This window comes from Lapidilactobacillus dextrinicus DSM 20335, from assembly GCF_001436095.1.
Lineage (GTDB): Bacteria > Bacillota > Bacilli > Lactobacillales > Lactobacillaceae > Lapidilactobacillus > Lapidilactobacillus dextrinicus.
Window position 1 is genome coordinate 1 of record NZ_AYYK01000001.1, and the last position, 115,343, is coordinate 115,343.

110 protein-coding genes, 2 tRNA genes, 1 pseudogene and 1 other annotated feature are annotated in these 115,343 nt (G+C 38.5%); of the genes and pseudogenes, 28 read left to right on the top strand and 85 right to left on the bottom strand.

The genetic code is table 11. The features are described 5' to 3' along the window. Nucleotides 1-331: 331 nt before the first annotated feature. The 11 genes and pseudogenes from lysS to pth all read right to left on the bottom strand — a co-directional run bounded on the left by lysS (nt 332) and on the right by pth (nt 14,237). The gene (gene lysS, locus FC84_RS00005; protein ID WP_057754229.1) at nt 332-1,807 is read right to left on the bottom strand and encodes a lysine--tRNA ligase; all 1,476 of its coding nucleotides are present in this window, start codon (nt 1,805-1,807) and stop codon (nt 332-334) included. Between the two features lie 70 nt (nt 1,808-1,877). Then, nucleotides 1,878-2,813, bottom strand: a complete 936-nt coding sequence (dusB, locus tag FC84_RS00010) for a tRNA dihydrouridine synthase DusB (protein ID WP_236697745.1) — start codon at nt 2,811-2,813, stop codon at nt 1,878-1,880. A 115-nt stretch (nt 2,814-2,928) separates the two neighbouring features. Next, nucleotides 2,929-3,807: an Hsp33 family molecular chaperone HslO gene (gene hslO, locus FC84_RS00015; RefSeq protein WP_057753452.1), complete on the bottom strand. Its 879-nt coding sequence runs from the start codon at nt 3,805-3,807 to the stop codon at nt 2,929-2,931. A 422-nt stretch (nt 3,808-4,229) separates the two neighbouring features. Further along, nucleotides 4,230-6,410: pseudogene (gene ftsH, locus FC84_RS00020) on the bottom strand (ATP-dependent zinc metalloprotease FtsH); the annotation flags it as partial. Nucleotides 6,411-6,495: 85 nt separating this feature from the next. Further along, nucleotides 6,496-7,032, bottom strand: a complete 537-nt coding sequence (gene hpt / locus FC84_RS00025; RefSeq protein WP_057753455.1) for a hypoxanthine phosphoribosyltransferase — start codon at nt 7,030-7,032, stop codon at nt 6,496-6,498. Nucleotides 7,033-7,106: 74 nt separating this feature from the next. Continuing rightward, nucleotides 7,107-8,468 carry a tRNA lysidine(34) synthetase TilS gene (gene tilS / locus FC84_RS00030; protein WP_057753458.1) on the bottom strand — a complete coding sequence of 454 codons (1,362 nt, stop codon included), beginning with the start codon at nt 8,466-8,468 and terminating at the stop codon, nt 7,107-7,109. A gap of 83 nt (nt 8,469-8,551) precedes the next feature. Then, entirely contained in the window at nt 8,552-9,034 is a 483-nt protein-coding gene (locus FC84_RS00035; protein ID WP_057753461.1) for a S1 domain-containing RNA-binding protein, read from the bottom strand. 70 nt (nt 9,035-9,104) lie between these two features. Further along, entirely contained in the window at nt 9,105-9,515 is a 411-nt protein-coding gene (locus FC84_RS00040; RefSeq protein ID WP_057753464.1) for an FtsB family cell division protein, read from the bottom strand. A gap of 170 nt (nt 9,516-9,685) precedes the next feature. Continuing rightward, nucleotides 9,686-9,940, bottom strand: coding sequence for an RNA-binding S4 domain-containing protein (locus tag FC84_RS00045; RefSeq protein ID WP_057753467.1), 255 nt, complete (start codon nt 9,938-9,940; stop codon nt 9,686-9,688). Between the two features lie 47 nt (nt 9,941-9,987). After that, on the bottom strand, nt 9,988-13,539 hold the full coding sequence (gene mfd, locus FC84_RS00050; protein WP_057753471.1) for a transcription-repair coupling factor: 3,552 nt from the start codon (nt 13,537-13,539) through the stop codon (nt 9,988-9,990). 137 nt (nt 13,540-13,676) lie between these two features. After that, nucleotides 13,677-14,237 carry an aminoacyl-tRNA hydrolase gene (gene pth, locus FC84_RS00055; protein WP_057753474.1) on the bottom strand — a complete coding sequence of 187 codons (561 nt, stop codon included), beginning with the start codon at nt 14,235-14,237 and terminating at the stop codon, nt 13,677-13,679. Between the two features lie 573 nt (nt 14,238-14,810). Between pth and FC84_RS00060 the strand changes: the two genes are divergently transcribed. Next, complete coding sequence (locus FC84_RS00060) at nt 14,811-15,788, top strand: L-lactate dehydrogenase (protein ID WP_057753478.1); 978 nt, start codon at nt 14,811-14,813, stop codon at nt 15,786-15,788. A 190-nt stretch (nt 15,789-15,978) separates the two neighbouring features. After that, entirely contained in the window at nt 15,979-17,367 is a 1,389-nt protein-coding gene (locus FC84_RS00065; protein WP_057753481.1) for a L,D-transpeptidase family protein, read from the top strand. A gap of 61 nt (nt 17,368-17,428) precedes the next feature. Here FC84_RS00065 and FC84_RS00070 read toward each other — a convergent pair whose 3' ends face one another. Beyond that, nucleotides 17,429-18,109: an O-methyltransferase gene (locus tag FC84_RS00070; RefSeq protein ID WP_057753482.1), complete on the bottom strand. Its 681-nt coding sequence runs from the start codon at nt 18,107-18,109 to the stop codon at nt 17,429-17,431. A gap of 117 nt (nt 18,110-18,226) precedes the next feature. On the opposite strand from FC84_RS00070, the gene cbpA reads away from it, so the two are divergent. Next, on the top strand, nt 18,227-18,889 hold the full coding sequence (cbpA, locus tag FC84_RS00075; RefSeq protein WP_057753485.1) for a cyclic di-AMP binding protein CbpA: 663 nt from the start codon (nt 18,227-18,229) through the stop codon (nt 18,887-18,889). 83 nt (nt 18,890-18,972) lie between these two features. Here cbpA and FC84_RS00080 read toward each other — a convergent pair whose 3' ends face one another. From FC84_RS00080 to FC84_RS00140, 13 genes are all read right to left on the bottom strand, one after another. Then, the gene (locus FC84_RS00080; protein ID WP_057753488.1) at nt 18,973-19,335 is read right to left on the bottom strand and encodes a type II toxin-antitoxin system PemK/MazF family toxin; all 363 of its coding nucleotides are present in this window, start codon (nt 19,333-19,335) and stop codon (nt 18,973-18,975) included. A gap of 15 nt (nt 19,336-19,350) precedes the next feature. Next, on the bottom strand, nt 19,351-19,593 hold the full coding sequence (locus tag FC84_RS00085; RefSeq protein WP_057753491.1) for a hypothetical protein: 243 nt from the start codon (nt 19,591-19,593) through the stop codon (nt 19,351-19,353). A 150-nt stretch (nt 19,594-19,743) separates the two neighbouring features. Beyond that, nucleotides 19,744-20,877 (bottom strand): alanine racemase, encoded by a 1,134-nt coding sequence (alr, locus tag FC84_RS00090; protein WP_057753494.1) that lies wholly within the window; start codon nt 20,875-20,877, stop codon nt 19,744-19,746. 1 nt (nt 20,878) lies between these two features. Beyond that, nucleotides 20,879-21,244, bottom strand: coding sequence for a holo-ACP synthase (gene acpS, locus FC84_RS00095; RefSeq protein WP_057753497.1), 366 nt, complete (start codon nt 21,242-21,244; stop codon nt 20,879-20,881). 210 nt (nt 21,245-21,454) lie between these two features. Next, the gene (gene cshA, locus FC84_RS00100; RefSeq protein ID WP_057753500.1) at nt 21,455-23,008 is read right to left on the bottom strand and encodes a degradosome RNA helicase CshA; all 1,554 of its coding nucleotides are present in this window, start codon (nt 23,006-23,008) and stop codon (nt 21,455-21,457) included. 264 nt (nt 23,009-23,272) lie between these two features. Further along, the gene (locus tag FC84_RS00105) at nt 23,273-24,646 is read right to left on the bottom strand and encodes a UDP-N-acetylmuramoyl-tripeptide--D-alanyl-D-alanine ligase (RefSeq protein ID WP_057753503.1); all 1,374 of its coding nucleotides are present in this window, start codon (nt 24,644-24,646) and stop codon (nt 23,273-23,275) included. Between the two features lie 44 nt (nt 24,647-24,690). Beyond that, a complete protein-coding gene (locus FC84_RS00110) occupies nt 24,691-25,785 on the bottom strand; it encodes a D-alanine--D-alanine ligase family protein (protein WP_057753506.1) in 1,095 nt (364 codons plus the stop codon). Nucleotides 25,786-26,062: 277 nt separating this feature from the next. Further along, complete coding sequence (locus FC84_RS00115) at nt 26,063-27,268, bottom strand: multidrug efflux MFS transporter (RefSeq protein WP_151425832.1); 1,206 nt, start codon at nt 27,266-27,268, stop codon at nt 26,063-26,065. Between the two features lie 156 nt (nt 27,269-27,424). Continuing rightward, complete coding sequence (locus FC84_RS00120) at nt 27,425-27,682, bottom strand: type B 50S ribosomal protein L31 (protein WP_057753511.1); 258 nt, start codon at nt 27,680-27,682, stop codon at nt 27,425-27,427. 95 nt (nt 27,683-27,777) lie between these two features. Then, nucleotides 27,778-29,100, bottom strand: a complete 1,323-nt coding sequence (locus FC84_RS00125) for a UDP-N-acetylglucosamine 1-carboxyvinyltransferase (protein WP_057753515.1) — start codon at nt 29,098-29,100, stop codon at nt 27,778-27,780. 295 nt (nt 29,101-29,395) lie between these two features. Further along, entirely contained in the window at nt 29,396-31,024 is a 1,629-nt protein-coding gene (locus FC84_RS00130) for a CTP synthase (protein ID WP_057753518.1), read from the bottom strand. A gap of 198 nt (nt 31,025-31,222) precedes the next feature. After that, the gene (gene rpoE, locus FC84_RS00135; RefSeq protein ID WP_057753521.1) at nt 31,223-31,879 is read right to left on the bottom strand and encodes a DNA-directed RNA polymerase subunit delta; all 657 of its coding nucleotides are present in this window, start codon (nt 31,877-31,879) and stop codon (nt 31,223-31,225) included. A 45-nt stretch (nt 31,880-31,924) separates the two neighbouring features. After that, the gene (locus FC84_RS00140; protein WP_225733082.1) at nt 31,925-32,365 is read right to left on the bottom strand and encodes a YwiB family protein; all 441 of its coding nucleotides are present in this window, start codon (nt 32,363-32,365) and stop codon (nt 31,925-31,927) included. 253 nt (nt 32,366-32,618) lie between these two features. On the opposite strand from FC84_RS00140, the gene FC84_RS00145 reads away from it, so the two are divergent. Together FC84_RS00145 and mscL are read left to right on the top strand one after the other, a co-directional pair. Further along, nucleotides 32,619-33,959, top strand: a complete 1,341-nt coding sequence (locus tag FC84_RS00145) for an HD domain-containing protein (RefSeq protein ID WP_057754234.1) — start codon at nt 32,619-32,621, stop codon at nt 33,957-33,959. Between the two features lie 30 nt (nt 33,960-33,989). Next, complete coding sequence (gene mscL, locus FC84_RS00150) at nt 33,990-34,394, top strand: large conductance mechanosensitive channel protein MscL (protein ID WP_057753524.1); 405 nt, start codon at nt 33,990-33,992, stop codon at nt 34,392-34,394. 65 nt (nt 34,395-34,459) lie between these two features. Here the strand turns inward: mscL and FC84_RS00155 are convergent, their stop codons facing one another. The 9 genes from FC84_RS00155 to FC84_RS00195 form a co-directional block, all read right to left on the bottom strand. Beyond that, complete coding sequence (locus FC84_RS00155; protein WP_057753527.1) at nt 34,460-35,434, bottom strand: ribose-phosphate diphosphokinase; 975 nt, start codon at nt 35,432-35,434, stop codon at nt 34,460-34,462. A gap of 33 nt (nt 35,435-35,467) precedes the next feature. Next, on the bottom strand, nt 35,468-36,856 hold the full coding sequence (glmU, locus tag FC84_RS00160) for a bifunctional UDP-N-acetylglucosamine diphosphorylase/glucosamine-1-phosphate N-acetyltransferase GlmU (protein WP_057753530.1): 1,389 nt from the start codon (nt 36,854-36,856) through the stop codon (nt 35,468-35,470). Nucleotides 36,857-37,027: 171 nt separating this feature from the next. After that, entirely contained in the window at nt 37,028-37,879 is an 852-nt protein-coding gene (gene purR / locus FC84_RS00165; protein ID WP_057753533.1) for a pur operon repressor, read from the bottom strand. 325 nt (nt 37,880-38,204) lie between these two features. Next, entirely contained in the window at nt 38,205-38,465 is a 261-nt protein-coding gene (locus FC84_RS00170) for a Veg family protein (RefSeq protein WP_057753536.1), read from the bottom strand. 143 nt (nt 38,466-38,608) lie between these two features. Then, the gene (rsmA, locus tag FC84_RS00175; RefSeq protein WP_057753539.1) at nt 38,609-39,505 is read right to left on the bottom strand and encodes a 16S rRNA (adenine(1518)-N(6)/adenine(1519)-N(6))-dimethyltransferase RsmA; all 897 of its coding nucleotides are present in this window, start codon (nt 39,503-39,505) and stop codon (nt 38,609-38,611) included. Then, nucleotides 39,505-40,059, bottom strand: coding sequence for a ribonuclease M5 (rnmV, locus tag FC84_RS00180; RefSeq protein WP_057753542.1), 555 nt, complete (start codon nt 40,057-40,059; stop codon nt 39,505-39,507). The genes rsmA and rnmV overlap by 1 nt, the downstream gene beginning before the upstream one ends. Beyond that, nucleotides 40,056-40,835, bottom strand: a complete 780-nt coding sequence (locus FC84_RS00185) for a TatD family hydrolase (protein WP_057753545.1) — start codon at nt 40,833-40,835, stop codon at nt 40,056-40,058. Before FC84_RS00185 ends, rnmV begins: the two co-directional genes overlap by 4 nt. 162 nt (nt 40,836-40,997) lie before the next feature. Continuing rightward, nucleotides 40,998-42,983: a methionine--tRNA ligase gene (gene metG, locus FC84_RS00190; protein WP_057753548.1), complete on the bottom strand. Its 1,986-nt coding sequence runs from the start codon at nt 42,981-42,983 to the stop codon at nt 40,998-41,000. Nucleotides 42,984-43,093: 110 nt separating this feature from the next. Further along, nucleotides 43,094-43,927, bottom strand: a complete 834-nt coding sequence (locus tag FC84_RS00195) for a DUF72 domain-containing protein (RefSeq protein ID WP_057753551.1) — start codon at nt 43,925-43,927, stop codon at nt 43,094-43,096. A 251-nt stretch (nt 43,928-44,178) separates the two neighbouring features. On the opposite strand from FC84_RS00195, the gene FC84_RS00200 reads away from it, so the two are divergent. Then, complete coding sequence (locus tag FC84_RS00200) at nt 44,179-45,324, top strand: ABC transporter ATP-binding protein (protein WP_057753554.1); 1,146 nt, start codon at nt 44,179-44,181, stop codon at nt 45,322-45,324. Between the two features lie 59 nt (nt 45,325-45,383). Here FC84_RS00200 and phnE (FC84_RS00205) read toward each other — a convergent pair whose 3' ends face one another. The 4 genes from phnE (FC84_RS00205) to FC84_RS00220 all read right to left on the bottom strand — a co-directional run bounded on the left by phnE (FC84_RS00205) (nt 45,384) and on the right by FC84_RS00220 (nt 48,789). Continuing rightward, nucleotides 45,384-46,184 (bottom strand): phosphonate ABC transporter, permease protein PhnE, encoded by an 801-nt coding sequence (phnE, locus tag FC84_RS00205; RefSeq protein ID WP_057754236.1) that lies wholly within the window; start codon nt 46,182-46,184, stop codon nt 45,384-45,386. Between the two features lie 5 nt (nt 46,185-46,189). Continuing rightward, complete coding sequence (gene phnE, locus FC84_RS00210; RefSeq protein WP_057753556.1) at nt 46,190-46,978, bottom strand: phosphonate ABC transporter, permease protein PhnE; 789 nt, start codon at nt 46,976-46,978, stop codon at nt 46,190-46,192. Beyond that, nucleotides 46,975-47,763, bottom strand: coding sequence for a phosphonate ABC transporter ATP-binding protein (gene phnC / locus FC84_RS00215; RefSeq protein WP_057753559.1), 789 nt, complete (start codon nt 47,761-47,763; stop codon nt 46,975-46,977). The genes phnE (FC84_RS00210) and phnC overlap by 4 nt, the downstream gene beginning before the upstream one ends. 90 nt (nt 47,764-47,853) lie before the next feature. Next, a complete protein-coding gene (locus FC84_RS00220) occupies nt 47,854-48,789 on the bottom strand; it encodes a phosphate/phosphite/phosphonate ABC transporter substrate-binding protein (protein WP_057753561.1) in 936 nt (311 codons plus the stop codon). A gap of 317 nt (nt 48,790-49,106) precedes the next feature. Between FC84_RS00220 and FC84_RS00225 the strand changes: the two genes are divergently transcribed. Further along, nucleotides 49,107-50,015 carry an EamA family transporter gene (locus FC84_RS00225; protein WP_057753564.1) on the top strand — a complete coding sequence of 303 codons (909 nt, stop codon included), beginning with the start codon at nt 49,107-49,109 and terminating at the stop codon, nt 50,013-50,015. A 112-nt stretch (nt 50,016-50,127) separates the two neighbouring features. Here FC84_RS00225 and FC84_RS00230 read toward each other — a convergent pair whose 3' ends face one another. Genes FC84_RS00230 through FC84_RS00240 form a run of 3 tightly spaced genes read right to left on the bottom strand, consistent with a single transcriptional unit; the run spans nt 50,128 to nt 52,087 of the window. Beyond that, nucleotides 50,128-50,409 (bottom strand): chorismate mutase, encoded by a 282-nt coding sequence (locus FC84_RS00230; RefSeq protein WP_057753567.1) that lies wholly within the window; start codon nt 50,407-50,409, stop codon nt 50,128-50,130. Beyond that, entirely contained in the window at nt 50,409-51,119 is a 711-nt protein-coding gene (locus tag FC84_RS00235; RefSeq protein WP_057753570.1) for an NAD-dependent protein deacylase, read from the bottom strand. Before FC84_RS00235 ends, FC84_RS00230 begins: the two co-directional genes overlap by 1 nt. Then, complete coding sequence (locus FC84_RS00240) at nt 51,119-52,087, bottom strand: hypothetical protein (protein ID WP_057753573.1); 969 nt, start codon at nt 52,085-52,087, stop codon at nt 51,119-51,121. The genes FC84_RS00235 and FC84_RS00240 overlap by 1 nt, the downstream gene beginning before the upstream one ends. 76 nt (nt 52,088-52,163) lie before the next feature. Here FC84_RS00240 and FC84_RS00245 point away from each other — a divergent pair, with 76 nt between their 5' ends. The 4 genes from FC84_RS00245 to pyrE all read left to right on the top strand — a co-directional run bounded on the left by FC84_RS00245 (nt 52,164) and on the right by pyrE (nt 55,215). Then, the gene (locus FC84_RS00245) at nt 52,164-52,679 is read left to right on the top strand and encodes a YbhB/YbcL family Raf kinase inhibitor-like protein (RefSeq protein WP_057753576.1); all 516 of its coding nucleotides are present in this window, start codon (nt 52,164-52,166) and stop codon (nt 52,677-52,679) included. A gap of 47 nt (nt 52,680-52,726) precedes the next feature. Then, entirely contained in the window at nt 52,727-53,644 is a 918-nt protein-coding gene (locus FC84_RS00250) for an aldo/keto reductase (RefSeq protein WP_057753579.1), read from the top strand. 216 nt (nt 53,645-53,860) lie between these two features. Then, nucleotides 53,861-54,577 carry an orotidine-5'-phosphate decarboxylase gene (gene pyrF, locus FC84_RS00255; RefSeq protein WP_057753586.1) on the top strand — a complete coding sequence of 239 codons (717 nt, stop codon included), beginning with the start codon at nt 53,861-53,863 and terminating at the stop codon, nt 54,575-54,577. Further along, nucleotides 54,577-55,215 carry an orotate phosphoribosyltransferase gene (gene pyrE, locus FC84_RS00260; RefSeq protein ID WP_057753590.1) on the top strand — a complete coding sequence of 213 codons (639 nt, stop codon included), beginning with the start codon at nt 54,577-54,579 and terminating at the stop codon, nt 55,213-55,215. The genes pyrF and pyrE overlap by 1 nt, the downstream gene beginning before the upstream one ends. Before the next feature lie 84 nt (nt 55,216-55,299). Here pyrE and FC84_RS00265 read toward each other — a convergent pair whose 3' ends face one another. After that, the gene (locus FC84_RS00265; RefSeq protein ID WP_057753592.1) at nt 55,300-56,637 is read right to left on the bottom strand and encodes an MATE family efflux transporter; all 1,338 of its coding nucleotides are present in this window, start codon (nt 56,635-56,637) and stop codon (nt 55,300-55,302) included. Between the two features lie 250 nt (nt 56,638-56,887). Next, entirely contained in the window at nt 56,888-57,907 is a 1,020-nt protein-coding gene (gene trpS / locus FC84_RS00270) for a tryptophan--tRNA ligase (protein ID WP_057753595.1), read from the bottom strand. A 452-nt stretch (nt 57,908-58,359) separates the two neighbouring features. Between trpS and FC84_RS00275 the strand changes: the two genes are divergently transcribed. Further along, on the top strand, nt 58,360-59,028 hold the full coding sequence (locus tag FC84_RS00275) for a CPBP family intramembrane glutamic endopeptidase (RefSeq protein ID WP_057753598.1): 669 nt from the start codon (nt 58,360-58,362) through the stop codon (nt 59,026-59,028). A gap of 75 nt (nt 59,029-59,103) precedes the next feature. Here FC84_RS00275 and helD read toward each other — a convergent pair whose 3' ends face one another. Both helD and FC84_RS00285 read right to left on the bottom strand, forming a co-directional pair. Next, complete coding sequence (gene helD / locus FC84_RS00280; RefSeq protein ID WP_057753601.1) at nt 59,104-61,401, bottom strand: RNA polymerase recycling motor HelD; 2,298 nt, start codon at nt 61,399-61,401, stop codon at nt 59,104-59,106. A gap of 381 nt (nt 61,402-61,782) precedes the next feature. Further along, nucleotides 61,783-62,472: a DUF6198 family protein gene (locus FC84_RS00285; protein WP_057753604.1), complete on the bottom strand. Its 690-nt coding sequence runs from the start codon at nt 62,470-62,472 to the stop codon at nt 61,783-61,785. Nucleotides 62,473-62,784: 312 nt separating this feature from the next. Between FC84_RS00285 and FC84_RS00290 the strand changes: the two genes are divergently transcribed. Then, the gene (locus FC84_RS00290) at nt 62,785-63,882 is read left to right on the top strand and encodes a DMT family transporter (protein WP_057753607.1); all 1,098 of its coding nucleotides are present in this window, start codon (nt 62,785-62,787) and stop codon (nt 63,880-63,882) included. A gap of 60 nt (nt 63,883-63,942) precedes the next feature. On the opposite strand, the gene FC84_RS00295 is transcribed toward FC84_RS00290, so the two are convergent. The 3 genes from FC84_RS00295 to FC84_RS00305 form a co-directional block, all read right to left on the bottom strand. Beyond that, on the bottom strand, nt 63,943-64,644 hold the full coding sequence (locus FC84_RS00295) for a YjjG family noncanonical pyrimidine nucleotidase (protein ID WP_057753610.1): 702 nt from the start codon (nt 64,642-64,644) through the stop codon (nt 63,943-63,945). Between the two features lie 78 nt (nt 64,645-64,722). Further along, complete coding sequence (locus FC84_RS00300) at nt 64,723-65,538, bottom strand: DUF368 domain-containing protein (RefSeq protein ID WP_057753613.1); 816 nt, start codon at nt 65,536-65,538, stop codon at nt 64,723-64,725. An 80-nt stretch (nt 65,539-65,618) separates the two neighbouring features. Then, nucleotides 65,619-66,158, bottom strand: coding sequence for a cysteine hydrolase family protein (locus FC84_RS00305; protein WP_057753616.1), 540 nt, complete (start codon nt 66,156-66,158; stop codon nt 65,619-65,621). 213 nt (nt 66,159-66,371) lie between these two features. Between FC84_RS00305 and FC84_RS00310 the strand changes: the two genes are divergently transcribed. Next, complete coding sequence (locus FC84_RS00310; protein ID WP_057753618.1) at nt 66,372-67,001, top strand: HAD family hydrolase; 630 nt, start codon at nt 66,372-66,374, stop codon at nt 66,999-67,001. Nucleotides 67,002-67,207: 206 nt separating this feature from the next. Further along, nucleotides 67,208-68,224 carry an aldose epimerase family protein gene (locus FC84_RS00315; protein ID WP_057753622.1) on the top strand — a complete coding sequence of 339 codons (1,017 nt, stop codon included), beginning with the start codon at nt 67,208-67,210 and terminating at the stop codon, nt 68,222-68,224. Between the two features lie 59 nt (nt 68,225-68,283). Here the strand turns inward: FC84_RS00315 and FC84_RS00320 are convergent, their stop codons facing one another. Further along, complete coding sequence (locus FC84_RS00320; RefSeq protein WP_083479471.1) at nt 68,284-69,486, bottom strand: AI-2E family transporter; 1,203 nt, start codon at nt 69,484-69,486, stop codon at nt 68,284-68,286. Between the two features lie 42 nt (nt 69,487-69,528). Then, the gene (locus FC84_RS00325; RefSeq protein ID WP_057753625.1) at nt 69,529-69,906 is read right to left on the bottom strand and encodes a PTS glucitol/sorbitol transporter subunit IIA; all 378 of its coding nucleotides are present in this window, start codon (nt 69,904-69,906) and stop codon (nt 69,529-69,531) included. A gap of 190 nt (nt 69,907-70,096) precedes the next feature. Here FC84_RS00325 and FC84_RS00330 point away from each other — a divergent pair, with 190 nt between their 5' ends. The 3 genes from FC84_RS00330 to FC84_RS00340 are packed head-to-tail and all read left to right on the top strand — an operon-like array spanning nt 70,097 to nt 72,662. Beyond that, the gene (locus FC84_RS00330) at nt 70,097-71,131 is read left to right on the top strand and encodes a lactonase family protein (RefSeq protein WP_057753628.1); all 1,035 of its coding nucleotides are present in this window, start codon (nt 70,097-70,099) and stop codon (nt 71,129-71,131) included. Between the two features lie 21 nt (nt 71,132-71,152). Next, on the top strand, nt 71,153-71,980 hold the full coding sequence (locus FC84_RS00335; protein ID WP_057753631.1) for an undecaprenyl-diphosphate phosphatase: 828 nt from the start codon (nt 71,153-71,155) through the stop codon (nt 71,978-71,980). A 40-nt stretch (nt 71,981-72,020) separates the two neighbouring features. After that, nucleotides 72,021-72,662 carry a copper homeostasis protein CutC gene (locus FC84_RS00340; RefSeq protein WP_057753642.1) on the top strand — a complete coding sequence of 214 codons (642 nt, stop codon included), beginning with the start codon at nt 72,021-72,023 and terminating at the stop codon, nt 72,660-72,662. Between the two features lie 44 nt (nt 72,663-72,706). Here FC84_RS00340 and FC84_RS00345 read toward each other — a convergent pair whose 3' ends face one another. Together FC84_RS00345 and FC84_RS00350 are read right to left on the bottom strand one after the other, a co-directional pair. Beyond that, on the bottom strand, nt 72,707-72,916 hold the full coding sequence (locus tag FC84_RS00345; RefSeq protein WP_057753645.1) for a hypothetical protein: 210 nt from the start codon (nt 72,914-72,916) through the stop codon (nt 72,707-72,709). 142 nt (nt 72,917-73,058) lie between these two features. Beyond that, entirely contained in the window at nt 73,059-73,667 is a 609-nt protein-coding gene (locus tag FC84_RS00350; RefSeq protein ID WP_057753648.1) for a DUF1054 family protein, read from the bottom strand. A 74-nt stretch (nt 73,668-73,741) separates the two neighbouring features. Between FC84_RS00350 and FC84_RS00355 the strand changes: the two genes are divergently transcribed. The 4 genes from FC84_RS00355 (at nt 73,742) to FC84_RS00370 (ending at nt 76,765) form a co-directional block, all read left to right on the top strand. Continuing rightward, nucleotides 73,742-74,209, top strand: coding sequence for a YueI family protein (locus FC84_RS00355; RefSeq protein WP_057753651.1), 468 nt, complete (start codon nt 73,742-73,744; stop codon nt 74,207-74,209). Nucleotides 74,210-74,239: 30 nt separating this feature from the next. After that, complete coding sequence (locus FC84_RS00360; protein WP_057753654.1) at nt 74,240-75,544, top strand: replication-associated recombination protein A; 1,305 nt, start codon at nt 74,240-74,242, stop codon at nt 75,542-75,544. A 386-nt stretch (nt 75,545-75,930) separates the two neighbouring features. Further along, nucleotides 75,931-76,218: a hypothetical protein gene (locus tag FC84_RS00365; RefSeq protein ID WP_057753657.1), complete on the top strand. Its 288-nt coding sequence runs from the start codon at nt 75,931-75,933 to the stop codon at nt 76,216-76,218. Between the two features lie 61 nt (nt 76,219-76,279). Next, on the top strand, nt 76,280-76,765 hold the full coding sequence (locus FC84_RS00370; protein ID WP_057753660.1) for a universal stress protein: 486 nt from the start codon (nt 76,280-76,282) through the stop codon (nt 76,763-76,765). Between the two features lie 96 nt (nt 76,766-76,861). Here FC84_RS00370 and FC84_RS00375 read toward each other — a convergent pair whose 3' ends face one another. From FC84_RS00375 to FC84_RS00455, 18 genes are all read right to left on the bottom strand, one after another. After that, complete coding sequence (locus FC84_RS00375) at nt 76,862-77,374, bottom strand: GNAT family N-acetyltransferase (protein ID WP_057753663.1); 513 nt, start codon at nt 77,372-77,374, stop codon at nt 76,862-76,864. Then, nucleotides 77,374-78,036: an HAD family hydrolase gene (locus FC84_RS00380; RefSeq protein ID WP_057753666.1), complete on the bottom strand. Its 663-nt coding sequence runs from the start codon at nt 78,034-78,036 to the stop codon at nt 77,374-77,376. Before FC84_RS00380 ends, FC84_RS00375 begins: the two co-directional genes overlap by 1 nt. Nucleotides 78,037-78,054: 18 nt before the next feature. Continuing rightward, a complete protein-coding gene (locus FC84_RS00385; RefSeq protein WP_225733089.1) occupies nt 78,055-79,029 on the bottom strand; it encodes a DUF2785 domain-containing protein in 975 nt (324 codons plus the stop codon). 27 nt (nt 79,030-79,056) lie between these two features. Beyond that, nucleotides 79,057-79,524, bottom strand: a complete 468-nt coding sequence (locus FC84_RS00390; RefSeq protein ID WP_057753672.1) for a flavodoxin domain-containing protein — start codon at nt 79,522-79,524, stop codon at nt 79,057-79,059. Nucleotides 79,525-79,681: 157 nt separating this feature from the next. Next, a complete protein-coding gene (locus tag FC84_RS00395; protein WP_057753675.1) occupies nt 79,682-81,214 on the bottom strand; it encodes an AMP-binding protein in 1,533 nt (510 codons plus the stop codon). Nucleotides 81,215-81,257: 43 nt separating this feature from the next. Next, a complete protein-coding gene (locus tag FC84_RS00400) occupies nt 81,258-82,502 on the bottom strand; it encodes an acyltransferase (protein WP_083479473.1) in 1,245 nt (414 codons plus the stop codon). 403 nt (nt 82,503-82,905) lie between these two features. Beyond that, nucleotides 82,906-82,976 (bottom strand) — tRNA-Gly (locus FC84_RS00405). Nucleotides 82,977-83,017: 41 nt separating this feature from the next. Next, a tRNA-Leu gene (locus FC84_RS00410) sits at nt 83,018-83,101 on the bottom strand. A gap of 59 nt (nt 83,102-83,160) precedes the next feature. Next, entirely contained in the window at nt 83,161-83,238 is a 78-nt protein-coding gene (locus FC84_RS09170) for a DUF2200 family protein (RefSeq protein WP_083479488.1), read from the bottom strand. A 19-nt stretch (nt 83,239-83,257) separates the two neighbouring features. Next, nucleotides 83,258-84,061, bottom strand: a complete 804-nt coding sequence (locus FC84_RS00415) for a Cof-type HAD-IIB family hydrolase (RefSeq protein ID WP_057753678.1) — start codon at nt 84,059-84,061, stop codon at nt 83,258-83,260. A gap of 50 nt (nt 84,062-84,111) precedes the next feature. Next, nucleotides 84,112-84,792, bottom strand: coding sequence for a histidine phosphatase family protein (locus FC84_RS00420; RefSeq protein ID WP_057753681.1), 681 nt, complete (start codon nt 84,790-84,792; stop codon nt 84,112-84,114). Nucleotides 84,793-84,909: 117 nt separating this feature from the next. Further along, a complete protein-coding gene (locus FC84_RS00425; RefSeq protein WP_057753684.1) occupies nt 84,910-85,719 on the bottom strand; it encodes a Cof-type HAD-IIB family hydrolase in 810 nt (269 codons plus the stop codon). Between the two features lie 229 nt (nt 85,720-85,948). Then, a complete protein-coding gene (locus FC84_RS00430) occupies nt 85,949-86,638 on the bottom strand; it encodes a VTT domain-containing protein (protein WP_057753687.1) in 690 nt (229 codons plus the stop codon). A gap of 199 nt (nt 86,639-86,837) precedes the next feature. Beyond that, complete coding sequence (locus FC84_RS00435) at nt 86,838-87,878, bottom strand: WxLIP family cell surface protein (protein ID WP_057753690.1); 1,041 nt, start codon at nt 87,876-87,878, stop codon at nt 86,838-86,840. 95 nt (nt 87,879-87,973) lie between these two features. Beyond that, on the bottom strand, nt 87,974-88,654 hold the full coding sequence (locus tag FC84_RS00440; protein WP_057753693.1) for a hypothetical protein: 681 nt from the start codon (nt 88,652-88,654) through the stop codon (nt 87,974-87,976). Nucleotides 88,655-88,713: 59 nt separating this feature from the next. Beyond that, complete coding sequence (locus tag FC84_RS00445; RefSeq protein ID WP_057753696.1) at nt 88,714-89,301, bottom strand: hypothetical protein; 588 nt, start codon at nt 89,299-89,301, stop codon at nt 88,714-88,716. After that, nucleotides 89,282-89,710 (bottom strand): LPXTG cell wall anchor domain-containing protein, encoded by a 429-nt coding sequence (locus FC84_RS00450; protein WP_057753700.1) that lies wholly within the window; start codon nt 89,708-89,710, stop codon nt 89,282-89,284. Before FC84_RS00450 ends, FC84_RS00445 begins: the two co-directional genes overlap by 20 nt. A gap of 12 nt (nt 89,711-89,722) precedes the next feature. Then, nucleotides 89,723-92,728 carry a hypothetical protein gene (locus FC84_RS00455; protein ID WP_151425830.1) on the bottom strand — a complete coding sequence of 1,002 codons (3,006 nt, stop codon included), beginning with the start codon at nt 92,726-92,728 and terminating at the stop codon, nt 89,723-89,725. Between the two features lie 291 nt (nt 92,729-93,019). Between FC84_RS00455 and FC84_RS00460 the strand changes: the two genes are divergently transcribed. Further along, on the top strand, nt 93,020-93,868 hold the full coding sequence (locus FC84_RS00460; RefSeq protein WP_057753706.1) for an NAD(P)H-hydrate dehydratase: 849 nt from the start codon (nt 93,020-93,022) through the stop codon (nt 93,866-93,868). 57 nt (nt 93,869-93,925) lie between these two features. Here the strand turns inward: FC84_RS00460 and FC84_RS00465 are convergent, their stop codons facing one another. The 3 genes from FC84_RS00465 to leuS form a co-directional block, all read right to left on the bottom strand. Beyond that, nucleotides 93,926-94,645: a pseudouridine synthase gene (locus FC84_RS00465; RefSeq protein ID WP_057753709.1), complete on the bottom strand. Its 720-nt coding sequence runs from the start codon at nt 94,643-94,645 to the stop codon at nt 93,926-93,928. Then, nucleotides 94,642-96,303: a putative polysaccharide biosynthesis protein gene (locus tag FC84_RS00470; protein ID WP_057753712.1), complete on the bottom strand. Its 1,662-nt coding sequence runs from the start codon at nt 96,301-96,303 to the stop codon at nt 94,642-94,644. Before FC84_RS00470 ends, FC84_RS00465 begins: the two co-directional genes overlap by 4 nt. A gap of 590 nt (nt 96,304-96,893) precedes the next feature. Next, on the bottom strand, nt 96,894-99,314 hold the full coding sequence (gene leuS / locus FC84_RS00475; protein WP_057753715.1) for a leucine--tRNA ligase: 2,421 nt from the start codon (nt 99,312-99,314) through the stop codon (nt 96,894-96,896). A gap of 50 nt (nt 99,315-99,364) precedes the next feature. Then, nucleotides 99,365-99,560: a binding site (T-box leader), on the bottom strand. 206 nt (nt 99,561-99,766) lie between these two features. Here leuS and FC84_RS00480 point away from each other — a divergent pair. The 4 genes from FC84_RS00480 to FC84_RS00495 all read left to right on the top strand — a co-directional run bounded on the left by FC84_RS00480 (nt 99,767) and on the right by FC84_RS00495 (nt 104,749). Further along, nucleotides 99,767-100,669: a serine hydrolase gene (locus FC84_RS00480; RefSeq protein ID WP_057753720.1), complete on the top strand. Its 903-nt coding sequence runs from the start codon at nt 99,767-99,769 to the stop codon at nt 100,667-100,669. A gap of 204 nt (nt 100,670-100,873) precedes the next feature. After that, nucleotides 100,874-102,916 (top strand): serine hydrolase, encoded by a 2,043-nt coding sequence (locus FC84_RS00485; RefSeq protein ID WP_057753723.1) that lies wholly within the window; start codon nt 100,874-100,876, stop codon nt 102,914-102,916. A gap of 158 nt (nt 102,917-103,074) precedes the next feature. Continuing rightward, nucleotides 103,075-103,980 (top strand): ABC transporter ATP-binding protein, encoded by a 906-nt coding sequence (locus tag FC84_RS00490; RefSeq protein WP_057753726.1) that lies wholly within the window; start codon nt 103,075-103,077, stop codon nt 103,978-103,980. A gap of 1 nt (nt 103,981) precedes the next feature. Beyond that, entirely contained in the window at nt 103,982-104,749 is a 768-nt protein-coding gene (locus FC84_RS00495; RefSeq protein ID WP_057753729.1) for an ABC transporter permease, read from the top strand. Nucleotides 104,750-104,799: 50 nt separating this feature from the next. Here the strand turns inward: FC84_RS00495 and FC84_RS00500 are convergent, their stop codons facing one another. Further along, nucleotides 104,800-105,027: a hypothetical protein gene (locus tag FC84_RS00500; RefSeq protein WP_057753732.1), complete on the bottom strand. Its 228-nt coding sequence runs from the start codon at nt 105,025-105,027 to the stop codon at nt 104,800-104,802. A gap of 235 nt (nt 105,028-105,262) precedes the next feature. Between FC84_RS00500 and FC84_RS00505 the strand changes: the two genes are divergently transcribed. After that, entirely contained in the window at nt 105,263-106,258 is a 996-nt protein-coding gene (locus FC84_RS00505; protein ID WP_057753735.1) for a calcium/sodium antiporter, read from the top strand. Between the two features lie 51 nt (nt 106,259-106,309). Here FC84_RS00505 and sufB read toward each other — a convergent pair whose 3' ends face one another. The 11 genes from sufB to FC84_RS00560 all read right to left on the bottom strand — a co-directional run bounded on the left by sufB (nt 106,310) and on the right by FC84_RS00560 (nt 115,290). Then, nucleotides 106,310-107,752 (bottom strand): Fe-S cluster assembly protein SufB, encoded by a 1,443-nt coding sequence (gene sufB, locus FC84_RS00510; protein WP_057753738.1) that lies wholly within the window; start codon nt 107,750-107,752, stop codon nt 106,310-106,312. After that, nucleotides 107,745-108,194 carry a Fe-S cluster assembly sulfur transfer protein SufU gene (gene sufU / locus FC84_RS00515; protein ID WP_057753741.1) on the bottom strand — a complete coding sequence of 150 codons (450 nt, stop codon included), beginning with the start codon at nt 108,192-108,194 and terminating at the stop codon, nt 107,745-107,747. The genes sufB and sufU overlap by 8 nt, the downstream gene beginning before the upstream one ends. Further along, nucleotides 108,191-109,417 carry an aminotransferase class V-fold PLP-dependent enzyme gene (locus FC84_RS00520; RefSeq protein WP_057753746.1) on the bottom strand — a complete coding sequence of 409 codons (1,227 nt, stop codon included), beginning with the start codon at nt 109,415-109,417 and terminating at the stop codon, nt 108,191-108,193. The genes sufU and FC84_RS00520 overlap by 4 nt, the downstream gene beginning before the upstream one ends. Then, nucleotides 109,386-110,672 (bottom strand): Fe-S cluster assembly protein SufD, encoded by a 1,287-nt coding sequence (gene sufD, locus FC84_RS00525; RefSeq protein ID WP_057753749.1) that lies wholly within the window; start codon nt 110,670-110,672, stop codon nt 109,386-109,388. The genes FC84_RS00520 and sufD overlap by 32 nt, the downstream gene beginning before the upstream one ends. Nucleotides 110,673-110,683: 11 nt before the next feature. Further along, complete coding sequence (gene sufC, locus FC84_RS00530; protein ID WP_057753751.1) at nt 110,684-111,472, bottom strand: Fe-S cluster assembly ATPase SufC; 789 nt, start codon at nt 111,470-111,472, stop codon at nt 110,684-110,686. A 233-nt stretch (nt 111,473-111,705) separates the two neighbouring features. Beyond that, entirely contained in the window at nt 111,706-112,905 is a 1,200-nt protein-coding gene (locus FC84_RS00535) for an FtsW/RodA/SpoVE family cell cycle protein (protein WP_057753754.1), read from the bottom strand. 62 nt (nt 112,906-112,967) lie between these two features. Next, nucleotides 112,968-113,189 (bottom strand): DUF2969 family protein, encoded by a 222-nt coding sequence (locus FC84_RS00540; RefSeq protein ID WP_057753757.1) that lies wholly within the window; start codon nt 113,187-113,189, stop codon nt 112,968-112,970. 3 nt (nt 113,190-113,192) lie between these two features. After that, a complete protein-coding gene (gene yidD, locus FC84_RS00545) occupies nt 113,193-113,498 on the bottom strand; it encodes a membrane protein insertion efficiency factor YidD (protein ID WP_057753760.1) in 306 nt (101 codons plus the stop codon). Between the two features lie 11 nt (nt 113,499-113,509). Further along, nucleotides 113,510-113,695 carry a DNA-directed RNA polymerase subunit beta gene (locus FC84_RS00550; protein ID WP_057753763.1) on the bottom strand — a complete coding sequence of 62 codons (186 nt, stop codon included), beginning with the start codon at nt 113,693-113,695 and terminating at the stop codon, nt 113,510-113,512. A 24-nt stretch (nt 113,696-113,719) separates the two neighbouring features. Next, the gene (gene murA, locus FC84_RS00555; RefSeq protein WP_057753766.1) at nt 113,720-115,045 is read right to left on the bottom strand and encodes a UDP-N-acetylglucosamine 1-carboxyvinyltransferase; all 1,326 of its coding nucleotides are present in this window, start codon (nt 115,043-115,045) and stop codon (nt 113,720-113,722) included. 14 nt (nt 115,046-115,059) lie between these two features. Beyond that, nucleotides 115,060-115,290: a DUF1146 family protein gene (locus tag FC84_RS00560; protein ID WP_057753771.1), complete on the bottom strand. Its 231-nt coding sequence runs from the start codon at nt 115,288-115,290 to the stop codon at nt 115,060-115,062. Nucleotides 115,291-115,343 lie beyond the last annotated feature (53 nt).

Consider the following 115,343-nt stretch of genomic DNA (forward strand, 5'->3'; position numbering starts at 1 on the left):
CTTCGTTAATGTTTGTTTATTACTAAATGTAATAAACCCTGCACATTACTCGAAACATTGTTCAGTTTTCAAAGGCCTACTGTGTTGCAACAGCAACTCAATTAGTATAACATGTTGTCTTTTTCAATGTCAACAACTTTTTTCAAAACTTTTTCGTTTGAATGTTGAACTGACAATAAAGGCAACGCTTCATAATGCTCGTCGCTAACAACCTAAACTATCTTATCAATTTGACTTTAGTACGTCAATAAGAAATTGCAATTTTTTCGAAACATTTTCCGGCAAGAACATAAAAAAGCCTTGATATCAAGGATATCAAGGCTAAAAAAATCTATTCTTTTTCAGGACGCATGGTTGGGAAGAGTAACACGTCACGGATAGATGGTGCGTCAGTTAATAACATCACTAAACGATCAATGCCAATTCCTAATCCACCAGTTGGTGGCATACCATATTCTAAGGCTTCAATGAAGTCATAGTCGACACCATGGGCTTCGTCATTACCAGCATCACGTTCAGCATCTTGTGCCTCAAAACGTGCTTTTTGGTCAATTGGGTCGTTTAATTCAGAGAAGGCGTTAGCGTACTCTGAACCTAAGATGAACAACTCAAAACGATCCGTGAAGCGTGGATCATCGGCGTTCTTCTTAGCTAATGGTGAAACTTCAATTGGATGGCCATAAACAAAAGTAGGTTCTTGTAGTGTGTCTTCAACAAATTGTTCAAAGAATTCATTGATAATATGGCCAACTTGCCAATATTCTTCATAATGAACATGATGTTCATCGGCTAATCGACGTGCTTGTTCTAGACTCATTTCCTGCCAGAAATCAACACCAGTTTGTTCTTTAATAGCATCAACCATATGAATACGGTGGAAGGGTTGGTCTAAGTCTACTTCTTGACCTTGATAAGTTACTTTACCACTAGCTAATACACTATGGGCAGCATGACGGAAAATCCCTTCGGTTTCATCCATAACGTCTTTAAAATCAAAATAAGCAGCATAAGTCTCTAATTCAGTAAATTCTGGATTATGACGAGTATCAATCCCCTCATTACGATAGACGCGTCCAATTTCATAGACACGTTCCATACCACCGACGATTAAACGTTTGAGTTGTAATTCAAGTGCAATTCGTAAATAGAGATCAATATCTAAAGCATTATGGTGCGTAATAAATGGTTTAGCTGAAGCACCACCTGCCTGGGCATGCAAAGAAGAAGTTTCAACTTCTGTGAAACCTTCACCGTCTAAATATTCGCGAACAGCTTTGACAATTTTACTGCGCTTAACAAAACGGTCAAAACTATCTTGGTTAGCAATCAAGTCCAAATAACGTTGACGATACTTTTGTTCAACATTACTTAAGCCATGAAACTTATCCGGTAATGGACGCAGGGCTTTTGTCAAGAAAGTAACATGAGTTGCTTTAATCGTTAACTCACCAGTATCAGTTTTCATAACTTCGCCATTAATACCGAGGAAATCACCTAAGTCAGATTTCTTGAAAATTTGATAGTTTTCTTCCCCAACCACGTCTTTACGAACATAAATCTGGATTTTGCCACTGCGGTCACGAATATCTGCAAAGCCAACTTTACCCTTACCACGCTTAGAAATCATGCGACCAGCAATGGTTACTTCAGGTACTTCGGTTTCAAGCTGTTCTTTTTCAACATTATCAAACGCTTCATGTAATTGTGCAGATAAATGTGAACGTTTAAACTTTGTGCCAAAAGGATCGATCCCCTCGTCACGTAACGTTTGCATTTTTTCACGACGAACAATTAACTGATCGTTCATGTCTGCTTCATTATTTTGATTTACTTTCTTATTTGCCACAACAATGACCCCTTTTACGCAATATAATGTTTTATAACGATAATCGTGCCTCGTACGAAGCAACAAAATCTTCTAATAGTTGATCCACTTCTGCTTCGGTAGTTGCTTCATTAATCGCAACTTTAGTTCGAGCAGAACGTGGTATTCCCTTAAGATAATAGGCAGCTTGTTGCCGAAATTCAGGAACTGCTAGATGTTCACCTTTAAGTTTGACCAGCGATGACAGTTCTTCTTCGGCGATTATGATTTTCTCACGTGGTGTGGGTTCAGCAATCAGTTCACCAGTGGCTAGGTATTGATTAACCGCCTTTAAAATCCAAGGATTCCCCAAAGCGGCACGACCAATCATGACAGCATCTGCCCCAACTTCAGTCAACATCCGTTTGGCGTCTTGCGGTGTTTTGACATCACCATTACCCATGAACGGAATGGTTAAATGTTGCCGCACCTCTTTTAAAATATCCCAGTTTGCAGTACCAGTATACATTTGTTTACGCGTACGACCATGCATCGCTAAAGCCGCCGCACCAGCGCGTTGGGCTGCAGTAGCATTCTCAACAGCTAATATATGTTGATCATCCCAGCCAGTTCGCATTTTAACAGTTACTGGTTTTTCTACGGCAGCAACCACTGCTGATACCATTTCATAGACTTTGTTAGGATCTAACAACCACTTAGCACCAGCATCCGTTTTGGTAACCTTGTTAACCGGACAGCCCATATTAATATCAATAATATCAGCGTCTGTTTGTTGGTCTACGAATTTAGCAGCCGCCACAAGTGTCTCTTGGGTGCCACCAAAAATCTGAATACTAACAGGATGTTCGCGCGGATCCACAAACATCATACTCAATGTTTTTTGATTGTGATGCATGATGCCACGATCACTGATCATTTCACAAACAACCAAACCAGCACCAAACTGTTTACAAATTACGCGAAAAGCCGAATTTGTAATACCAGCCATAGGTGCTACGACGACTTGATTAGGAATTGTCACATTACCAATTTGCCACTCCACGTACGTTCGCTCCTATTTCTTAACCGTCTAATCTTAGCAAAAAAGCAAGTCTAATTGCAACTTACTTTGATTGTATTAGTGCTTTTAATTCTTCTTCTGTGAATTGATACTTCTTACCACAAAACTTGCAAACAGCTTCTGCACCATGATCTTGCTCAATCATTTCATTTAAATCATTTTGGCTCAACGTAGCCAATGCTTTAGCAAAACGATCCTTAGAACAATCGCACTGGAAAGCCACAGGCATTTTTTCTAAAAACTTAAGCTCATCACCAGCAAAAATCGTTTGAAGAATTTCCTCTGGTGTTTTACCCTGACGTAACAAATCAGAGACGAGTGGTAAGTCTTTTAAATTATGTTCAAGTTGCGTTAATTGTTCATCCGTAGCTCCTGGTAGTGCTTGAATTAAGAAACCACCAGCAACACCAATTGAATTATCTTGGTTAACAAACACGGATAATCCCATTGCTGATGGAATTTGTTCAGACTTTGCTAAATAGTAGGTCAAATCTTCAGCAATTTCACCAGAAGTAATTGGCACTTGACCCGTGAACGGCTCTTTTAAACCTAAATCTTTAGTGACATTAATCATACCGTTAGTCCCAACAGCACGACGAACATCAATTTTACCAACAGGATTCAGCGGTAAGTTAACATGAGGCTGACTAAGATAACCTTTGACTGTTCCATGAGCATTGCCATCTGCAACAATTGCACCAACTGGACCATCACCTAAAATACGCACTGTCAATTTTTCTTCGTCTTTTAATAACGCACTACTTAATAATAGTGTCCCAACTAATGTCCGTCCTAATGCAGCAGAAGAAGCAGACCAAGTATCATGATCGATTTGCGCTGTCTGCACAAGCTCTGTTCCGTCAACTGCTAACATTCGAAAAGCACCATTAGCTGTTATACCTTTAACTAAATAATCTGACACAATGATTCCTCACAATCTATTTACGCCTTTTAAACGTCTTAATCAATAATTCTAGACTAATTAAGCTAAAAAATCTACCACTAATCATTGTAGCCATCCCGGTTTTCTTAAGACAGTAGCGACCGTTGATAGCTCATTATAGATAAAAAGACCCAGACAAAATTGTCTAGGTCTTTTTTACCAGCTACTAACTAGCCGTATTAATTCAATTAAGCCTGGGGATGGTGATCATCTAAATCATCATCGTCAAGATCATCAATATCAATACCATCTGAATCATGACCATTAGGATAAGGATTATCCGGATCAGCTGGCACTTCTTCATCAGCGGGACTTGATTGATAACCAGTAGCAACATCATCAGGTGTTTGAATTTCATGACTGACTTCAGGAACATCTGGTGTTACTTGAGATTCAACATCAGCAGCTGTATCAACAGGAACTTCGTCAGGACGAGCGACTGTTGATTGAGCTTCAGTTTGGATCTTTTCTTGTTGATCAGTATCTTGTCCATGAGCGTCAGTTGCTTGAGACTGTTCATTTTCTTGCTGATCGGTAGATTCACTGTTCGTTGTTCCACTTGAGTGATGATCATCATGTGAATGATCATCAGCTTCTTGTTGTGCATCTTTTTCTTCAAGTGCATGCTTAGCTTCTTCAAAAGTAGCAGCGTGTTCACTTGGATAGTCATCAGTTGTTCCTTCAGGCATCTTGCCGTCATTGAACAAGCTTAAAATTTGTTTCTCATCCAATGTCTCATACTTCAATAATGCTTCGGCAATTAATTTATGTTGATCGCGATGAGTTTGAATAATATCGTAAGCACGTTGATGTGCTTCGTTAATAATCTTGCGAACTTCACGATCGATTGCAGCAGCAGTTTCTTGAGAATATGGTGGTTGTTGACCATAGGACGCCCCTAAGAATGGTTGTGATTCACTTTCTAAGGTAACTGTGCCTAATTTCTCTGACATACCATATTGTGTGACCATACTGCGGGCAATTTGAGTAGCTTGTTCGAAGTCATTTGAAGCGCCAGATGATTCAGCGTTAAAGATAATTTCTTCAGCGGTACGACCACCCATTAAGCCAACAATCTGTTCGTTCAATTCTTTCTTAGTTAATAAGAATTCATCATCACGTGGCAACATAATAGCGTAACCACCAGCGCGACCACGAGGGACGATAGTTACTTTACGAACTGTCCGTGAATCACTTAAAACTAAACCGATCAAGGCATGACCAGCCTCGTGATAAGCAACAGTATTACGTTCTTTAACACTAATGACACGGTCTTTCTTAGCTGGACCGGCAATGACACGATCTTCGGCTTCATCGACATCTTTAGCGTCAATTTGGGTCTTATTACGACGTGCTGCCACCAAAGCTGCTTCATTCAAGACGTTCTCTAGGTCAGCACCAACAAATCCTGGTGTTTCCCGAGCAACAGCCTTCAAATCAACATCTGGTGCTAATGGTTTATCTTTAGCGTGAACTTTCAAAATAGCTTCACGGCCCTTAACATCAGGACGACCAACTAAGATCTTCCGGTCAAAACGACCAGGACGAAGTAAGGCTGGATCTAAGACATCAGAACGGTTAGTTGCAGCAATTACGATGACACCTTCATTGCCTTGGAACCCATCCATTTCAACTAATAATTGGTTCAAAGTTTGTTCACGTTCATCATGACCGCCACCCATGCCAGCGCCACGTTGACGACCAACGGCATCGATTTCATCGATAAAGATGATGGCAGGTGCATTCTTCTTAGCGTTTTCAAATAAGTCACGTACACGTGAAGCACCAACACCGACGAACATTTCCACGAAATCAGAACCAGAAATAGAGAAGAACGGCACACCTGCTTCACCGGCTACGGCACGAGCAAGTAAAGTCTTACCAGTACCTGGAGGTCCCTCAAGTAAAACACCTTTAGGAATTCTAGCACCAAGAGCGCTGAATTTCTTAGGGTTCTTCAAGAACTCAACAACTTCAACCAATTCTTGTTTCTCTTCTTCTGCACCGGCAACGTCAGAGAAACGTACTTGGTTCTTTTTAGGATCTTGTGGTTTGGCTTTGGATTTACCAAAGTTCATCACACCACGACCACTGCCACCGCCTTGGCCAGATTGGTTCATCATGAAGTAGAAGAACACAAACAATAAGACCGTTGGCAATAACATGGTTAATAAACTAATCCAAACCCCAGATTGTGACTCTTCCTTAGCGTGAACGGTCACATCTTTATTTTGAGCTAGTTTAGTCACTTGTGCTAATGACGTATCATTAGGCAACAAAGTTGTCGTAAAGCCAGTGACTGATGTCGAAGAAGCTTGTCCCAACAATCCTGCTGCTGGTGTTGAACTCTTCTGTGCGGTTTTATAAGCACCACTGATTTGGTAAACACCATTAGCTGGTTGCACGCTAAACTCTTTAACTTTGCCAGCTTTTAACTGACTGGTAAATTCGGACATGCTCACTGACTGAGTAGAACCACTATTACCATGGTTAAAGAAGAAACTAATGCCACCAACAATAGCGACGAAAACAATGATGTAAAATAAACCGTTATTTAATAAGCGATTCCGGTTATTTTTCATTTACAACCTCCTGAATTCAAACGATTACTTTGCTTGCAATCGAATGTTGCTATCATACCATATTTGACCATTTTTGACTATTATCTTATGCGTAAACTTCTGGCTTAAGTACGCCAACATATGGCAAATTACGATATTGATTACGGTAATCAAGTCCATAGCCCACGAGAAACTCATCTGGTACTTCAACACCCACATAATCAACGTGAACATCTAGGATTCGATGAGCAGGCTTGCTGAGCAATGTACAAATTTTAACCGAAGCGGCACCACGCGTTGTTAACAGTTTGATTAATGCATCTAGCGTGCGGCCAGTATCAATAATATCTTCAACAATAACAATATTACGATCTTTAACTGGCACATCTAAATCTTTGATGATTTTGACTTCACCACTAGATTCTAATTCATCGCCGTAACTAGAAACATCCATAAACTCAATCTCCGAAAAATCATCGTATGCTCTGACTAAATCAGTCATGAACATTACGGCACCTTTCAAAATACAAATGAAGATTGGATTTTTTCCTTGATAATCCTCACGAAGCTGTTGACCCAAGCGAGCTACAATTTCTTGAATTTCATCTTGTGAAACGATGATTTTCTCAATATTATCGTGCATGTTAATCTCCTTAATTAAAATTAAGCAAGCCCTCAACTAAAAAATAAAGCTATTTAATCGATTGCCATACTCCACTAATTTTTTCTTAATACATAAATAATTTTAGCAGTTTCTCCAACATTCGACAATTTATAATTATAGATATTTTGCACCCACAAAATTTGATCAGCAGCTACTAAAACCCAAGCTTGATCTCGTTGTGAAAAAGGAACTTTGGCATCAATCTGCCGCCGACTTAATTTTTGCCAATGACCGTTAGTCAGTTGTACACGATCACCAACTTGGCGATGGCGCAACGTAAACGCGGTAGGAACAACATTGACTTGCAATTGTGCCACCAACTCACCAGTGAAATTAAGTGGGATTTGCTCAAAAACACCAAACTGATCGTCATCAACTTGCTGCCATTGGTTTAAAGGCAATGAATAACTTATTTCAGTTTTGGTACTGTTTGTTTGCTCCGGTACAAATTGTTTAAATGTAAATTGCTGGTATGTCTGTAAAAAGCACCAATCATTTTGAAGATCAACACGATGATGTCCCTGAGACTCACGTGTTAGTGCTGCAATTTGTTGCAATTGCTGATGATCGCACTGCAGGTCCGGTAAATAAATTTGCATAAAATCCTGCCAAAATAATTGCCATCCCATTAAATCTAGCTCAATAGTAGGAAATGTGCCACTAATTTGGCCATTTTTTTGCTCTAAATTCATTTTTTCATACCACAGACCGAGGAACTGATGTGCGAGTTTTTGTTGTGTCACTAATTCATCGCTAAACAAATTAGCATGTGCTAGTAGTTGTGGGTTTTCTTGTTTTAATATCGGCACAACATGATGACGCAGTCGATTGCGTGGGGTAAAGTCCAATTGATTCGTTGTATCTTCAATATGAATCAATTGCTGTTGTCCTGCATATTCTCGCAAGGCTTCTTTGCTAAATGGCAATAAAGGTCGCCACAATGACCAATCTCTAAATTTTGTCAGCGATTTCAATCCTGGAAGTTCATTCAATTCACCAGAGCGGATCAACTTCAATAGCATTGTCTCGAGTAAATCATCACCATGATGGGCTGTTATTAAGCCATCAGCAACCGTCTCTTGCAAAACATCAGCCAAAAAATCATAACGTGCTTGCCGTGCAGTTGCTTCTGAAGTCTGTTGGCCATGCTGCCAATGGCCAATATGAAGTGGCACTTGATACGCTGCTGCTATTTGCCGTACTAGTTGTTCTTCTTGATCGCTGTCTGCTCGCAATTGATGATTAAAGTAAGCCAGCGATAAGTTTGGTCGAGTTGTCTCAGGTAAGTGAGTCAATAAATCTAATAATACTGCTGAGTCAACCCCGCCGGAAAAAGCTAATATTAATTTACTTTGTGACGCATGAGGTAATAGCTGTTGCCAATGTTGATTGAATGTTTGCTTTAATGTCGTCATCATTTCATCACCAATTTCGTTACTTTAAAAAAAGAGCTGAACCGTCACGACAGTTCAACTCTTTTTAACTATTATATTAATACTTAGCCGCGACGACCGCCGCGACCGCCACGCTTACCTTCAGTGTTACGTTTGATTGCAGTAAGACGATCTTCACTTTCCTTTAAAAAGCCAGAAAGCATATCATCAAAATCTTCGTGACCATGGTTGTTGCCGTGACCATTACGACTGTTGCCGCCTGAATTGCGGCGATGATTATTATAATTATTCTCGCGTCGCTCATGTGGCTGATGTTCATGTGTTGATTGATGATGAACAGTTGCAGTTGCTTGTGGTTCTGTTGCTTGTTTAATTGACAAGCCAATCTTACCATTTTGATTTGAAACCACTTTAACTGTAACGGTGTCACCAACACTCAAAACATCATGGATGTCTTTCACATACTGATTGGAGATCTCACTGATATGAACCAAACCACTTTGACCTGAACCCAAATCAATAAACGCCCCGAAGTTGGTAATTCCGGTTACTTTTCCGGTAACCTTCGACCCAATTTCAACTGCCATAAACCCAAATTTCCTCCTTGGCCACTCTTTGTTATTTAATAAGTATACCACCGAACAAGTTCAATTCAAGTTAGTTTTTGGCATTAATTGAGCTATTTGTCTCCGGCAAGGTAAAGATGATCTCACCTTTTTTAGAATAGTCATACTTATAACGAATTAACTTTTCAATGTAGGTTTTATTATTTAATTGCTTAACTTGGATTTTTAGATTATCACTTTTATCCTTAGTCTTGCTTAATTGCTTCTTTTCGGTTTGAACTTGTTGCTGAATCGCGTTATTCGTTTGCTTGCCTCTAATAATCTGTGATCCCAAGCCAATCAGGATAACTAGCAAAATTGCCAATAAAATCCATAATCGCCGACGATGAACATGCTGCAAATAACGACGACGTGCGTCAATTTGCTGCTGACGTTCTGCTTCTTGGGCAAACTGATTACCGATACTTGTTACTTTATTATTTGGCCGTATTTGCTGTTGCATGCGCTCGCTCCTAGATTTTGATACCTAAAGTATAACATGGTCGTATTAAAAAGTAGTTTAATTGAGAAATTTTTAAACTATTTATCACACTTAAAGACAAGCTACGCCAAGCAGACACAATCTCCGTTAAAAAAGTCACCGCAAAAAATTCGCAGTGACCTTTGCCAACTTTACTTATTAGTATCGCTAACAACTTCATACATATTTTCGGCTTCATCTTTTTTGGTTGTTTCCCGCATGTCGGTAACTTTAACGACTAATGTTTTATTCCCAAATAACAAGGTTAACTCATCGCCAATCTTAACGTCAGTAGATGATTTAGCAACCTTTCCGTTAATGCTAATTCGGCCCTTATCAGCAATTTCTTTAGCGACTGTCCGCCGTTTGATCAGCCGTGAAACTTTTAAATATTTATCTAAACGCATCATTATCTCCTCATGATCATTCTCTTCTTTATTAATAACTCACTTCATCACTCAGCACTTGTTACTGATGTACTTGAAACTGTACTTGAAACATTAATAATTGCTTGTAAGAAGTCCATTAATTGAGGCACCCATTCTTGACTAGTTGACTCTTTTTTGGTTAAACGGAACTTCAATTGGTAGCAATCATCTTCAATTTTAACATCTGCACGATAATTAATCGCGCTTAATGTGGCAAATAACGTTTCGCCATCGACTTTTTTAGTGCCTTCTTTAGTAAAAATAACCGTTAGCGAACGTTCATCTTGTTTTATTTCGGCAATTTGCGCTTCGTCTGCCAATAGCTTTAAGTGACCGACTGTTAATAAATTCTCCACTTCAACAGGATAATCGCCAAACCGATCAATCAAATCTGCTTGAATTTCTTCAAGTTGAGGAACATTTTCTATTTGGCGAATCCGCTTATAGATTTCAATCTTTTGCCGGCTATCATTAACATAGTTATCCGGCAAGTAAGCATCTAATGTTAATTTCAATTCTGCATTTGAAACTGTTGGTGTTTGGTGATGTTGCTTCTTCTTAACGGCATCGTTTAACATTTGCGAATACAAATCAAAACCAACCGAATTAATAAAGCCATGTTGTTGCTTACCCAACAGATTACCAGCACCACGAATAGACAAATCGCGCATTGCAATCTTAAAACCAGAACCTAATTCTGTAAAATCTTTAATTGCTTGTAGCCGCTGTTCGCCCACTTCAGTTAATACTTTGGCCGGTTGATACATTAAATAAGCATAAGCAATCCGACTAGAACGACCGACTCGACCACGAAGCTGATAAAGTTGTGACAAGCCATAGCGATCGGCATTTTCGATAATTAAAGTATTGGCATTGGGCATATCGACACCCGTCTCAATAATTGTCGTTGTAACTAGGACATCAAATTCACCATTAATGAAACTGTAAATAACATTCTCTAATTCATTTTCGGTCATTTGCCCATGAGCAAAACCGATCGTAGCGTCTGGTACTAATGCTTGTAGTTGCGCGACAGTTCGTTCGATATCGCCAACCCGATTATGCAAATAGAAAACCTGACCATGCCGTTCCATTTCGCGCTGAATCGCTTCACGAATTGCCCCAGCATTTTGTTCCATAACGTAAGTTTGGATCGGATAACGGTTCGTTGGTGGTGTTTCAATTACGGATAAATCTCGCACACCGATCATTGACATGTGCAGTGTACGCGGAATCGGCGTCGCTGTTAAAGTCAGTACATCCACATTAGCACGTAATTGTTTCAAACGCTCTTTGTGCTTAACTCCAAAGCGTTGTTCCTCATCAACAATTAACAAACCTAAATCCTGGAAACTAACATCCTTAGACAAAATACGATGAGTTCCCACGACAATATCGATTGTGCCTTTTTTCAAACCTTGAACTGTCAACTTATTTTCAGCACTCGTCTGAAAACGCGACATCATAGCCACATTAATTGGAAAATCAGCGAACCGATCTTTCATCGTCTCAAAATGCTGCTGTGCCAAAATCGTTGTTGGGACTAAAAATGCAACTTGCTTATTATTTTCAACAGCTTTGAACGCTGCCCGCAAAGCCACTTCAGTTTTACCAAAGCCAACGTCACCAACCAATAAACGATCCATTGGTCGCTCTTGCTCCATATCCCGTTTAACTTCTTGGGTACTCCGCAATTGATCAGGTGTCTCCGAATAGGGGAACTCATTTTCAAATTGCTGCTGCAAATCGTCATCCGGTGCAAAAGCAAACCCCTTCTCAGATTGACGCTTAGCATAAAGCTCGATTAATTCATCAGCAATATCTTCAATTTTACTCGCAACATTGCGCTTGGTTTTCTGCCACTCAGCACCGCCTAATTTATTAATATGCGGCGTTTTACCTTCTGCAGAAACATACTTACTAATTAAATTAAGTTGGTCAACCGGTATAAATACTTGCGCATTATTTTGATAGGTAATCGTTAAATAATCACGATGAACGCCATCAACCTCTAGCGTCTGCATACCTTCGTAACGACCAATTCCGTGATTAACATGAACAACATAGTCACCAGGTTTTAACTCACTGTAACTTCGCAGCCGTTCCGTGTTCGCCATGGTTTGTCGGCGAACGGGAACATTTTTCTTAACCCGATTGAACAATTCCCATTCTGTCAAAACAACCAAGTTAGCCTCGGGAATTTCAAAACCATTATGCAAATTACCAGCAATTAATTGTAGTTCATCTAATTCAATTTGGTTTTCATCAGCCAAAGTCACTTTAACTTCGAAATCACGAAAAGTTTGTTGTAAATGTTGCCGTCGCGACTCTTCTGGAATTAACAACAACACTGTCCGTTTCTGTTTATGCCAACGATCCATTTCCGTTTTAATCAAAGGCATTTGACTAAAGAATTGTTGCACCGTGCGCATTGAAACATTCGTCATTTCATCAAAACGTAATTTGCCCATTCCTTTTTGGAACAGTGACAAGAACAGTTGCCGTTGCACTAAATGGTGTTGAACATCGTGAAAATCAGCTTGTACTTGTTGGTTTGCTAAAAAACGACCTTGAGCCATTTGATCAATCTGCCAATCAGCTAAATTTTGAGCCAATTCATCTGCTTTATCCAACAAACGAGCATTATCATCAAAGGCCACAATCCCGGTTTCACTTAAATAATCGTCAATCGTCTGAACTTGATCAGTTAAATAACTTAACAGCAATTCGGAACCATCAGCTAAAATACCTTCTTCTAATTGACTCGTAATTGTGTTGAAGTAGTCAACTAAAGTTTTAGCTCTGGTTGGATCTTTGGCTTCAATTTTTTTAGCTTCTAATGCGACTTCTTGTTGAATTTTTGCTGCGCCTCTTTGCCGATCAGCCAAAGTTAATAAACGATCATTAGCCGGTAAGATCGTTGCTTCAGTGAGATTTTCAATACTGCGCTGAGTAGCCAAGTCAAAGCGACGCAGACTATCAACTTCATCACCGAATAATTCAATCCGTAGGGGATCTTCAGCATCAAGGGGAAAAATATCAATAATGTCCCCACGAATAGCAAACTCACCTGGTTTGGCCACTAATTTTTGTCGTTCATAACCCATGGCTACTAGTTGTTCAGGTAAGGCTGTAATCTCTAACTCGCCATCTTGACGAACAGATAACACGGCTTGCTTAAACTTGTCAGCAGCCGTTAAGTGATAAAGTAAGCCAGCCACTGTTGTCACCACAACGCCGGGTTGTTTACTTAATAAGAAGTTTAGTGCCTGAATACGCAAATTACGTGATTCTGGTGAACTAATGGCACCTTGGGCCGCAACAACTTCTTCAACTGGAAAATAAAAAACCTGATCGCTTGATAACAAGTTGGTTAAATCATCAACAAATTTGCTAGCATGCAGGCCATTGTCCACAACAAATAAAACCGGTTGTTGAGCCGCTTGAACTAAACCGGCAATATATAATGACTCAGCTGACCCATTTAATCCTGTTACTAAGCGGCGTTTAGGTGCAGACCAGTCCGTTAAAATATCAGCTAAATTAATACGCTGACTAAAATAATTAATTAAATTCATGAAAGTCTCCCAATGGTAAATTCGACTTCTGTTAATAACTTCTTTAATTGAAAATCAATTGTGTTTGGTATAAAGGCGACATCTAAATCATAATTATCATTAAAAACGTGATTAATTACTAAAATTACGTTTAATCGTTAATTAAACTGATTCATTAATTGTGGAAAATCTTTTTCTTCTTTAACCCAAAGTGATAATGCAGCAACAGCATTGTCCATTGCCGTTAAGACAACTGGTAAATCATCTTTAGAAAATGGTGTTAAAACCCAATCAACTACTTTAGAACGATCAGGATGTTGAATACCAATTTTAACCCGATTAAAATTCTGGCTCCCAGTTGCTGCAATAATACTCTTAATGCCATTATGACCACCAGAAGCACCATGTGTTCGCAAGCGCAACTTGCCAACAGGCATATCCAAATCATCTTGAATCACAGCAATCTCTTCTGGTTCAAACTGATAATAGCGCATTAAGTCGCCAACTGCTCTTCCTGAATCATTCATGTAAGTCAGCGGTTTAACCAGCATTACTTTTTCACCATTAATCTTAGTTGTCGCTGTTAACGCTGAAAATTCATTTTTCGTCAATTGTAAATTCAAACTATCTGCTAACTGTTGAACAGTATCAAAACCCACATTATGTTTAGTATGTTCATATTTTTGACCTGGATTTCCTAAACCAACAATCATTCTCATTATTTTTACCCTCACCTTATTTATGATGACTTATCTTTTTATTTTTAAAATGACTAAAACATCAATTATATAGTTGAAAAAAATCAGTGCACTAAGTATCAGCGACAAATTATAGCACAAATCCACGCATTTATTAATTCAAACAACCGTAAAGTATTACAGTGTTCTTTGACTGTTGCTATAATCACTATTTTTAAAGATTTGCAAAATGATTCATTATAGAGCAAGTTGCTTGTGAATATTCTGAATTAGTTAGATAATATTGAATGTACTAAGATTGTCAAATACTGTTTGATTAAAGGATTTTATCGTATAAGCTACATGTTAAATATAAAACAGAAAAAGATTAATGATTCGTTTTGAAAATGTCAAACATTCAGCCTTTGCTTTACCGAAAACGGTTGCATTAATTTTGAAGCGAATTCACAAGATCAGCCGTTAATTCCGCCATCGATACTGTTGTAACTAACAAATTTTTTCATGAAAATAAGTAATTTTTTTCTGTTAAACATTTATGAATGTGTTATACTTTAAAAGGCCTTAATTATTGAAATCGGAAAGGATGAATCTTATATGTCAAATCAAACAAAAGATCGTCAAAAAGTATTACTTGTCGGTGATGGCGCCGTAGGTTCAAGTTATGCTTATGCATTAGTACTTCAAGGAATTGCTCAAGAAATTGGTATCGTTGATATCGCCAAAGGTAAAACTCAAGGTGATGCCATTGACCTTTCTAATGCTTTACCATACACTTCTCCTAAGAAAGTCTATTCTGCAGAATATTCTGACGCAGCTGATGCTGATGTTGTGGTTATTACTGCCGGTGCACCACAAAAACCAGGTGAGACTCGTTTAGACTTAGTTAACAAGAACTTGAAGATCTTGAAGTCAATCGTTGATCCTATCGTTGAATCAGGATTCAAAGGTATCTTCGTTGTTGCTGCTAACCCTGTTGATATTTTGACTTATGCTACTTGGCGTCTTTCAGGCTTCCCTAAGGAACGCGTCGTTGGTACTGGTACTTCTCTTGATACATTACGTCTTCGTCAAGAAATTGCAGACATGGTTCAAGTAGATGCTCGTTCCGTCCATGCTTATATCATGGGTGAACATGGTGATTCTGAATTTGCTGTTTGGTCACACGCTAACATCGGTGGTGTTAAGATCTCTGAATGGGTTAAACAACATCCTGAAATGGACGAAAACAAACTTGTTCAAATCTTCGAAGATGTCCGTGATGCTGCTTACAAGATCATCGACTTAAAGGGTGCTACTTTCTATGGTATCGCTACTGCTTTAGCTCGTATTACTCGTGCTATTCTTAATGACGAACATGCAATCTTACCATTATCTGTTTACATGGATGGCGATTATGGTTTGAACGATATCTATATCGGTACTCCTGCTGTTCTTGGTCGCGAAGGTGTAACAAACGTTATTGATATTCCTTTGAACGATCACGAATCACAAGCTATGCATGCTTCAGCTGATCAATTGAAGAAAGTTTTAGACGATGCTTTTGAAGCAACTGGTATCGAAACTCGTCAATAATTAACAATTGATTAATGACTTCTAAAAAGATCTGAGATTTTATCTCAGGTCTTTTTTATATAATAATTTCCCACAATAACCTTAAAGAATCTTAAGTCAGTCTAAAGTTAGAACGTGTTCGTTTTAAAATAACGAATAGCTTGTTATAATGTGTGTGGAAATATAGACCAAACAGGATAAGGTGAAACAAATGAAAAAGGGAACCAAAATACTGCTTAGCGTGATTGGTGCGGCAGTGGTTGTATTAGGCGCATTCTACACATACCGTGGGGTTTATTACCAATCCCATTTTCTGCCCGGCACTAAAGTAGAAGACGTTGATATTAGCAAACTCTCCTACCCTCAAGCAAAGCAAAAGGTTGCCAAAACATTGCGGGATAGTAATTTTACCCTCTATGACCAAAAGACAAAATTAACTCAGGTTTCAGGCAAAGAACTAGGTATTACACAAAATTCCACTGCCTATTTGAAAAAAATCATGCGAACGCAAAATTCATGGTTGCCAACCACTACGGTTAGGGCAGAAAGCACAACCAATGCGATGATTAACATTGATCAACAAAAGCTTAATCAATACGTTGATCAAACCTTAACTACCCTTAACCAAGGCCGGCAAGCACCACAAGATGCTAAAATTGTTAAAACCAACGATAATTATCAAATCAAACCAGAAGTAGCTGGTCAAACCTTTGATAAATCAGCAGTTACTAAGGCGGTTAAAGAAGCAGTTAGCAAGGGCCAGCCAAAGGTTCAACTTGCTGATAGTCATCAACAAGCAAAAGTTACAAAGAATGATGCGCAGCTCACTGAACAATTAGCCAAAATCAAAAAAATCGACACGATTACGGGTAAATATACGATTGCCGGTAAGACCGAAACAATCACCCCGGCAATGATTCATCAGTGGCTTGGTTATTCTGACGGTAAAATCACCCTTGATCAAACAGCTATGAAAGCATACTTGAGCTCACTCAATGACAAGTATGCAACCTATAATAAATCACGCCAATTTAAATCGACTAAACGTGGTGTCGTTACCGTTCCTGCTGGTATTTATGGTTGGAGTATTAATTCTGCTAGTGAATTACCAAAGTTAACTGATGTAATTTTAGCCGGCAAAGACTTTACGCGCGAACCAGTTATCGTAGGCACAGGCTACTCCAAGGACGGATACGGCGATGCATTAAGCGATATTGGCAATACTTACATTGAAGTTGATAAACAAAATCAACACATGTGGGTTTATATGAACGGTCAATTAAAGATTGATACAGATGTTGTTACAGGTAATCCTAACGGCCACGATACTCCAGTCGGTGTTTGGGCTATCTGGGCTAAAGAACGTAACTCCACACTTCGTGGTGAAAATGATAACGGTAGTAAATACGCTTCTAAAGTTGCTTATTGGATGCCAATTGATGATACTGGTGTTGGTATTCACGATTCACCATGGCAACCACAATATGGCGGTGATTGGTATAAGACTCATGGTTCCCATGGTTGTATTAATACACCTCCTGCTACTGTTGCTAAAATCTTCAATATGGTTTCAACCGGCATGCCAGTTGTTGTCTTCTAAATTGAATTTAAAAAAGCTTGAGGAAATTTCCTCAAGCTTTTTTATATGTGCACTTTTCATTTTATTTTGTTGTAGCTTCAACTTTAGTAATTTGTAATAAACCATCGCCAAGCGGTAACAAAGTGGTCAACAAATTAGGATCAGCATACACCGTGGTTAACAACTGATTCAATTTGCGATGAATACCTTTGTCACGATGCCGAATGGTTGTTTCAGGTTCAAAAATACTGCCACCCTGCAACACGTCATCAATCAATAAAATACCGTGAGGTGCTAATAGACGTAAAGCTTCAGGTAGAAATTTAATGTATTGCGCTTTGGCCGCATCCAAAAAAATTAAATCATACTGTGTCGTTAACGTTGGTAAAATATCTGCAGCATCACCTGTTAATAATTGGATATTCTCAGAATAGCCTAGCTGCTCCCAATTAGCTCTAGCATGATGATACATCGTTTCAAAACGATCAATTGTTGTTATTTGAGCTTGTTTTTGGGTTGCTTCAACGAATAACGATGATGAAAAACCAATCGCCGTTCCCACTTCTAATATTGCTTTAGGTTGTCGTTGAGTGACCAATTGATATAAATAACTCACTGTTTCTTGGGGAATTATGGGAATTCGCTTAGTATTTGCTTCATGTTGAATTTGGAGTAATTTGGAGCTAAGTGGTACGATTTGTTGTCTTAAAAAATTTAAAACTTCAGGTTTTACAACTGGACGTGACATCATTTCATTACGCATTTCTCATTTGACTCCCATATTTTTGTTTAAGTGACTCTTATTAAGCTCTCATATATTTCCAATACTGTCAATTTATGTTATGATAGCAACGAAGTTAAAGACCTTGGAGGGAACATTATGCTCATCAAGACATTGGTTTTGCAAAAAGATAAATTAACGACCGTTAATGAAACAGCAACATTAGAAGAGGCACTTAATATTCTTGAAGACTCCGGATACCGTTGTGTCCCAATTCTAGATGCTTCAGGTAAAATCTTTCGTGGCAATATTTACAAAATGCATATCTATCGCCATAAATCTCAAGGTGGTAACATGCAATTACCTGTCACCTACTTACTAAAAAATACCACCAAAACAATTGATGTTGATTCACCATTCTTTAAAGTATTTTTCAATATTAAAGATTTACCTTATATTGCAGTTTTAGATGAAAGCCATAACTTCTATGGTATTTTAACTCATGCCAAGTTACTAGAAATGTTATCAGAAGCTTGGAACTTAGATATTAGTAGTTACGTTCTAACGATCATGTCGACTGGTGAACGTGGCGAACTTGAAGAAATGTCTAAGATCATTACTAAGTATACCTCAATTGAAGCCTGCATTACTTTGGATGCTAAAAAGGGCTCATCAGTACGCCGGACTTTAATGACTTTACCAGCAGGTGTTGATCGTAAAACACTTAATCAAATCGTTGAACGTTTAGAAAAGAAAAAATATCATGTTGCAGAAATAGACGATTTACAATCTGGTGACACAATTTTAGATGAAGATAAATAAATGACAAAGATAAAGGACCTGAGAAATTCTCAGATCCTTTTTTATTACCTATGAATTAAACATTAACAACTAATTGTATGTAATTACTTAGTAGCAACTAACCCTAAGCTAATTTGCAAGGCGTGGTCAACAGCATTCATTCTTTCATCGTTTAAATGCGTCACACGCTCTTTTAAACGTTGCTTGTCTATTGTCCTTACCTGCTCTAATAAAATCACTGAATCGCGTTCTATGCCGTCTTTCGCATTAGTTATGCCGACATGGGTTGGCATCTTCGGTTTGGTAATTTTAGCCGTGATAGCCGCAATGATAACCGTTGGACTATAATGATTGCCCACGTCGTTTTGAATAATCAAAACCGGCCGCATTCCGCCCTGTTCTGAACCAACGACCGGCGATAAATCAGCGAAAAAGATATCGCCACGCTTAAATTCTTTTTGCTCCATTTAATCAACTCACATCTAATCTATTTTTGCTTCACAACCAGCGCATTCTTGACAAATTTCAGAATTTAGCGAGGCCATTTCTGCATAACCATGCACTAAACTCGCCACTGTTTGATTGTGATGATAAAGAAAATCACTCACAGCTTCTTCAACAACGTTTTCTGGATCAAGCTGGTAAAACTCACAATACTGCAATAAGGCATGACGTAAATGTGGATCTACCTCTGTCATCAATTGATCATCAACCATAAGTGCCATCTGAAACCCCTCCGATTGTCACTGGACAATACTAATAATATAAGTCTAACTAAAAAAATAATAACATGTCTCCTAAAAAAAGCAAGACAACCAGGTCATGAGGGCCTAATTATCTTACTTTTTAATTAATGGATTATTGAAGTTAGTAACTTAGTCTTCTCGTTTGGGTAAATAATGACGAGGAATCCGATCGTGTAAACCACAAGCAATTTCATAATGAATAGTTTGCGCGTAATCAGCGACCTCTTGCAAAGTAATCTCGTCATCTTCATCATGACCAATTAGCGTAACTTTCTCACCAACTGCAAATTTTTCTGGCATTCGGACCATAACCTGATCCATACAAACTCGGCCAACAATTGGACAACGTTTGCCTTTAATTAAAACGGACATTCCTGACATTCTTCGTAGCCAACCATCCGCATAGCCAATCGGAATTGTACCAATCCACTCGTCGTTTTTGGCTGTGTAAGTAGCACCATAACTCACGGAATCACCGACATGAATTTGCTTAACAAAAACTAACTCACTGTATAACGATAATGCAGGTTGTAATTCATAAGGAGCTGCTAACGTACTTCCCGATGGATTCAAGCCATAAATGGCAACGCCAAAACGAATCATGTTACATTGACAAGCTTCATGCCATAAACTAGTTGCAGAATTAGCAACATGAACGTATTTAGGCCGTTCAGGAAGTGCATTTAACAATACTTTAAACTTAGCTACTTGCTTTTCAAAATAAGTCGTATCTTTTTCATCAGCCGTGGCAAAGTGAGTAAAAATCCCCTCTAGCGTTAAATAAGCTGATGCTTTAACGAACGCTGCGGCAGCTTTTAACGCATCAACATCGGTAAAACCAATTCGTCCCATCCCAGTATCCGTGGCAAAGTGAAGCTTTAATTGTGGACAATCTGGTACGGCTTTTAGTAACGGTGTCGCCATAGTTAACCAGTCTTGATCGCCAACAGCTAACGCAATATTTTGAGCAGCAGCAATTGGTGCTGCTTGAGGGCTGGTAATCCCTAAAACCAAAATTGGAGCAGCAATCTGAGCAGCGCGCAAGGCTAATGCTTCATCAATCGTTGCAACACAAAAACCAGTGGCACCGGCCTCTTGACAAACACGGGCAACTGGAACTAGCCCATGTCCATATGCATCAGCTTTAACAACGGCAAATAAAGCCGTCTCTGGATTTAGACGTTTTTTTTCTTCATGAACATTATGATAGATGGCCTGTTGGTCAACTTCAATATAAGTTGGTCGTAAGTATGATGGTTGCATTTTATTCCTTCTCTGCGGTTTCTATAATAACTTCTGTGGTCACCAGTGCATCAGTATGCGAAATTGAAACGTGAGCTGCACCGGTATAGGGTTGTTTGGTAATAACTGGTTTACCTAGTGAATCATCAAGAATTTCAATATCATGGAGACCAATCTTACCTAAACCTGTTCCATATGCCTTAGAATAAGATTCTTTTGCGGAAAAGCGACCGGCCAAATATTCCATTTGAAATTTTTGATTCGTTGTTTGATGAAAAACAGCCAATTCTTTCTCTGTTAAAACTTTCTCTGCGAAACGCTGATTGCGTTGATAAGCTTGGGTAATTCGTGGAATATCTGTCAGATCAATTCCAATCCCATAAATCATTTGAACACATCCTTTTCTCTTCTTTTCTATCATAAGCGAAATGTTCAAATTAGTAAAATTTAACCTTTTCAAAACAAGATGAAATCAATTCATCTAAAGTTATTGGAATGAGTTAAGGCTAATCGCATTATTTTCTCAGCATGGTCAGCCAAATTTAGGTATAAAAAAACCAAGACGAAGATTCGTCTTGGTTAAGATTACACTTTTTAATTAAGCATTAGGATTCTTGCGAATTGTAAAGTTACGCTTGTTTGAAGAATGACGTTTAGAATCTGAGTTGCGGTTTGAATCGTGTTTACGACCAGAATTACGGTTGTTGCGATCACGATCATTACGATTCCGTGAACCACCGTTACCATGGCGATCATGTGAATAGCCATGACGATTACCATTACCACGATAACCACCACGACTCTTGCCATGATTGCTACGAGAAGATTTACGTCCTGGTAATGGACGTTCAGGAGCAATATGAACAGGGACCTCATTAGCGTCTTTAATTAATGACTTCAACAAAGCAGCGGCTAATTCTTCAGGTGAATATTTTGCTAATAATTCTTGAGCGGGTCCTTCAAAACGTTCAGTACCGCTCTTAGCGACTAATTCATCAATCGTTTGGTTAGCCATTTGTACTTGACCATGGAAAGCTTCTTTAGCAGTTGCAGGTTTAAGTGGTGTCATGCGAACACGAGTTAATTCTTCAATGGCATGTAAGTAAGACATTTCGTTAGGTGCAACGAAAGTTACGGCAACACCCTTGGCACCAGCACGGCCAGTACGACCAATACGGTGAACGTAACTATCTTGGTCTTGCGGAATATCATAGTTGTAAACATGAGTTACACCAGAAATATCCAAACCACGCGCAGCAACATCAGTTGCCACTAAGAATTGTAATTCGCCGTTCTTGAATTGGCGTAAAACGCTCATCCGTTTTTGTTGTGTTAAATCACCATGGATACCTTCAGCTTTATAACCACGCGCTTGAAGACCCTTAGTTAATTCATCAACACGACGTTTAGTCCGACCGAAGATCAACGCTAATTTAGGATTTTGAACATCGAATAAACGAGTCATAATATCAAAACGTTCAAATTCTTTAGAACGAATGTAATATTGATCAATTAAATCAGCTGTTAATTCTTTAGATTTAATCTTAACAATTTTAGGACTTTGCATGAATTTCTCAGCGATACCCATGATAGCCTTAGGCATTGTTGCAGAGAAAAGTAAAGTTTGATGTTCGTTAGGAACATGGCTTAAGATACTTTCAATATCTTCAACAAAGCCCATGTCTAACATTTCATCAGCTTCATCAAGAACGATCGTGTTGATATGATCTAAACGAACAGTCCGACGATTAATATGGTCTAATAAACGACCAGGTGTTCCAACCAAAACTTGTGGTGAATCTTTTAAGTTACGGATTTGGCGACCAATGTCAGCACCACCATAAACAGCAAGTGCGCGAACATGTTTGCCGCGGCCTAAACGAGAAACTTCTTCTTGAGTTTGAACAGCTAATTCACGAGTTGGTGAGATAACCAGCGCTTGAATATGATGTTCGTTCATATCAACTTTTTGAATAATTGGTAATGAAAAGGCAGCAGTTTTACCAGTACCAGTTTGGGCCTGACCAATAACGTCATCGCCACCTAATACCAAGGGAATTGTTTGTTCTTGAATTGGCGTTGCTTCAGTAAAGCCCGCCTTTTCGATTGCAGTCAACAGTTGTTCATCTAAATTAAGTTCTGAAAATTTCAAAAAATATCCTCCTATGTTCTGAAAAAAACAATCACATCACAGAAGGTTTTCATTACTTATTCACTAAGTCTGCCTGCAATCACTTTTTTCAATAACACTGTCTTAACAGCGTTCCTAATATATTACCATTATTTAAGACGAATCACAAGCAGAACGTTTGATTATGTTTTCTGAAAAGCGCCTTAATATTTGCAAATATTGGTCTAACTGGCTAGTAGCTATAAAACAAAAAAGCCAAGACAAAATTGTCTTGACTTCTCTTTTTTACATTAAGCCAGCTAACACACGATCAAAATGCATGCCGTTGCTAGCCTTTAACAAAACTAAATCTGCAGCTGTTACATCAGCGCGTAAATCTTCAATCAACTGTTCTTGTTGATTTTGATCATAGTAATGTAAATTGTCAGCTGAATAGCGCGATTGCAAGGCTTGGTACAAATAAGCCATATCTGGACCATATAAGTAAACCTGTTCAATCTCATCCGGTGTTAAATCAGTTGCTAAGCCAGCATGAAGTTCGCCGGATTTCTCGCCTAATTCTAGCATATCGCCCAGAACGACAATATGGTGGCCTTCTGTTGTAACTTCTTTAAAACTCTGCAAAACTTCATGAACAGCTGTCGGATTAGAATTATAAACATCACTTAAAATCATCGTACCTGACTGACCCTGCAACCATTGATTGCGATTTGCCGTTGGTTGGAATGTTGCCAAAGCCTTAGCCATATCGGCAGGCTTAATGTGGAAACGCCGACCAACTGCTAAAGCAGCCAACGCATTTAAGACGTTAAATTCTCCCATCATTGGAATTGAGAATGTAATTTCCGGCCATTTATTAACCGTGAATTCTGATTGTTCTGAACCGAGTTTCATTGACGTTTGATAAAGATAATTATGATCTTCAAAACCAAATGTCAACGGTTCCCATTTCTCTGCACGCGCAGTTAACAATGGTTCATCACCATTAATAATTAAAGTGCCATCTTCTTTTAACCCTGAAGTGATTTCCATTTTAGCATCGGCAATCTTATCGCGTGTACCAAAGAATTCAATATGGGCTTCACCAATCATGGTAATAACAGCAATATCAGGTTCAACCATATCACTTAAAAATGTCAGTTGGCCAAAATGATCCATTCCCATTTCCACAACCAGTACTTCAGTGTTGGTCTCCATACCTAAAATAGTTAAAGGAACACCGATTTCATTATTGTGATTACCTTGGGTTTTAGCTGTATTATTTTGTGTTGCTAGCACTGCTGCAACCATATCTTTCGTGGTTGTCTTACCATTACTACCAGTAACAGCTACAACCTTTGGATTAACTTTTATTAAATAATACTTAGCTAACCCTTGTAGGGCTGCCAATGGATCGTCAACTTCAACAACCGAAATATTATCAGGACGATTATCATGGCCAGTTTGCCAAAAAGTTGCAGAAGCACCGTTACTTTGAGCATTACCAACAAAATCATGACCATCACGCTGACCAGCTAAAGGCACAAACAAGCTTCCTTGAGTTGCCTTGCGACTATCAATGGCAATGTTATCGATAATAATGTTTTTAAATTGTGCTACTTGATCTTCTGAAACTACTGCGCCAACCGCCTGCGCAATTTCGGCTAATGTCATTTTCATTAATTTGGGACCTCACTGTCATTTACTTATGAACTTGTTGAAGCTTAGAAGTTTGCTGAAATTTGACTTTTTACTTCAAACTCAGCAATACCTAATTGAATTAATTGATCGATTAATTCTGCATAGCTAACGCCACTTGCTTGCCATAAATAGGGATACATCGAGAACTTAGTGAAACCTGGCAATGTTTGAATTTCATTTAAGTAAACTGCACCAGCTTCATCTAAGAAGAAATCTGCGCGTGTTAAGCCAGTTGCACCAACCGCATTGAAAGCTAAGATTGAATATTTCTGAACGGCTGCCAATTGTTCTGGCGTAATGCTTGCAGGGATAATTAACTTCGTTGAACCGTCAACGAATTTCGATTCAAAATCATAAAATTCTTGCTTCTTACCAATTTCACCAGCAATAGAAGCTTTAGGATTCTCATTGCCCAAAACTCCAACTGCTAATTCACGAGCATTAACAATACCTTTTTCAACGATAACCCGATCATCATACTTGAAGGCTAAGTCTAATGCTGCTTTTAAGTCATCACTAGCATCGACCTTAGTAATCCCAATACTTGAACCACCATTTGCTGGTTTAACGTAAACAGGGAAGCCTAATTTAGTTGCAATCTTTTCGTGAACAGCTTCAACATTGTTTTCGTCTTGGTAATGAGCTGCTAAAACCGCAACGTATGGTACTTGAGGAATACCAAATTCATCAAAGATAATTTTGGACATAATCTTATCCATAGCAACGGCACTTGCACGAATACCAGCACCAACGTAAGGAACATTTAAGACTTCAAGCAAACCTTGAATGGTACCATCTTCACCGAACGTTCCGTGAATCATTGGAAAAACAACAGCATCTTTAGCGTTAGCCAATTCTTCTAACTGGAATTTAGTGCCTAAAGAATGCTCAGGCTCCTTGCGCCAACCAGCTTCGTTTGCAACGTCCAATTTAAGTGCTTGGTCGTTAGGAACTGGTTCTGTGATTGGTAATCCTTTGATAAATTCACCTGCACGTGTGATATAAACTGGAATAACCTCATATTTATGATAGTCAATCGCCTCAAGTGCGGAATGCGTGCTCATAATTGTCACGTCATGTTCTGCTGTACGTCCACCGTACATAAAGTATAATTTCATCTGCGTGATGTCCTCCTAAAAATACAAATTTTGATTTAACTCCCGAGTAAATGAACCTTTATTTTAATCCAAAACTTAAGACAAAATCAAGATATTCTTAAGATTGTCATCAATATTTCATAACGTTACAACTTTCTAATCATCAGCTATTAAAAGTCTAAATCTGAGACTTAACTCATCAAAGCACAAAATCTCATTAATACCATTCTACCTTTTTAGTCGATTTAAGCCAACAAAAAACAGCATCTGTCTGAGCAGATGCTGTCGATATCAGTGTTTAATTAATTTCGCGCGTTGAAAAACGAACCCAAATTAAATTAATAAAGACTAAAATCGTTGAGGAAATAAAAACGCCGCTATAACCAAAACCACCAGAAACAACGGAACCTAACATTGGACCAATAACATTTCCCGTCGCTTGAAACGACTGATTGTAACTAAAAATACGGCCTGTTACTTCATGAGGTGCATTCTTAGCTAACAATGTCTGGACCTGCGGCAATAATGCTGCATCGACAATTCCTACGAAGAAACGCAAGATGCCCAATTGCCAAACGTTTTGAACAAAGGCCTGTGGGAAGTAGACAAGTAAGCCCAATAATAATCCGAAGAATAGAATCTTTTGCGTACCAATGCGATCACCTAGTGCGCCGAATCGAGGTGCAGCAATTAACGTGGCAATTCCTGGAATAGACGCAATCACACCACTAATAATATTTAGGCTACTGGTATGCCCGACTAACTGACGCACGTATAAACTTAAAATTGGGTTAATCGAATTATTGGAAGCCTGGACAATTAATGTTGTGACAAACATGCCAATAATAACTTCAGGATGTTTTAACTCGGAAAATAACGTACGCATTGATTGCTGAGCATCTCGCGCAATCGGTGTAAATTTCTCGTGAACCCCAAAAACAGTTAGGAAGAAAACCAAAAATAGCACTGAACCTGTGATAAAGAAAGTTACTCGATAGCCAAAAGCCGTCGCAACAATACCACCCAATAATGGTCCTAAAAGCGTCCCTGTGACGCTGCCAGTCGTTAAAGTACCCAATGCTTGTCCACTATGTTCAACTGGCGTTTGCGTCGCAATCAGCGCGTTAGAATTACTAATATAGCCGGAAAAAACACCTTGCAAGAACCGTAGAGCAACTAATTGGTAAACATTAGTGACCAGTCCCATTAACGCAATGACAATAGCCATGCCCAATGATGCACGCATTAGCATCAATTTACGACCCTTTTTATCCGCTAACTTACCCCACATTGGTGAAACTATTGCAGTCACCAAAAAGGTTGATGAAAAAGTAACCCCACTCCATAAATTCAACTGAGTAGTTGTATATTTCCCCAAAGAATCAATATATAAGGACATAAAGGGGGTAATTAAACTAAAACCAATCCCAACCATAAAACAACCGAACCACAAAATGCGTAAATTTTGTTGCCATTGTGGCAGGCGCTTTTTTGTTTTACTCATTATTTAAAACCATCCGATCTCATTAAACCAACACTAACTCTAGTTATTTCCTAGTCTCAATTACTTAAATCTTATTATAGACCAATTTTGATACAACAAAAAAGGATTTGGGATAAAAATCCCAAATCCTTTTTAGAAAACAAGAAAAAGTTTTGACTACTTTTTGTTTTCGTCCGTGAAACCATATTTCTTGTTGAAACGATCGACACGACCATCGGCTTGAGTAAACTTTTGTTTACCAGTGTAGAATGGGTGAGAATCTGAAGTAACTTCCACACGGATCAATGGATATTCTTTACCTTCAAATTCAACCGTTTCATTAGATGTTTTGGTTGAACCAGCAACAAATTTATAACCTGTAGCTGAATCCATAAATACTACTTCATGATAATCTGGATGAATTCCTTGTTTCATTTTACCTAACTCCTTTTCCCTAATATATTTGCTATATTAGAGTCCAATTCGACAAATCACTAACAATTAATAATTTTAACATGACCAATGTCATTTTACAATGCTTTTTTTTCAGCAACAACGGGATCTACTGCCGAATTTGCATCAACAACATCAGCTTCATCAGCCATTTCAACATTAGCGCCTAAATTAGTGAGTTTCATAATAACTCGATCATAGCCACGCAAGATATTCTCGACTTTATGAATTGTTGTTGTGCCTTCTGCCATTAAACCAGCAATCATCAAGGCTGCTCCTGCGCGAATCTCATCTGCAGTAACGTCTGTGCCTTGTAATTGATCAGTATGATGTAACAAAATAATATCATTTTCAACTGTGATATTAGCGCCCATTCGTACCAATTCTGGGACGTGACGAACACGTTTAGGATAAATGGTATCAACAATCATACCTTCACCTTGTGCTTTTAACAATAATGGTGTAATTGGTTGTTGCAAGTCAGTTGCAAAACCTGGATATGGCATTGTTTTAACGGTTACCATCTTGAGGTCACCCGTTGGATAAACATAAATGCTATCTTCGTTGACATCAAAATGAACACCAATTTCTTCCATTTTAGCTAAGAAAGAATCCAAATGTTCGCTGATAATGTTCTTAACAGTCACACCATTACCAATAGCTGCAGCCATTGACAAATAAGTTCCTGCTTCGATTCGATCAGGAATAATAGTGTGCGAATTTCGTGCATATAAGTGTGGAACACCTTCAATACGAATTGTATCAGTTCCGGCACCACGAATCTTAGCACCCATATTATTTAAGAAGGTTGCTAAATCAATAATTTCAGGCTCTTTAGCTACGTTTTCAATGATAGTTGTACCTGTTGCACGCACGGCAGCTAAAATAACATTAATTGTCGCGCCAACAGAGACCATATCAAAATAAATACGTGCGCCATGCAACCCTTCATCAGGTGCTTGAATAAACATCGCACCACGCTCATTACTAACACGAGCACCTAAGGCTTCAAACCCCTTGATATGTTGATCAATTGGCCGAGGACCAATATCATCGCCACCAGGCATCCCAACAATCGCCTTACCGAAGCGCCCTAATAAAGCCCCCATAAAATAATATGAGGCCCGTAGACTCTTAATTTTGCCATTAGGTAATGGCTTAGATACAATCTGTGTTGGATCAATTTCTAGACAAGTCTCATTAAGTTCTGAAGAGACATTCATATCATCAAGAATGGCTCTTAAATTCTTAACGTCTTGGATCAAAGGAACACCATCAAGTTGAACCTTAGACTCAGAAAGAATGGAGGCTGGTATCAATGCAACTGTACTATTTTTAGCACCACCGATAACCACTTCACCAGATAGTGGTTTTCCACCATGGATAATCATTTTTTTCATGTGGCAGGTTCCTTTATCATCATGTAATTAATTATTATTTGATTGGCTAATATGAAACGGCAAATAAGAATAATTCTTATCTCGAATAATTAAGTAGGCTCTTGCGAAACACAGGCGCTACCAATAACTATCATATAGAATTCTCTGTGAAAAAACAAGCTATAATTCAACATCTGTTGAAAAGTTTCACAACAAAATTGACAGATTAATAGAATTAATTATACAAAAACACCGTCAATAATCCAACTTGAATTTTTGACGGTGTTTGGCTATTCATCAGCAAAACGGCTGAAAATTACTTCTCAGCTTTTTCCCAAGGATGTTCTGGCAAGTCAGACGCAGCCTTAACAAAAGCTTTGAATAAACCTTCTGGTCGCATTGGACGTGATAAGAATTCTGGATGATATTGAGCTGCCACAAAGAATTTCTTCTCTGGCAATTCAACAATTTCAACTAAACGGTTGTCAGGTGAAACGCCTGAGAATACAAACCCTTTAGCGGCCATTTCATCACGGTATTTATTATTAAATTCATAACGATGACGATGACGTTCTTGAATAACACTTTGATTATCATAAGCAGCAGCAGCAACTGAACCCGGCTTCAACTTGCAAGGATAAGCGCCTAAACGTAAAGTACCACCAATGTTTTCAACGCCTTCTTGATCAGCCATTAGATCAATAATGTTGTGTTTAGTATCAGGATTAACTTCTGTTGTATCTGCATCAGCATAGCCTAGAACATCGCGAGCAAATTCAACACAGGCCATTTGCATACCTAAACAAATACCTAAGAATGGAATATTGTTTTCTCGAGCATATTTGATCGTAGCAATCTTACCTTCAAGACCACGATTACCAAAACCACCAGGCACGATAATACCTTGAGTGTCGCCGAGATAGTCTGCAACATTATCATCAGTAATATCTTCTGCTTGAACTTTGACAAGTTCAATATCTGAATCAAACACATAACCGGCATGTTTTAAAGCTTCTGCAACAGAAATATAAGCATCTTGCAATTCAACATACTTACCAATTAAAGTAATTTTAGTTTTGTGAGTTAAGTTTTGAACACGGTGTTCTAATTGTTGCCATTCGGTCATATCTGCTTTTGGTGTATCTAAATGCAAATAATCGCAAACAATTTGATCCATATTTTGTTTTTGCAAGTTCAATGGAATTGAATACAATGTTTTAACATCCAATGATTCAATAACTGCTTCAGGATCAACATCACAGAAATTAGCAATCTTATTGCGCATTTCTTGAGTAATGGGTTGTTCCGTACGAACAACCAAAATATTAGGTTGAATACCTAAGCTACGTAATTCTTTAACACTATGTTGTGTTGGCTTAGTCTTCATTTCACCAGCAGCACGCAAATAAGGAATTAAAGTTGCATGAATGTAAATAACATTTTCAGCACCAACTTCAGCCTTCATTTGGCGTAATGCTTCCAGATATGGTAATGATTCAATATCACCAACCGTCCCACCAACTTCAGTAATAATAACATCAGAGTCAGTAGTGTTAGCAGCACGCATAATGCGATCTTTAATCATATCGGTGATATGAGGAATAACTTGAACAGTTGCACCATTGTAATCACCACGACGTTCACGCCGAATGACTTCAGAATAAACTTTACCAGTTGTCACGTTGGAGTATCGATTAAGATCATTATCGACAAAACGCTCGTAGTGACCTAAATCCAAATCGGTTTCAGCACCATCATTGGTAACAAATACCTCACCATGTTGGTAAGGGTTCATCGTTCCGGGGTCAACGTTGATATAGGGATCGAATTTTTGCATCGTTACTTTTAAGCCTCTGTTCTTTAACAAACGGCCAAGTGATGCAGCAACGATACCCTTACCTAATGAAGAAACAACGCCACCGGTTACGAAAATATACTTTGTCATTTTGACACTCCTTTATAAGTTGTAAAAATCAGGGATAAAACAAAACAAAGTCTCCTATTCAATGAATAGGAGACTTAATGCGATTGACTTTACATTGTAAAGTGCCCAAAAAATATACTACAAATATTTTGAGCATTCGTCAAGTCTTTTGTATGCAGAAATATTTTCAACTAAGATCATAACGATCAAGCACGATAATTAATCTTCGTCGTCTTCCTCAGAATCATCGTCAGCTTCGTCATCATCATCGCTAAAATCAGCGTCAGTATTATCAACTAACTCATCATCATTGAATTCTGATAATTGGCCTTCGATACCATCATCGAGTTCATCACTATCGTCATCATCGTCATCATCGTCAATATTTGTCATATCGTTACTCTTGAAGACGCTGGTAATATTGGTGCTAGCGACTGTATCCTCATCTTCGTCATCGGCTGGTGCAACTAATGTATCATCATCCTCTGGATCATCATCGTTGTAGTCAATAACATCGTCATCATCAGAAACGTCAGCTAAGAATGCATTAACTTTATGGCGACGTTTCTTACGAGGAACATCTTCTTCATCTTCAGGATGGTTAACTTCTTCATCAACTGAATCGAATGGGTACCACTCACGTAAGCCCCAAACATTCTCGCCAAGTGAAATAAAGCTACCACCCTCATTTAAGTCAGTGTAGAACTGACCTAAGCGAGCGCGAATTTCTTCATCGCTTTTACCTAAATAGGTTTGAATTTGGTTAACAATATCAGCAAAGGGCATTGCTTCGCCAGACTCTACTAGAATAGCGTGAGCAACCTCAATCATTGATAGTTCGGATTTCTTCTGACCCGCAAAAATATCTAGTTGCACGGGGACACATCCTTTCAGCAATCTACTTTTTATAATACTCGATTATTATTGGAAAATCAATCGTAATTGGTATTTTCCTAGTTGATCTCGTCCACTCATTAAAAGATAATCAACTTTAATTTCACCAGCTGTTGGTTCATCTTGCAGGCGAACTTTCATCATAGTGGTGCGGGTGATAATTGGAATATTGCCATACGGTGTTTGATAAACTGTATTGATTTCATGATCAGCTGAAAAATGCAGCTGTAGACGGGTATTACCCTGACCTCGCGTCAAAATAACTAAACCATCTTCTTGTAACTTCAAAGTTACGGGCACTGTTTCGTTAGTTTCCGCATTTGTCTCGTGATAACGCAAGTACAAGGTTGACCCCATTTGGAAAAGTTGGCCCTCCTCATCAAATACATGCTGGCTAAGTTCACCATCTTGCTCAATTTGTGTCGTTAAATGAATATTGATTGGTACCGCCGTCTCAAAATCCAACACGCTGTTTCACCTCTCCCCATTAAATCAAATAATATTTTTCGTATATTTAACTCATTATAAGACATTATGCGTATTTTTTTCGAAAAAAGCACTTTTTTATTGAAAAAAAGACGACATGCTGCACAGAAAATGCCAGTTTACGTTATACTAGAAACAAAAGAAAATAATAATCGTTGCTATTACAACTAAAGCTGAATTTAATGATTCAGCGTGACGATTTGTTTAAGGAGTTGAGCTTGTGCGAAACATTGTGATGCTACCGCGTGAAAAAGTACTACGCGATCCGGTCCATAATTATATTCATGTCACTCATAAAGTTATTCTTGATTTAATTAATACACCGGAATTTCAGCGCTTACGTCGGGTTAAACAATTAGGGGCATCCTCTTTTACATTCCACGGAGCAGAGCATTCACGCTTCACCCATTCCGTCGGTGTTTACGAAATTACCCGGCAAATCTGTGATAATTTTCAACGTAATTATCCGACGCAAACACCTGGCGATGGTCTTTGGGATGATCATGAGCGTATTGTGGCGCTGTGTGCTGCCTTGTTACATGACCTCGGACACGGTCCTGAATCTCATACTTTTGAACATATCTTTGATACTGATCATGAAGCAATTACGCAAGCAATTTTAACTTCACCAGAAACACAGATAAACAAAGTCTTAAAAGAAGTCAGTCCAGAATTCCCAGAAGAAGTCGCTAGTGTGATTGGCAAAACTTACCCTAATCCTCAGGTTGTTCAAATGATCAGTAGTCAAATTGATGCTGACCGAATGGATTACTTATTACGTGATGCCTATAATACGGGCACAAAATACGGGATGTTTGATCTAACGAGAATTCTTCGAGTGATGCGTCCTTATAAAAGCGGCATCGCCTTTCAAAGTGATGGCATGCATGCCGTTGAGGATTATATTGTCTGTCGTTTCCAAATGTATCAACAAGTTTATTTCCACCCAGTTAGTCGTTCAATGGAAGTTGTCCTCAATCATTTGTTACACCGGGCAAAATACTTATATGAACACGGTCAAATGTCAGCTAGTCAGACACCAACATTACTAGTCCCTTTCCTAGAAAACAATTGGGATCTCACGAACTACCTTAAACTTGACGATGGTACCTTAACGACCTACTTTACATTGTGGCGTGACCACCCTGACGATATTTTATGTGACTTAGCCTCGCGGTTTTTGGATCGTCGTCCGTTCAAATCAGTTCGTTTCACCCCAGAAACACGTTATTTAATCCCTGACTTAACAAAATTGATTGAAGAAGCTGGTTTCAATCCGGAATATTACACAGCCATCAATGATAGTTACGATTTACCTTACGATGCCTATGATCCATCATCTAAAGAGCCAAAAACTCAAATTGAATTGATGGAACAAGACGGAACGTTGGAAGAACTCTCAACTGTTAGTCCTTTAGTAGGTGCCATTACCGGTAAAAGTACTGGGGATGAGCGTTTCTTCTTCCCTCGCGAAATGATCCATCCAGATGAGTTGCAATTATTTGAACCCTTGTATCAAAAATTCCAAAGTTATTTACACAATGACAATTTAATCGATCCACAAAATCAATTATAATTTAAGTAAATGTAAAAAGGAGCGCGTCAAATGCTTAGTGAATTTAAAGAATTTATTTCTCGTGGTAATGTCGTTGACATGGCCGTTGGTGTTTTAATAGGTGGTGCCTTTAAATCTTTGGTAACGTCCTTAACTAAAAATATTTTAAGTCCCTTATTAGGTTTATTCTCAAATTCAATCAATCTGTCTTCAATTAAGTTTTCTTTAGGCTCTGCTACTTTCACAGTCGGTAGTTTCCTTGATGATATCATTGAATTCTTGATTATGATGTTTGTTATTTTTATCATTGTCAAGACTTTCAATCGATTACGTGATTTAGCAGGACATCAAGAACCCGAAGAAGAAACACCAGCTGATGAACAATATCTTAAAGAAATCCGTGATTTATTAGCCACTCAACAAAAAAACAATGAAACTCACGATTCAGTTCAATAATATTGAACAAGATAAAAAGGTGCCAGTCATATGACTGGCACCTTTTTGATTCGCACAGATGATCATTAATGTTGTGTAAAGCGATTAACAAATAATGGACTAACTGCTTGATTTTCGTAAATACGTTTAATTGCATCCCCAATTAATGGTCCAACAGAAATTTGCGCCATCTTAGGAATCAATTTTTCTGGTGTTAATTGAATTGAGTCTGTCACAACCAACTTCTTAATTGGTGAATCAGTAATTCGTTGGATAGCTGGTCCTGACAAGACGGGATGTGTACAGCTAGCGTAAACTTCAGTTGCTCCAGCATCAACTAATGCTTGAGCAGCCAACGAAATCGTACCTGCTGTATCAATCATATCATCGATAATGATAGCTCGCTTGCCTTCAACATTACCAATAATATTCATCACTTCGGCCACGTTAGCACGAGGTCGACGTTTGTCGATGATGGCGATTGGTGTTTTTAAGAACTCAGCCAAACGCCGAGCACGACCAACACCACCATGATCTGGAGAAATAACAACTGCATCTTCATTTAACTTATTAGATAAGAAATAATCAGCAAGTAATGGTGAACCAACAAGGTGATCAACTGGAATATCAAAGAAACCTTGAATTTGTGCAGCATGTAAATCTAAGGCAACAATCCGATCAGCACCAGCACGTTGCAACATATCAGCAACTAAGCGCGCTGTAATTGGTTCACGAGCACGGGTCTTGCGATCCTGACGTGCATAGCCATAATAAGGAATCACCGCATTGATTGTTCGTGCTGATGCACGGCGTAAAGCATCAATTGTGATCAATAATTCCATCAAATTATCATTAACAGGTGCAGAAGTGGATTGAATTAAGAAAACATCATCACCACGAACACTTTCTTCAATGTTAATTTGAATCTCACCATCTGAAAAACGTGTTACAGATGATTTTCCCAATGGTACACCGACCGCAGCAGCGATTTTTTCTGCTAACGGTTTGTTAGAATTTAAGGCAAAAATTTTAAGCCCTGACTCTACGTATTTACTAGTCATCGTTTCCTCCTAATTTGACACACTAACAAGATTTTATAACCAATCAGGATCTTGAGCAAGGGGTAATTTTTGCCAATAGTTATCTTTGTTAACTTGACGGGCCCGGGCAATGGCCATTGCATGCTCTGGAACATCGTCTGTAACCGTTGAGCCAGCTGCAACGAAGCTATGTTGATCTAATTCTAAGGGTGCAACTAAATTACTATTACTACCAATAAAACTATGATCACCAACATTAGTATGGAATTTTTTAACACCGTCATAATTAACAAATACAACACCGCAACCAACGTTAATATCAGTTCCTAATGTGGCATCCCCAACATAAGACAAGTGACCCACTTTAGTGCGAGCACCAATTGTTGCATTCTTGACTTCACAGAAGTTACCAATATGTGCATCTTCACCAATAATAGCTTTAGGACGTAAATGACTATTGGGGCCAATATTAGAGCCCGTCATCATTTCTGCTTCCTCAATAGTTGAGCTGGTAATATGCACCCGATCATGAATTTTAGCGTCAACTAGTTCTGAGTGCGAACCAATAACACAGTCTGCGCCAATTTCAGTATGTCCCCTTAGGTTAACGTCACCTTCAACTAACGTATCAGCGCCAATTTTAACATCGATATCGATGTGAGCCGTTTTAGGATCAATTAAAGTGACGCCATTACGCATATGTTGTTCATTAATGCGTTGTTGCATGATTTCAGTTGCAACGGATAACGCAACCCGGTCATTAACACCTAGTGATTCAGTAAAATCTGGTGTTTGATAAGCAGCAACAATGCCGCCAGCGTCTTTAATGATTTGAATAACATCTGTTAAATAATACTCACCTTGCGCATTTTGATTTGTAACTTGATGCAAAGCGTTAAATAATGTTTGATTATCAAAACAGAAAACGCCAGTGTTAATTTCGTGAACAGCAGCTTCTTCTTTACTGGCATCTTTTTGTTCAACGATTCGTTCAACAATCCCTAAATCGTTACGAATAATTCGACCATAACCAGTAGGATCATCAGCATTGGCTGTTAAAATTGTTGCCTTAGCGCCTTTAGCTTGATGATAAGCAAATAGTTTTTCAAAAGTTTGCGTCGTCAAAAGTGGTGTATCACCGTTAACAACTAAGGTCATACCTTCTTTAGTTCCTAATTGTGCTTCAGCCTGTAAAACGGCGTGACCAGTCCCTAATTGCGCTTCTTGAAAAGCGTAAGCACTACGATCACCTAATAATTCTTCAACAGCTTCAGCTCCGTGGCCGACAACGGTCACAATTTGTTCAGGATTAGCCAATTCAACTTGGGTAATCACATGATCAACCATGGCGCGACCACAAACTTGATGTAATACCTTATAAAGTTTAGATTTCATCCGCGTACCCTGACCAGCAGCCAGGACAATCGCATAACGACTCGACATAATAAACTTCCCTTCGTCTATACCAATTAACTCATTCACACCATTAATAATAACTTACCAAAAAAGGAAACTCAATAGAAAACGCCAAGCAAGCGCCTTCGTTATCCTAATCTACAAAAAAGACTAATATTGCACGCAATATTAGTCTTTTTTCTATAAGTAACATTGAACCTAATCAGCATTTTCAGCCGTTGTTATTAACTGTAACTTTTCTAAATAATTACCTGGCTGAACGAGAATCTGATCAGTTTGGGTATTAATTTCTGTTACTTCTAATAATGATGTATAGTCTTGAACAGCACGCTTGCCACTAAACGCGGTCTCGGCAAAAACGGTAATCCCAACTAAATGAGCATTAAATTCCTTGATCAAATCATGCATCCCATGAATCGTACCGCCGCCTTTCATGAAGTCATCAACAATGACCACATTGGCACCATCTGACAAACTGCGCTTAGACAATTCCATCTTTTGCACGCGATCAGATGAACCTGAAACGTAATTCACACTAACGGTAGCTCCTTCGGTAATTTTAGGATCACGACGAGCAACCACAAACGGCACTCCTAAATAGTTAGCAGTACTTTGCGCGATGGGGATTCCCTTAGTTGCCACAGTCATCACAGCATCAACTTTTTCTTCAGAGTACTGCGCCGCAATTAAGCGACCAATTATTTTTAAATAATTGGGTGTACCTAAAAGATCTGACAAATACAAATAACCACCAGGTAATAAACGATTGCTATCGGCCATTTTTTCGGCCATTAACTCTAAGAAATCTCGAGCTAAGGGTTCACTAATACCTGGTAAATACTCTACCCCACCAGCTGCACCAGGCAATGTGCGAACAACGCCCAACCCTTGCGCTTTAAATGCGCGTTTAATAATCACTAAATCTTCACTAATTGAAGACTTAGCAGAACCATAACGTTTTACAAAAAATGGTAAAGCAACTAATTCTCGAGGATGGTCGAGTAAGAAATTGGTCATGTCGATTAACCGATCACTACGACGAATCTTCATAAGTAACGACTCCTTATCTAATTAATAGTTTAATTTAAACCTGTTTAATAATTTAAGTGAATTTTATCTTTAAAACGAACAATCAGCATTATTTAAATATAATAAAAAGTAAATCATCAATCGCACGTTAGCACATTTTTATCCGATTACATGTGACATTTAAAGATATTATAAATGCGAATATTAAAGTGAACAATGCCACTATCTTCTAACTATCGTTCGTCTTTTAATCATAACACAAAAGTGTTCATATGCCATAAGTAAATAGCAACGACCACAAAAAAAGACCTAGGTCAAATACCAAAGTCTATTTTAGGAAATCATATTAGTTATTTGTAGTTGCTGAGTCGTTGCCATCGAATTCGATTTCAATTGACTTAGTTAGCAGATCAGTATAGCTGTATGAAACACGTTCAAAAGCATTTTCATCTTGATTCAAATCAACCACGAAAACAGCCGGATATGTTTCTTTCAACGTACCATGACGACGCGTAATCTTCTTGCGACCAGCCTGTGCAACAACAGTTAAATGTTGGCCGAGATGATCATCCAATTGATGCTTAATTGTAGCTAATGACATTGGCATATACATCCACTCCTTGTGAAACATTATATCACGAATTATCATAATTTACAACCATGCCAATGTTCGCTGCTTAATCAGATAACGCCAATAGCTGACTTTATTGCTAACCGCCATTATTTTCAATTCAGAACATTATGCAGCCACTATTTAGAACGCTTACTTGCAAAAGTTGTGAAACATGCATTACTTAGATCAATAAATTTTTGAATAGGTAACTGTTCTGCCCGCACCTGTGCCGGCAAATCTAATTCCGTAATAATTTGCGTAATTTGTTCACGTTTATCTTTACCAAATAAATTAGCCAAGTTGTTTTGCAAACTCTTGCGTCGTTGCTGAAAACTACTTTTCACGATAGTTGAAAACATTTCTGGATGATCAATCTGATAAGGCGAATGCTGATATCGTTGCAAAACCAAAACAGCAGAATCAACATTAGGTTGCGGCACAAAAGATGTTCTGGGAACAATTTGTGCTATTTCAGCCGTCATTTGCGTTTGAACATCGATACTAAGTGAACCGTAATGTTTATTGCCAGAATTAGCCGTGATTCGTTGTGCCACTTCTTTTTGCATCATTAGCACTAAGACATCTGGTTGCACTTCACCGTTAATTAAACTAAACATAATTGGTGTCGTAATATAATAAGGCAAATTAGCGACAACCTTGATTGCCCCATGATCAGGATAGTTGGCTGTTAATTCAGCCAAACTTGTTTTTAAAATATCTTGATGCACCACTTCAATATTATTGTATGGTGCTAAAGTGTCCGCCAAAATTGGCAGTAGTCGCTCATCAATTTCAACAGCAACAACTTGCTTAACACGCCGCGCCAATTGTTCAGTTAACGAGCCAATACCCGGGCCAATTTCCACAACTAAATCAGTCGGTTGTAAATCAGCAGCATCTAAAATACCGTTTAAAACAGCTTTGTTCGTTAAAAAATTCTGGCCCAAGCTCTTCTTAAATTGAAAACCGTAACGTCGTAAAATTGCTTGAGTACGGATTGGATCAGCAATATCTAGTGGTTGAATTTCGACCATTAAAGTAACCCCATTTCTGTCATGGCATCTTTTAATTCTTTAGGTGTAATTTGAAACATTTGTAACTTACGCGCCAATTGTTTGCCATTAGCATAGCCAATATGCAAATAATCACCTAATTGTTCCCGGCGTGTCTTTGCATCTACTCCAGCAATTAACCCAAGATCAGCTAAATCATTTTGTGAGATTAACGGTGCTACTTCTGCTAATGAAGCTGTTGTTAACATGTTTTTTAAGCTTGTCTTTAAAGCTTCATCTGAAGCGTGTTCAACGCCCAAGCTGCCGCGATTATGAGGGCGTGCCTCACGACGTGGTAGGAAAGCTTGTTTAGCTTGAGGAACCACTTCTAAAACTCGCTTGCGAATTTTTTCTCCATTAAAATCCGGATCCGTTAAGATCACAACATCACGAGTTTCTGCAATTTTCTCGATTTGCGCTAAAATATGCTCCGGAACAGCTGAACCTTGTGTTTCTATCGTATCAACTTCACCAAAAACTTCGCGTAGGCGCCGCGTATCATCGCGGCCCTCAACAACTATAACTTCTTTAATCATTTGCTATCCTCTAAATCAAAAACTTTTAAGGCATTACGATATGTTTGTTGAGCAATTGTCGCCGTTGGCAGACCTAGTTCTTTAGCAATTCCTTCAACAACATAACGCGTATAACCCGGTTCATTCATCTTACCGCGATAAGGTATTGGGGTCAGATAAGGCGCATCTGTCTCCACCAATAACTTATCTAAAGGCGTTTGTTTCAAACTGTCTCGCAAATAAGCTGCATTTTTGAACGTCACCACACCACTGTAAGACAAGTAAGCACCTAAGTCCAAAAAGCGTTTAACCCATTCAACCTCAGCATTAAAGCTATGCATGATAATCCGACCAGCTGGTAGTTGCGCTGCTTTTAAGATATCGTACGTATCTTGCAATGCTTCTCTGGTGTGAATTGAGACTGGTAAATCTAATTCCTTAGCAAGGGCTAATTGTTTACGAAAGACCGTTCGTTGAACATCGCGTGGCGAAGTATCCCAGTGATAGTCTAACCCAATCTCACCCACCGCAATAACCTTAGGCAATTGCAATTGCTGTCGTAACTCTTGTTCTGCAACAGCATCAAAATCCTTAGCGTCCTCAGGATGCCAGCCGATAATCGCATATAGCTGGGGGAAATCGGCCGCTAACTTTAATGCACCAGCATTTAGTTTCGTATTGGATCCTACCATGGCCATCTTAACAACGCCTAATTGTGCTGCACGTTGAACATAGGTAGCCTCTTGTCCGAGAAATGCTTCATCATTTAAATGTGTGTGTGAATCAAAAATTTTCAAACGATTACTCCTTAAATCATGATTAATCTAACTGTCATTAAGTACATCACTGGCCTCTAGATACTTTACTAAAACTGCGAAATACATTTCATTAAAAATAAAGACCACTTACATGCACAAATTGGGACAAAGCCATCGTTTTGTCCCAATTTTTAATATTAATTAACCGATTAATGAACCATTTTCGTGTTCTGGACCAACAATCGCTAACTTAACATGTCCTTCATCATCTTCAGAAGAAAGCAACATGCCGTTAGAGATTTCGCCGCGAATTTTACGTGGTTTTAAGTTCGTAACTGCCAAGACTTTTTTGCCAACTAATTGTTCAAAGTCAGGATAAAATTCTGCAATACCTGATAGGATTTGACGCTTTTCACCGTGTCCAAAATCAAGTTGGAATTTCAAGAGCTTATCGGCTTTTTTAACTTTTTCAGCAGCTAAAATTTCGCCCACTGTAATTTCGACGTGATCAAAATCATCAAACTCAATCTCTTTTTTATGTTCTTTTGCTTGCGGTTCAGCTTCTGCAGCTGGCTTTTGTTCTTTAGTCATCTCACCTTTAATATAGGCAATTTCTTCATCACGATCTAAACGTGGAAAGATCGGTGTCCCCTTCTTAACCACATGACGATCAGCTGGGAATTGACCAAAGATTGGATTAGATTCTTGTAATTCAGCCTCATTAAGACCCAATTGGTCAAAAATTTGTTTAGGCGCATGTGTCAACATTGGTTGTAGCAAGATAGCTACAATGCGTAAACTCTCAGCTAAATGACCCATGACATTAGCTAATGCAAGCTTTTGTTCAGGATCCTTAGCTAATTTCCATGGTTCAGTCTCATCAATGTACTTGTTAGCGCGACTAATTAATTGCCAAATTGCTTCTAATGCGACTGGGAATTGATAATGATCCATTGCTTCATCATATTTTTTAATAACATCAGTAGCTGTTTGAGCTAACTGTTGATCAAACTGATTATTTTTAGCTAATTCATGAGGTACTAGTCCATCCTCATACTTATTAATCATAGCAACAGTCCGATTCAACAAGTTACCTAGATCGTTAGCCAAATCAAAGTTAATCCGATCAACAAAGTCTTCAGGAGTGAAGACGCCGTCGTGACCAAACGGAAAGGCACGCATTAAGTAATAACGCAAAGCGTCAAGGCCGTAGCGTTCAACTAACATTTCTGGATAAACAACATTACCTTTAGACTTAGACATTTTACCGTCTTTCATTAATAACCAACCATGACCGTAAACTTGCTTAGGTAATGGTAAATCTAAAGCCATCAAAATAATTGGCCAATAAATCGTGTGGAAACGTACAATTTCTTTACCGACAAAATGAACATTAGCAGGCCAGTATTTATTAAAGAGGCTATCATCATCACTGCCGTAACCAAGTGCAGTAATATAGTTCAATAATGCGTCAACCCAAACATAAACCACGTGCTTAGGATTGCTAGGAATTTGTACACCCCAGTTAAAGGTTGTTCGAGACATTGCCAAGTCTTCCAAACCAGGCTTGATGAAATTATTAATCATTTCATTCTTACGTGTCTCTGGTTGGATGAATTGTGGATTTTCTTCATAATATTTCAATAAACGATCAGCATACTTGCTCATCTTAAAGAAATAAGATTCTTCACTAACCAACTGGACTTCATGACCAGATGGTGCCTTGCCGCCGATCACTTTACCATTATCATCACGGTAAACTTCTGCTAATTGAGATTCAGTGAAGTACTCTTCGTCAGAAACTGAATACCAGCCAGTATATTTACCTAAATAAACATCGCCTTGTTCAATTAAGCGTTCAACAATTTTTTGAACTGCTTTAACATGATAATCGTCAGTTGTGCGAATAAACTTATCGTTAGTGATTTCTAATGTCTGCCACAACTTTTGAATACCAGCAGCCATACCATCAACATAAGCTTGTGGTGTGATTCCTTGTGCTTCAGCCTTTTGTTCAATTTTCAGACCGTGTTCATCTGTACCTGTTAAGAAGAAAACATCGAAGCCCTTTAATCGTTTATAACGAGCCAATGAGTCGGCTGCAATAGTTGTGTAAGAATTACCAATCGTTAATTTACCTGATGGATAGTAAATAGGTGTTGTAATGTAATAAGTTGGTTTTGTCACTCAAAAAACCTCCAGCGTCTTAATTCATAGTTGCTATTATAGCACATCAAAAGTCCCGGTGAAACGCAACTTAGCAAGTCTATTTCGTCGGTAGCTATTTAATTGATTAACTAAAATAGATCAATCTGCTCACCACCAGGTCGTTGGTAATTCAGGCCTAGCAATTGGCTAAAACGTAAGGCATTATCTGCCGCATCAAAATTAGAATTATTGTTAAAAATCAGATAGTTTTTCGCTACCTGCTGACTAATCGGCCGTACTTGAGCTGCTAACTCAACCAATTCTGCGTCAGAATAACGATACAGAGTACGTCCCTGTTTAGTACCTTTACCTTTTTTAGCCCAGTTAACTGCATTACGTCCATGAAAACGCCAGAAACTTAGTTGAGGTGTTGTCACTAAGGGAACCAGCGGCACACTTTCTTCACCAATATCCGGTTCGTCAATATTAGCAATGGTGATTTGCAGTTTCGTTAACCAAGCGACTAGCTTTTGTTGATAATCAGGCTGATACCAACTACGATGCCGCAACTCTAGAAAAATCGGCAACTTCGGTAAATGTTCTCGAGCAAAGCGCAAATAATTCAATGTTGCCGAAGTTAACGTAAACGACGGCGGGAATTGTAACAATACCCCAGCTAATTTCTGTGTTCTAATTAAAGGTTCAATTGTCGTTAGGAAATTAGCAAATAATTGTTCATAAGTTTGCCCAGCAGCTAACTCAGTATGCCAAGTTAATTCACGCGGCACTTTAACAATGAAATGAAAATCAACCGGTACTTCACTGACCCATTTTTCAGTTACGCTAGGTGCCTTTAATCCATAGAAAAAAGTGTCTAACTCGACTACCGGAAACACACTGGCATACATGGGTAAAGTTGGTTTTTGTAGTTCTGGAAATAAATGGGGATGCCCACTCCAAGTTGTTAATCCAATTAAGTCCATTTTAATTCCTCTGTCTGATTTAATGATTATTCAGTAGCTACTATTATCATACCTGATCGTGAATTTTGAGAAAAGTAATCTTCATTAAGCCACACCTTCAGTTTTGTTTTTAAATGATTCGGTCATTTTGTAAGCATTTTCGTCAAAGTGCACAACAGATAAATTTGTTTTTTGTGCGACTTTTTCTAGTTATAGAAATCGTTTTCTTTTATACTGTAATCGTATTCAAAAAAGAAAGAGGTATTTCACACATGGTTAAAGTAGACTTAGATCATTTATATAAACAATATCCTAACGCAACTGACTACTCTGTTTCAGACTTCGACTTACACATTGATGATCACGAATTCATCGTCTTTGTCGGCCCTTCTGGCTGTGGTAAATCAACAACTTTACGAATGATTGCCGGTTTGGAAGACATTAGTAAAGGCGACTTAAAGATTGGTGGCAAAGTGATGAACGACGTTGCCCCTAAAGATCGTGATATCGCCATGGTATTCCAGAACTATGCCTTATATCCACATATGACTGTTTTTGATAACATGGCCTTTGGTTTGAAGTTACGTAAATATGAAAAAGCAGATATCAAACAACGGGTTGACAAAGCTGCTGAATCACTTGGCTTGACTGAATATCTTGACCGTAAGCCTGCTGCTTTATCTGGTGGTCAACGTCAGCGTGTTGCTTTAGGTCGAGCAATGGTACGTGATGCTCCTATCTTCTTAATGGACGAACCTTTGTCAAACTTGGATGCTAAGTTACGTGTTTCCATGCGTGCAGAAATTGCTAAATTACATCAAACTTTAAATACAACGACTATTTACGTTACCCATGATCAAACCGAAGCAATGACTATGGCTGACCGAATTGTTGTTATGTCAATGGGTGAAGTTCAACAAATTGGTACACCACAAGAAGTTTACGATACACCTAAGAATAAATTCGTCGCTGGATTTATGGGTTCTCCTGCTATGAACTTCTTCGATGTTCATTATGAAAATGGTATTTTAACTGATACTGGTGACAATATTCGTTTAGCTGTTCCTGAAGGACGTGCAAAAATCCTTAACGAAGATGGCTACAACGGTAAAGATTTAACTTTAGGTATTCGTCCTGAAGATATTCATACTGAAGAAGCCTTCCTTGAAACATTCCCAGATGCAGCTGTTACTGGTAAAGTTGTTGTTTCCGAATTACTTGGTGCAGAATCAATGCTTTACTTAAACTCTGGCACAACTGAATATGTTGCCAAAGTTGATGCTCGTGATTTCCATAATCCTGGTGAATCATTTACTGTTGCTTTTGACCTTAACAAGGCTCACTTCTTCGATAAAGACACAACCTTGTCTATCGTTGAAAAAGCTAAAGATGAACAACGCGTACCAAAAAATGCTTAATTAATTACCCACAAAAAAAGCTTGAGACAAATTGTCTCAAGCTTTTTTATTTAACTCTTTTAAACAAGCCGCCTGCGAATCATCCCAGAGCAATAATCTGTCAAAGTAACAGTAATAATAATGCCTAACAAAATAATTCCCACTCGTGACCAAGCCCGAGTTTGCAAAGCAAATAATAACGGCGTGCCAATACCACCAGCACCTACCATACCTAAAATAGAAGCAGAACGAACGGCAATCTCAAAACGATAAAGTGTATAAGACATAAATTCTGGCAAAACAGTTGGTAATGTCGCAAAAGTTAAAACTTGGCTGCGATTTGCGCCACTACTAATTAAAGCCTCACTGGGACCAGCATCAATATTTTCGATTGATTCGCTAAATAATTTACCCAGCATGCCAATCGAGTGAATACTAACGGCTAGAACACCAGCAAATGATCCTGGACCAACAGCTTTAATGAACATAATTGCCAGAACAATTTCTGGGAAAGTTCGGATTAAAATCAAGACAAACTTACCTGATGAAGAACGCAAATGCAGTTTAGTCTGTCCGGTACGTGCTGCCCAAAACGCAAACGGAATACTTAAGATTGCAGAAATAAAAGTTCCTAGAAAAGCCATGGCCAAAGTTTGAATAATTAAACTAATTAAATCTTCGCCACTGCCATCGTAAACGTATTGCCAATCAGGGTGAAAAATACCCGCAATAATTGAACGTGTCACCTCACCGGCAGAGGCTTTAATGCCCGTAAATTCTAATCCCGAAAAACTCCAAATGTAAATCATAACGATTAAAATTCCCCAAAACAGCCAACGTTGTTGACGTTGCTTTAATCCTGGCTGATCACGTCTCGTCATATCTATCATAATAGTCGCTCCCTTAACGTGTTACTAATGCCATCAATTACCAAGACGACTGCTAAGATTCCTAGAATAATCACAGCAGTTTGATCGTAAGCAAATTGAGATAGTGACCGTTGTAGATAAACACCAATGCCACCAGCCCCTAGGTAACCAAGTACTGTTGATGCGCGAACATTAATTTCAAAAGTATAAAGGAAATAACTAATGAAATGATTAAAGACCTGCGGCAGCACAGCAAAGTGAATCATCTGCATTTTAGTCGCACCCGCTGCTTGCAATGCCTCGAGCGGACCATCATCAATTGTTTCAATAGCTTCATAAAATAGCTTTGCAATCATCCCAAAGGAGAAGACAGCTAACGTCAGGACACCGGCCAAAGAACCAATTCCCACAATTGCAACAAACAATGCTGCCAACATTAAGTCAGGTAATGTGCGAATCAAATTCAAGATCAAACGAATTAGACCACGAGCAAAATCATTATTAATAATATTGCGAGCAGCCAATACGGAAAAAGGAATCGCCAAAAGTGTACCAATTGAAGTTCCAATTAAAGCCATCTTAATTGTCTCCACTAATGGCGCAATAACTAAGCTCAGATACTGCCAGTCTGGATGAGACATTTTTTGTAACAACGCCAGGAATTGATCAAAATTAACAAAGAATAAACCAAAATCAACTTCTGTAACTCGCGCCGACCACCAAATCAATAAAATAAAAAGTAACAAACCACCTAAAGCTTTTAAGTGATATTTTTGAACGAAACGCTGTTTAGGAATGACGTTCATGACGCCACCACCCTATCAGCTAGTTGAACGACCTTGGGTTGCTCGTAAATTGCCGCCAAATCAGCATCAGTCACATTAGCAATCGGTTGATCATAAACTAATTCACCAGCACGTAAGCCGATAATCCGATCCGCATATTTTTGAGCTAATGGGACAGAATGTAAATTAACAATGACCGTCATATTGAACTCTTCGTTTAATTTTTTTAAGTCATTCATAACTGATTCAGTCGTCAAAGGATCTAATGACGCAATCGGTTCGTCCGCTAAAATAATTTTGGGATCTTGCATAAAGGCACGCGCTATTGCGACTCGTTGTTGTTGACCACCAGATAATTGATCAGCGCGTGTATATAATTTTTCTGCTAAGCCGACCCGCTTTAAAGCATGGGCGGCTTTTTGTTTGTCTTCTTTACTAAATAATCCTAAGATACTGCGCCAAGTACCGTAGTAGCCAATTCGGCCTGATAAAACATTGCGTTGCACACTGGAACGTTTAACCAAGTTAAAATTTTGAAAAATCATGCCAATGCTGCGCCGCAATTGACGTAATTTTTTACCTTGTAGATGAATAATCGACTGCCCTTCAATCAAAATATCACCTGAAGTAATGTCATGCATGCGGTTGATTGTGCGTAACAGTGTGCTTTTACCTGCGCCGGATAACCCCACCACAACTAAAAATTCTCCTTGGGGAATCGTTAAATTAATATCTTTTAAACCTACGGTGCCATTTTTATAAATTTTGGAGACATGGTTAAATTCAATTAATGGTTGTTCTGTCATGAATAAAATCCTTTCAAACCTCTTAATGACAAGAAAAGGAAGTCCGTATCATACGGCTTCCTTCCCTCCATTTTGTTAGTTAAGCTTAAATTATTTATTTAGTTTTTCTGCAGTTTTGTCATAAGCACGAATAGCATCGAAATTGCTATCCTTTGAGTCAACGTAACCTTCATGAGAGTAAACTGACGAAATAATTTCGTGACCCTTTTTAGTTTTAGCGATGGCTTTAAAAGCTTTGGCAATTTTTTCTTGCCAAGCTTTATTCATATCACCACGAACAGTAATTGTATCGTTAGGAATACCCTTAGTTGTGTAGAGAGGGACAACTTTTTCCATCACATCTTTAGCATCTTTTTGTACCAACAAGCGTGCCCCTTGGAAGACAAAAGCAGCATCAACATCGCCATTATAAACGGCTAGAACACCTTGGTCATGACCTTTAACTTGAACAGTCTTAATACCGTCCTTATTAACATTAATTCCTTGACGATAAAGCTCGACTGCAGGATAAATCCAGCCGGCTGATGAGGTCGTATCTTGAACCGCAATCTTTTTACCCTTCAAATCATCAATTGACTTGATACCACTATCCTTGCGAACTAAAATTGTTGATTTATAGTTATCAACAACTTGTTTAGTAATTTGATCGTTAGGTTCTTTATAAGCGTAGCGTTCAGCTTGCAAAATAACTTTAGCGCCGTTTTGTTTATGAGCTAAAACATAAGCATCAGGTGGTAAGAAGCCAACATCAACTTTTTTAGAACCCATTGCTTCAACAATTGTGTTATAGTCCGTCGATACCGAAACTTTAACAGGAATCCCCAATTGTTTCTTAAGTAATCCTTCTAACGGTTTAGCCTTTGCTTCAATCGTACTAGCATTTGAAGATGGTACGAATTGAACGGTTAACTCCTTAGGTGAATATGATTTATCTTTAGCTGCACTGGCACTTTTGCCGCAAGCCCCCAAAACTAAAACCAGTGATAATGCTCCCACCGCTGTAACTAATCGCTTAAAAATTCTCATCAAATTTTCTCCCTCATTCGTTTTTTGAACAATTTCAGTATAATGATTAACACGAACTATTTCAACAACTATTTTAAAAATAGTTTGTATTTTTAAAATAAGTTTTATTATTTTTAGTTATTTTTACTATTTTTTTAGTTTATAATCGAACTATTTTATAAATAGTTCGCTTTCTAATTCGTGTTTTAATCTCCCGGCTAAAATTTCTCATCGCCCTTTTAAATCAACTTACTGTTGGAATTAACCTTGACGTCTTTTAAGCATTAGCGTAATCTGAGAAAAGCATTACATATCTTTCACAAAGGGGCGTTTATTAAATGTGGTTCTTACCAGCACTTATCACCCTACTTGCTTGGGGTACTGCCGATCTTTTTTATAAGATGGGTAATAATCAAGATGAGAAAGACAGTGCATTAAAAACTGTCATCATGGTTGGTTTAGTCATGGGCTTGCACGTTATCGGTTATTATTGGCTTTATCAAGGCATTAACTATGACTGGAAAAACATTCTTGTCTATTTACCAGTTTCATCGATGTATATTTTATCAATGGCGGTTGGCTATTTCGGTTTGAGATACATTGAAGTTTCCATCTCTAGTCCGATTAGTAACTCGTCTGGTGCCTTTGTCGTCTTAATGTCATTCTTCTTTATGCACGCAACCATGAAGCCATTACAGTGGTTTGCCGTCATTATTATTATCATTGGCATGTTCTTACTAGGTGTCTTTGAAAAACAAGAAGCAGATGCTGAATTTAAACGCGAAGGCAAAGTTATTGATAAAAAATATCGAATTAGTGCCATTGCTATTATTTTCCCAATTATTTACGCATTATTAGATGCTACTGGTACTTACTTAGACGGTGTTTATCTTGACTACCGTAAAATTCTGCCAGAAGATCAAGCTAATATGAGTTACGAATTGACTTTCCTAATTGTGGCAATCGTCGTTTGGCTCTATCTCAAATTCGTTAAGAAAGAGACCGTCAATGTCTTTAAAGAACGCACATTAGGCTTTGCTGCAATTTTTGAAACTTTAGGTCAATTCTTCTATGTTGGTGCGATGGCCGGCAATTCCATTATTGCCGCACCTATGATTGCTTCATACAGTATCGTTTCAATTATTCTCGCGCGGATTTTCATCAAGGAAAAACTAAATACCAAACAATATATTGTCGTTGCCTTTATCATGTTAGCCATCGCTATTCTTGGTTTTTACGACGCATAATAAAAGACCCCCATCAAAACTTAACTCATTTTGATGAGGGTCTTTTTTCTTTGCAGTTCAAAATTAATTGAGATTGAAAATAAGCTGGTTCTACTAAAAATATTAAAATAAACTACTTTTCAGAATCGTTAATATCTTGAATAACATGAGCTTGATATTGTTTTGAAACTAAAATAATATCTTCAAATAAAGTTTTTAAGTAACCCTGTACTTCTGGATCTGCTGCAGCTTTAACTTGAGCATAAATTGCTTGTTCGCGTTCTTTATTAGTCAAAGGCGAATGAGTACTAGCTTTTTCAGTGGCAATTTCTTTTGATAAAGCTAAACGTTGCGTTAATAATGGCACAAGTTGGGCATCAATAGCATCAATTTTTTCTCGTTGTGTTTCTAACATTAATCTAAAACCTCTTTCAATTTTGTAAATGCGGTTAAGGCATCCATTTGTAAAAGTTCAATTCCTGAAGTAGTGATTGGTTCATTGTTGATTGCAAAAATAGCCGTGGTTGGTGAACAATATTGTAGCAATTGGGCAAAGGGATAAACACGAAAACTAGTTCCAACAATAATCACTAAATCAGCTGCTGTCAGTGCAGCAATCGAATCTTGTATCACAAGTGGATCAATTGACTCACCATATAAAACAATTCTTGGTCGAATAATCCCGCCATCTTCAGGATGGTGATAATCTTGCTGATATTGCTCGTAATCAATTGTTTGCCCACACTTTTGACAATACAAATCATAAAGATTGCCATGAAATTCAATTAAATGCTGATTACCGGCCTGCTGATCTAGACCATCGACGTTTTGCGTAATCAAAATACCCTTATTCTGACAAATTATTGCTATTTCTTGATGTATTAAGTTAGGTTTAGCCTCCGGATAATACATTTGCTGTTGCACGAAATCATAAAAATCTTGGGGATGATCTTGCAAGTTTTCATGACTCAATAAATATTCCGGATTCGCGTGATGAGCATATAAGCCAGACTTAGAACGATAATCTGGAATACCTGAATGGGTTGAAACACCAGCACCAGTTAAAAAGACAATTTTATGAGCGGCTTGTATATTAGCCGCTAAGTTAACAATTGCTGGCAGCATTATTGCTCATCCTCTGGAAAAACTGGTAAATCTCGCGGTGCATAATTGAGTGCGAATTTGTCGAGAAACGCCTGAACAGATAAATCATAAATTGCTAACATGGCGGCTTCTTGTTGCTCATCTTTAGGAATCTCAATTAAGCTAATGGCTTGTTCATCTTGGATTCCCTTTACTAAATAAGTTGTCGCAGCATTAGGTTGCCGCCACAATTGAAATAGCTGCCGCACGGACAGTTTCAATTGACGCTCTGATAAAACTGGCTTTAACAATAAATTATCAGCTAGTGATGGTACTTGTAGGCCAAATTTATCAAAATATTCTGCAAAATAATTAATTAATTGGTCAATCAAAGCTCGTACTTGACGGTTTGTTGTCAAATTAGCCGTGGTTACGAGTTGCCATAACTCTGCGGCAACTTTCATACTTTTAGCAAACTTTTCTTGCCATTGGTCAACTGAACCAACAAAAGTAAAAGTATCGGCCAATTGAATAGCTTTCATGGCAATCACTAAAGCAGAAGTTGTACTGTCATCAACGGGCAATTTTTCATCAATTAATTTTTGAATAGCTTGTTGGACATCATCGTCCAACACACCTAATTCAAGCAACTGCTGATGCATCGCTTGGTGAACCACAATATTACGTAATTCTTGACCAATCTGATCAAGGAATTGACTGAACTGCGGGTTATTTTGTTTCACATAACTGATTTGCACGCTTTGTCGTCCTTCTTGTTGTAAATGCATTAATTCATGCGCTACAATGAAGTTAGCAAATCTTGGATTAGGGACAAAGAGTTCAATATCACCCGTTTTAGTCAGAATCATTTGTGATTCTTCTGGATCAAGCATTGTTGCTGGGAATTGGCTTTCTTTTTCTTGCAGAATAATCTGTTTAGGTGCCATTTCTTTTTGGAATTGATCGAGTAAGTTTTGTACTGGTGCTGATAAATTAAATGTTGACGTCATTTTGTCACGTCCTTAACTTTTGATTGCCTCTATTATACCGTATTTACTTGGATCTTAAAGATTGGAGGATGTTATTTTGGAAATTATCTTACCCCATGATCAGAATGGTTATTTACCAGATCAATATAGTAAACATGCAGCCAAGGAAAATTTGCGCGATGGATTTCCAATTATTTCGCCACCAGTTATCATTAATAATGTTCCAGTTGAAGCTAAAACTTTAGCACTTACTTTTTTAGACTTTGATGCTGTTCCTGTTGGTGGTTTCGTTTGGATTCATTGGTTAGCAGCTAATATTCCTGCCAAAACGCAAGTCAAAATTCCCGAAAATGCCAGTCAAGTTAATGATTTATCATTCATTCAAGGTCGTAATAGTAATGCAGGTGCTTTAGCTTATCATGATGACCCCTTGATTAATCAGCGTTATGTTGGTCCACAACCACCTGATCGTGATCATCAATATCAATTGACAGTTTACGCACTCCGTGACAAACTTAACTTACAAGCTGGTTACTGGCTGAATGATTTTTATCGGGAAGCTGAAGGCTTGATTATTACCAGCAGCCAATTGTTAATTCCCGGTCGAGTTTAAAAAATTATAATTATACTCAATATCTTGTTGTACCTAGGAGGAAAAATATGCGTCAAGTAAGCATTGGTTTAGATAATATTAACGCATCCGAAATTGCCCTTGGTCTGATGCGCATTGCCGATAAAACGACAGATGAAACAGTCAAGTTGCTCGAAACTGCTGTTGAACATGGTGTTAACTTTTTTGATAATGCCGATATTTATGGTGGTGGCGATTCTGAACGGCGGTTTGGTGATGCTTTAGCTGCTTCTACTATTAATCGTGATGACATTCTAATCCAAACTAAGGTTGGTATTGGTAAGAATGAATATGACTTCTCAAAGCAACACATTCTTGAAGGCTTAAATGGCTCATTGGAACGAATGGGTCTTGACCATGTTGATTTCCTATTATTGCACCGTCCTGACGCCTTAATGGAACCAGACGAAATTGCTGAAGCCTTTTTCGAATTACAAAAATCTGGTAAGGTTCGTGAATTCGGTGTTAGTAATTTTAATCCAATGCAAATTGAGTTGTTACAACAAGCAGTTGCTCAACCGCTTGTCATCAATCAATTACAATTAGGATTAATGCATACTGGAATGATTGACTTTGGTTTCCATACAAATATGACTGACCCACGTAGCACTAACCACGACGGCGGCATTTATGAATATTCACGTTTAAATAACATGACGATTCAGGCTTGGAGCCCTTATCAATATGGTTTCTTCGAAGGCGTCTTTATTGATAATCCTAAATTTCCAGAAGTTAATGCCATGCTTCATAAAATAGCTGACAAATATCATTCTAACGTTAATGCCGTGGCTGCTGCTTGGATTCTACGTTTACCAACTAGCGTTCAAGTCATTGCAGGTACAACAAATCCTGAACGATTAGCACAGATTTGCGAAGCTGATCAAGTTCAACTGACACGTTCAGAGTGGTATGACCTTTATTTAGCTGCTGGTAATGACTTACCTTAGTCCAAGATGTACGCAGACAATTATTAATGATTGAGTTGACAAACGACTTAATTCTCGATATACTTTGAACAATTTAGAAACTTTAATTTGGTCCCGTGAGGCCAAAAAGTAGTTAAGCATACGCATGTTAACTCATGATTTTTTGACGACCTCACGGGCAAAGTGGGGTCTTTTTTTATGCTTTCCCACTTACCAATTTAAAGGTAGGAGGTTAACATGGTACAGCCATTGATCATTGCTTTGGATTTTCCTAAGGCCGAAATCGCCCTTGATTTCGTCAAGCAGTTTCCCACCAGCGAACAACTTTTTGTTAAAGTCGGTATGGAACTTTATTATCAAGCCGGACCAACTATTATTCGTGAGCTACAAGCATTAGGATGTCAAATTTTTCTAGATTTAAAACTACATGATATTCCCCACACTGTTGAGCAGGCTGCCACAGTTATCGGACAGTTAGGCGTTGATCTAACGACCATTCACGCAGCTGGCGGTCAAAAAATGATGCAAGCTGCTGTCTCAGGTATTGCAACTGGTGCCAAAAAAGCCAACGTTCGCCAAGCTAAAGTGCTGGCAATTACACAACTCACATCCACAAGTGAACAAATGTTACATCAAGAATTAAACATCAACACATCATTAACCGATTCAGTTGATCACTTGGCACAATTGGCGGCCGCTAGTCATGTTGATGGCGTTATTTCTTCAGCCTTAGAAGTTCCTCACATCAAAGCGGCAACATCCGCTAACTTTCTGTGTATCTCACCTGGCATTCGTTTAACTAGCCAGAGCACGGATGACCAAGTACGCATCGTCACACCAGCTGGCGCACACCAACTAGGTAGTGATGGCATTGTTGTTGGACGTCCCATTACCCAAGCACCTGATCCAGTCGCCAGTTACCAACAAATCAAAGCATTATGGGAGGCAAAATAATGATTAACGAAAATATGGCCAATTTAATCGCAAGTGATCTACTTCAAATAAAAGCCGTCAGCTTTAGTCCTAATTCACCTTACACTTGGGCAAGTGGTATTAAATCCCCTATTTATACCGATAACCGCTTAACTATTGCCTACCCTCGTATTCGTGAACAAATTGCCACAGGTTTAGCAAATATCATTGCCACAACTTTTCCCCAGGTTTCTGTAATTGGCGGGGTTGCCACTGCCGGTATTCCGCACGCAACTTTGGTAAGTCAAAATTTAAACTTACCGTTGATTTACGTTCGCTCTCAAGCTAAAGATCATGGCAAGGGACGGCAAATTGAGGGCCAACTACAAGCCGGTGACCAAGTAATTTTAATCGATGATCTTATTTCAACTGGTGGTAGTGTCCTAAAGGCAGTTGCTGCTGTGCGTGCTCAAAACATTGATGTCCTTGGCGTCGCTGCTATTTTTAGCTATCAGTTACCTGATGCAGTTGAAAACTTCCGCAGTGCTAACGTTCCGCTGGTGACCTTAACCGATTATGATCATTTAATTCAACAAGCAACTCAACAACACTATTTGGCAACCTCAGATGTCACTGCCGTTCAACAATGGCGGCAGGATCCTTGGCATTGGTCTTTATAAACTAATTTCGCTAAAGCCACAAAAAACATAAGTGGGTTCAAATAATGAACCCACTTATGTTTTTTTGTCATATTTAAATAAGGATCAATCTGTTTCCAGCGTCCGTAAGTGCCGCATCGTCCGAATGTATGAACTAATCAAGACCAGTAAGGACCCTATCCAGGCAAGGGGATTAGCCATACTAGCACCGGTAAAGCCAAGTAACCCAATTAAAACTAATCCAGCAAACGAACGCATTAATAACTCCATAATGCCGGCCAACGTTGGCACTAAACTTTGGCCTAGGCCTTGAAGGGTATAACGAACAATGAATAAAATTGACAACAACCAATAACAACTACTATTAAAGCGAAAATAAGTTTGTGCAGTTGCAGTTACCAATGGTTGACCAGTACCAATAAAAAGATTAACCAACGGCTGCCCAAAGATAATAATGAGCGCGCCGGTAACCGCAGAAAAAGTAATCGACACAATTAATGTTTGTTTAACGCCTAAGCGAATGCGACTAAATTCGTGGGCGCCCCAGTTTTGCGCAGCAAAAGTAGCCATTGTAATCCCAAAAGACATGGCCGGCATAGTTGCTAAGCCGTCAATGCGACTGGCCGCCGTATAAGCAGCTACTGCATTGGAGCCTAATGAATTTAACATAAATTGTAAAATAACTGAACCAATAGCAATAATTGAAGATTGAAAACCCATTGGCAAGCCTAAACGAAGATGTTCTTTAATCTCTGAAGCTGATACTTTAAAATCTTCGCGATGAATTTGTAATAACGGGAACTGATGATAGATAAAACCCAAACATAATAACGCCGAAATGAATTGTGCAAGGACCGTTGCAAAAGAGGCCCCGGCAATACCCCAATGAAAAACTAAGATAAACAATAATTCTAGGCCAATATTAATAAAGCAAGCAATAATCAAAAAGAACAGTGGCGTCTTACTATTGCCCATGGCTCGAATCATATTAGCAAACAGATTATAAGCGACGATGGCAATAATACCGGCAAACTGAATAACTAAAAAGGTATAGGAATTATCGATAATATCGCTGGGTGTTTGCATAATTTTCAAGATCTGCCCACAGAAGGTCACCCCAATAATCGATAAGACAACCGACAAAATGACACTAATCATAATACTAGTTGCAAAGCTTCGCTTAATTCCGCGATAATCGCCGGCACCATAATGCTTGGCGGCAATAATTGCAAAGCCACTGGTCGCACCTTGGGCAATCCCAATTAGTAAAAAGGAAAGACTACCAGTTGCCCCTACGGCTGCCAATGCTTTAACCCCAATTGTCCGCCCCACAATTACTGTATCGGAAACCGTATAGACTTGTTGAAATATATTGCCAATTAATAATGGAATGGTAAAGAAAAGAATTTGAACAATCGGCTTACCCTTTGTTAAATCACGCAAAATAGCTCCTCCAAAACTTAAATCGTTTAATAAAATCGGCCTTACTCAAAACAGTCTGCAAAAGTAAACTAGATTTACGAATTATTGTAGCATTTCTAAGCTAAAATAAAAGCCCCATAACCCTTTATTTTCAAATAATTAATCGCTTTCTTAATTTTCAATTATTAACCATTTCATTTTGTAATTCTAAGCATAAAATTGCAAAAAAATAGATTGAAGCAATGACTAATTAGCTTCAATCTTTTTTAATTTAGGCCTTAAAATAGTTTAAACCAATAGCATCGCGGACTTCTTGCAAGGTTTGTTCGGCAACTTCGTTAGCCTTAGCACTGCCTGCTTGTAACATTTCGTAAACGGCCGGAATATCTTTGGCGTACGCTTCACGACGTTGACGAATAGGTCCAAACTCTGCTTCCAGAACTTCATTTAAGTAACGTTTAATCTTAACGTCACCTAAACCACCATGTTGATATTGAGCTTTTAACTCAGCAACTTTCTTTTTATCGGGATCAAAAACATCTAGATAAGTGAAGACCATATTACCTTCAACTTGACCAGGATCATCTACATGAATATGGTTGGGATCAGTGTACATTGACATCACTTTTGACCGCAATTCATCAGCAGAATCTGCTAAGTAAATCGCATTATTCAAAGACTTACTCATTTTGGCATTGCCATCTAATCCAGGTAAGCGGCCTTGGCCCTTAGGTGGAAAATAGCCTTTGGGTTCAACTAAGATATCCGTATTATAAGTGTTATTAAAAGTCCGTACGATTTCGCGTGCTTGTTCCATCATTGGTTCTTGATCGTCACCAACTGGAATAGTATCAGCTTTAAAAGCGGTAATATCAGCAGTCTGGCTCACCGGATAAACTAAGAAGCCAGCAGGAATAGACTGATCAAAATTCTTTTGTTTAATCTCAGCCTTAACCGTTGGGTTGCGCTCTAGCCGTGAAACCGTCACTAAATCTAAATAATACATTGTTAATTCATTTAAAGCTGGAATTTGTGATTGTACTAAGATTGTTGATTTAGCTGGATCAATTCCCACAGCTAAGTAGTCTAAAGCAACTTGAATGAGACTATTGCGGATTTTTTCAGGGTTACGCGCATTATCTGTTAAAGCCTGCATATCTGCAATCATGACGTAGGTATTATACTCACCTGAATTTTGTAAAGCAACTCGATTTTTTAACGAGCCTAAGTAATGACCAATGTGTAATTTACCTGTTGGGCGATCGCCAGTTAAAATTGTTTTCTTTGTCATCATTATTCCTCCATCTTCATTTAAAAAATCGCAAAATAAAAAGTCCTATCGTATTAAAAATACAATAGGACGAAATTTTCCGCGGTACCACCTAAGTTACGCCTTAGCGTCAACTCATTGAATTAAGGCTTCAACACCGTCAGGACTTGCGCCACTGACCATATTAGGATCCATTCATTTAATCGATTTATGTTGCTCACACCATCCAACACTCGCTTAAAAACCGGCTTTAAATTACTACTTCCTAGACCTTATCGGCATTTATTGACTTCATCATAAGGCATTATTTGTAACAAAGTCAAGGTCAAAAAATTACTCAGTTAGTATTTCTCCCCAAAAACTTCGTGAAATACTTTAAAAACTTTTAAGACTTTTTAGCTAAGGTCGCATTCTATTAACGAATACGGTATGCTCAATAATATAAAAATGAAAAGTGAACCTTGGGGGCAACTATGAGAAGTCCGGCATCTTTTTTTGGTAATTTAGTTCGTTTTATTTTTTTCACAGTATTAGTCTTACTGGCAATCTGGCTAAAAAACATGGCCTTTGCTGACAATCGAGTCTCGGAGACTTTTGTTGTTTTGTTTATGGCATTAGCAATTATCATGCTTTGGTTTTTTATTCGTCAATTTAACCTTGAGCAACAATACTTTATGGTCAGGCCTAACACACGTCAACAAGTCCTGAGTAACGCCAGCGGTTTTATTACCTTAATGTTGTTAATTATTGGAGCACTTAATTTATTAATTGCTTGGTTACAGACTGATAATAAATTACCGGCTTTTATTAATACTGTAGGTCATTTTGATATTAACGACGGCGGCTTTTGGTTGAATATTCTACTAGTCGGCATTATTTTGCCAATATTAGAACAACTTCTCGTCACTGGTTTCTTGTTCAACTACGCTTTTCGTGGCTCACGTCCAGTGACAGCAGTAGTCGGCATTTTCATTAGCGCTATCTTCTTTGCAATTCTACAATTTCAACCACTAACGATGCCTTTTGTTATTCAACTATGGTTTGGTTTATTATTTGCTATGAGTTATTTATATACCCGCCGAATCGAAGTTCCGATTTGTCTTAATATTTTTAGTGCTATTTTAATGATCGTACTCGCTTAATCTTCAAAAAGGCCATCATGATTGAGGTTTTGATTTTATCAAATCAGTCTCAATCATGATGGCTTTTTTGTCGTTTTATTTTTGTATTGGTACATCAAGCTTACGTTGATACAAGTCACTAGGTAAAGAGGTAATTAAATGTGACGGCTCGCCTAAGGAAAGTAATAACAGTTCGTGCATCGCTCTGGAAGCAATCGTATAGATAATTTGGCGATCGCCTTCTTCATGAAAAGAATTTTCCGAAACGTTATAACCAATAACTGCATCAAACTCCAAACCTTTTGCAAGGTAGATTGGCATAATCATCACGCCACGATGTAAACGTCGTTGCTTTTCTGTCATTAAAGTTACTTCCGCATCGACTTGTAAAGTGGCAAAAATTTGCTCCGCCTCTTCATGCGTTTTCGTTAAAATAGCAATCATGCCGTATCTTTCAATTAAACGTGAGCATTCTTGACTTAATTGATGATTCAAATCTAAAAGTCGTGGACAAACAATTAATTGCGGCACTGGTCCCGGTCGATTAAAAGCCAAAATTGGCGCATGATCTTGCAATAGCGCACTCGCAAAATTAGTGATCTGAATTGTCGAACGATAACTGTTATTCAACTCATGAATTTGAATTTTTTTATTAGGAAAAAGCTGCTTAACCGTCTGAATAATATTAGTTGCTTGATAATTAGCCGCAAATAAATCCTGCGCATAATCACCAAGTAAGGTTAACTTAGCGGTTGGGAAAGCATGTTGTAGGTAAAGTAATTCGGCAGCAGAATAATCTTGCATCTCATCTACAAACAAATATTGAATCTGCCGATTTTGACCGCCACCTGTAATTAAATCACGCAAGTATAAATATGGTGCAACGTCACTAAGTTGAATTTGATGCTTTTCAAATCCCTGGCGCACACTGCGATTACGCGCTTGCCAAGTAGCAGCACTTATCTTATCAGGACGAACGCTATCCAAAACGGCCAAATACTGGCGTTCAAAATCAATAAAGTAATTGTTATATAGTGCCTCATAAAGCGGATATAAATGACGCTGCGCGATCTTTTTACATAAGAAGGTTTGCTCAGCTGCAGCTGAATTAAAGGTATGACCAGCAATTAAATCATGATAGGCACTGTCAGATAATAGATCTAACTGTTCTGTGGCCCAATCAGACTGAGCCCAGGCCGTAACTTGGCGTTGTAAATAACGAATTAAACGATTTTTTGTTTGTAAAATCTTTTCGGGTAAACTATTTTGCTCTTTAGTAGCAGCATAAACTTGCTGCATCAGCTCTGCAGAGATAATAACTTCACCATCTAAATACAGATCGTTGAAAAACAGCTTAGGCCGTACCACTGTCATTTCTGTAGCAATTTGTTGCATAATGGTGGCGCTTTCTAAATAACGCCGCATTTCCTTTGTTTTGGCTGGGAAAGAAACTTGGTCAATCTCAAAACGCGAAAAACGATCTTCAACCTTTAACCCTTCTAAGCGTTGACTGAAGAATTCATGCAAGGTAACTTGGCGCATATTCTTCTCGCCCAAACTTGGCAATACTTGAGAAATATAGGCACTAAACAAATGATTAGGTGAAAACATGATAATTTGATCAGAATCAAGTTTAGTGCGGCTATGATAGAGCAGATAAGCAACCCGTTGTAAAATTGCCGAAGTTTTACCAGAACCGGCAACTCCTTGAACGACCAAAACATCGGCATCAGTATTGCGAATGATATCGTTTTGCTCGCGTTGAATCGTTGCCACGATGTTTTGCATGTATAAACTAGCTTCTTCGCCTAAAACTTGTTGTAAGATTTCATCACCAATTGTTTCGCTAGTATCAAACATATTGACAATTTGATCATCTTTAATCGTAAATTGCCGCTTGCGGACCAAATTAGCTTGTTGTTGGCCCATTGGTGTTTCATAACTAACCTGGCCCAGCGTGCCATTATAATAAATACCGGCAATCGGTGAACGCCAATCATAAATTAAAAAATCATCTTCATCATTGACCAACGAAGCCGTGCCAATATAAAGACTATCTTGTTCTTGAGCATTCTCTTCGATATCAATCCGACCAAAATATGGCGAAGCTTGCAAGCGGTCAAGACGATTTTGTTTATTCTGTAAAATCGTTTGATTCTCCACAGCTAAGGCAACTAATTGCTTTTGCTGTTGAACTGCGGCGTTCGTTTCCATCTGATCATCAACTTCAGTAGTGTTGACCTTGGTCGCGTCACCATAGTTTTGTTCGATGTGATGTGTTTCTCTTTCAGCGAGAGCTAATTTTTCTGCCGTTTCAACTCGCTGTTGCCGAATAATGGCGGCGACCTTTTTAACACGCTCTGCTTCATAATTTTGATCTGTTGCTGCAAACATTTCATCGACTCCTAATTCCAACACTAACCTGTCAAGATTGAATATTAATTCTATGACTAATTAGGGTAATAGTAAAGCACTAAGAACCAGCACACCAGGTTAACTATATTAATCCCAGCCCCTTATTAAGGCACGTTACTGGGAATCTGTGCTATAGTGGAGTTGGTTAAATTACACCTCTTGGGAGATGAGTTCATGCGTAAAATTCTTTTGATCGTCTTACCTGTTGTTACTGTGTTCTTCTTATCAGCCGCCTTTGTGACGAGGGCTATTGCCAAATTAGCCAACTATCCAAATTAACTTCAAAAAAGCAAAGCGTTTGGGCTAACTTCACCCAAACGCTTTTTTATAGTTTATTTTGTTTTCTAGTTTGAAGAGACTTCACTGTTTTAAATACTCATGATTTTGACTTAATTCTGGTAGATGTTGATGCTTTAACCGCGGAAAAACATAGTGATCTGCTTGACCAACAATATAACCTTGACACAACAATGAAAAAACCGTTCCTAAATTAATTGCATATAACTGATGTGTCAGTAAATAAGTTAAGGTAATCGCAATAATAGGTGGCACAAATGAAACAATTTGGGCAGCCCAGGCATTACCATGCAACAATTTAAAACGTACCAATTGCATCATCTCATCAGTTGGATGTAAGGCAATATTAAGGCGTTGATAAATTGAAATTGCGATACCGATCAACATAATACCGCCAAAATCCAATGATATCCTCAATAATATCGGCCAAGTCATCAACGGTAATTGTAAGAAAAAACGACTGAACCACCCCACCAGAATACTAAAAGGTACCGCAAATAAAATATTACCAATAAAGGCATGCCAACTAAAGTAACCACGTAAAAAGATATTGACAATCACCGCAAAAGCCGCGATTAAAATCAAAATCGTATTTAACTGCCAGCCACTAGCATGCGCGATATTAACAGCAGAGGCGGTCCACAAGGCACTTCCTAAATTTAAAGCCACCGTAATTCCGTTGCCGATACAGTTAAGCACAATTGAAATTGTAAAATAAATGATTTGTTGCCGGATTGTTAACTTTGTCGTCATTTTAACCCACCCAATCAAAAAATTGCCACTTGCCTAATCTTACCACAATGACAGCGGTTTTCTCATTGAATTAACGATTCAAATTTACTAATCAAAAGCCAATAATCATCTGATGTTCCTTGAATTTCGTGGGTTAACAGTGCTATGCTAATAATCGTTTGACTAGTTTCTATTTTAATTTTATGCCCAGTATCATGATAGTCGGTATAAAATTGCTTTAGCTAATTTGCCAATCAAAAATCAGCTTCACTCATCTAGCCGATCGTTTTGCTGTTGGTTATGAGTGAAGCCCAAATATGAAAGGCGATCATCTTGCGTAAAACATTTCTACTGATTCTACTGTCCACCTTCCTTTTCAGCTCTATGGAGATCATGCTTAAATTAGCAGGTAGTGATTTCAATCCCATTCAGCTTAACTTTTTACGATTTTTAATTGGTGGTATTTTCTTACTACCGCTGGCACTCCGCTCAATTGCTAAAAATCATTTAAAAATTAATCGCCAGGCTGTTAAAAACTTTGCTTTGACGGGTTTATTGTGTGTGTTAGTTAGTATGACTTTATTCCAGTTAGCTGTTATGTACGGTAAAGCTTCCATTGCTGCTGTTGTCTTTAGTTCAAATCCCGTCTTCGCGCTACTCTTTTCTTATCTCATCCTACACGAGACTTTATCACGACCTAATTTAATCTCGGTGATTGTATCAGTGCTTGGTTTAATCGTTATTATGAATCCCTTACATTTAAGTAATCCACTAGGGATGACACTGGCATTACTTTCAGCCATTACTTTTGGCTTTTACAGTATTATTTCTCGCAAAGTTTCGCAAACTGAACATTTTGATGGCGTCACAATTACCAGTTTTACATTTATCTTTGGTGCGCTGGAATTAGCTGCTTTAATGGGTCTAAGTCACTTACCAGCAATCGCTAATTTGATGAATCAAAATGCTATTACCAAAAATTTTGCCATGATTCCTTACTTTGCCGGAATTAACATGTCAACGATTGCGATGATTTTATATCTTGGCATTGGGGTCACCGGGATTGGTTTTGCAACTTACTTCATCGCAATGGAACGTTCAGATGTGGCAACGGCCTCATTGGTTTTCTTCATTAAACCAGTTCTAGCACCAATTATGGCCTTAATTATTTTACACGAAGCCATCTTACCAGATACTTGGGTCGGCATTGCAATTATTGTTGTTGGTTCTGTGATCAGCTTTGTTGGACAACGCGCTGCCACTGTTGAAAACGCCATGAACCATGATGACTTCTTAGATACCGTCGCCGCAGAAGGCGCTGATGCAGATGCCAAATTAGCTGCTGAAGTTGCCGATGTTAAAAATGAACTACACCAGCAAGAAGCTAAGGTTGCATCTAAAACCAGCATTCATGCTAAAACCACAAATTAAGTTAAGTTAACTAAAAACGCTAAGGAAAAATTCCTTAGCGTTTTTTTATTTACTTAAAAATTAAGCTGATTGTTCAACCAGTTTAAGTAATGATAATAATTCTGAAATTTGATACGTTGGTTGAACAGTTGTGGTTGTTAAATGTTGTGGATTATACCAAACGGTGTCAATACCAGCATTCACGCCACCTTGAATATCTGATGTTAATGAATCACCAATAATTAAGGTCTTGTTTTTGTCAAAATTAGTAATATTATTGGCAACACTGTCAAAGAAACGCACATCTGGTTTTTGATAGCCAACTGCTTCTGAAACAAAAACCTGTTTAAAATATGGTGCAAAACCACTATCTTGCAAACGCATATTTTGTGTCTTCGCCACACCATTAGAAACAATATACAATTGCAGTTGCGGCAGTTGACTTAATTGCTGCAATAATGCTTGTGCTTGTGGTACTTGTTGATGGCCGTGATTGAGACCTTCGCGATAAACTGCCTCAGCTTGTAAGCCGGCGGTTGTATCTGCCAATTGGAATTCCTGAAATAATTCTGGAAAGCGCCGCTGAAAAATCGTTTGCCGATCAATCTCTCGGCGCTCAAATTGTCGCCACAAATTCTGATTAAGCACTTCATAGCGCTCTTTAATTTCATCCGTTAAACTTAAGCCGAAATGCTTGAACATTAAGGCCAACGAGGCTTCTTCTGAAGCACCAAAATCTAATAAAGTGTCGTCAACGTCAAATAGTAAAGTTTGATAAGCCATAATAACTCCCTAATTATTAATCATGATAAAACTTGCTTTAAGCTCACTATTAGATTCAGTCGAATCAAGTTGTGAGAATTAAGCTTGATATTTTTCTTCTAAATGACTCATCCAATAACCTAAAGCCATCCCACTGAGAAAAAGCAAGATTGATGCAATCAAACTTAAGGCTGTTATTTTTGTACCAAAGGGAATAATCATGATTGTAGAAGCAAAAACAACACCCAAAATAAAATGAAACATGCTTGCATAAGCATGACGGAAAATATAATCGGCTAACTTAGACAGTAGTAAAACTGAGATAACTCCACCAATTGCAAGTGGTATTAAAATACTAAAATCAAACGTTTTAATGCCATCAGCCATGTCTTTATACATACCCATATAAATTAAAAAATTAGACGGACTTAATCCAGGAATAATCATACCTAAACCAATTAAGAAACCTGCTACTATCCATGTGCCAAAATTTTGTGTTACACCATGACCAAATAGTTGTTCCCCAAAGATTAAAAAGACCAAGCTGACCACAAAAGTGACACCTAAAATAACCAGATGTTTAGAATCTCGTCCTTCTTTACCGGCTTGTTTCCATAATGAAGGCACAGTGCCAACAATCGCACCAATAAAGAACCATAAAATTTGCGCTTCATATTTTCCTAAGGCAAAACTAACTACAAAGGAAAAAATAAAAACACCAGCGATACCCCCTAGACCTAGTGGAATTAAGTAACGGACATTCTTCTTAAAATCTTGCGTCATATGCGCTAAGAAGGTAATAATGCGCTCATAAACACCAAAAACAGCAGCAAGCGCGCCACCACTTACACCTGGTAAAATAAAACCTGAACCAATAAAAATTCCTTTAACAAAACGTAATAACCAATCTATCATCGAAGCCCTCTTTTATCATTAATTTATTTTTTATTATCTAAAATTTTGCTATGTTAAAGCACGGTCAATCAAGCGATGCCTCAAATAACTTGCGCACCCAATGTATTTTTGAAATGACGCAAGGCCCATTCATGACCTTGGGGATCAAAACTCGCCACAGCCTGCTCATGAATAACGATATCATAGCCTAAATTATAGGCATCAACAGCAGTGTGTAATACACAAATGTCTGTACAAACGCCAACTAAATGTAATTCAGTAATTCGTCTTTCTCGCAAACGTACATCTAAATCGGTCCCGCAAAAAGCTGAGTAGTGACGTTTATCTAACCAATAAATCTGTTCTGTATAATTTTGATAATAATCTGCTAACCGGCCATATAATTGGCGACCAGGAGTTGCAGCTAAGTTATGGGGAGGAAATAATTTGTTTTCAGGATGATAATGATCCTCTGCATCATGACGATCTACTGCCATGACAACAAAATCCTGGTGCTCAACAAACGTTTCTGTTACTTCAACCAATGCCTGTTCAATTGCTTGGCCAGCTTGTCCGGTTGTCAGGGCACCATCGGTGGCAACAAAATCATTCGTGTAATCAATGACGACTAATCCGCGCATAGTTAATCTCCTTGTTAATTAATCAACAGTGTTTTAATCATTATCACAAAAATAAGTCTAAAAGACAAAAGAAAACCTTGTTGACCTAGGAATTTACCATAAACTTAAACGCCAATTCAGTTATTTTAATTAAAATTTAGTGAGAAAAACTTGACGATTCAAAAACTAGTCTGTGTTACAATGATTCTTAGCGATATTACTGGAGGAGTCATTATGTTTAAAAATATTGTCTTTGACATTGACGGCACTTTAATCGACACTGAAAAAGCCTATATGAACGCTTTACTTAAAGTCCTCAATGAACAGCGTCACCATGATTTTACTTACGAACAAGTTGTTACTATCTTTGGTATTCCTGCTAAAGAAGGCTTACAAGAATTAGGTCTTGCAGACGAAGATATTCCTGGCATTATTAAAGATTGGTATGTTGCCTTTGACGATTTTGCCGATTTAGCTAGTATTTTTGACGGCGTCACCAATACCTTGAAATCTTTGCAAACATTTGATATTGAACTTGGTATTGTAACGTCTAAAACATTGGCTGAATTTAAATCTGTTTTTGATCCGCTAGGTTTAACCCCAATCTTCCAAAACGTTGTGACTGCTTCTGACACAGCTAAACACAAGCCTGATCCAGAACCACTATTGAAAATGATTGAAATTTCAGGTATTCCCGCTGAACAAACACTATACATCGGCGACACTAAATTCGATCTCGATTGTGCTCATGGTGCTGGCGTAAAATTCGGTCTTGCTGGCTGGGGTGCTCATAATAACGGGCAGTTCCAAGAGATGGATTACTTCCTATCCCGACCTGCCGAAATTGTTGATTTAGTTCGTTAATTGATTAAAGAAGTTAGTAATTAAAAACTAACTTCTTTTTTATGCCCAAAAATTCGTTCAAGACGCTGATTATCTGACACGTCATTGAAAATTTTAGCGAAATCAATTGGGCGTTATGACGAAATTAAAAAATCGACAATGAAAGCGTTGACAATGTTAAACAACAAACTTATGCTGAAATTAAACAAGTGAAGGAGTATTAATTGATGACAAAAGAAATTTTTGAAACTGTTAATCATGAAACCATCTATAAATTATCCGTGACAAACAAAAATAATGTCATGATCTCTTGCCTTTCTTATGGGGCTAATTGGTATGAATTACTGGTACCTACTGAACACGGTCCTCAAAACTTGATTTTAAATTTCTCCAAAGTAGCAGATTATCAAAGGATTAATCCTTATTTGAATATGTCAATTGGTAGAACTGCCGGTCGAATTGGTCATGGTAAGTTCAACTTAAACGGAAAAGAGATTTCAGTACCACAAAATGAAGGTGACAATACGCTGCACGGTGGTCCTCATGGTTTTCATAATACAAATTGGGAAAGCGCTGTGGATGGTCAAGTTATTACCTTTACCAAAAATATTACCGCGGACTACGATCAATATCCGGGAAATCTCGCTGTTAAAATTACTTATACACTCACTGATGACAACCAAGTGCTGATCGATTATTACGCAGCGGCTGATGCTGACGGTATTTTTAATCCGACTAATCACGCTTACTTCAATTTAAACACTACTGATCAAAACGTTAAGAATTTGACGTTGCAGTTACGGAGTAGTCATCATTTAGCGTTAGACAAGGAAAAGATTCCTACTGGCGAAACGATTGCAAACGCTCATACTCCGTTTGATTTTCAAACGACTAAAACAATTGGTGCAGCCATTGACAACATGCAAGATACCGACGAAAAAGGTCTTGACGATGTTTATTTAATCGACGAACACCCAGAAAACGAACCGATTGCCATCCTTAAAAATCCTGACGAAAATATTGCGGTCGAAATTTACGCAGAACGCAATGGTATTGTCATGTTTACGGCTAACAAATTTGGTGCTGACCAACCTTTTATCGACAAAACTGGTCAACCATACGTTGGCGTAGCGCTTGAATCGCAAACCGTTCCGAATGCGGTTTTTGATCCTAGCTTTGGCGATATAAGCATTCATCAAGATGAAACCAAACACTATCAAACAAAATATCAAATCAAGTTTTAAAGCAACTAAAAAATCCGACTGTTGAATTTATTTCAACTGAGTCGGATTTTTTGATAAGGTTAATTTTCTTTTTTTGAATCTACTGTTTCCAATTTTTGATCAGCAGCAAGTGATACACTCTCATCGCCTTCGTATAATCCAGAAACAACTTTAAACCATTCAAAGAAACGCATGAATAAAATTTTGAGCACGGCATAAGCTGGAATACCTAATAAAACGCCTAACAAACCAAACATCTTACCAGCAGCTAGCAAAATCAATAAGGTCGTAACAGGATGCATATCCATCTTACTACCGACAATCAATGGCGATACAAATCGACTCTCAATTGTCTGTTCAATCGCAAAAACAATTAAAACTTTAATCACCATGAATGAGTTCGTAAATGCAGCAATAATTAAAGCTGGAATAATCGCTAAAAATGAACCTAAGTAAGGAATTAAATTTAAGAAGCCGGCTAAGACACCTAAGGTTAAAGCATAATTCTGACCAATAATCGAGTAACCAACGGCAAACATTACGCCGACCCAAAAAGCAACGGTTAATTGCCCACGAATATAATTACTAAGTGATTGATTAATCGCTGTTAATAAATCACCCGTTGATTGCCGAAATTTAACCGGTACAAATGTCAAAATATGATCTTTAAACACAGGACCATCTTTTAACATAAAGAACAATACGAATGGCGCCGTGGCAATTGTCACAAAAACATTGCCAATCACACCAACAGCCGATGTAATATTATTAAACCAATCAGCAATGTTGTTATTAACTTGTTTGACTAAGCTAGAGCTGATTTGATTAAACTGGGAATTAATTTGATCGCGCACACCACTTAACTGAGGAACGGTTAAGAGCTGGTCACCAGCAGTTTGCAAGTTCTTCCAATACTTCGGCCAATTATCAATCATTTGTTGCGTTTGCGTTTGAATAATCGGAATTAACGACACAATGCCCCAAGCAAGCAAGGCAATAATCGCAATAAAAACTAAAGTGATCGTCAAAATCCGTGGCATTTTAAAATGACTTTCAGAGAATTTAACCACTGGTTCAATTAAATAATACAAAATTCCCGCCGCAACCACCGGTGGGAAAATCATTTGAATAAACGAGCCCACTGGTTGGAAAACCCAACTTACATTAGCAAACAGCCAGATAACCGCTAAGGCTAAAAAGATATTAATCAAAGAAACGGTGGCTTTATTATTGAGAAACCAGCGATAGAACCAAGATTTCCGTGTTTTTTTAGGATCTGTCATTGAGCTCCCCCTTTCAACTATTAGAACTTTTTTATAATCGCATTATTGTTCGAGATGATGATAAACCAGCTCAGTCCCAATTTTAAAATCTGGTTTTATGGTGGCGGTCAGGTAAAGCGCATTTTGTAAATCTTGGGGACCCTCATCACCAAAAATTAAAGTAACGTGGCCAATCGTACGAATATTCTCGTTAACTAAACTACCCACATGTTCAATTGGGTAAGTAGTACCGTCGATGATTAACAAATCACCGTCTGCTAGTGTCAACTCGCGTTGAGCCGTAGTTGCGGCAAATTTCTGAATGACGGCAACGGCTCGTAATTCAGGACTTGCACTTTCATCAAATAAAATAACCATCGGATCTTTAGCTGATAAAGCCTGTTCACCAATCGCTGTAATAACTGCTTTAACGTCTGCCATTCATCAATCATCCTTCACTATTTAAAATTTATTATCTTATTTATGGTTAAAACTAAAATTTAATTATTCAACACGCTTTCATTTTAGCACACAACCTTTAGTTTTTTACAAAGACTAGTCCCCAAGTCTAGTAAATAGTCGTGCTGCATATGCTATACTAACAATGTGAAAAATTGGAGGTAAATTCGTGATGAAAGAAGAAATTTTATTCGGCGGTTACACTCGTAACGGCGGTAAAGGTATTTACCGTGGCGAATTAGATACTGATACTGAAAGTATTGAACGCCCAGAAGTTTATATTGAAGTCCCACAAGCAACCTATCTCGCTTTAAGCAAACAAAATATTCTCTATACGGTTTGCAAGAGTGAAGATGGCGAAGAAGGTGGTATTGCTGCCTACGATTTAAACGGCAATACACCACAGTTTTTAAACGCGGTCACGGCTGTTGGTGCCCCACCAGCTTATGTTGCTGTTGATGAACAACGACAATTAGTCTACGCTGCTAATTACCATAAAGGTGAAGTCTTGGTTTATCGTATTGCAACTGATGGCAGCATTAGTTTAGCCAGCACTGATACACATGTCGGTAATGGCCCTCGTCCTGAACAAGATAGTGCCCACGTTCACTATACTGATTTAACACCTGATCAACGCTTGGTTGTTTGTGATTTAGGGACTGATGAAGTCGTCACTTATGACGTTAGTACTGAAGGTAATTTAACTAAGGTTGCCACTTATCGGACTGAACCTGGTTTTGGTCCACGTCATATTGTCTTCAATCCTAATGGCAAGATTGCTTACTTATTAGGTGAACTTTCTAGTGACGTCCAAATTTTGAACTATCAACAAGATGGCAGCTTCAACTTAATTACGAGCTATTCATTAATTCCAGAAAACTACACTGAACACAACGGTAGTGCGGCTATTCGTATTAGTAATGATGGTCAATTCTTATACGCTTCAAATCGCGGTCATAATTCGATCGTTGTTTTTGCTATCACCGCTAGCGGTCGCGACTTACAATTGATTCAGCGCATTAGTACTGAAGGTGATTTCCCTCGTGATTTTGTCTTAGACCCTACTGAAAAATTTGTCGTTTGCAGTAATCAAAACACCAACAATTCTACGCTTTATCGCCGCAATCCTGAACGCGGCACCTTAACTAAAATCCAACAAGATATCGTAACGCCTGAGAGTGTTTGCGTTATTTTTACTCAAGCTTAAACTCGAAAGGACGTTTGACAATTGAATATTATTAAAGCCATTATCTTAGGTATTATCGAAGGTATTACCGAATTCTTACCTATTAGTTCAACAGGACATTTATATTTAGCTGATGAGTTTATCAAATTAAGCGAAAGTAAAGCTTTTATCAACATGTTCATGGTTGTGATTCAACTTGGTGCAATTTTGGCTGTTGTCTTGATTTACTTCCATAAATTAAATCCCTTCTCTCCTAAGAAGGCGCAACGTGAAAAGGGACAAACTTGGCAACTATGGTTTAAAGTTTTAGTCGCTGTCATTCCTTCAATCATCGTCGGTTTACCATTGAACGATTGGATGGATGCTCATCTGAATACTTGGCCTGTAATTTCAGCCACTTTAATTATTTATGGTATTCTCTTCATCGTCATTGAACGCTGGAACAAGGGACGCACAAGTCATTTCAATGATTTAAATACCTTACCCTATTCAATTGCCTTAGGCATTGGTATGTTCCAACTACTTTCATTAATTCCTGGTACTTCCCGTTCTGGTGCAACCATTTTGGGTGCTATCATCATTGGAACATCTCGCTTTGTGGCAACTGAATTTTCTTTCTTCATGGCAATTCCAACCATGTTTGGCGCTTCATTACTGAAGATCGTTAAGTTCTTAGCACATAATAGTTTCTCTGGTGATCAAGTCGCCGTCTTGTTAGTCGGCATGATTGTTTCTTTCGTGGTTGCCTACTTATCAATTCGTTTCTTGTTGAACTATATTAAGAAAAACGACTTCCAAGCTTTTGGCTGGTATCGAATTGTCTTAGGTATTATCGTGATTGCTTACTTTGGTTTAAAGGCAATCTTTTAATTAACCATTGATTTTTATTAAGAGAATAGGAGCTGAGCATTTGTTTAAAGAAGTCGCAGTGGAAAATTTCACCATGATCCCTAAAGCAGTTGCAGCTGGTGCTAATCGAATTGAATTAAATGATAATTTAGCCGTCGGTGGCACAACAGTTAGTCACGGTGTGATGGCCGAAGCCGCAAAATATCTCAACGAAAAAAATATTCCTCTTGTCGTCATGATTCGCCCAAGAGGCGGAGACTTTGTTTATAACGACACTGAAATCAAAATGATGGAATCTGATTTATTTTTAGCCCAAGAATTGGGCGTTGACGCCGTTACGTTTGGTGCGCTCACGCGTAACAATGAATTAGACAAGGAAGCCATGGAAATGCTAATTGGCGCAGCTGGCGGTATGGAAATCGTGATGCACATGGCTTTTGACGAAATTCCTGTTGCCAAGCAACAAGAAACCATTGATTGGTTAGTTGATCATCAAGTTAGCCGCATTTTGACTCATGGTGGACCATTATCTGTCCCAATTGAAGATCATTTGGCTCAATTACAGCAAACAATTGCCCTGGCTAACAATCGTATTGATATTTTACCAGGCGGCGGTATTACCAATATCAACGCCGAACACATTGCTACTGAACTTGGTGTTAACCAATTACATGGCACCAAAATTACTGGTATTTTAAAATAATAAAAAAACAGCACAAACTCTAATTAACGAGTTTGCGCTGTTTTTTATTTATCTAATTGTTCTTCGCACTTCCACAAAGGTTGCGCATGGAACGTGGTGGACACTGCTTTAAGCCAATTATCAATTGTCTTAAAGGCAGGTCTTACTGTAAGTGCTAAAGTACCAACAGTAATTTCACCACTGATGGCAACTTTGCTCCAGTGCTGATTTGCTAAGTGTCGCAAGAAAATCGCGGTCAGCTGTGTAATTCTCATTGGCGCTTTAGCGCTTATGAGAAGACCGAACTTAGAAACAATCTTTGATTGGTTCTAAGTCGTGTCCACAGCGTTCCACCAGCGGATTTTCTGAAGACACGAGAACCACAAAATAACAATCATTTTAACTTGTCTTGATTAATTACGATTCGTTATAAGCACGCATTAACGCTTGATACAATGGTGCTAAATCGATAATTTGTTGTTGAATAGTTTGTTCGATCGCCTTGGGATTAGCGAATCGGTCGTCGTTTTTATGAATCCAAGTTCCCAAAACTAAATCACTTTTAGCAACCTGCTGGAATCTTTGAACAGCGGCTTGCCAAGTTTCCTGTGAATAATCTTCATGCTTTGAGCTTGAATGATCGCTTGAAATTTGCATAGCCGGTACCAATTGCCAATCAATCAGATTAAGACTAGTCGCAACTTGTTGACGTTGTTTCATATCGCCGAGAAGGGTTAGATTAATAAACAACCAGTTTGGCCATAATCCAATTTCAAAATGCGGCATCATTTTATAGCCACGCTTGCTACTGCTGAGTGCAAACCAAGTATCTACTGGTGGATTTTTATGACGACGCAAATGTTTAGCTAAGTGAACATGTAAGGTTTCCTGGAGCTCTGGATAAAGGAGCTGAGTTAATTGTTCACCTAACGTTTCAAAATCCGGATCCACTTCAGTTTGAATTTTTGCCAAACGCCCAGGCAAAGTGGGATCATTAAATACCTCAAAACTTGTTCTACCTAACATCGGAAACCCCTTTTTAAACATGGTATACTGGAATCATTGTTACTTTAATTTTAGCATATTTCTGAGGTGAAAAAATGGCAAATACAGACGATGTCAATGAACGCTTAACTTCTGCAATGACGGGCACACCCCAAACACTTCCTGATCAACGGCGCCAATTTTTAGGATCATTACGTGAACGCGTCTTATTGGCTATTCAGGTTAAGGATTTAGATAATTCACGCACATTCCGTACTTTTGAAACTCATTTAAAAGATTTTACCGATCAAACAGCTTTAATTAATGGTAAAGTCGATCACAGCAAAATGGGACCATACTTACAATTACTTGCTCAAGAAAACTTTGCTTTTACGCTTGTTAATAAACCAGAAACGCCTGAAGAACTAGATAGCTATGCCTTATTAATTGTCAGTCGCACAGCAGTCGATCAAGAAACGATTAACTTACTCGATATCTACCCGGAAACGACTGATACAACGACTCAAGCAACCACAAGTAAGCCAGAGAAAAAAGGCTTCTTCTCACGTTTATTTCACGATTAAACTAATTTTTGACGAAAGGAGTGAACAATTTTGGCACAACCATTAGCTTGGCGTATGCGACCGCAAAAGTTAACCGATATTGTTGGTCAACAACATCTTGTTGGCGCTGGTAAAATTATTGATCGCATGGTGAAAGCCAAGCAACTTTCGTCAATGATTCTTTATGGCCCACCTGGCACTGGTAAAACCAGTATTGCGAGTGCCATTGCCGGCAGTACAAAATATGCTTTTCGAACGTTGAATGCTGCCACTAACACTAAAAAAGATTTACAAGCCGTAGCTGAAGAAGGTCGCATGAGTGGCACGGTTGTTTTATTGCTTGATGAAATTCATCGGCTCGATAAAACAAAGCAAGATTTTCTCTTACCACAATTAGAAAGCGGCCGGATTATTTTGATTGGTGCAACGACTGAAAATCCCTACATGACCATTAATCCAGCTATTCGTAGTCGAACACAGATTTTTGAAGTTTATCCTTTAAAGCCTGAAGAGATTAAACAGGCTTTGCAGCGCGCATTAGCTGATACTGAAAATGGCTTAGGTAACTTGCCTATTGAAATTGCCACTGAAACCTTGGACTTTTTGTCACAGCGAACCAATGGTGATCTGCGTTCTGCACTAAATGGTCTTGAATTAGCCGCTAATTCGACAACACCTGATGAAAAAACTGGCGTCATTAATATTACAATGACCGATGTTGAAGAGTCGATTCAAAAGAAAAGCTTCTCCCATGATAAAGATGGCGATGCTCACTATGACGTCATCTCCGCCTTTCAAAAATCAATTCGTGGTAGTGATACTGATGCCGCACTCCACTATCTTGCGAGACTAATCGTTGCTGGCGATTTAACTAGCATTATGCGGCGTTTAATGGTCATTGCCTATGAAGATATTGGTCTGGCTAATCCAGCTGCTGCAGCGCGCACTGTGAGCGCTTGTCAGGCCGCTGAAAGATTGGGCTTACCTGAAGCAAGAATTCCTTTGGCTAATGCAGTCATCGAATTATGTCTCTCACCTAAATCTAACTCGGCAATTTCAGCTGTAGATGCAGCGATTAATGATATTAATCATGGCCACGCCGGTAAAGTTCCCCGGCAATTACAAGATGCCCATTATGCTGACGCTAAAAAATTACATCGCGGTGATACTTATCAATATCCTCATGATGCACCAAACGACTGGTTGCCACAACAATATCTACCTGACACACTAGCGGGTAAACAATATTATCAACCTAAGCACAATGGTAAAATTGAAACTGCCTATGGTCAACAATATCAACAACTACGCCAGGCCCAAAAACAAGGTCTTGCTCAACAAAATCATAAAAATTAATTTGATGATGGTTAATGTCAGGCTTTAAAAGTGGTCTCATAGTAAAGTGAACGCTTTAATAATTGCATTTTATTTTTCATAATGTTAATCTTAATTATGGAAGTTCTAAGGTGTTCGATTGATTCAAATTTATGTTGACCGATCAAGTAATGAGACATTTTGGCCGTGGATCGTTATGCGGTGTGCGAGTCTTCTGACTTGCCAAAACCAAATAGCTGCACGGCCCCTGCTTAACATTTAGCGGGCTCAACTAAACGGATCTAAAACGGCACCACTAGATATTCTCAAAGTTCAAAACTTTGTGGGGTCAGCTATGCTGATCCTTTTTTTGTTTGTTAATAATTGGTTTAAAAGCCACCCATTAAGCTCATTTAAAGGAGTTAATTATGAATTCGATTATCATTATTGCCGTTGCGATTTTTATTTTGGTTTTAGCAATCTTGGCAATTTATTTACTAACCCACTTACACAAGGCTTTTCTAATTTTTAATCCGGATGCAACGCCTCGAATTCGGGCAGCAATGATTGTCACGAGTATCTTGCTGCTAGCAACCTGCGTGGGCGGTGTCTTAATTTTAATTTTGATGCCGGCTAAGTGGAATTTAATCACGTTAATTGTTGGTAGCGTCGTTACTGCTGGTTTTGCTTTAGCCATTAATTTCTCTAACAGCTAAATCAATGCTTTTTGCCAAGCGATGTTGTAGAATAAAATTGAAGTTGAAGGGAGCGAGATAAATGTTACAACAATATAAGAAAATCCAAGTTGCAATTGATGGTTCATCAGAATCTGAATTAGCCTTTAAGAAGGCTGTTGCTGTCGCAAAGCGGAATCAAGCAGAACTGCTTTTAGTTCATGTTATTGACACTCGAGCATTTCAAAACGTATCAAGTTTCGACTCCGCAATGGTAGAAGAAGTTTCAGAAACGGCCAAAACATCAATGGCCCGGTATGTTCAAAAAGCCAAGGATGAAGGTTTAGAGCACGTTCAATATTTCATTGAATATGGCTCACCTAAAACAATCTTAGGCCGAGAATTCCCTAAACGTGAAAAAGTCGATTTAATTATGATTGGCGCAACTGGTTTAAATGCAGTTGAACGTTTGTTGTTAGGCTCAGTTACCGAATTCGTCACACGTAATGCAACTTGTGATGTTTTAGTGGTTCGAACAGACTTGAATAATCAACCTATTCCGCCATTAGAAGATAAGAAAGATAAATAATCTCAATTAAAAAGGACTGCAAATTGCAGTCCTTTTTTGTATCGCTAATTTTTTTGATCACAACTATAATTAGGTGCCAATAACGCTTAGTACTTGTTAGAAGACTAATTCAAAAGCTAATCTTGGTGAACCATCCGCCATCCAAACCGTGCCACATTGAGTAAAATCAAATTTAGCAGCTAAATGACGCATGCCCTGATTCTTTTCGTGAGTGTCAATTCGGAAAGAAATTTTTTTGGCTTGTTGAGCTTGATTAATTGCGAACTCAAAAGCAGCTTCAGCAATACCTTGGCCAGCCGCTTGACGGGCAACTGCTATCCGGTGCATAACCAAATAATTGTCATCTAATTGTTGCCAAGTACCAGCAATTTTTTGATAATTCGGATCAGGGCCAGCCAGTAACGTCATCATAACCACAACCTTTTGATTCAGGATACCGACATATAATGCCTGGTGAGCAATATCCGACCTAAAAACAGTCTGATCGGGATACCCGTTTTGCCATTGCGGAATGCCACGTTCATGCAGAAATTGACGTGCTTCTTCAACAATTGTCATCACCTGTGGTAAATCTGCTGCAGTTGCCAAACGAAATTTAAGACTTGTCATTATTGCAAATGCCCTCTCATTAAGGTTACCGCCCCAGGTAATTGACCTAATTTACGTAACCGATAATCGGCTTGGCTTTGATCTGTAGCTACTCGAGGATCATCTACGGCCACGGCAAAAGTAAAAATACCGGCCGCTTTAGCCGCAGCAATACCCATTTCAGAATCTTCCACCGCGGCTGCATCTTTTGCATCAATAGCTAATTTTTCTAACGCTGTTAAATAAATACTAGGGTCTGGTTTGCTTCGCTCAAAATCTTCACCACTTAAAGTTGTTTCGAAATATTCTTCTAACCCTGTCGTTGTTAACATTGTATTAATCGTTTGCCGATCACTAGAAGAAGCCAACGCCATACGAATATTTTGTTCTTTTAAATGCTGCAATACCCGCCGTGTATCTGGCATTAACATCGCATTAAAATCTTGAGGATGTTGTGACTTAAAGTAACGATACCCCCGGCGAATACGAGCATACTGTGCCGTTGTTTTGCCTGGTAATAATTGCGGTAAAGCAATCTTCATGTTACCGCCGGTCATATTTTGGACATGTTCGTCAGAAACGTCAATGCCTAATAACTTGAAATAATCTAACCGTTGTTGTAAATAATATGGTTCACTGTTAATGAGAACCCCGTCCATATCAAAAATAACTGCTTTTAACACTTTTTCACCCTTAACTGCCTAATAATTTGGCATCTTTTTAATAAAATCAACTAACGCTTCTGGAATATCTGGTAACACCATTAAATTAACAAAATAATGATTACGATTATACCATTTCGTCCAGAAATCATAGCCATTACCTTGCGGATTAACCGGTGCACGTTTAGGCCATACTTGAAAAATACGAATTAAATAATCAGCATAGAACTTCTCTTTTGTCGCTAGCGCCAATGTAGCTGTCGCCATCCGTTGATCTTCACCAAAGGAAAATGGTAGACTTGCCTGCTGATAACCAACCATAGTACAAGTCAAGAAAAACAATTTCTGGGCACGCGTTAAACGACTTTCAGCTACCTCAGTCAAAACATTACCAATATGTGTGAAGGCATGCGCCCAACCATAATCAGGAACAAAACCACGCACATCACGTTCCAATAAGGCATACAAAGCCAACTGAGAAATAACAAACCAATATTGTTCTGCTGTTAAAACATCACCATAAGCACGATCAGCCACTAAGAAAACCGAACTTAACAATACCGCCATGGAGCGACTAAAAACCGCATCATTTTCTGGTTCCATAATGTGAGCAAATAAGACCTCATCCTGCGTTAAAAATTGTAACGCCGGCCAAATTTGTTCTGCCTTTAGGGCTCCGCGATTCATTAAGCCGCTAATCGTAAAAAAGATGCCCCGATCACGTAAATTCTCGTCTAATAAGCCGATATTGTGTAGCAATAACATCAATTCAGCATCACTTAAGGCCAAATCAGGATCATTTTTGTTAACCGCATGACCCACTCTTTTTAAAACCGCCTGGAAATCATCAATGCTACCCTCGGTTAGTGGCACAACTTTAGTGCGTCGTTGGGCATAAGCAATCGACTGATATAAATCAGTCAACTGATCAGGCAACGTTTCAAAATTCAAACCTTGATTAAAATCTTTAAAGCGCTGATTCAAACGTGCTTTAACATCAGCAATTTTTGTCACAACCAAAATAATTACCTACTTCTTAACTTAAACTAAATGTTGCGTACGCAACTGGTTAAAATCAATCACTTGTTGACACAGGGCGTCTAAACGAGCTAAATCAGCACGATCGGCATCTTCATTAATCTTTAAGATGGCACTTGCTCGCAAAGCACCTAAATGCACCAATTGTTGGTCCAAATAATCAAGTGCTCGCCCAAAATGTTCATGTTTCATGGAGCTAGAACCCGTTAAGGCATAAGGTTTGCCAGTTAAATCAACTGTCTGTAAATCATCAAAAAAATCTAGCGCTTCATCAGGTATTTGTCCGTCATGATAAGTATAACTGACAATAATAAACGCTTGATAATCTAATAGCTTTTCTGTTTCGAACTGGGAAATTTCATGTCGGTCAACAGATTGACCGAGTTTAATAAATTGTTGCTCTAAATATTTGGAAATTTGTTCGTTACGTCCAGACATACTAGCATAAATAATTCCAATTTGCGAATTCATAAGACCCCTCCATTCATATTTAATTCCTGCTTTTAGTTTAACATAACGCCATTACAATTGAGAAAAAATGTCCGTTGTGCTCTAGCTGACCACAGTTAATAAAAAATATCCTGCTATTAAAATAATCAGCAGGATACCTAATTAACTTATTCAATTTTTAATGGGCAACTTTTTGGTTTTGTTGCAATATTTGTTGGCGAAGTTGCTGGCGAACGACTTTGCCAGTTGCATTTAAGGGGAACCGATCAACAAAATAAACCTGTGTTGGTCGTTGATAACGAGCCAACTTCTCTGCAGCATAATCAAAAATTTGTTGCCGTTCTGCTTCATAATCATGAGCTTGATCCTTAGTTGGTATTATTACTGCGGTAACTGCTTCACCATAAATATCATCAGGCAAGCCAATAACAGCCACTTGACTAATAAAATCTAAATGGTTTAATTCGTTTTCAACAGTTACTGGGGCAATCTTTTCTCCACCATGGCTAATCATTTCCTTAATGCGTCCCTTAACAAATAAATAACCATCGCTATCAAAATAACCCAAATCACCGGTTAAGAACCAGTCGTCTTTAAAGGAATCGTAACCAACGTCTAAATAACTCGTGATCACATGATCACCCTTAACTGCAATTTCACCTATTTGATAAGGTTGTTGGGTTAACTGACCATTGATCAGAAAAGCAATTTCAGTTTGATAGGGTTGCCCTGCCGAACCAATTTTAGGCGCATCAAAAGGATTGATGGTACATTGACTGGCAGTTTCAGTCATGCCATAACCTTCAAGAATTTGCACGTTGAAACGACGTTCAAAAGCACGAAATTTATCTTCAGGTAGCGCAAATGAAGAACTACGCACAAATCTTAGTTTTAAGAACTGTGCATATTTATGATATTGTTCATTAGCACGTTTATTCAATAGCAAAATTGAAATAATTGTGGGCACCACCGACGTCCAAGTAATTTGGTTTTCAGCAATTTGTTGCCAAAAACGACTAGCACTAAATTTCGGTGCAATGACTATCTTACCATCGGCTAAACGCATCGCTAAAACAGAAATAACTTGTGCATTAATATGAAACATTGGCATTGTAATTAACGTAGTATCTTTAGCCGTCATTTGCTGACTCTTGGCATCATGGGTGGCACCATTGAATAACATCCGATGCGTCAGTCCTACTCTTTTGGGTTTACCAGTTGTTCCGGAAGTATTCAGGATCAGCGCCAAGTCATTTTCCTGAATAGCAGCCATCGGTGCACAACGACGCGCTAATAGTTTTTCAGTATCAGAAAGTAACTGCAATCCAGTCGTACTGCTTAACTGTAGTTCAGTGATGTTAAGTGATAGCTGAGCTGTTAAATCTGGCGCAATAACCATCGCCACATAGTCTTGCTCATGCCATTCAGCTAAAAGTTGAGCCACCGGTGTCGAAGCTGAGACAGGATGTACAGCAATACCTAGTGCCCAAAATGCCTGCATTAATTCCGGATAGGCACTAGCATTATTTAAACAAACTAATACCTGATCGTGATAGCCAATGTTGACATTAGTTAAAGCGGTCATAATCCGCGTGACATCACGACGAAATTCACCCTTTGTCAGCCATTTACTTTGGTTAACTTCCTTGATCAAAGGACGATCCGCATCAGTCAGAAGTTGGTTAGTTAAGGCCATATTTAATTTTGTCATAGAATCGCTCCTCTATTTTTTAAAAAATTACTTTTTTGTCAGCTTAAATTTTCTTGGTCATTAATTCATTCGCATTTTGCTGTTTGTTTTCATTTGCTACTGTTGAACGCCGGGCTGCTGGTTGCTGCATTCGTCCAATTAAAATGCCAAATGGTGGAACTCGGTAGCAAAACCAAGCAATCATAAACGAACCAACTCCTACCAATAAATAACCCAATGGCAATAACAATAATAAAAACCAAGCTGGTAAATAATCTAAATAACTTAAGATACCATTGAGTAATAATAGCGGTATCGTCTGAACAAGATAAATACCAAATGAAACCTTTGAACCTAATTTAATGAAGTGATCAACTGCTGGGTCAAGACGTGTGGTGCGCAGGTTAGCATACTTTAAACCAAGCAAAAATACAGTGACAATCATAATTAAGGCATAAAGCATAATATAAGGTTGATGAACCAGTTGGGTCCGTGCCAAGCTGAGGTGCAAAACATTCTGATTAAAGAAGTACAACCCAACCGTCCCAAGTGCTAACAGCATTGCTAAATGATAAATAACTGATGCCTGTGTTGTTAACCAATGGACCACTTGTTGATAGTGAATGGCCGTAAAGGCACCAGCAATGAAATAAGCTTGATACACCATAATATTCATGCCATATGAGCGGAACCAATAAGGCCACGTCGAACGATCGATGTGTGGCAGCCCGTATTTAATAGCGATTAATAAGAGCATTTGTAAAGCTAAGCTCACCACTAAAAACAGAAAATGTTTTTTAGGATGTCGTTTAAATAAACCAACCAGTACTGGGAAGATTAAATAAAGCTGGAAAGTAACAAAGACATAATATAAATAAAAATGGTTGCCATGAATGACTGCGTCCAACAACTCGTGCCAATAGTTACGACCATTAAATGCAGTCTTGCCGCCTAACGTTGTCAGCAATAATAAAATAGCATTCCAAGCTAGATACGGAATGCCCACACTAGTGTAACGTTTCTTCCAAAACTGCCACCAATTCTGGTGGTCACGCTGATAATAGTTAAGAAACAATACTAAGCCTGTCATAAACATGAAGCCCATTCGTGTAAAGTGCAGCATTAAATGCGTTGCCTGTAACAATAATTGACTCCAAGAACCATTAGTCATATGTCTAGCAAATGCTGATGTCGTATGATTTAACAACACACCGAAGATAAAAATATTACGCATCAAGTCGACTTCATGTAGATATGGCTTTTTAGGTTTATTCGTGTTTGAGGTTAATGCGGTGGACTGAGCGACCATGAAGACACCTCTTTAATAAAAATGTGATGCCAAATCCAGAAGTTAAAACGACGACTTTAAATAATCGTGAACGTCTTTGGGCATGATCCGTTGATTTACTTTGAAGCTTTTGGTGTAATAACAAATTTATCATCTCCATTTGCTTGTTAAAACTCGTTTTAATAATTGATTACTTAACAGTTTAAAACGCGAATACGAATTTTTAAGCGCCGAACTACGAACAATTTTGCAAGAAAATGTGATAAATTTTTGATGATCGACAACTTATCCAGCAATTATTTTTCAATAAGACAAAAAAGCTGTTATCACAAGATAACAACTTGTGATAACAGCCTAATCAAAAAATAGCCTTGAGCAACCAACTGGATTGACTCAAGGCTATGACGAACAACAATTTAAAATAAGCGGGCAACGAGAATCGGACTCGCGACTTCAGCTTGGGAAGCTAACGTTTTACCACTAAACTATGCCCGCAAAATCTAATGGCCGTCTAAACAACCATTATGAACCAATAGTGCCGCTGGCAGGGGTCGAACCTGTACGTCCTTACGGACACAGCGACCTGAACGCTGCGCGTCTGCCAATTCCGCCACAGCGGCAACAACACTCTTAATTTTAGCAGATTTTCGCTAAATGCCAAGTGTTTTTCAAATAAATTTTATCTGTTAACTCGATAAATTTTGGCAAGTGGCCAACCCTTTGCTAATTCATCAACCAATTTATCTAACCAGCGAATTTTTGCAACAGTGAATCAACTATCGTAAATAATGTTGAATTCCGTAACCGACGCCATTGTTATCGTTGCTAGGGACAATTTGTTTCGCTACCGCTTTTATCTCAGTAGCAGCATTAGCCATAACTAACGGATAGCCGACCAACTCTAACATAGGCAAATCGTTATGACCATCGCCAAAAGCGGCTGTCTCATGAACGGCTAGTTGTTCTTCTTGCATAATATAATGAATTCCTTTAGATTTCACGGCAGCTTGATCTGTTATTTCTAAATAAGTTGATCCAGACTGAGCATAGGCAATTCCTGGTAATGCTAGCTCGTCGAGAAATGTTAATAACCCTTGCATCTGAGTCTCGTCAAAAGTGATCAACATGATTTTAAAAATTTCTCTCGGTTTAGCCAAATAGTCCTTAAAATCAATCAAATCAGGGCTAGTTTTGGTAATTTTTGCTTCATATTCAATTGCCGCATCAATTTTATCCGTATACCAATGATTTAAATCATAAAGACTGACGCTTAAATCACTGAACTTATTTTGCAAGCGCGTCACTAAAGCCTGCGCCGTGTCAAAGTCCAGTAAATTTTCTTCAAGGATTTCCCAGTCAGTACTACCTTTTTTAAAAATCAAGGCACCATTATAACCAATTTGTGGACCAGTTAACTGTAAATCATTAATGACAGTTTCCATTTCCATCGGCGAACGTGCTGAAACTAAGGTAAAGGGGATTTTTGCCTCTCGAATAATTTGGGCATTCTCTGGCGAAAGGTCCCCCTGACTATTCAATAAGGTGCCATCCATATCTGAAAAGATTTGTTTAATTGCCATCTTCATCCCTCACTTAAGTTGAGTTAATCTAGTCTAACTATCTTATAAAATTAGTGTTTTAATCCTTCTTCAATATAACGAACATCATCCATCGAAGCAACTTGAATTTGGTCCGTCGTTGTTGGAACCAGGATCGACACACTGGAATTGTGCAACGGCTCGGTTAATTTTTGGCCTAACGTATTGAGAATCGTGGTAATCGCATTACCATGTGAAACAATTAGAACTTTATCATATTTTTTCGTCTGAGCATCGGTGATAATTTGGTGTAAACCTCGCATTAATCTTGTTTGCAGCTGCGTGTAGCTTTCGCCTTCTTCAGGTACTTGGGCATTAAATTTAGCGGCAATTCCGTCTGCTAAGTCGCGCATCGTCTTATGATAGGTGGTGACAGCCTCACGATATGATTCAATTCCAAATATTTCTTGAGACATCACACTAGCTACTTCCCCTTCAAAATAACCAAAACATTGTTCACGAAAGTCAGCGGTGGTTTGCAGCGGCAATTCATCTTGTTCAACTTCATGTAAAACTAATTTAGCGGTGGTCACTGCACGCGTTAAATCACTACTATATGCTGCGTCAAAGCGTAAGTGTTGTTGATTGAGACCACGACCTAAGGCTATCGCATCAGTACGACCCTTCGTTGTCAATAAAGCATCTGACCACCCTTGGGCACGGTTAGTACGATTTAATAAAGTTTGCCCATGACGGGTTAAATAAATTTGCATTGGATAATATCCTTCCTATGTTGAGTGTTTAATAATCAATATTAGCTAGCTCTAGAAAATATTTTCTGAAACGTGAAGACTTTATTTTTCAAAATCAAAAGAAAATAAATCTTAGTCTTAAAATTCTAAATAATCAGCTAAGAAATGAGCAACGCCATCTTCGGCATTAGTCAATGAAATTTGTCGCGGTACACGATCAAGTATTTTAGGATTAGCATTCTTCATGGCGATCCCTAAACCAGCATAATTTAGCATCTCTAAGTCGTTATCATCATCGCCAAAGGCAATAACATCTTGTTGTTTAAAGCCTAACTTATGCGCCACATAATCAAGTGCCACCGCTTTATTGATGTTTTGCGTCACCACTTCTAAAGCAGCATTCTCACCACTCCACGATCCCCAGCTCTGAACACTGACTGGGAAGTTTTGAGCCTGGATTGCAGCTCTTAAGTCTAGTGTTCGTTGTTCCTCAATGAACATCGTTACTGAAATTGGTGCTTGCTGTAATGTTGTCGCACTTAATAATCGCTCAGGATTAGGCATATCTGGCAAGAAAGGAATATTAGTATAAGGACGATCCGCTAATAATAACTTTTTACCTTCGGCAACCATTACTTTGATTGGGAATTGTTCCCGCAGCGTTAATAGTGCTGTGACCGTTTGTAGCGCTAATGTCTGCATATGTTCATATTGCCACTGCTGATGAGGAATATGAACTAGCGCACCATTAAAGTTAATCATTGGTGTCTGCAAATGTAGTTCGTCATAAATCGATTCACTAATACTATCCGGGCGACCAGTTGCAATAACCACCCGATGCCCTACTGCTTGAGCTTTTTGTAGAACCTGTTTCGTCAATATTGAGAGTTTACCATCTTGATTAAGCGTCGTACCGTCTAGATCCAAGGCAATTAATTTTGGTGTCAAAAATAGTCCTCCTGAAAAATTCAATAGTTTTAGTGTAGTCAATATTTCAAGTTACGGCAAGATATCGCGATTAAAAATTATCGCGTAAAATCGTCATTGCTATCTTCACCCTCCTGCTCTCTAAGAGATTAGCAATTGTCTTTTAATTCAACTGTACTAACATAAGCGTCGCGTGCTCAATAATCGGTTGAAATTTTGAGCGACGGTTATTTTTTATATTAAACATCAATTAGACTTGTTTTCGATCTTTCCTAATTAGTACCGTTAACGAAAAAAGTACTAACAAAGCGATGACGATAAAAATGCCAACTCGTAAATCACCACTGTTTACTAAATTACCACCGTAAGCATAAATGAAAGCTACCGGTAAACTACCAACTACTACAGGCAACCATAACTGACGCAAAGTGTACTTTAAATGTAACGCGGTGATATCAACAAAAATTGTCGAAATAAAAGGCACACTATATCCAATTATCAAACCGAGTAACGGATGATGCATCTTTTCAATATCATCAATAATCCGCGAATCATGAGCGGTAATTTTGTGCGATAAACCCGTAAGCTGAAAGATAGCTAAAACGGCCAAATTACCCAAACTAATTCCAATCGTATTAATCAAGCCGCCAAGTAATCCACCATAGCCAGCACCAATAGCAATCCCAATAACCGAAATCGGCATAAGGGGAATGGCCGCAAAAACTGCAATCAATAGAATAACTAACACTAAGACAACCGGATCATGTTGATGCTGATGAATTGCCTGCAAGAGTCGTTGTCCATTTGCTTGTTGACTTTCTTGGGAACTATGCACAAATAATTGAATCTCTGTTGCAAAGTGCCGATACAATCCTGCCATTATTAACAAAATCAAACTCATAACTAATACTGATAATAAAATTCGTCGTAATATTTTCATTCTTAACCTCAAACTAACTATGGCTGACTATCCAGCTATTATCTTCATAATTTAAATTATGACCTATTTTAAATTATAAATACAGTTTAATCCCAAATAAAAACAGTCATCCTCGCTAACTGAATAGCAATTAGGATGACTGTTTTATTGATCAATCAAGTGTGAATTGATTATTGATCAGTTTTAGACTTGTTGTTTCTTATTTTTTAATATGTTTTGCGTCAGTTGTTTCTGAATCCTCATCATCTTTTTTACGACGTTTAAAAATGAGAATCAATAATAATACGATGGCTGCAGCTAACAAGCCTGCCAATAGGTATAACCACCAATAAGACTTCTTCTGACCCTGATCAACAGTTACACTATTAACTTGATCAGCCTGTTCAGCAGTAATCGTAAAGTTCTTCTTGAAGTGCCAACGATTATTCTTAGCATCGCTAACTAACAAATCTAACGTATAATCCCCAGATTTCAGCCGTTTTCCGTACTCAATGGCAAATTTATACTGTGAATTGGGAGCCATTTGCATATTAGAATCATAGGTCTTCTTAAAGACAACCTTAGACGTATCGCGTTTTAACACTTTACTTTGATATTTTAAATGACCATAAGCATCCATTTTAGGATTCTGTAAAGTTGCCACGATACTTGTCTTACCAAAGGTAGCTGCTGGTTTAACCGATAATAACTTCAAATCACGCTTGACCTCATTATCATTTTCAGTCAACTTCAAGCTAATAATGTAGCCAAAGGAGTTTGAAATACCTGAAGTTTTCTTCATCACTTTGTTGACTTGAATTCCAGCTAAAATTTGACCGCTATATTCTTTTTCGGGCATTGTTAAATGGAGTTTGAATATTCTAGAACTATTTGCAGGGACTTTGATCTTCTTAGGATAATCAACCAAATCATTAATATCATAAGGCATACTCTTATCAGGCTTTACTTGCTTCTGATAATCAATAAAGCCTTGGTCATTGGTATAGGCTTGATTGACGCGAATCTTGTAAGTCCCAGCTTCGTCAGACGTGTTATTAACAATCACTTGTAACGTCTGTTCCTGCTTAGGCTTCATTCGCAAATCAAAATAAGAGTTTTCCTTATCTATCTGATTATCAGGAATAAAAGCCTGAATATCAAAGCCAACCTTTTGACTGTTCGACTTATCGGCTGCATTAACAATCTGACTCGGTAAAATAAACCCAAGTAATACCGCAAATAATGCTAAAAATTTCTTCAAAATAAACACTCCCTTAACAGATGCTTTAATTCAAGCTTAACATAGAAAGAACTAGGGCTAGATTGGCCCCAGTTCCAGCTTTATTAAGATATTAATTACTGGGCATCAATAGTATTATACAAAGTATAAAGAATTTTACCAGATAATTTATCATTAACTTTTAAATCTTTATTAGCATCATTAAATCCAATTGCAACCTTGCTAACCTCTTTAGTCAAAGTACCAGTATTGTTTGCTGCTGTTCTATCTGCTGGATCTGTCACTGCTGTAAAGACAATTTGCTTAGCACCAGTAGTTAATAATTCACTATCATTAACATTAAACTTAGTAACTGCAAATCCCTTACTATCAGAAGCCCGTGTTAATTGATTGTCGGCAACTTGAGCCTTAACAGACCAGGCACGAGCGATACGGTCATTGTAGACAGCAATATCATTCTTCCCATCTTTACCAGCTAAGATCTTACCACTATCAATTGTATAAGCCGTTCCTTGTAATTTTGATTCAAAGTTATATTCACTAGGTACGGAATCCAAAGTCAACATTTTTTGATCAGGATCCGTTGGATCAAGTGGGTCAACATCGGGATCTGTTGGATCAACATTGTCAATAATTGTAACATTAGTGTCGGTTTGATTTTGTCCTTTAAAAACTTTTGTCGTGTCATCTGTTGTGCCATCAGAGTTTTCTATAACTGCTGCGTGTGCCGCTGGAGCTGAGACTGCTAATAAACTTAATGCGACGATACTTGCGCTTAAAATTGATGTCATTTTCATGATAATTCCTCCTATTTGTAAAACCCATTTATAATATATTTTTTAGTGACATTGCTTAGTTATTTAGCCTGAGCAATATCGAAAAGTGTAACCGTTTGTTTAGCTGCGTAATCCCCAGCTTGGATATTCCCTGGTACTGTCAATTTAATCTTGGCAGCAGGAATGGTGTAACGATACTGACGTTGCTCATCTGCAACAGTTACCAAACGCTTTTGTTGCGCTGGATAAAGTCGTTGCGCCGAACTTTGATAAGTTAAGTTCTGTGCTTTTGTTGCAGTTAATTCACCTTGGCCTAGGGCTAATTGGACCTTTTGACCAAGTGTATGATCATGATCGTTAAAAGTTGAAAGTTCGTACTGAAGTACCCAAGGATTCGTTTGATCGTACCGCTTATCACTGACGTTAATTTCTAAATCATTTAATGAAGTTAAAATTTGCGTCTTACCGGTTAAACGATGTTTACCAAAGGTAGGCATGGTGACTTTTTCTAAATTTAACGGACTGGCCACAATCTTAATGCTAGCTTGTGTCTGGTTCGTTCCTGTTACAATTGGATCGGCACGAACTGATTGTGCCTTTGCTAATGGAATCAACAGACAGAGCAACAACCCGGCTAATAATTTTGAATTAGGCTTCAGCTTCATCATGTTGTTTCCTCCTTTTAGCAAAGATAAGCAATAAAATTGCCAAAATTAAACTACCAATAAAGGATAGCCAAAATCCTGATTGCTCCCCAGTTTGTGGTAATAATGCATTTTTAAAAAATGTTTTAATTCGATGACCATTAATGAGATCAGTGGCGTTGCCCACATTCGTGGTTGAATTAGAACCTTTTGAGCCATCATGATCATTGGCGTCATTCTGATAGTCGTTACCACCGATGCCAGGCTTAGTCTCATTTGTATTGGTATCTGGAGAATCTCGGCCATAAAATCCGACCGTTACTGTTTCATTATCACGGTCAACCCCGGTTGCTGTTGTTGCTGAAACAGTTTGTTGAGTGACGCTTGTTAGTAACAACAAGCCAAGAATTAAAATAAAACTTACTTTCTTCACTAACGTCACCCCCTAAACCGGATCCACAGTGTCGTTTAATGTCCACTGTACAGTGACCGGATTGTGATACTTGCCGGTACCTTGGTTGTCATATTGACCGACACTAAGATAATTAGGACTATTCAGTAATACACCCGCATCATAAGTCCAGGTTTTCTTCTGGATGGTCTCACCACTAGTTGAAGAAAAGACATTAATAGGTTTGGTCATATCAGTGCTATTAGCAGTAGTTGAATCTCGCCACTGTAATGCAAACTGATCAGAAGTGCCAGATTGAATCGCGGTAACGTGCCAACCTGAAGTTTTATTCAAGCGATTATCAGTGACCGTTAGACCGATACTATTATCTGCATCCCGATTTAATAATCCTTTTGATTGTCCAACTTTTCGTCCAGTCCATAGTAGTGAATTAGTAGCATTCCCAGTTGTGACTTCCATCGCAACTGTACCATCAACGGCAATAGTTAGCGTGATTGTGTCAAGAACATCACCGACAGGTTGATTATTAGCATCAACATTATATGCGGATAGTTTAAACTGATGAATCCCCCAGGTTAAATTAGTACGCGGTAAGGTTAAACTCGAATATTTATTATGCCAATCTGCGGCACCATCTACAGATGGTCGTATGATCGAGCCAACTTGTTGATTATTTTCAGTAACTTTAATTGCAAAAGGTACCTTAGTTGATTTGTAATAGAAGACCGGTGCTGAATAATCAGCAGTAGGCACTTTATCCAAAGTTATTTGAGGATGATCTTTAACCACTGTCGTGTCGGTTGGTTGTGCTTCTGATGCACCAACTGGCCAAGATAATTTCACATCAGCCATCTTTCTAATCCAGAAATAAACACTGGTACCGGTTATATTTCGAACAATTGTTGGGTCATCTTGTTGATGTAACGTTAGTTGACTAGTAAAACTAGTTAGCGTATCTGTGGTCAACGTACTAAGCGGTTTGAAATCCAGTGTTATTTTAACTTCTGAACCACTTTTTAATACTGGTTTAGTAGCCGTTGTTACAGTGATCGTACCGTCAGCCGCCGCAGTCATAGACAAACCAGTCAGTTCAACGCCATCGATGGTCGCTTTGACATTTTTAAGACTCTTTAAATCAATTACGCTAGCATCAACTTTGAACTTAAGACTATCCCAAACTAAGTTTTTATCACCAGTTGTGTATTTAAAATCACCGACTAACTTACCTGTATCATCAACATTTAAATATTTAGCTTTTGTTGTATCTGTTTGACTTACAATAACTGATTGGCTATCTGATGTTTTGAGGACATCATTAGCTAAACTTAGTTTTGTTTTGTCAGGCAATTCTGAAAAAGCAATTTTAGTTTTACCAGTAGAGCTACCATTAGATGATGAGAAACCCCAGTAAGCCCGTTTATTATTACCTGCAAGATTAAGTGGTCCTGCTAATGCGGCGTAACTAATCGATACCGGTGTAGTTGTTGCATTGGTTACTGGATTTCTTAACCGATAACTAAATATTTGAGTACTTGCATTATAGTCAAAAAGAAATTCATACCAAGTATTATCAGTAATCCTAGAACTAATAGCCCCATCTAAACCAATTGTGGCATTGTGCTTTAAAATCGCACGAGTATTGAATAATCCAGGGACCTTTGAGTAGCTTCCTGATTGACCTGGAAAAACGTAAGCCATATGTGGTGGCTTCGGATCAGAATTCAAATCGTAAGCAGCACCATCAGAACCTGTATCCTTGTTTTCATAAAAATCAAAACCAACCGCAAAGGAATTTTGAATGGCATAGCGATAAGCTTCGTAGCCGCTTTTCATGCTACCACCACCAGCAACGCCTAAGTTTTGTCCGTCTGAATCGTTATAAGCAACAGTAATGGCTTGAGTACCACCTTGATGGACACGCCCGTTAACACTTGAACCGCCAGGATCATTTTGCATAATAAAAGCAAAACCATCGGCGCCACCAGTTCCAAAATTGACATAGGTTCGATTACTAAATGATTGGTTAAAGTCTAGCTTAACATTAGCAAAAATCGAAGAACGAGTATGTTGACCGCCAAACGTAATCTCATCATAAGGCAGTCCTCCATTGATGTTGGGATCATTAATGGTATTTGTTACAATTGCGCCAGTAGTTACTGAACCGCCTTCACCTTGTTGATTAGGTTTGGCAAAAACATCGCCTAGCGTAATCGCTCCTTCTGGAATGACCGTTGCCCCAGTCCCAGTTGCGGTACCACGCGTCATTTTTTGACTCGTTGTTTTAGTCTGTGGTGAACTACTTTGACTCGATTCTTTGGCTGCTTTATCCGAAGTTGATGCGGTAGAAGTCACAGTATCACTAACTTGACGCTGACTAGAACTTAATTCACTGGAACTAGCACTTTCACTACTGCTAGTTGTTGATGAACTTGAGCTCGTTATTGATGAGACACTCGATTTACTACTTTGTTCAACTTGTTGATTAATATCAGCAACAGAATTGCTGCTGGCTGAATCAGCCTCAGTACTTGATTCAGTTTGACTATCGGCTTTAACCTGATAAGCGACACCATTTGTTGTCGTTGCAATTGTATAAGTACCTTCACCTTCTTTAGTAAAAGTTGATGCGCTACCAATTTTTGAGTCAATCATGAGCTTTAATTCTTGATTAAGTGGCGCATTGAATGTCACATCTTGTAACTTATCTTTCGTTAACTCGAAGTAACCGTTTGTGTCAGCCTTGATTACTTGATCGGCTTGTTTAATCTCGGTAACTTTTTGATTAGCAGCTTCAATTTTGAAGCGTGTTGCTGTTAATTGATCATTGGCTTTAAATTTCATCTGCCAATCAACTTGTTGCTCTAAATTGCTTGCCGTGAGTATTAGCTGGATATTACTGCCTGCAATAGTAGGCGACGTGGTTTCTGCATTGGTTCGAGCTGCTGGTAAAATTGCACTGACAAGTAACCCAATAAATAACACCCAAATCATCGTAATACTAGTTGACACTTTTAATTGCTTAAAGTGTCGCAACATCATATCCCCTCCCTTAGAGCTGAAATAACTCAGCTAGGTATTCCTTAGTATAATACTTAATTTAAGTATTTATTTGCATAAATATTATCAAGTTTTTTGCTCCGCCATAAAATTTTTGATAATAATCGCAGATAATCTCGATATAACGGCACTTTTTAAAATAGTGATCTTTTTAATAAAATAATTAATGTATAAATATACTTCAAAAAAATGGGTAATTAATACTTGACGACACAAAAATAGTCCGCATGTTACAATGCGGGTAATAAGTTTAACGTAAGGGAGCAAACGAGTATGCAATTAATTACCGACGAAATTTTGACCCAAGTCATCACGCCGCGACTACCAGAAACACATAAAGGTAATTATGGTCGTGTCTTAGTTATTGGTGGTTCTAAACTTTATGGTGGTGCTGGTATTCTTAGTGCCAGTGCCGCCTTATTAACAGGAGCTGGGTTGATCACATTAGCTTCAGATACCGTCAATCGTAATGCTCTGCACGCTCGCTATCCAGAAATCATGTTTTTGGATTGGACTGATTTAACCACACTCTCGTCTTTAATTAAACAAGCCAATGTTATCGTAATTGGTCCCGGACTGGGTCTAGACACTGATGCTCAAAAATTATTGCAACTCACTTTAACAACCGTCAATGCACAACAAACATTAATTATTGATGGATCTGCTTTAACTTTGCTAGCGACAGGCGATTTTAAAACCAATTGTCCTGCCCAATTGGTTTTAACACCTCATCAAGAAGAATGGCATCGCCTATCTGGTCTAAAAATTAGTGAGCAAAACCCAATAGCTAATCAAACGGCCTTGGCGACTAAATTTCCTAAGCAAACGATACTCGTGTTAAAGCAACATCGCACTGAGATTTATTCACATCAAGACATTTTTCAAAATACAAGTGGCACCGCTGCTATGGCAACTGGCGGAATGGGCGATACGCTAACCGGAATTATTGCTGCACTCATTGCCCAATTCAAAGATCCACTACCAGCTACGCTAGCCGCTGTCTATTTACATGGTTTAGCCGGACAATTAGTCGGTGCTACTCACTATGTCGCGCTTCCTAGCACCTTAATTGAACGACTTCCCGAACTCATGGTACAATACAGCCAAAAACATTCGAAATAATCAAGATATCAAAAAGAAGCCTTGCAATCTTGCAAGGCTTCTTTTTGATTGAAATTGTTATTGTCGCTTCTTTTTTAAGGCGGCTAATTCTGTTGAAGTTAATTCTCGATATTGACCTCGTGGTAAATCAGTTAACGTCAACAGACCAAACTGCACCCGTTCTAATTGTAAAACTTCATGATCAAAGGCAGCCAACATCCGTTTAACTTGATGATATTTACCTTCAGTAATCGTTAATTCAACTAACGATTGTTGCTGCTCGCTATCTTGCGACACAATCTTTAATTGCGCTGGTTGCGTTGTAAAATCACTAAGTTTGACACCCTTAGCTAAAATTTCAATGAGTTCAGTTGCCACTATGCCGGTAACCAGTGCTCGATAAACTTTAGCAACATGATACTTAGGTGATAATAATTGATGGGTCAATTGTCCATCATTAGTCAGCAATAATAGTCCAGTTGTATCGCGATCCAAACGGCCAACCGGTGCCAAATCTCGATAATGTGGTAGATCGGTCGGTAATAAATCAAGCACTGTTTGCATGTGATTGTCTTTAGTCGCACTTAAATAACCAGCCGGTTTATTTAACAAGTAATATTGAAAAGGTTGATAGTTAACGTCAATACCAGCGATATTGATGCGATCAACTGGCTGAACATTGGCACCAGCATCTTTGACTACCGTGTCATTAACTGATACTTCTCCTCTTTTAATCAGTGCTTTGACTTCTTTACGACTGCCAAAACCACTCTCGCTAAGCATGCGATCTAATCTCATTTAATGTGCAACCTTTCGCGTAAACCACCAATTCTGGCACCAATAATAACATCAGCAATTCGCGTTCTTAATACTAAATAGCCATAAACAAGAATACCCAAGCCAACTGCGACAGCTAAAACAATTGCCGAAATAATTTTACGTTCTAATGGTAAGAATAATCCCATTAATTCGACTGTCCCAAAAGCAACCACAAACATTATCATTGAAAAGCCCAGTAAAGCTAAAGCTCGTCGCGCGGTTTGTTCCAGTTTGAAATGGAAATTACGATACAATGAATCAATCATTAACCAACATGTCACTAGCATCCCAATAGTAGTCGCAACGGTTGGACCATAAACATTAAATAGTGCAATCATTGGATACTGAATCGCAAATTTAATGATAATCCCTACCATTAAGTAACCCATTGCCTTACCATTTTGATATAAGCCCTGCAAAATTGCGGCTAAAGCAGTGAATAAGCCTAAGAAAATAGCTGAATAAGAGCTTAAAATTAACACGCGTGTTCCTAAAGCGTCATAGCCATAAAATAACGTATAAAGTGGCTTAGCAACAGCAGCCATGCCTAAAGCAGCTGGTAACATCACAATCAGGAACAATTGCAGAATATTAGCAATTTGTTGAGCCATATCCTTTTTATCGCCTCTTGCATAAGCACCAGAGAGCAGCGGAATCGCTGCAGTCGCCATGGCTGACGCGAAGGAAATAACAATCATGACTAATTTATTAGCATTAAAATTAAAAATAGCAAAGAAAATATCAAGTTGCTTTTCACTCACCACGTAAAATTGATGTATCATACCGTAAAAAGTATACTGATCAATTAATTGAAAAATTGTAATCCCTGAACCCAGAATAATAAATGGTAATGATTGTTGAATAATTTCAATAATTAATTGCCGCGAAGAAACCCGAACATCATCATTAGAACCAGCAATCAATTGATTGAAGTTATGACGTTCACGTGCATAAAACCAAACCAAGGTTAAAATACCGAAGATAGCGCCAATAAATGCCGCGAAAGTTGACTGAACAACGGCGGCCACGTAATTACCATGGCGCATTTCCATAATGACGTAAGTAGCACCTAGTAAATAAATAATACGAGCCAATTGTTCCACAAACTGTGAAACGGCTGAAGGCGCCATTTGCGCATAGCCTTGGAAATAACCGCGAAAAATACTCAAAAACGGAATAATCAAAACGGCTGCACTTAACGAACGATAAACCGGAATTTCTTGTGGGCTTTGTGCATATAACGGTGCCGCAAAATACATAATACCGGCAGAAACAACGCCTAAAACCAACATTAACTTAACACCAGTTTTAAATAGCCGTTGCCCGACACGATACTCATTTAAAGTATTATAGCGTGCCACCTGCTTAGCGACCGCGCCAGGAATACCAGCAGTTGAAATTAACAAAAAAATACTATAAATATTATAGCCTTTACCAAAAAGGGAGTTGGCTAAATTACCAGTCTGGGCATCGCCGATCATTGGCAACCATAACATAATGTAGACGGCGCCTAGAATTCGTGAAAAAATACTCCCAGCTGTAATCCATGCAGATCCTTTAACTAAACTAGCTTGACTATCGGCGGTATTATTACCAACCGCTTGTGATGTTGTTGAACGATGAGATTCCCGTGCCAAGTGATTACTCCTTTGATTGGTGCGTTAAGTTGTTTTGAAATACGGATAATCTACATTGTAACCTAAATAGCAAGTGAATAAAACGTTCAGTATGCATATTTAAGCATGTTTTAAACATGTTGAACTGTAAACTGAATTTAAATCGATTGTCGCGATACTATAACCACCTTAGCGATTTCTTCGTGCCTTCGGGAAATACGCTGGTGGAACGCTGCGAGTATTGGTTTGAGCCGATTAAAAATTAAATCGTCTCAAACACAAACTTTGTTGTAAGTAATAAATTACTAACAACAATTCCGCTGCTGACTGCGATTTCCCTCCGGCACTGGCAAATAAGTTATAGTGTGATCTAATTACTTGTTGAGTGGTGAAAAATAAATATCGCTCAGTAGTGAACTTCTTGTTGACGATTTATCGACTACAAGAAGGCCCGTCTTGGAAACAATTTTGAAAAAATTGGTTTCAAGCGGCGTCCACTACGTTCCAGCGATTAGTATTTATTTTTCACCACGGCAATGTGTAATATCGTAGACACAAAAAAAGCGTCAACGTCGCTTTTTTAAGCAAACGTTGGCGCTTTTTGAGTAGTTTTACTTCACAACAATGTTAACAATCTTGCCGGGAACGACAATGACTTTGACAATGTTCTTGCCTTCTGTAAATTTCAAGACATTTTCATCATTTAAAGCTAAATCTTGTAACGTGTCTTTATCAATATCTTTAGCAACTTGCAACTTAGCACGTAATTTACCATTAACTTGCACAATCACTTCAACGGTATCATCAACTAAGAATTTCTCATCGTAAGTTGGCCAAGCAGCATAAGTTAAGGTTTCAGCATGACCTAATTTTTCCCAAATTTCAGCCATCATATGTGGTGCAATTGGTGCTAATAACTTCACGAACCCTTCAACATACTCAACTGGTAAAGCATCAACTTTATAAGCTTCGTTCACAAAGACCATTAATTGAGAAATACCAGTATTGAAATGCAATGCTTCAAAATCATCGGTCACTTTCTTAACTGTTTGGTTATAAATCTTATCAAGTCGATGATCATTGATAGTCGTAATGCGATCACGCAATTGATCTTCATCATCGATAAATAAACGCCAAACCCGATCTAAGAAACGACGAGAGCCAGCTAAGCCATCCTCACTCCAAGCAATTGAAGCATCCAAAGGTCCCATGAACATTTCATAAACACGTAATGTATCAGCACCATATTGTTCAACTACTTCATCAGGATTAACCACGTTGCCTTTAGATTTCGACATCTTTTCGTGGTTGTTACCTAAAATCATCCCTTGATTGTATAATTTTTGGAATGGTTCTGGTGTAGGGACAACACCTAAATCATAAAGGAATTTGTGCCAGAAACGAGCATACAATAAGTGCAAGGTTGCATGTTCAGCACCACCGATATAAAGATCAACTGGTAACCAGTCTTTCAATTTATCAGGGTCAGCTATTTTTTCAGAATTATGAGGATCAATGAAACGTAAGTAGTACCATGATGAACCAGCCCATTGTGGCATTGTGTTCGTCTCACGGCGACCTTTACGACCGTTTTCATCCACAACATTAACCCAATCAGTCAAGTTAGCTAGTGGACTCTCACCAGTACCTGAAGGTTTAATATCATCAGTCTTTGGTAAGCGCAATGGTAATTGATCTTCAGGAACTAACGTCGTTTCGCCATCTTCCCAATGAATTACTGGGATTGGTTCGCCCCAATAACGTTGACGGCTAAATAACCAATCACGTAATTTATAATTTACTTTCTTAGTTCCGATTTGTTTTGCTTCTAACCATTCAATCATCTTGTTGATGGCTGCTTCTTTAGTCAAACCGTCTAAGAAATCAGAGTTGATATGTTTGCCATCGCCAGTAAAGGCTTCTTTTTCAATATTGCCGCCAGCTAAAACTGGTTTGATTGGCAAGTTAAATTTCTGAGCAAATTCGTAATCACGAGTGTCATGAGCGGGAACCGCCATGATAGCACCGGTACCGTAGCTAACTAAAACGTAATCAGAAATCCAGATTGGTAACTTCTCACCGTTAGCTGGATTCATAACATAAGCGCCAGTAAAGACACCTGTCTTATCCTTAGCTAAATCAGTTCGTTCCAAATCGCTCTTATGACTAATTTCTTCTTTATAAGCTGCAACTGCAGCTTGTTGTTCAGGCGTGGTGATTTGATCAACTAAGTCATGTTCAGGTGCCATGACGATGTATGAAGCACCAAACAATGTATCAGGACGCGTTGTGAAAACAGGGAAGCTATGTTTTTGACCGTCAGTCCCAACAACGTCAAAATTAATTTCTGCACCTTCAGAACGACCAATCCAATTCCGTTGCATCTCTTTGATGTTTTCTGGCCAGTCAACTAAATCCAAGTCATCAATCAAACGTTGTGCGTAAGCAGTAATCTTCAACATCCACTGACGCATCGGCTTACGATAAACTGGGAAGCCGCCTCGTTCAGTCTTGCCGTCAATCACTTCTTCATTGGCCACAACGGTACCTAAATCAGGACTCCAGTTAACTGCAACTTCTGCTTCATAAGCGAGACCTTTTTTGTACATTTGTTCAAAAATCCATTGAGTCCACTTGTAATAATTAGGATCAGTCGTGTTAATTTCTCGATCCCAATCATAAGAGAAGCCCAAAGAATTAATTTGGCGTTTAAAATTAGCCACATTTTCAGCAGTAAACTTACCAGGCTCATGACCTGTTTGCAAAGCATATTGTTCGGCAGGTAAGCCAAAGGCATCCCAGCCCATTGGATGCAACACATTATAACCTTGAGCCCGTTTCATCCGAGCGGTAATATCCGTAGCGGTATAACCTTCAGGATGGCCAACGTGTAAGCCTTGACCAGATGGGTATGGGAACATATCCAAGGCATAGTAATTCTTTTTATTTTTGTCTTCTGTTGTCTTGAACTCATGATCTTGTTGCCAACGATGTTGCCATTTCTTCTCGACGACAGTGTGATTGTATGTCATGTTACTACCTCCATATTTTTGTAACTAAAAAGCGTCCTATAAGCATATGCTCATAGGACGCGCGACCGTGGTACCACCTAGATTTGGAATAAACCCTCTAAACCATTAACGCTGGCACACGCTCGACTCTACTCATTTCAAGTTAAGATCCGCTGGACGAGTTCACAATAGTTTTAGATGGATTCGCACTAAACATCCACTCTCTGAACTAAAAACTGATTGCTACTAATTCCAGTAAGATTATGACTTCTAATATACACCAGGTCACCTTGAAAAATCAAGCCACGGCTAACATTCTCAATTAAAAAGCGAACTGACTCATTTAAATGCTGAACTGTTTTAAAAAATCGTCTAATTTTTGCAGCGCCGTCACAATATCGTTACGATTTATTCACAATTGTTCGCTATCTTTTTAATCATTGATTAAGACTGATTAAAGGGATGAAGGTCACTTGCGACATCGACAAAAACGATTACTATTTTTAACCACGACGATGATGATATTCACAATATTCATTTATCATCATCAAACACAAGCAACAAGTATCAGTAACGCCGCCAGCTCTTCAAGTACGATTAAAGCAACGGTTTCCAAATTAACCAGCACTAAATCGACCACCGCGACTAAAAAAGCCACGCAATTAAAAATAGCTTGGCAAAAAATTATGGCGACCACTGATAGTCGCGTTGAAATCGCCGTTTACGACAAAAATACTAATCAAACGTATCAATTGGCCAACGTTAGCGCCACAACCGCCATTAAAACAGCTAGTATTGTCAAAGTTAGTGTTTTAACCGAGTTGTTAAAACAAAACATGACAGGCGATTTAACGTTAACGAGTACCGATGAAGCTTACGCTAAGCAAATGATTACCGAAAGCAATAATGACGCCACAACTTATTTATTAAGTCAACGGTTAGGCGGCTATACGGCAACTCAAGCCGTTTTTGATGATTTACATATGACCCATTCAACAGCCAATACGGATGCATGGGGTTACGCGACTACCACTGCAGCTGACCAGCTTAAATTATTAAATACAATTTATTATCATGCTAACCATTATTTAGCAACGAATTCGCGTACCTATGCTAAAAATCTAATGGCCAGCGTAGATGCCAGCCAAGATTGGGGCATTTCCGCTGGCGCAACTAGTTATCAAGTAAAAAATGGTTGGTTAAACGATACTGATGGCACTTGGATTATCAATAGTATCGGCCATATTTCTGCGACAACTGATCGTGACGCTGATTACACCATTGCTATTCTCACCGATCAAAACAACAGTGAAAGTTCTGGTATTGCACTCGTTGAAAAATTGGCTCAAGCAACTAACACCATTTTAAATGATTGATAAGTAACCACCATTGATAGCTTTAAGTTCATTAACAATCCTGATGCCACTGAATGCCATACTTTATTAACCAAATAACAGTTGATGAGTCGATGATATTAGTAATATGTTACACAAATGTAACATAAATGCTCATGATGTCTGAGAAATATTCACAATAATTGTTTATACTATCATTAGAAGTTTATTGACGGTGGTGGCATAATGACGAAGTTACAGCGGCTAGATTGGGGTATCCTTATCTTTCTCGGTTTATTATTGAATTACATTCTGACAGGTAACATCTTTTCTGGTTCTATTGTTGCGGTTAATCTTATTCTGGTTTATAGCGGTTATTTAATTACGTCTATTTTGATTGAACAAACCCTTGAGCCGACTAAGTTTAATTTTGGTTATTTACTTCATAATCTTTTTAAATATTTTATTCTCCCCATTATCTGCATTAGTCTTTCAATTATTCCGATAGCGCTTTTGTTTGCCCATAATTTATTAAATGAATTACCAAAGCAAATCATTGCCGCATTTGGTTTCTCGAATAATTACTTTGAGCTAACCAATGCTACCAGCACTCACTTCATTAATGCTCACGATGCTTTTTTTCAGACTTGGTTTGTCGCAATTATCGCTCAATTCTATCTTGGCTGGTTCTTAATTAGTACGATTATTAAGAAGTTGATTCGTCATTCACAGCGTCCTCTTCAACAAATGCGTTTCATCACTTATTTAATAGGTTTGAGCGGTGCAGTCGTCGGTTTAGTTGTGCTAATTAGCGATGTCTTTAATCAAATAAGTTATGCGCAACTTTACTTTTCAAGTCTAACCTACATCCTACCTTTATCAATTGGCAGTATGCTCGGCAGCCTTTATGGTTGGCAACACGTGCCTCATCATTTCGAAACTATTGCTCAAACAGCTACCAAAAAACAAACCCTACTTTTGCTCCTAGGAAGCAGCGGCGGCTTGTTGTTAATTAGTCGTTACTTCACGATTAATCATTATTGGCAATTTTTATTAATCAATCTACTAGGTTGTGCTTTAAGCGTGTTAGTTATTCGCGGTATTAAAATCTTACGCAGCCAACAAGATACCGAAGCACCTGAAAAATATATCTATTCGAGTTATTTATTTTATCTAGCACTCTGGCCCGCTTACTTAATCTTTGCCGCTCATTTAAAACTTAGTACCAGTTTAATTGCCGCAACTATTTGTGCAGCGCTTTTCAGTTTCGGTTACCAAATTCTATATCAGAACTGCTTGGCCTTCTTCAATTCATTCAAACAGCAAACTCGGGTCCAATTAAGCTGGGCCATGGTCACTGTTATCTTCTTAACTTCAGCCTTTACGTTACTGAGTAGCACTAACAACGTTAATGGTGCGACGCCGCAAGCGCTGGCGTTAACCCCAACCTCAGTCAGTCAAACTAAAGTTACCAATTCGTCCACTTCTTCAAACACCAGTCAGTCACATCAAACAACGGCAACTAAAAAAGTCCCAACTACCCCAAATCCAGAAAAAATCGCCTCCCAACTGCAAAATGCTTGGCAAAAAATCTTGAACCAGACCAATAGTCACGTTGAAATTGCTGTTTACAATCAGCAAACTCACCAAACTTATCATTTGGCAAATATCGCCGAAACAACAGCTATGCCTACCGCTAGTATTGTTAAAGTCAGTGTACTAAGTGCTTTATTAAAACAAAATATGCAAGGTGACCTGACACTAAGCGCTGCTGATAAAGATTACGCGCAAAAAATGATCACACTTAGTGATAATACCAGTACAACTTACTTATTGAGCCAACGCTTAGGTAGCTATACCGCTACCCAATCTGTCTTTAATGCTTTAAAAATGGCCAACACAACCGCCAATCAAGAAGCCTGGGGCGAAACAACGACCACAGCACTTGATCAGTTAAAACTTTTAAACGCGATTTACTATAATGATCAACATTATCTTGATCAAGAGGCCCGCACTTATGCGCAACAATTAATAAGTAACGTTGACGCGAGCCAAGACTGGGGTGTTTCAGCAGGTTCATCTGAATATCAAGTAAAAAATGGTTGGTTAGATGAAAGTGACGGTTCTTGGATTGTTAATAGTATTGGTCATATCTCGGCAATTCAAACCGAAAAAGTCGATTACACGGTGGCAATTTTAACAAATCAAAATGCTAGTGAAGCCACTGGTATTACTTTAATTGAGCAGCTCGCTCAAGCAACTAATTCTATTTTAGGCGCCAACCACTAAATCAACTTAAAATAACTTAGAACAATAGAAATTGTTCTAAGTTATTTTTATAGCTAAAAAAGACACCTCTGCCTCGGGCAGATGCCCGATTGCATTCAATATCGATTATCGTTATGCTAGTAACCATAGTTTCAAATACATATTAAGGGAGTTTCGTTATGGCAGATTTACTTAACGTTGTCGATTTAGATAAATCGTTTGGTAAGCAACAAGTGTTACATGGTGTTAGTTTTTCCGTTGCGACTGGTCATATTGTCGGGCTAGTCGGACCGAATGGCGCTGGCAAAAGTACGATCATGAAGTCAATTCTTGGATTAATTCCAACAGATGGTGGCAAGATTACGATCGCAGATGATCCGGTTTCCATTACAAGTCATCAAGAATTAGACCAAGTTGGGGCCTTGATTGAATATCCGGGCATTTATCCTTTCCTCACTGGGAAACAACATCTCCAATTATTCGCTAATCATAAGAATCGTCAGGCCAATATTGAACAAGTTGTGAACGCCTTAGGCATGCAACGATATATTAATCAACGGGCTAAACAATATTCGTTAGGTATGAAGCAAAAATTAGGAATTGCCCAAGCGTTGGTTAATCATCCCCGCTTGGTTATTTTAGATGAACCGATGAATGGCTTAGATCCGCAAGCTGTTAAAAACTTACGAGACTATATTCGTCAATTAGCCGACGAAGGAACGAGCTTTTTAATCTCTAGTCATATTCTTAGTGAATTAGAAAAATTAGCTGACGATATTTTAATTTTAGATCACGGCCAAATTGTGCGCCAAAGTAGCATGAACGAATTAGTTCAATCAGGTGGTACGTCTTATATCATTCGCACCAATAAAGATACCCAAGCAAAGGAAGTTTTAACCAATGCGGGGATTAACTTATTACCAAATCAAGCGATTATGATTGCTCAAGAACGCCTTAATTCACTTGATGAAGTTTTGCGTTTATTAATTGCGGCCAATATTAGTATTGTTGATGTTAATAAAGTTCAACATGACTTAGAAGAATCATTCTTAGACATGGTTAATGCTGATAAGGAGGCTAAATAACATGGGCACACTCATTAAACAAGAATTATATAAATTGGTTCATAAACGCGGAACTTGGTTAGCTCTCGCCTTTATGGTGCTGACCCAAATTGGCTTTGCCATTATTGGTAAGTTTAATCCGGAAATTCTTCCTATTGATTCATTGATCGCCAGTAATTATATTGGCGGTGCTTTAATTATTTTTATTATGATTGCTAGTACTGCAACGATTATCTCAATGGAATTTCAATATGGGACGATTAAACAACTGCTCTATCGTCAATACTATCGCAGCCAAATTTTTATCAGCAAAATTATTGTGCTCCTACTTCAATTCTTGGTTTTACAAGTCGTGGCAACCTTAATGACTTTTATTCTAACTTTCATTTTAAAACCGGATTTTCATTGGCAAGCGCCTTTTGGTCATCAAACATTTATTAAACAGTATTTCTTATCCATGGGTGGTAACTGGTTGGTTACCTTATTACTGCTTAGTTTTGTCTTATTGTTAGCGACTTGGTTTAAAACCAATGCCGCTGCCATTGTTAGTGGTTTTGTTGGTTACTTCATCGTCCAAATTGCTTCAAGCTTACTGATTTTATTAATTGGTCGTTGGGAATGGCTTAAGTGGAATCCTTTAACAATGCTCTTAGTCCAAGCACAGATTAATTCACCAGATATGAGCAAAGTCACCATGCTAAGCACCTCGACGATGGTTGCTGGTGCCTTAATTTATACCGTTATTTTTACCGTTATTGCTTACTTTAGCTTCAGAAAGCACAGTGTTTAGCGCCAACTACAGCAAAAAGCGGCGAACAAATTTTGTTCGCCGCTTTTTTATTAGTCTTCAAAGAACTGTCCTAAATTAATGCGAATAAATCGCCAGACTTCGGGATTTCGAGGGTTAAATGCTGCTGGTAAGAAACGTTTAATATCGTATTGGATGAATTGCTCGTTAACCCGCCACCATTCTGCTTCATCTTCAGCATCTTGAAACGTATTCAAGTAATAGGGATCATCAATCGCGAGTAGTGCCGCATGAAGTGTTGCTTGCTGCTGTTCTGTCATTATTTCACTCCTATTTTTTATGCCTAATAAGATCTTGTCATATTTTATCATTCATTGCTAATCTAACCGACTAAAACGATCTCAATTGAACTAAAAGCGTATTTTTGATATACTATTTAAGTATTTTATTTAATTTAATAGTTAAAACGGTTGAGCGTATGCTTCAAGGTTTAGTTTTCTCGAGGGCGGAGAAAACAACTTGTCGCGTGCGCTTTTTTGTATGATTGGAGATATTATGGAAACCTTATTTGCACAATTACCGCTATTTTTACTGATTTTAATCTTCGTTGTGTCCTTAATAGGTCTGACCAAATCGGCAGACCTATTAGTTGAAAACGCCGTTGAGATTGCTGAAGCAATTGGTATCCCGGAATTAATTATCGGCGCCACTATTGTATCTCTGGGTACAACTTTACCAGAAGTGGCTACCTCAATTACTTCTATCATTAACGGTTCTGCCGAACTCGCTTTAGGTAATGCTGTCGGTTCAATCGTCACTAATATGACGTTAGTGTTAGGTGTTGGTGCGCTAGCCGGGTTATTACCAGTGGCGCAAAGTGTCGCCAAAAACTTTTCAATTTTCTTTGGCTTTTCATTATTACTCATCCTTGCTAGTTTTAATCAAATACCGACTAAATTTCCAATGGCAGCTGGTAATATTCCCAACATTATCGGTTGGATTTTTCTAATTGCTTTGCCTGTTTATCTAATGATTTCTTTTCGTAAAAGTAAATCCACCACTAAAATTTCGACAGAAACTGCTAGACCCCACCAATCTTTAACTAAACCTATTCTGTTAATTTTTCTGGCCGCCTTATTAGTCGCCTTTTTTGCTTCAACTTTGGTTGGTTCCGTTAAAACAGGCGCCCGTTTACTAGGTGTCCCGGAAACAATTATTGGTGCCACCATTGTTGCTTTAGGAACAAGTTTGCCAGAACTGACCACTATTTTTTCCGCAGCTAAAAAAGGTTATGGTGCACTGGCCGTTGGTAATGTGTTAGGCGCTAATATTTTAAACCTTTTATTAGTTTTAGGACTGTCAATTGCGATTAATCCTGGTGGTATGCCAGTACCAGCCGTTTACTTCAACCAAATTTTTCCAATTATGTTATTAACTTTAATCACCTTGGCAATTTTTATTTACAATTCAAAAATTAAAGTTATCAGTCGTAAGGAAGGTATTTGGTTATTATTCATTTATCTTGTCTACTTAATATTAAATACCCATTAATAGCCCCACTAAAAAAGCACAATGCATTTAGGCATTGCGCTTTTTTTAGTTTTAACCAACTGAACCTTCCATTTCGTAGGCAATCAAACGATTTAATTCAACGGCGTACTCCATTGGTAATTCTTTAGTAAATGGTTCAACGAAGCCCATAATAATCATTTCTGTCGCTTTGGCTTCCGGAATACCACGACTCATTAAATAATAAAGTTGTTCTTCAGAAATCTTGGAAACTTTAGCTTCATGTTCCATCGCCACGTTACCATTCAAAATCTCATTAAATGGTACTGTATCTGAGGTTGAACGTTCGTCCATTAGAATTGTATCGCATTCAACGTGTGCAAACGAACCATCACTATCGCGGTCAAAGCGAACAGTCCCCCGATAGTTAACTGCGCCACCATCTTTAGAAATGGACTTAGAAACAATGGAACTTGAAGTATTAGGCGCTGCATGAATCATCCGCGCACCATTATCTTGAATAACGCCCTCACCAGCAACGGCAATCGATAACATTGTTCCCCGAGCGCCTTCACCATCTAAATAAACGCTAGGATATTTCATGGTTGTTTTAGAACCAAGATTACCATCAACCCACTCCATTGTGGCGTTTTTCATCGCCTGAGCACGTTTAGTCTCTAGACTATAAACATTCTTCGACCAGTTTTGAATCGTCGTATAACGGCAATAAGCGTCATCCTCGACGAAGACTTCCACAACTGCCGCATGTAAACTATCTGATGAGTAATTAGGTGCTGTACAACCCTCAACATAATTTACGCTGGCATCCTTGTCGACAATAATTAATGTCCGTTCAAACTGACCAGAATTTTCGGCATTGATCCGGAAATAGGATTGAATCGGAATATCCGTCTTAACACCCTTGGGCACATAAATAAACGTACCACCAGACCAAACAGCCGAGTTCAATGCTGCAAATTTATTGTCATTCATATGAACCAAGGTTCCGAAATACTTTTTAACAATCTCTGGGTATTCTTTAAGTGCTTGGTCAGTACTCATGAAGACAATGCCTAATTTTTCAAATTCTTCACGCATATTGTGATAGACAACTTCTGATTCATATTGAGCGGAAGAACCAGCCAAATATTTCCGTTCTGCTTCTGGTACGCCAAGTCGGTCAAAAGTATTTTTAATCGTATCAGGCACATCTTCCCAATCTCGATACTGACGGTCGGTTGCCTTTTGATAATACAACATGTGATCCAAATCTAAGTCAGATAAATCCGGGCCAAAATCTGGCATGGGCATTTTTTGATAAGTGCGATAAGCTCTAAGGCGATAATTTAACATCCACTCTGGTTCATCTTTTTCTGCTGAAATTTCTCGAACCGTTGCTTCTGTTAGGCCACGACCTGTGGAATAAATCGGTTGAACATCATCGCTGAAACCATAATCGTAGTCTTCACCAAGATCAGGGACGGTATTTTCTAATTCTTCGTTATTTTTAGTATTTTTTGTTTTAGCTTCACTCATGATTATTGGCCTCCCCAATTGCTTGTTCTAAGGCTTTCCAGGCTAAAGTGGCACATTTAATTCGAGCAGGGAATTTAACAACTGTTGCCAAAACAGCTGCATCTCCTAATGCATCAACATCTTCGTCGGCATCATTATTGCCCATTAGCATCTCTAAAAATGTCGCAATTTCGTGTTGTACTTCTGGAAGGGACTGTCCTTTGACTAAGTCCGTCATCATACTCGCTGATGCTTGAGAAATTGAACAGCCATCGCCACTAAATGCCAGATCAGCAACTTGATTATCTTTTAGCTCCACCTGTAATTTAATCACGTCACCACAAGTGGGATTATTTAACGTGACGGTTTGATCGGCACTGGCTAATTCACCGTGATGGTGTGGATGTTGAGCATGGTCTAAAATTAATTGTCGGTAAAGATCACTTAAATTTCCTAAATTCATACTTGGAAAAACTCCTTTGTTTCAACAAGTGCTGCAATCAAACGCTCAACATCAGCTAAATTATTATACAAGCCAAAGCTAGCACGAGTGGTGGCAGAAACACCTAACGTCTGCATTAATGGTTGGGCACAATGATGACCAGCGCGAACCGCAACACCTTGCGTATCCAAAACAGTTGCCACATCATGAGGATGGACACCATTTAAATTAAAGGTAATTAAAGCTGACCGGGTTGGACCTGCTGCGGGACCATAAATCGTTAGTCCGTCAATCTTATTTAATTGCTGATACGCTGCTGTCACTAATGACTGTTCGTGTTCTTCAATTGCTGACCAACCAAGTGAAGTAAGATAATCTAACGCTGCGCCTAAACCAATTGCCTGAGCGATTGGCATCGTGCCTGCTTCAAATTTTGCTGGAGCAGGTTTAAAATCCGTCGTCTGACGTTCAACAAGATTAATCATTTCACCGCCAAACTCAACTGGATTCATCTCAGCTAACAGTTCGCGCTTACCATAAAGAACACCAATACCTGTGGGGCCATAGACCTTATGTCCAGAAAAAGCATAGAAGTCACAATCTAAATCTGTCATATCTACACTAAAATGCCCCACCGCTTGAGCACCATCAATCACAACATAGGCGCCAACGTCATGCGCCATTTTAGTCATTTGCTTAACTGGATTAATTGTTCCTAAAACATTAGAAACATGCGTAAACGCCACAAATTTAGTTTTAGGATTTAAAAGTTCACCATACTGTGTTAAATCTAATTCACCATGTTCGTCAATTTCGATATAACGTAATTTCGCACCAGTTTGTAGCGCCACTTGTTGCCATGGCACTAAGTTACTGTGATGCTCCATTACAGTGATAATAATTTCATCATTGGGTTGTAGTAGCTGACGAGCAAAACCTAAGGCGACCCAATTTAAACTCGTGGTTGTCCCACGAGTAAAAATAACTTCATCAGTTTGGGCATTGATAAAGTTAGCCACTTGCTGACGTACACCTTCATAAGCCTCAGTAGCACGCTCTGCCAAGGTATAAACACCACGATGAATATTAGCGTTATCTGTTTCGTAATAGTGTGTTAAAGCGTCAATTACAACTTGAGGTTTCTGGGTGGTAGCCGCATTGTCTAAATAAGTTAAGGGCTCACCGTTAATTTGTTGATTAAGAATGGGAAAATCATTCCGCGCTGTCGCGATGTTTTTGACCATCAATTAACTTCCTTTCAATGGTATTCTTTAAGGCATCACGTGCTTCAGTTGAAGGAATTTCAGCCAAAACAGAACCTAGAAAACCACGAATAACCAAACGTTCTGCTACATCTTTAGACAGACCGCGGCTCATTAAATAATACATTTGTGCTTGATCAACACGACCAACTGAAGCCGCATGCCCAGCCCGGACATCATTTTCATCAATCAAGAGAATCGGATTGGCGTCTCCACGAGCTGTTCGTGATAACATCAAGACACGATTTTCTTGTTGCGCATCTGAATCTCGAGCACCACGAACGATATGCCCAATGCCATTAAAAATTAAAGTGGCATCTGACAAAATAACCCCGTGTTGCAAAATATTACCTTCAGTATGTTGACCATAATTGGTAATGCGGGTGGTTACACCTTGTAACTGACTACCAGTCGCAATGGCAACGGCTTTAAATTCTGCGTGACTCCCTTCACCAATTAAATCTGTGTTAAAGTCAGCTAAAATATCGCCGTCGTTCATCAGACCTAACGCCCAATCCAAGCGCGCGTTTTTCATTAAATAAGCTCGTCTCGCTAAATAAGCAACGGTTTGCATTCGGTCAATGGCTGTGAAGTGAACATGAGCATCTCTTTCGAGAATCATTTCTTCAACAAGATTAGCGCTAATTGCTTGTTTATGATCCGATTGACGACTCTCAAGAATCGTCACGTCACTGTTTTCACCGGCAACTAATAAAACATGATGGACATAAGTTTGTCCAGTGGTTGTATCTTGTTGGAAATTCAAAGTAAGTGGTTCGGTCAATTTCACATTTTTGGGAATATAGATCAACACACCACTATTAACTGCGGCTGCATGATAGGCTGCTAAACGATGAGCATCTGCTTTTAACGCTAAAGTCATATAATACTTGGCAAATAATTCTGGATATTGCGCTTGAGCTTTAAAAAAATCTAGTGCAATAACACCAGCTGCTTGAGCTTCTTGAGACAATTGGATCGTTGCTGGTTGGACACCTTGCTGATCAATCATTGCCGTAACTGGCTCTTGTTGACCGTTTGATGCTGAACTTTCAGTAAAGGGTTGCCCTTCGTACAATGGCCAACGACGATAGTTAATCTTCGGGAACTCTGCTAATGGTAGATCTAAATATTGTTGAAAAGCAGTCGTTCGAATAGCAGACATTGCGGCAGTTTCGTGATGAGCTTGACTGAAAGCTTGTAAGTTAGCTTCAGTTGTAAAAGGCTGTTTTTTCACAGAACTCACCTCTAATCTTCATCCGTTAATTTAACATCAAGGCCTAACTCATCACGTAATCCAGCATAGCCTTCTTCTTCTAGCTTCGTTGCTAAGCTAGCATCACCAGATTTAACAACTTTACCACCCATCATCACGTGAACAACGTCAGGGGTAATATAATCCAGCAAACGTTCATAATGAGTAATAATTAAGGCACCAAAATCAGCACCACGCATGGAATTAACACCCTTAGCCACAACCTTCATAGCATCGATATCTAAACCAGAATCAATTTCATCAAGAATAGCGAAAGTTGGCTTGATCATCAATAACTGCAAAATCTCGTTACGCTTCTTTTCACCACCAGAGAATCCTTGGTTTAAATAACGTTCTGCCATTTTTTCATTCATGTCTAACAATTCAAGATTCTTGTCTAATTCCTTAATAAAAGTCCGTACTGAAATTGGATCATCTTCCGGACGACGCGCATTAATAGCTGAACGCATAAATTCAGCATTGGTAACGCCCATGATTTCGGCGGGATATTGCATACCTAAAAAGAGTCCGGCACGAGCGCGTTCATCAACGGGTTTGCCTAATAAACTTTCACCATTTAAAATAATGTCGCCTTCAGTAATGGTGTAACGGGGATTCCCCATAATTGTTTCAGAAAGGGTCGACTTACCGGTCCCGTTTGGACCCATAATCGCATGAACTTCATTAGTATTCATTGATAAGTTCACACCCTTGAGGATTTCTTTGTGCTCACTTTCATCATCAACACGCACGTGAAGATTTTTAATTGTTAAGTTTGCCATTAATTTACCTCGCCATTCAGTTTAAAATATAACTATTTTATATAACCACCTAATTCTATTACTGGCTAAAATCAATTGCAACCGTCAGTCGTTAATTAGAATGATTATTATCTAAAATTTATTTACCTAGAAAATTCTCAATAATTCGTGCTGGTTAATAAAAAAATTTAAGTGCCAACAAGCCAAATTAAAAAGAGTCATAACGAAATAAATTTCGTTATGACTCTTTTTATTTAACGATGATTAACTCTGCTGTACATATAGCTATTGTAATGATAGCGCATGGACATAATTAACCCAATACCAATCATATTACCCAATAACGCCGAACCACCCTGTGAAACAAACGGTAACGGAATACCAGTCAGTGGTAACAAACCAATACTCATCCCGATATTTTCAAAAACGTGGAACAAGATCATCATAATAACACCAGTTGATACATAAGCATAAAATTCATTTTTAGTGTCAAAAGTCACCTTAATCATTTGATAAATTAACATGAAATAAACCAAGATTAAGAAACAACCACCAATGAAGCCGAAATTCTCACCAATGACTGAGAAAATCATATCTGACTCGCGAACCGGAACATAAACTTTAGAAACGTTAAAGCCGCGGCCAGTCATACGACCTGAACCAATAGCTTTCATACTTTGCCACAATTGATAGCCACTATTACTAGTATCTTGTGACGGATTAAGCCAGTTGTTAATCCGATCAAATTGATAGGCATGAAAACCAACTAATCCTAGTAAGCTTCGGCCCCAAGAAGTTGTCACTAATAAGATGGCGAGACCACCAATTAAAGCAACACCGATAATTGCTGGCGCTAATATCTTCCAACTAATACCAGAGACCAAAACCACGCCACTAAAGATCGCTAAGAAAACTAACATGGTCCCAAAATCATTTTGTAATTTTAAAAGAACTAATACAGGTAATGTCCAAATTAACATTTTACCCAATAAAATAAAATCATTACGAATTGTGTGTTCAAGTTTGGCATTATGTTGCGTCACGACGCGCCCTAACATAATAATAAAGGCTGGTTTCATCACTTCTGAAGGTTGAAAGGTAAAACTACCAATCGCAAACCAACTTTTAGCGCCGTTAGCGATTGCCCGTTGACGGTCATATTTAAACAACACCAGAACTAACAAGATAATACCCAGTCCATAAGCATATGGTGCAATTTTCCATAGCTGGGCGACATCGAATTGCATGATAATAATCACGGCAATACCACCGATTGCATACCAGGCTAGCTGCATCACAACTGCTCGTAGTGGTGTACTAGTTGGACTAGTGTCATGAACCGTTGCCACGTAAATCGACATAATACTAAAAATAGCTAATATCAGGATCGATAAAAGAATACCATAATCAACGCGATCGGTATTTCCACTCCACGAATGTTTTTTAGCTGGCATTACTAACCTACCTTTGATCATTCAATTTAAAAAACGATAAGCCTAATTAGGCAACATCATGATTAGTGTTGGTGTAAATTATATGTCATCAACAAACTTTGAGTTGCTTCACTAAGCGTCTTATGACGGCCAGGATTGCCATTGTCGGCACCAAAATAACTCAAAAAGCGCTTGTTTTCAGCAACAATGCGGCCAATCATTTGACCTTTAGTTGTTTGTAATTCCCAATGTCCTTCGTCTTGGTCGACGAGTTTTACTTGAATTGGATCTAATTGCTTTGCCATGTATTACTCCTTACTTTTTACTTTATCTGGGTGGAACTTTGCTGCGATAATCTCATCTTCATAACGCTCTGGATGTGGATTACGAAAAATTGTGAAATGCTCAGGAACAGGATCAAAACCACCACGCACAAATGGATTACAACGTAAAATCCGCGCCGTTCCCATCGTTATACCAGCTAGTGGTCCATGTTTCTCAATAGCTTGTAGCATATAATTCGAACAAGTTGGATAGTAGCGACAATGTGGGCGTGATAAGGGCGAAATATATTTCTGATAACCACGAATCAACCAAACGAAAAATTTCTGCATTCACTTCGCCTCTAACGCAAGAAATCCAAAATATGCTCCCAAGTTTTTGGTGCAAAAACGGTTAGCGGATTACCTGCGCCGGAAACCGCATAGCCAATCATTGCGCCAATTAATAAGGCAACAACCATCGCAATAATCAGCCAGCCTATTTTTTTTAAAGCTGAGCCTGCATATGAACCACTAAATTTAAATCTCATTTTATCACTCCGACTATTCACACATTAATTTTGTGCGGAAACATTATTACCAACGACGTTTAAAATAGGCCGCTCAGCACCATCTTCAGCCACGTCACTGCGCCGAATATCTGCGCCAAGCTGACTTAACTTCTGATGTAATAAATAATAACCACGATCTAAATAGTTTAATTTGCTAACTCGTGTTTCACCATCGGCAACTAGACCAGCCAGCACTAAGGCAGCAGCCGCGCGCAAGTCAGTTGCTTCAACAGGCGCACCATTTAATTCTGCTGGTCCATGTAACAAGACCGTGTTACCCTCAATCTCGATTTGCGCGTTCATCCGGCGTAACTCGTTGACATGCATAAACCGATTCTCAAAGACCGTTTCATTCATCAAACTTGTTCCATCCGCCATCAGTTGTGCAATCGTCATTTGAGGTTGCATATCAGTCGGGAAACCAGGATGAGGCATCGTTTTCACATTAACTGGTTGTAACTTCTCTGGCCCAACAACCCGAATACCTTCTGGTAACTCATCAATCGTAACGCCCATTTCTAATAACTTAGAGATTAAAGGCCGATTATGAGCGGCAATCGCATCTTTAATCAAGACGTTACCTTGCGTGATTGCAGCTGCTACCATAAAAGTACCAGCTTCGATACGATCTTGAACGACTGGATGAATTGTACCATTTAATTTAGAAACACCAACAATTTTAATGGTTTCTGTCCCCGCACCGGTAATCTTAGCACCCATACTCGTCAAGAAAATAGCTAAATCAACAATTTCTGGCTCACGAGCAGCATTATCAATATAAGTAGTGCCTTCTGCCAATACAGCAGCCATCATAATATTTTCAGTTGCACCAACACTAGGAAAGTCCAAATAAATCGGCGCGCCGATTAATTTGCTAGCCTCAGCTTCAATAAAGCCGTTATTCTGCGTAATTTTAGCACCTAATTGGCGTAATCCTTTTAAGTGTAAATCAATTGGGCGAGAACCAATTGCACAGCCGCCTGGCATTGCCACTTTGGCCTTACCTAAACGTGCTAATAACGGTCCTAAAACTACAATTGAGGCACGCATTTTTGAAACCAGCTCAAAAGGTGCTTCTTCAGAAAGTCGGCCTGTTGCATCAATCATTAAAACCCGATCGCGTTTATCAAATTCAGTATGAACATTTAACGCCTCTAAAACTAAACGCATTGTTAAAACATCAGCTAACAATGGTACGTTTTCGATTTGGTTAACACCCTCACCTGCCAATAAAGCCGCTGCCATAATCGGCAAAACAGCATTCTTAGCACCATCGATTCTGACAGAACCGGTCAAACGATGACCGCCATTAATAATAATTTCTTCCATTCTGAACCCCTTTATCAATAACTAAACAAAACGTTTTGTAAACTCGTAATGACAGCTAATAAGAACGAACTAACCGTATAACCTAACGCAATGGCTAGAAATAACTTTAATATCCGCGTCTTATTTTCTTGATGACTATGGAAAAAAACATCAAAACGAACGACGGACAAGGCAGAATAAGCTAAGTAAACAAAGAATAAATGGCTTAGAATTGTAAACAGTGCCTGTAAATTAACAGAGTTCATGCACATGCCTCCGAAAGTATTTTAATGTTAAGTCTACCATATCTAGCCCTTAT

Bases quoted from the DNA above. Each gene is read 5' to 3' on its own strand.
- lysS (WP_057754229.1), bottom strand. From the start codon at position 1,807: ATGAACGATCAGTTAATTGTTCGTCGTGAAAAAATGCAAACGTTACGT.
- dusB (WP_236697745.1), bottom strand. From the start codon at position 2,813: ATGGCTGGTATTACAAATTCGGCTTTTCGCGTAATTTGTAAACAGTTT.
- hpt (WP_057753455.1), bottom strand. From the start codon at position 7,032: ATGCACGATAATATTGAGAAAATCATCGTTTCACAAGATGAAATTCAA.
- tilS (WP_057753458.1), bottom strand. From the start codon at position 8,468: ATGACGACATTAAAGCAAACATTCAATCAACATTGGCAACAGCTATTA.
- FC84_RS00035 (WP_057753461.1), bottom strand. From the start codon at position 9,034: ATGGCAGTTGAAATTGGGTCGAAGGTTACCGGAAAAGTAACCGGAATT.
- FC84_RS00040 (WP_057753464.1), bottom strand. From the start codon at position 9,515: ATGCAACAGCAAATACGGCCAAATAATAAAGTAACAAGTATCGGTAAT.
- FC84_RS00045 (WP_057753467.1), bottom strand. From the start codon at position 9,940: ATGCGTTTAGATAAATATTTAAAAGTTTCACGGCTGATCAAACGGCGG.
- mfd (WP_057753471.1), bottom strand. From the start codon at position 13,539: ATGAATTTAATTAATTATTTTAGTCAGCGTATTAATTTAGCTGATATT.
- pth (WP_057753474.1), bottom strand. From the start codon at position 14,237: ATGAGAATGATTGTTGGTTTAGGAAATCCAGGTCAAAAATATGAACAT.
- FC84_RS00060 (WP_057753478.1), top strand. From the start codon at position 14,811: ATGTCAAATCAAACAAAAGATCGTCAAAAAGTATTACTTGTCGGTGAT.
- FC84_RS00065 (WP_057753481.1), top strand. From the start codon at position 15,979: ATGAAAAAGGGAACCAAAATACTGCTTAGCGTGATTGGTGCGGCAGTG.
- FC84_RS00070 (WP_057753482.1), bottom strand. From the start codon at position 18,109: ATGCGTAATGAAATGATGTCACGTCCAGTTGTAAAACCTGAAGTTTTA.
- cbpA (WP_057753485.1), top strand. From the start codon at position 18,227: ATGCTCATCAAGACATTGGTTTTGCAAAAAGATAAATTAACGACCGTT.
- FC84_RS00080 (WP_057753488.1), bottom strand. From the start codon at position 19,335: ATGGAGCAAAAAGAATTTAAGCGTGGCGATATCTTTTTCGCTGATTTA.
- FC84_RS00085 (WP_057753491.1), bottom strand. From the start codon at position 19,593: ATGGCACTTATGGTTGATGATCAATTGATGACAGAGGTAGATCCACAT.
- alr (WP_057753494.1), bottom strand. From the start codon at position 20,877: ATGCAACCATCATACTTACGACCAACTTATATTGAAGTTGACCAACAG.
- acpS (WP_057753497.1), bottom strand. From the start codon at position 21,244: ATGATTTATGGGATTGGAATTGATCTGACAGATATTCCACGAATTACC.
- FC84_RS00105 (WP_057753503.1), bottom strand. From the start codon at position 24,646: ATGAAAATGACATTAGCCGAAATTGCGCAGGCGGTTGGCGCAGTAGTT.
- FC84_RS00110 (WP_057753506.1), bottom strand. From the start codon at position 25,785: ATGAAATTATACTTTATGTACGGTGGACGTACAGCAGAACATGACGTG.
- FC84_RS00115 (WP_151425832.1), bottom strand. From the start codon at position 27,268: ATGAGTAAAACAAAAAAGCGCCTGCCACAATGGCAACAAAATTTACGC.
- FC84_RS00120 (WP_057753511.1), bottom strand. From the start codon at position 27,682: ATGAAACAAGGAATTCATCCAGATTATCATGAAGTAGTATTTATGGAT.
- FC84_RS00125 (WP_057753515.1), bottom strand. From the start codon at position 29,100: ATGAAAAAAATGATTATCCATGGTGGAAAACCACTATCTGGTGAAGTG.
- FC84_RS00130 (WP_057753518.1), bottom strand. From the start codon at position 31,024: ATGACAAAGTATATTTTCGTAACCGGTGGCGTTGTTTCTTCATTAGGT.
- FC84_RS00145 (WP_057754234.1), top strand. From the start codon at position 32,619: ATGCTACCGCGTGAAAAAGTACTACGCGATCCGGTCCATAATTATATT.
- mscL (WP_057753524.1), top strand. From the start codon at position 33,990: ATGCTTAGTGAATTTAAAGAATTTATTTCTCGTGGTAATGTCGTTGAC.
- FC84_RS00155 (WP_057753527.1), bottom strand. From the start codon at position 35,434: ATGACTAGTAAATACGTAGAGTCAGGGCTTAAAATTTTTGCCTTAAAT.
- glmU (WP_057753530.1), bottom strand. From the start codon at position 36,856: ATGTCGAGTCGTTATGCGATTGTCCTGGCTGCTGGTCAGGGTACGCGG.
- purR (WP_057753533.1), bottom strand. From the start codon at position 37,879: ATGAAGATTCGTCGTAGTGATCGGTTAATCGACATGACCAATTTCTTA.
- FC84_RS00170 (WP_057753536.1), bottom strand. From the start codon at position 38,465: ATGCCAATGTCATTAGCTACAATTAAGCATCAATTGGATGATCATCTC.
- rsmA (WP_057753539.1), bottom strand. From the start codon at position 39,505: ATGGTCGAAATTCAACCACTAGATATTGCTGATCCAATCCGTACTCAA.
- rnmV (WP_057753542.1), bottom strand. From the start codon at position 40,059: ATGATTAAAGAAGTTATAGTTGTTGAGGGCCGCGATGATACGCGGCGC.
- FC84_RS00195 (WP_057753551.1), bottom strand. From the start codon at position 43,927: ATGGACTTAATTGGATTAACAACTTGGAGTGGGCATCCCCATTTATTT.
- FC84_RS00200 (WP_057753554.1), top strand. From the start codon at position 44,179: ATGGTTAAAGTAGACTTAGATCATTTATATAAACAATATCCTAACGCA.
- phnE (WP_057754236.1), bottom strand. From the start codon at position 46,184: ATGACGAGACGTGATCAGCCAGGATTAAAGCAACGTCAACAACGTTGG.
- phnE (WP_057753556.1), bottom strand. From the start codon at position 46,978: ATGAACGTCATTCCTAAACAGCGTTTCGTTCAAAAATATCACTTAAAA.
- phnC (WP_057753559.1), bottom strand. From the start codon at position 47,763: ATGACAGAACAACCATTAATTGAATTTAACCATGTCTCCAAAATTTAT.
- FC84_RS00220 (WP_057753561.1), bottom strand. From the start codon at position 48,789: ATGAGAATTTTTAAGCGATTAGTTACAGCGGTGGGAGCATTATCACTG.
- FC84_RS00225 (WP_057753564.1), top strand. From the start codon at position 49,107: ATGTGGTTCTTACCAGCACTTATCACCCTACTTGCTTGGGGTACTGCC.
- FC84_RS00230 (WP_057753567.1), bottom strand. From the start codon at position 50,409: ATGTTAGAAACACAACGAGAAAAAATTGATGCTATTGATGCCCAACTT.
- FC84_RS00235 (WP_057753570.1), bottom strand. From the start codon at position 51,119: ATGCTGCCAGCAATTGTTAACTTAGCGGCTAATATACAAGCCGCTCAT.
- FC84_RS00240 (WP_057753573.1), bottom strand. From the start codon at position 52,087: ATGACGTCAACATTTAATTTATCAGCACCAGTACAAAACTTACTCGAT.
- FC84_RS00250 (WP_057753579.1), top strand. From the start codon at position 52,727: ATGCGTCAAGTAAGCATTGGTTTAGATAATATTAACGCATCCGAAATT.
- pyrF (WP_057753586.1), top strand. From the start codon at position 53,861: ATGGTACAGCCATTGATCATTGCTTTGGATTTTCCTAAGGCCGAAATC.
- pyrE (WP_057753590.1), top strand. From the start codon at position 54,577: ATGATTAACGAAAATATGGCCAATTTAATCGCAAGTGATCTACTTCAA.
- trpS (WP_057753595.1), bottom strand. From the start codon at position 57,907: ATGACAAAGAAAACAATTTTAACTGGCGATCGCCCAACAGGTAAATTA.
- FC84_RS00275 (WP_057753598.1), top strand. From the start codon at position 58,360: ATGAGAAGTCCGGCATCTTTTTTTGGTAATTTAGTTCGTTTTATTTTT.
- helD (WP_057753601.1), bottom strand. From the start codon at position 61,401: ATGTTTGCAGCAACAGATCAAAATTATGAAGCAGAGCGTGTTAAAAAG.
- FC84_RS00285 (WP_057753604.1), bottom strand. From the start codon at position 62,472: ATGACGACAAAGTTAACAATCCGGCAACAAATCATTTATTTTACAATT.
- FC84_RS00295 (WP_057753610.1), bottom strand. From the start codon at position 64,644: ATGGCTTATCAAACTTTACTATTTGACGTTGACGACACTTTATTAGAT.
- FC84_RS00300 (WP_057753613.1), bottom strand. From the start codon at position 65,538: ATGATAGATTGGTTATTACGTTTTGTTAAAGGAATTTTTATTGGTTCA.
- FC84_RS00305 (WP_057753616.1), bottom strand. From the start codon at position 66,158: ATGCGCGGATTAGTCGTCATTGATTACACGAATGATTTTGTTGCCACC.
- FC84_RS00310 (WP_057753618.1), top strand. From the start codon at position 66,372: ATGTTTAAAAATATTGTCTTTGACATTGACGGCACTTTAATCGACACT.
- FC84_RS00315 (WP_057753622.1), top strand. From the start codon at position 67,208: ATGACAAAAGAAATTTTTGAAACTGTTAATCATGAAACCATCTATAAA.
- FC84_RS00320 (WP_083479471.1), bottom strand. From the start codon at position 69,486: ATGACAGATCCTAAAAAAACACGGAAATCTTGGTTCTATCGCTGGTTT.
- FC84_RS00325 (WP_057753625.1), bottom strand. From the start codon at position 69,906: ATGGCAGACGTTAAAGCAGTTATTACAGCGATTGGTGAACAGGCTTTA.
- FC84_RS00330 (WP_057753628.1), top strand. From the start codon at position 70,097: ATGAAAGAAGAAATTTTATTCGGCGGTTACACTCGTAACGGCGGTAAA.
- FC84_RS00345 (WP_057753645.1), bottom strand. From the start codon at position 72,916: ATGAGAATTACACAGCTGACCGCGATTTTCTTGCGACACTTAGCAAAT.
- FC84_RS00350 (WP_057753648.1), bottom strand. From the start codon at position 73,667: ATGTTAGGTAGAACAAGTTTTGAGGTATTTAATGATCCCACTTTGCCT.
- FC84_RS00355 (WP_057753651.1), top strand. From the start codon at position 73,742: ATGGCAAATACAGACGATGTCAATGAACGCTTAACTTCTGCAATGACG.
- FC84_RS00365 (WP_057753657.1), top strand. From the start codon at position 75,931: ATGAATTCGATTATCATTATTGCCGTTGCGATTTTTATTTTGGTTTTA.
- FC84_RS00370 (WP_057753660.1), top strand. From the start codon at position 76,280: ATGTTACAACAATATAAGAAAATCCAAGTTGCAATTGATGGTTCATCA.
- FC84_RS00375 (WP_057753663.1), bottom strand. From the start codon at position 77,374: ATGACAAGTCTTAAATTTCGTTTGGCAACTGCAGCAGATTTACCACAG.
- FC84_RS00390 (WP_057753672.1), bottom strand. From the start codon at position 79,524: ATGAATTCGCAAATTGGAATTATTTATGCTAGTATGTCTGGACGTAAC.
- FC84_RS00395 (WP_057753675.1), bottom strand. From the start codon at position 81,214: ATGACAAAATTAAATATGGCCTTAACTAACCAACTTCTGACTGATGCG.
- FC84_RS00400 (WP_083479473.1), bottom strand. From the start codon at position 82,502: ATGGTCGCTCAGTCCACCGCATTAACCTCAAACACGAATAAACCTAAA.
- FC84_RS00415 (WP_057753678.1), bottom strand. From the start codon at position 84,061: ATGGCAATTAAACAAATCTTTTCAGATATGGATGGCACCTTATTGAAT.
- FC84_RS00420 (WP_057753681.1), bottom strand. From the start codon at position 84,792: ATGCAAATTTATTTAACCCGTCATGGGCAAACTTTATTAAATCGTACT.
- FC84_RS00430 (WP_057753687.1), bottom strand. From the start codon at position 86,638: ATGAAAATATTACGACGAATTTTATTATCAGTATTAGTTATGAGTTTG.
- FC84_RS00440 (WP_057753693.1), bottom strand. From the start codon at position 88,654: ATGAAAATGACATCAATTTTAAGCGCAAGTATCGTCGCATTAAGTTTA.
- FC84_RS00445 (WP_057753696.1), bottom strand. From the start codon at position 89,301: ATGATGAAGCTGAAGCCTAATTCAAAATTATTAGCCGGGTTGTTGCTC.
- FC84_RS00455 (WP_151425830.1), bottom strand. From the start codon at position 92,728: ATGATGTTGCGACACTTTAAGCAATTAAAAGTGTCAACTAGTATTACG.
- FC84_RS00460 (WP_057753706.1), top strand. From the start codon at position 93,020: ATGCAATTAATTACCGACGAAATTTTGACCCAAGTCATCACGCCGCGA.
- FC84_RS00465 (WP_057753709.1), bottom strand. From the start codon at position 94,645: ATGAGATTAGATCGCATGCTTAGCGAGAGTGGTTTTGGCAGTCGTAAA.
- leuS (WP_057753715.1), bottom strand. From the start codon at position 99,314: ATGACATACAATCACACTGTCGTCGAGAAGAAATGGCAACATCGTTGG.
- FC84_RS00485 (WP_057753723.1), top strand. From the start codon at position 100,874: ATGACGAAGTTACAGCGGCTAGATTGGGGTATCCTTATCTTTCTCGGT.
- FC84_RS00490 (WP_057753726.1), top strand. From the start codon at position 103,075: ATGGCAGATTTACTTAACGTTGTCGATTTAGATAAATCGTTTGGTAAG.
- FC84_RS00495 (WP_057753729.1), top strand. From the start codon at position 103,982: ATGGGCACACTCATTAAACAAGAATTATATAAATTGGTTCATAAACGC.
- FC84_RS00500 (WP_057753732.1), bottom strand. From the start codon at position 105,027: ATGACAGAACAGCAGCAAGCAACACTTCATGCGGCACTACTCGCGATT.
- FC84_RS00505 (WP_057753735.1), top strand. From the start codon at position 105,263: ATGGAAACCTTATTTGCACAATTACCGCTATTTTTACTGATTTTAATC.
- sufB (WP_057753738.1), bottom strand. From the start codon at position 107,752: ATGAGTGAAGCTAAAACAAAAAATACTAAAAATAACGAAGAATTAGAA.
- sufU (WP_057753741.1), bottom strand. From the start codon at position 108,194: ATGAATTTAGGAAATTTAAGTGATCTTTACCGACAATTAATTTTAGAC.
- FC84_RS00520 (WP_057753746.1), bottom strand. From the start codon at position 109,417: ATGGTCAAAAACATCGCGACAGCGCGGAATGATTTTCCCATTCTTAAT.
- sufC (WP_057753751.1), bottom strand. From the start codon at position 111,472: ATGGCAAACTTAACAATTAAAAATCTTCACGTGCGTGTTGATGATGAA.
- FC84_RS00535 (WP_057753754.1), bottom strand. From the start codon at position 112,905: ATGCCAGCTAAAAAACATTCGTGGAGTGGAAATACCGATCGCGTTGAT.
- FC84_RS00540 (WP_057753757.1), bottom strand. From the start codon at position 113,189: ATGGCAAAGCAATTAGATCCAATTCAAGTAAAACTCGTCGACCAAGAC.
- yidD (WP_057753760.1), bottom strand. From the start codon at position 113,498: ATGCAGAAATTTTTCGTTTGGTTGATTCGTGGTTATCAGAAATATATT.
- FC84_RS00550 (WP_057753763.1), bottom strand. From the start codon at position 113,695: ATGAGATTTAAATTTAGTGGTTCATATGCAGGCTCAGCTTTAAAAAAA.
- murA (WP_057753766.1), bottom strand. From the start codon at position 115,045: ATGGAAGAAATTATTATTAATGGCGGTCATCGTTTGACCGGTTCTGTC.
- FC84_RS00560 (WP_057753771.1), bottom strand. From the start codon at position 115,290: ATGAACTCTGTTAATTTACAGGCACTGTTTACAATTCTAAGCCATTTA.